The 115,343-nt window shown below is 72.0% G+C and carries 95 protein-coding genes, 4 tRNA genes and 1 pseudogene (1 of these 100 running past the window's edge); 22 read left to right on the top strand and 78 right to left on the bottom strand.

What is annotated here, in order from left to right:
• Both ADL34_RS33005 and ADL34_RS33000 read left to right on the top strand, forming a co-directional pair.
• Positions 1 to 1,027, top strand: the 3' portion of a protein-coding gene (locus ADL34_RS33005) for a hemolysin family protein (RefSeq protein ID WP_062669421.1). It extends 281 nt beyond the left edge of the window; the window shows 1,027 of its 1,308 coding nt (coding positions 282-1,308); its start codon lies beyond the left edge, outside the window; it ends in the stop codon at positions 1,025 to 1,027.
• Entirely contained in the window at positions 1,024 to 1,383 is a 360-nt protein-coding gene (locus ADL34_RS33000; protein WP_062669423.1) for an MmcQ/YjbR family DNA-binding protein, read from the top strand. The genes ADL34_RS33005 and ADL34_RS33000 overlap by 4 nt, the downstream gene beginning before the upstream one ends.
• Here the strand turns inward: ADL34_RS33000 and ADL34_RS32995 are convergent.
• Positions 1,345 to 2,796, bottom strand: a complete 1,452-nt coding sequence (locus ADL34_RS32995) for an MFS transporter (RefSeq protein ID WP_062669425.1) — start codon at positions 2,794 to 2,796, stop codon at positions 1,345 to 1,347. The two genes, ADL34_RS33000 and ADL34_RS32995, sit on opposite strands and share 39 nt — an antisense overlap.
• Before the next feature lie 147 nt (positions 2,797 to 2,943).
• Here ADL34_RS32995 and ADL34_RS32990 point away from each other — a divergent pair, with 147 nt between their 5' ends.
• The 3 genes from ADL34_RS32990 to ADL34_RS32980 all read left to right on the top strand — a co-directional run bounded on the left by ADL34_RS32990 (position 2,944) and on the right by ADL34_RS32980 (position 5,034).
• Positions 2,944 to 3,762, top strand: a complete 819-nt coding sequence (locus ADL34_RS32990) for a helix-turn-helix transcriptional regulator (protein ID WP_062669486.1) — start codon at positions 2,944 to 2,946, stop codon at positions 3,760 to 3,762.
• Positions 3,763 to 3,791: 29 nt separating this feature from the next.
• A complete protein-coding gene (locus tag ADL34_RS32985) occupies positions 3,792 to 4,145 on the top strand; it encodes a hypothetical protein (RefSeq protein WP_062669487.1) in 354 nt (117 codons plus the stop codon).
• Positions 4,146 to 4,233: 88 nt separating this feature from the next.
• A complete protein-coding gene (locus ADL34_RS32980; protein ID WP_062669427.1) occupies positions 4,234 to 5,034 on the top strand; it encodes a VOC family protein in 801 nt (266 codons plus the stop codon).
• Between the two features lie 44 nt (positions 5,035 to 5,078).
• Here the strand turns inward: ADL34_RS32980 and ADL34_RS32975 are convergent, their stop codons facing one another.
• Together ADL34_RS32975 and ADL34_RS32970 are read right to left on the bottom strand one after the other, a co-directional pair.
• Positions 5,079 to 6,209 (bottom strand): carbohydrate kinase family protein, encoded by a 1,131-nt coding sequence (locus ADL34_RS32975; protein WP_062669489.1) that lies wholly within the window; start codon positions 6,207 to 6,209, stop codon positions 5,079 to 5,081.
• Positions 6,210 to 6,325: 116 nt separating this feature from the next.
• Positions 6,326 to 7,303: a 5-dehydro-4-deoxyglucarate dehydratase gene (locus ADL34_RS32970; RefSeq protein ID WP_062669429.1), complete on the bottom strand. Its 978-nt coding sequence runs from the start codon at positions 7,301 to 7,303 to the stop codon at positions 6,326 to 6,328.
• 94 nt (positions 7,304 to 7,397) lie between these two features.
• On the opposite strand from ADL34_RS32970, the gene ADL34_RS32965 reads away from it, so the two are divergent.
• Positions 7,398 to 8,186, top strand: coding sequence for an IclR family transcriptional regulator (locus ADL34_RS32965; protein WP_062669431.1), 789 nt, complete (start codon positions 7,398 to 7,400; stop codon positions 8,184 to 8,186).
• A 199-nt stretch (positions 8,187 to 8,385) separates the two neighbouring features.
• Positions 8,386 to 9,651, top strand: a complete 1,266-nt coding sequence (locus ADL34_RS32960) for a hypothetical protein (protein ID WP_062669433.1) — start codon at positions 8,386 to 8,388, stop codon at positions 9,649 to 9,651.
• On the opposite strand, the gene ADL34_RS32955 is transcribed toward ADL34_RS32960, so the two are convergent.
• The 8 genes from ADL34_RS32955 to hrcA all read right to left on the bottom strand — a co-directional run bounded on the left by ADL34_RS32955 (position 9,648) and on the right by hrcA (position 18,950).
• Entirely contained in the window at positions 9,648 to 10,556 is a 909-nt protein-coding gene (locus ADL34_RS32955; RefSeq protein ID WP_062669435.1) for a ribonuclease Z, read from the bottom strand. The genes ADL34_RS32960 and ADL34_RS32955 overlap by 4 nt on opposite strands.
• 6 nt (positions 10,557 to 10,562) lie before the next feature.
• Entirely contained in the window at positions 10,563 to 10,916 is a 354-nt protein-coding gene (locus ADL34_RS32950) for a histidine triad nucleotide-binding protein (protein WP_062669437.1), read from the bottom strand.
• A gap of 92 nt (positions 10,917 to 11,008) precedes the next feature.
• Entirely contained in the window at positions 11,009 to 14,227 is a 3,219-nt protein-coding gene (locus ADL34_RS32945) for a S41 family peptidase (protein WP_062669439.1), read from the bottom strand.
• Between the two features lie 75 nt (positions 14,228 to 14,302).
• Positions 14,303 to 14,836: a hypothetical protein gene (locus tag ADL34_RS32940; protein ID WP_062669441.1), complete on the bottom strand. Its 534-nt coding sequence runs from the start codon at positions 14,834 to 14,836 to the stop codon at positions 14,303 to 14,305.
• 59 nt (positions 14,837 to 14,895) lie between these two features.
• Positions 14,896 to 15,642: a 16S rRNA (uracil(1498)-N(3))-methyltransferase gene (locus tag ADL34_RS32935; protein WP_062669443.1), complete on the bottom strand. Its 747-nt coding sequence runs from the start codon at positions 15,640 to 15,642 to the stop codon at positions 14,896 to 14,898.
• Positions 15,639 to 16,721 carry a nitronate monooxygenase gene (locus ADL34_RS32930; RefSeq protein ID WP_062669445.1) on the bottom strand — a complete coding sequence of 361 codons (1,083 nt, stop codon included), beginning with the start codon at positions 16,719 to 16,721 and terminating at the stop codon, positions 15,639 to 15,641. The genes ADL34_RS32935 and ADL34_RS32930 overlap by 4 nt, the downstream gene beginning before the upstream one ends.
• A gap of 78 nt (positions 16,722 to 16,799) precedes the next feature.
• Entirely contained in the window at positions 16,800 to 17,933 is a 1,134-nt protein-coding gene (gene dnaJ / locus ADL34_RS32925; RefSeq protein WP_015660457.1) for a molecular chaperone DnaJ, read from the bottom strand.
• Positions 17,934 to 18,950 (bottom strand): heat-inducible transcriptional repressor HrcA, encoded by a 1,017-nt coding sequence (hrcA, locus tag ADL34_RS32920; protein ID WP_062669491.1) that lies wholly within the window; start codon positions 18,948 to 18,950, stop codon positions 17,934 to 17,936.
• Between the two features lie 166 nt (positions 18,951 to 19,116).
• Between hrcA and ADL34_RS32915 the strand changes: the two genes are divergently transcribed.
• Entirely contained in the window at positions 19,117 to 19,860 is a 744-nt protein-coding gene (locus tag ADL34_RS32915; RefSeq protein WP_062669447.1) for an MBL fold metallo-hydrolase, read from the top strand.
• A 31-nt stretch (positions 19,861 to 19,891) separates the two neighbouring features.
• Entirely contained in the window at positions 19,892 to 20,704 is an 813-nt protein-coding gene (locus ADL34_RS32910; protein ID WP_062669448.1) for a DUF3097 domain-containing protein, read from the top strand.
• A 3-nt stretch (positions 20,705 to 20,707) separates the two neighbouring features.
• Here the strand turns inward: ADL34_RS32910 and hemW are convergent, their stop codons facing one another.
• Together hemW and ADL34_RS32900 are read right to left on the bottom strand one after the other, a co-directional pair.
• Positions 20,708 to 21,940 carry a radical SAM family heme chaperone HemW gene (gene hemW / locus ADL34_RS32905; protein ID WP_062669450.1) on the bottom strand — a complete coding sequence of 411 codons (1,233 nt, stop codon included), beginning with the start codon at positions 21,938 to 21,940 and terminating at the stop codon, positions 20,708 to 20,710.
• Positions 21,941 to 21,967: 27 nt separating this feature from the next.
• Positions 21,968 to 24,055 (bottom strand): SpoIIE family protein phosphatase, encoded by a 2,088-nt coding sequence (locus ADL34_RS32900; RefSeq protein WP_062669452.1) that lies wholly within the window; start codon positions 24,053 to 24,055, stop codon positions 21,968 to 21,970.
• Between the two features lie 240 nt (positions 24,056 to 24,295).
• On the opposite strand from ADL34_RS32900, the gene ADL34_RS32895 reads away from it, so the two are divergent.
• Positions 24,296 to 24,871 carry a response regulator gene (locus ADL34_RS32895; protein ID WP_062669454.1) on the top strand — a complete coding sequence of 192 codons (576 nt, stop codon included), beginning with the start codon at positions 24,296 to 24,298 and terminating at the stop codon, positions 24,869 to 24,871.
• Positions 24,872 to 24,946: 75 nt separating this feature from the next.
• Here ADL34_RS32895 and ADL34_RS32890 read toward each other — a convergent pair whose 3' ends face one another.
• Complete coding sequence (locus ADL34_RS32890) at positions 24,947 to 26,821, bottom strand: AMP-dependent synthetase/ligase (protein ID WP_062669456.1); 1,875 nt, start codon at positions 26,819 to 26,821, stop codon at positions 24,947 to 24,949.
• 239 nt (positions 26,822 to 27,060) lie between these two features.
• On the bottom strand, positions 27,061 to 28,929 hold the full coding sequence (gene lepA / locus ADL34_RS32885; RefSeq protein ID WP_062669458.1) for a translation elongation factor 4: 1,869 nt from the start codon (positions 28,927 to 28,929) through the stop codon (positions 27,061 to 27,063).
• Positions 28,930 to 29,168: 239 nt separating this feature from the next.
• Between lepA and rpsT the strand changes: the two genes are divergently transcribed.
• A complete protein-coding gene (gene rpsT, locus ADL34_RS32880) occupies positions 29,169 to 29,435 on the top strand; it encodes a 30S ribosomal protein S20 (protein WP_053750780.1) in 267 nt (88 codons plus the stop codon).
• A 277-nt stretch (positions 29,436 to 29,712) separates the two neighbouring features.
• Here rpsT and ADL34_RS32875 read toward each other — a convergent pair whose 3' ends face one another.
• The 9 genes from ADL34_RS32875 to leuS all read right to left on the bottom strand — a co-directional run bounded on the left by ADL34_RS32875 (position 29,713) and on the right by leuS (position 41,087).
• Positions 29,713 to 30,108 carry a nuclear transport factor 2 family protein gene (locus ADL34_RS32875; RefSeq protein ID WP_062669460.1) on the bottom strand — a complete coding sequence of 132 codons (396 nt, stop codon included), beginning with the start codon at positions 30,106 to 30,108 and terminating at the stop codon, positions 29,713 to 29,715.
• A gap of 117 nt (positions 30,109 to 30,225) precedes the next feature.
• On the bottom strand, positions 30,226 to 31,215 hold the full coding sequence (gene holA / locus ADL34_RS32870; protein ID WP_199835670.1) for a DNA polymerase III subunit delta: 990 nt from the start codon (positions 31,213 to 31,215) through the stop codon (positions 30,226 to 30,228).
• Between the two features lie 70 nt (positions 31,216 to 31,285).
• Entirely contained in the window at positions 31,286 to 31,531 is a 246-nt protein-coding gene (locus ADL34_RS32865; RefSeq protein ID WP_062669464.1) for a hypothetical protein, read from the bottom strand.
• An 82-nt stretch (positions 31,532 to 31,613) separates the two neighbouring features.
• Positions 31,614 to 32,477 (bottom strand): arylamine N-acetyltransferase family protein, encoded by an 864-nt coding sequence (locus ADL34_RS32860; protein ID WP_062739850.1) that lies wholly within the window; start codon positions 32,475 to 32,477, stop codon positions 31,614 to 31,616.
• A gap of 4 nt (positions 32,478 to 32,481) precedes the next feature.
• On the bottom strand, positions 32,482 to 35,049 hold the full coding sequence (locus tag ADL34_RS32855) for a ComEC/Rec2 family competence protein (protein ID WP_063892388.1): 2,568 nt from the start codon (positions 35,047 to 35,049) through the stop codon (positions 32,482 to 32,484).
• A 47-nt stretch (positions 35,050 to 35,096) separates the two neighbouring features.
• Complete coding sequence (locus tag ADL34_RS35420) at positions 35,097 to 36,164, bottom strand: ComEA family DNA-binding protein (RefSeq protein WP_107115684.1); 1,068 nt, start codon at positions 36,162 to 36,164, stop codon at positions 35,097 to 35,099.
• 199 nt (positions 36,165 to 36,363) lie between these two features.
• Positions 36,364 to 37,209, bottom strand: coding sequence for a DegV family protein (locus ADL34_RS32845; RefSeq protein WP_062669973.1), 846 nt, complete (start codon positions 37,207 to 37,209; stop codon positions 36,364 to 36,366).
• Positions 37,210 to 37,299: 90 nt separating this feature from the next.
• Positions 37,300 to 38,067 carry a hypothetical protein gene (locus tag ADL34_RS32840; protein ID WP_062669971.1) on the bottom strand — a complete coding sequence of 256 codons (768 nt, stop codon included), beginning with the start codon at positions 38,065 to 38,067 and terminating at the stop codon, positions 37,300 to 37,302.
• Positions 38,068 to 38,213: 146 nt separating this feature from the next.
• The gene (gene leuS / locus ADL34_RS32835) at positions 38,214 to 41,087 is read right to left on the bottom strand and encodes a leucine--tRNA ligase (protein ID WP_062669969.1); all 2,874 of its coding nucleotides are present in this window, start codon (positions 41,085 to 41,087) and stop codon (positions 38,214 to 38,216) included.
• A 503-nt stretch (positions 41,088 to 41,590) separates the two neighbouring features.
• On the opposite strand from leuS, the gene ADL34_RS32830 reads away from it, so the two are divergent.
• The gene (locus ADL34_RS32830; RefSeq protein WP_062669967.1) at positions 41,591 to 42,874 is read left to right on the top strand and encodes a ferric reductase-like transmembrane domain-containing protein; all 1,284 of its coding nucleotides are present in this window, start codon (positions 41,591 to 41,593) and stop codon (positions 42,872 to 42,874) included.
• The gene (locus ADL34_RS32825) at positions 42,871 to 44,493 is read left to right on the top strand and encodes an NADH-quinone oxidoreductase subunit NuoF family protein (RefSeq protein WP_062669965.1); all 1,623 of its coding nucleotides are present in this window, start codon (positions 42,871 to 42,873) and stop codon (positions 44,491 to 44,493) included. The genes ADL34_RS32830 and ADL34_RS32825 overlap by 4 nt, the downstream gene beginning before the upstream one ends.
• Positions 44,494 to 44,638: 145 nt before the next feature.
• Here the strand turns inward: ADL34_RS32825 and ADL34_RS32820 are convergent.
• The 10 genes from ADL34_RS32820 to ADL34_RS36490 form a co-directional block, all read right to left on the bottom strand.
• A tRNA-Ala gene (locus tag ADL34_RS32820) sits at positions 44,639 to 44,711 on the bottom strand.
• 139 nt (positions 44,712 to 44,850) lie between these two features.
• Positions 44,851 to 45,084 (bottom strand): hypothetical protein, encoded by a 234-nt coding sequence (locus tag ADL34_RS32815; RefSeq protein ID WP_003976229.1) that lies wholly within the window; start codon positions 45,082 to 45,084, stop codon positions 44,851 to 44,853.
• 3 nt (positions 45,085 to 45,087) lie between these two features.
• Positions 45,088 to 45,261 carry a hypothetical protein gene (locus ADL34_RS35965; RefSeq protein WP_107115683.1) on the bottom strand — a complete coding sequence of 58 codons (174 nt, stop codon included), beginning with the start codon at positions 45,259 to 45,261 and terminating at the stop codon, positions 45,088 to 45,090.
• A 325-nt stretch (positions 45,262 to 45,586) separates the two neighbouring features.
• Positions 45,587 to 45,659 (bottom strand) — tRNA-Ala (locus ADL34_RS32810).
• Between the two features lie 108 nt (positions 45,660 to 45,767).
• Positions 45,768 to 46,439 carry a histidine phosphatase family protein gene (locus ADL34_RS32805; protein ID WP_062669985.1) on the bottom strand — a complete coding sequence of 224 codons (672 nt, stop codon included), beginning with the start codon at positions 46,437 to 46,439 and terminating at the stop codon, positions 45,768 to 45,770.
• Positions 46,436 to 46,882: a ribosome silencing factor gene (gene rsfS / locus ADL34_RS32800; RefSeq protein ID WP_062669963.1), complete on the bottom strand. Its 447-nt coding sequence runs from the start codon at positions 46,880 to 46,882 to the stop codon at positions 46,436 to 46,438. The genes ADL34_RS32805 and rsfS overlap by 4 nt, the downstream gene beginning before the upstream one ends.
• 97 nt (positions 46,883 to 46,979) lie before the next feature.
• Complete coding sequence (locus ADL34_RS32795; RefSeq protein ID WP_062669962.1) at positions 46,980 to 48,662, bottom strand: LCP family protein; 1,683 nt, start codon at positions 48,660 to 48,662, stop codon at positions 46,980 to 46,982.
• Positions 48,663 to 48,687: 25 nt separating this feature from the next.
• A complete protein-coding gene (gene nadD / locus ADL34_RS32790) occupies positions 48,688 to 49,347 on the bottom strand; it encodes a nicotinate-nucleotide adenylyltransferase (protein WP_062669960.1) in 660 nt (219 codons plus the stop codon).
• 76 nt (positions 49,348 to 49,423) lie between these two features.
• On the bottom strand, positions 49,424 to 49,588 hold the full coding sequence (locus ADL34_RS36495) for a hypothetical protein (RefSeq protein ID WP_086869378.1): 165 nt from the start codon (positions 49,586 to 49,588) through the stop codon (positions 49,424 to 49,426).
• Between the two features lie 129 nt (positions 49,589 to 49,717).
• Positions 49,718 to 49,879 (bottom strand): hypothetical protein, encoded by a 162-nt coding sequence (locus ADL34_RS36490; RefSeq protein ID WP_192806103.1) that lies wholly within the window; start codon positions 49,877 to 49,879, stop codon positions 49,718 to 49,720.
• 127 nt (positions 49,880 to 50,006) lie between these two features.
• Here ADL34_RS36490 and ADL34_RS32785 point away from each other — a divergent pair, with 127 nt between their 5' ends.
• Entirely contained in the window at positions 50,007 to 51,131 is a 1,125-nt protein-coding gene (locus ADL34_RS32785) for a M48 family metallopeptidase (protein WP_062669958.1), read from the top strand.
• Between the two features lie 10 nt (positions 51,132 to 51,141).
• Here the strand turns inward: ADL34_RS32785 and ADL34_RS32780 are convergent, their stop codons facing one another.
• The 5 genes from ADL34_RS32780 to proB all read right to left on the bottom strand — a co-directional run bounded on the left by ADL34_RS32780 (position 51,142) and on the right by proB (position 56,274).
• Positions 51,142 to 52,224: a hypothetical protein gene (locus tag ADL34_RS32780; RefSeq protein ID WP_062669956.1), complete on the bottom strand. Its 1,083-nt coding sequence runs from the start codon at positions 52,222 to 52,224 to the stop codon at positions 51,142 to 51,144.
• 134 nt (positions 52,225 to 52,358) lie between these two features.
• A complete protein-coding gene (locus ADL34_RS32775; protein WP_062669954.1) occupies positions 52,359 to 52,955 on the bottom strand; it encodes a hypothetical protein in 597 nt (198 codons plus the stop codon).
• Positions 52,956 to 53,116: 161 nt separating this feature from the next.
• Positions 53,117 to 54,403 carry a glutamate-5-semialdehyde dehydrogenase gene (locus tag ADL34_RS32770; RefSeq protein WP_062669952.1) on the bottom strand — a complete coding sequence of 429 codons (1,287 nt, stop codon included), beginning with the start codon at positions 54,401 to 54,403 and terminating at the stop codon, positions 53,117 to 53,119.
• A 93-nt stretch (positions 54,404 to 54,496) separates the two neighbouring features.
• Complete coding sequence (locus tag ADL34_RS32765; RefSeq protein ID WP_062669951.1) at positions 54,497 to 54,952, bottom strand: hypothetical protein; 456 nt, start codon at positions 54,950 to 54,952, stop codon at positions 54,497 to 54,499.
• A 215-nt stretch (positions 54,953 to 55,167) separates the two neighbouring features.
• The gene (gene proB, locus ADL34_RS32760) at positions 55,168 to 56,274 is read right to left on the bottom strand and encodes a glutamate 5-kinase (RefSeq protein ID WP_062669949.1); all 1,107 of its coding nucleotides are present in this window, start codon (positions 56,272 to 56,274) and stop codon (positions 55,168 to 55,170) included.
• A 211-nt stretch (positions 56,275 to 56,485) separates the two neighbouring features.
• On the opposite strand from proB, the gene ADL34_RS32755 reads away from it, so the two are divergent.
• Positions 56,486 to 57,886, top strand: coding sequence for a polysaccharide pyruvyl transferase family protein (locus ADL34_RS32755; protein ID WP_062669947.1), 1,401 nt, complete (start codon positions 56,486 to 56,488; stop codon positions 57,884 to 57,886).
• A 116-nt stretch (positions 57,887 to 58,002) separates the two neighbouring features.
• Positions 58,003 to 60,045, top strand: a complete 2,043-nt coding sequence (locus ADL34_RS32750) for a hypothetical protein (protein WP_062669983.1) — start codon at positions 58,003 to 58,005, stop codon at positions 60,043 to 60,045.
• Here the strand turns inward: ADL34_RS32750 and ADL34_RS32745 are convergent.
• The 13 genes from ADL34_RS32745 to ADL34_RS32685 all read right to left on the bottom strand — a co-directional run bounded on the left by ADL34_RS32745 (position 60,017) and on the right by ADL34_RS32685 (position 79,625).
• Positions 60,017 to 61,231 carry a glycosyltransferase family 2 protein gene (locus ADL34_RS32745; protein WP_400090311.1) on the bottom strand — a complete coding sequence of 405 codons (1,215 nt, stop codon included), beginning with the start codon at positions 61,229 to 61,231 and terminating at the stop codon, positions 60,017 to 60,019. The genes ADL34_RS32750 and ADL34_RS32745 overlap by 29 nt on opposite strands.
• 234 nt (positions 61,232 to 61,465) lie before the next feature.
• On the bottom strand, positions 61,466 to 63,505 hold the full coding sequence (locus tag ADL34_RS32740) for a hypothetical protein (RefSeq protein ID WP_062669945.1): 2,040 nt from the start codon (positions 63,503 to 63,505) through the stop codon (positions 61,466 to 61,468).
• 147 nt (positions 63,506 to 63,652) lie between these two features.
• A complete protein-coding gene (locus ADL34_RS32735; protein WP_062669943.1) occupies positions 63,653 to 65,152 on the bottom strand; it encodes a bifunctional cytidylyltransferase/SDR family oxidoreductase in 1,500 nt (499 codons plus the stop codon).
• A gap of 482 nt (positions 65,153 to 65,634) precedes the next feature.
• Positions 65,635 to 67,194, bottom strand: coding sequence for an alkaline phosphatase D family protein (locus tag ADL34_RS32730; RefSeq protein ID WP_199835668.1), 1,560 nt, complete (start codon positions 67,192 to 67,194; stop codon positions 65,635 to 65,637).
• 222 nt (positions 67,195 to 67,416) lie between these two features.
• A complete protein-coding gene (locus ADL34_RS32725) occupies positions 67,417 to 68,901 on the bottom strand; it encodes an FG-GAP-like repeat-containing protein (protein ID WP_062669941.1) in 1,485 nt (494 codons plus the stop codon).
• A 42-nt stretch (positions 68,902 to 68,943) separates the two neighbouring features.
• Positions 68,944 to 70,461: an FG-GAP-like repeat-containing protein gene (locus tag ADL34_RS32720; RefSeq protein WP_062669939.1), complete on the bottom strand. Its 1,518-nt coding sequence runs from the start codon at positions 70,459 to 70,461 to the stop codon at positions 68,944 to 68,946.
• Positions 70,462 to 70,692: 231 nt separating this feature from the next.
• The gene (gene obgE, locus ADL34_RS32715) at positions 70,693 to 72,129 is read right to left on the bottom strand and encodes a GTPase ObgE (protein WP_062669937.1); all 1,437 of its coding nucleotides are present in this window, start codon (positions 72,127 to 72,129) and stop codon (positions 70,693 to 70,695) included.
• A gap of 138 nt (positions 72,130 to 72,267) precedes the next feature.
• Positions 72,268 to 72,522, bottom strand: coding sequence for a 50S ribosomal protein L27 (rpmA, locus tag ADL34_RS32710; protein ID WP_055620927.1), 255 nt, complete (start codon positions 72,520 to 72,522; stop codon positions 72,268 to 72,270).
• Positions 72,523 to 72,536: 14 nt separating this feature from the next.
• Positions 72,537 to 72,857, bottom strand: coding sequence for a 50S ribosomal protein L21 (gene rplU / locus ADL34_RS32705; protein WP_004931419.1), 321 nt, complete (start codon positions 72,855 to 72,857; stop codon positions 72,537 to 72,539).
• 246 nt (positions 72,858 to 73,103) lie between these two features.
• Positions 73,104 to 77,162, bottom strand: coding sequence for a ribonuclease E/G (locus ADL34_RS32700; RefSeq protein WP_062669935.1), 4,059 nt, complete (start codon positions 77,160 to 77,162; stop codon positions 73,104 to 73,106).
• A gap of 261 nt (positions 77,163 to 77,423) precedes the next feature.
• Entirely contained in the window at positions 77,424 to 78,206 is a 783-nt protein-coding gene (locus ADL34_RS32695; protein ID WP_062669933.1) for a TIGR03936 family radical SAM-associated protein, read from the bottom strand.
• 48 nt (positions 78,207 to 78,254) lie between these two features.
• Positions 78,255 to 79,304 carry a hypothetical protein gene (locus tag ADL34_RS32690; RefSeq protein ID WP_062669931.1) on the bottom strand — a complete coding sequence of 350 codons (1,050 nt, stop codon included), beginning with the start codon at positions 79,302 to 79,304 and terminating at the stop codon, positions 78,255 to 78,257.
• A 57-nt stretch (positions 79,305 to 79,361) separates the two neighbouring features.
• Positions 79,362 to 79,625 carry a hypothetical protein gene (locus ADL34_RS32685; protein ID WP_062669929.1) on the bottom strand — a complete coding sequence of 88 codons (264 nt, stop codon included), beginning with the start codon at positions 79,623 to 79,625 and terminating at the stop codon, positions 79,362 to 79,364.
• Positions 79,626 to 79,802: 177 nt separating this feature from the next.
• Between ADL34_RS32685 and ADL34_RS32680 the strand changes: the two genes are divergently transcribed.
• Positions 79,803 to 80,375 carry a hypothetical protein gene (locus ADL34_RS32680; RefSeq protein WP_062669927.1) on the top strand — a complete coding sequence of 191 codons (573 nt, stop codon included), beginning with the start codon at positions 79,803 to 79,805 and terminating at the stop codon, positions 80,373 to 80,375.
• 36 nt (positions 80,376 to 80,411) lie between these two features.
• Here the strand turns inward: ADL34_RS32680 and ADL34_RS32675 are convergent, their stop codons facing one another.
• The 12 genes from ADL34_RS32675 to ADL34_RS32620 form a co-directional block, all read right to left on the bottom strand.
• Complete coding sequence (locus ADL34_RS32675) at positions 80,412 to 80,819, bottom strand: hypothetical protein (protein ID WP_062669925.1); 408 nt, start codon at positions 80,817 to 80,819, stop codon at positions 80,412 to 80,414.
• A gap of 152 nt (positions 80,820 to 80,971) precedes the next feature.
• Complete coding sequence (locus tag ADL34_RS32670; protein WP_062669923.1) at positions 80,972 to 82,945, bottom strand: TIGR03960 family B12-binding radical SAM protein; 1,974 nt, start codon at positions 82,943 to 82,945, stop codon at positions 80,972 to 80,974.
• A 117-nt stretch (positions 82,946 to 83,062) separates the two neighbouring features.
• Entirely contained in the window at positions 83,063 to 84,565 is a 1,503-nt protein-coding gene (locus tag ADL34_RS32665) for a CYTH and CHAD domain-containing protein (protein ID WP_062669920.1), read from the bottom strand.
• A gap of 73 nt (positions 84,566 to 84,638) precedes the next feature.
• Complete coding sequence (gene rodA / locus ADL34_RS32660) at positions 84,639 to 85,838, bottom strand: rod shape-determining protein RodA (protein ID WP_062669918.1); 1,200 nt, start codon at positions 85,836 to 85,838, stop codon at positions 84,639 to 84,641.
• Complete coding sequence (mrdA, locus tag ADL34_RS32655) at positions 85,835 to 88,096, bottom strand: penicillin-binding protein 2 (protein WP_062669916.1); 2,262 nt, start codon at positions 88,094 to 88,096, stop codon at positions 85,835 to 85,837. The genes rodA and mrdA overlap by 4 nt, the downstream gene beginning before the upstream one ends.
• 182 nt (positions 88,097 to 88,278) lie before the next feature.
• A complete protein-coding gene (gene mreD, locus ADL34_RS32650; protein ID WP_062669914.1) occupies positions 88,279 to 88,950 on the bottom strand; it encodes a rod shape-determining protein MreD in 672 nt (223 codons plus the stop codon).
• A gap of 13 nt (positions 88,951 to 88,963) precedes the next feature.
• On the bottom strand, positions 88,964 to 89,986 hold the full coding sequence (gene mreC / locus ADL34_RS32645) for a rod shape-determining protein MreC (RefSeq protein ID WP_062669912.1): 1,023 nt from the start codon (positions 89,984 to 89,986) through the stop codon (positions 88,964 to 88,966).
• Positions 89,987 to 90,133: 147 nt separating this feature from the next.
• The gene (locus ADL34_RS32640; protein ID WP_004001297.1) at positions 90,134 to 91,153 is read right to left on the bottom strand and encodes a rod shape-determining protein; all 1,020 of its coding nucleotides are present in this window, start codon (positions 91,151 to 91,153) and stop codon (positions 90,134 to 90,136) included.
• 267 nt (positions 91,154 to 91,420) lie between these two features.
• Positions 91,421 to 91,834 carry a nucleoside-diphosphate kinase gene (gene ndk / locus ADL34_RS32635; protein WP_062669910.1) on the bottom strand — a complete coding sequence of 138 codons (414 nt, stop codon included), beginning with the start codon at positions 91,832 to 91,834 and terminating at the stop codon, positions 91,421 to 91,423.
• A 65-nt stretch (positions 91,835 to 91,899) separates the two neighbouring features.
• A complete protein-coding gene (locus ADL34_RS32630; RefSeq protein WP_062669908.1) occupies positions 91,900 to 92,256 on the bottom strand; it encodes a DUF4233 domain-containing protein in 357 nt (118 codons plus the stop codon).
• A gap of 7 nt (positions 92,257 to 92,263) precedes the next feature.
• Positions 92,264 to 93,766 (bottom strand): bifunctional tetrahydrofolate synthase/dihydrofolate synthase, encoded by a 1,503-nt coding sequence (gene folC, locus ADL34_RS32625; protein ID WP_062669906.1) that lies wholly within the window; start codon positions 93,764 to 93,766, stop codon positions 92,264 to 92,266.
• Positions 93,767 to 93,911: 145 nt separating this feature from the next.
• Entirely contained in the window at positions 93,912 to 96,536 is a 2,625-nt protein-coding gene (locus ADL34_RS32620; RefSeq protein WP_062669904.1) for a valine--tRNA ligase, read from the bottom strand.
• 136 nt (positions 96,537 to 96,672) lie between these two features.
• On the opposite strand from ADL34_RS32620, the gene ADL34_RS32615 reads away from it, so the two are divergent.
• Positions 96,673 to 97,614, top strand: a complete 942-nt coding sequence (locus ADL34_RS32615; protein ID WP_062669902.1) for a hypothetical protein — start codon at positions 96,673 to 96,675, stop codon at positions 97,612 to 97,614.
• Between the two features lie 73 nt (positions 97,615 to 97,687).
• On the opposite strand, the gene clpX is transcribed toward ADL34_RS32615, so the two are convergent.
• From clpX to ADL34_RS32590, 5 genes are all read right to left on the bottom strand, one after another.
• The gene (clpX, locus tag ADL34_RS32610) at positions 97,688 to 98,971 is read right to left on the bottom strand and encodes an ATP-dependent Clp protease ATP-binding subunit ClpX (protein ID WP_062669900.1); all 1,284 of its coding nucleotides are present in this window, start codon (positions 98,969 to 98,971) and stop codon (positions 97,688 to 97,690) included.
• A gap of 177 nt (positions 98,972 to 99,148) precedes the next feature.
• A complete protein-coding gene (locus tag ADL34_RS32605) occupies positions 99,149 to 99,829 on the bottom strand; it encodes an ATP-dependent Clp protease proteolytic subunit (RefSeq protein ID WP_062669898.1) in 681 nt (226 codons plus the stop codon).
• A 52-nt stretch (positions 99,830 to 99,881) separates the two neighbouring features.
• The gene (locus ADL34_RS32600; RefSeq protein ID WP_055570713.1) at positions 99,882 to 100,490 is read right to left on the bottom strand and encodes an ATP-dependent Clp protease proteolytic subunit; all 609 of its coding nucleotides are present in this window, start codon (positions 100,488 to 100,490) and stop codon (positions 99,882 to 99,884) included.
• A 269-nt stretch (positions 100,491 to 100,759) separates the two neighbouring features.
• On the bottom strand, positions 100,760 to 102,154 hold the full coding sequence (tig, locus tag ADL34_RS32595; RefSeq protein ID WP_062669896.1) for a trigger factor: 1,395 nt from the start codon (positions 102,152 to 102,154) through the stop codon (positions 100,760 to 100,762).
• A 205-nt stretch (positions 102,155 to 102,359) separates the two neighbouring features.
• Positions 102,360 to 102,436, bottom strand: a tRNA-Pro gene (locus ADL34_RS32590).
• A gap of 131 nt (positions 102,437 to 102,567) precedes the next feature.
• Here ADL34_RS32590 and ADL34_RS32585 point away from each other — a divergent pair.
• Positions 102,568 to 102,638, top strand: a tRNA-Gly gene (locus ADL34_RS32585).
• Between the two features lie 74 nt (positions 102,639 to 102,712).
• Here the strand turns inward: ADL34_RS32585 and ADL34_RS32580 are convergent.
• The 4 genes from ADL34_RS32580 to ADL34_RS32565 form a co-directional block, all read right to left on the bottom strand.
• Positions 102,713 to 103,123 carry a VOC family protein gene (locus ADL34_RS32580; protein ID WP_062669894.1) on the bottom strand — a complete coding sequence of 137 codons (411 nt, stop codon included), beginning with the start codon at positions 103,121 to 103,123 and terminating at the stop codon, positions 102,713 to 102,715.
• 31 nt (positions 103,124 to 103,154) lie between these two features.
• On the bottom strand, positions 103,155 to 103,946 hold the full coding sequence (locus tag ADL34_RS32575) for an alpha/beta fold hydrolase (protein WP_062669892.1): 792 nt from the start codon (positions 103,944 to 103,946) through the stop codon (positions 103,155 to 103,157).
• Positions 103,947 to 103,990: 44 nt separating this feature from the next.
• Positions 103,991 to 106,153, bottom strand: coding sequence for a serine/threonine-protein kinase (locus ADL34_RS32570; protein ID WP_234375162.1), 2,163 nt, complete (start codon positions 106,151 to 106,153; stop codon positions 103,991 to 103,993).
• A gap of 70 nt (positions 106,154 to 106,223) precedes the next feature.
• On the bottom strand, positions 106,224 to 106,418 hold the full coding sequence (locus tag ADL34_RS32565; protein ID WP_004001285.1) for a hypothetical protein: 195 nt from the start codon (positions 106,416 to 106,418) through the stop codon (positions 106,224 to 106,226).
• 542 nt (positions 106,419 to 106,960) lie between these two features.
• On the opposite strand from ADL34_RS32565, the gene ADL34_RS32560 reads away from it, so the two are divergent.
• Positions 106,961 to 108,163: an acyltransferase family protein gene (locus ADL34_RS32560; protein WP_062669888.1), complete on the top strand. Its 1,203-nt coding sequence runs from the start codon at positions 106,961 to 106,963 to the stop codon at positions 108,161 to 108,163.
• Positions 108,164 to 108,173: 10 nt separating this feature from the next.
• Here the strand turns inward: ADL34_RS32560 and ADL34_RS32555 are convergent, their stop codons facing one another.
• Both ADL34_RS32555 and ADL34_RS32550 read right to left on the bottom strand, forming a co-directional pair.
• Positions 108,174 to 108,650 carry an HD domain-containing protein gene (locus ADL34_RS32555; protein WP_062669976.1) on the bottom strand — a complete coding sequence of 159 codons (477 nt, stop codon included), beginning with the start codon at positions 108,648 to 108,650 and terminating at the stop codon, positions 108,174 to 108,176.
• Between the two features lie 16 nt (positions 108,651 to 108,666).
• A complete protein-coding gene (locus tag ADL34_RS32550) occupies positions 108,667 to 109,845 on the bottom strand; it encodes a PP2C family protein-serine/threonine phosphatase (protein WP_062669886.1) in 1,179 nt (392 codons plus the stop codon).
• 163 nt (positions 109,846 to 110,008) lie between these two features.
• On the opposite strand from ADL34_RS32550, the gene ADL34_RS32545 reads away from it, so the two are divergent.
• Positions 110,009 to 111,265, top strand: a complete 1,257-nt coding sequence (locus ADL34_RS32545; protein WP_062669884.1) for a GNAT family N-acetyltransferase — start codon at positions 110,009 to 110,011, stop codon at positions 111,263 to 111,265.
• A 154-nt stretch (positions 111,266 to 111,419) separates the two neighbouring features.
• Here the strand turns inward: ADL34_RS32545 and ADL34_RS32540 are convergent, their stop codons facing one another.
• Both ADL34_RS32540 and ADL34_RS32535 read right to left on the bottom strand, forming a co-directional pair.
• A complete protein-coding gene (locus ADL34_RS32540) occupies positions 111,420 to 112,229 on the bottom strand; it encodes an Fpg/Nei family DNA glycosylase (RefSeq protein WP_062669882.1) in 810 nt (269 codons plus the stop codon).
• An 84-nt stretch (positions 112,230 to 112,313) separates the two neighbouring features.
• Positions 112,314 to 112,805 (bottom strand): ribose-5-phosphate isomerase, encoded by a 492-nt coding sequence (locus tag ADL34_RS32535; protein ID WP_055623859.1) that lies wholly within the window; start codon positions 112,803 to 112,805, stop codon positions 112,314 to 112,316.
• Between the two features lie 219 nt (positions 112,806 to 113,024).
• Here ADL34_RS32535 and ADL34_RS32530 point away from each other — a divergent pair, with 219 nt between their 5' ends.
• Entirely contained in the window at positions 113,025 to 114,500 is a 1,476-nt protein-coding gene (locus ADL34_RS32530) for an amino acid permease (protein ID WP_062669880.1), read from the top strand.
• Positions 114,501 to 114,590: 90 nt separating this feature from the next.
• Here ADL34_RS32530 and ADL34_RS32525 read toward each other — a convergent pair.
• Positions 114,591 to 115,343 (bottom strand): annotated as a pseudogene (locus ADL34_RS32525) (serine/threonine protein kinase); the annotation flags it as partial.

Here is a 115,343-nt window from a genome sequence, read left to right as displayed (position 1 = left end):
CGCCATCGGCGTCATGGTCCTCGTGTCGTACGTGGCCGTCGGCGTCTCGCCGCGCACCATCGGCCGGCAGCACCCGCTGAACACGGCGACGGTGGCGGCGTACGTGCTGCTGCCGCTCGCGCGGATCATGGGCCCGATCCCGTCTCTGCTGATCCTCGTCGGCAACGCCCTCACCCCCGGCAAGGGCTTCCGCCGCGGGCCCTTCGCCTCCGAGGCGGAGCTGCGCGCGCTGGTCGACCTGGCGGAGGCGGAGTCGCTGATCGAGGCCGAGGAGCGCCGGATGGTGCACTCGGTCTTCGAGCTCGGCGACACCCTGGTGCGCGAGGTGATGGTCCCGCGCACGGACCTGATCGTGATCGAGCGGTACAAGACGATCCGGCAGGCCCTCACCCTCGCCCTGCGCTCCGGGTTCTCCCGGATCCCGGTCGTCGGGGAGAGCGAGGACGACGTGGTCGGGATCGTGTACCTGAAGGACCTGGCCCGCAAGACGCACATCTCGCGGGACGCGGAGAGCGAGCTGGTCTCCACCGCGATGCGCCCGGCGGTCTTCGTGCCGGACACCAAGAACGCCGGCGACCTGCTGCGCGAGATGCAGAAGGAGCGCAATCACGTCGCCGTCGTCATCGACGAGTACGGCGGCACCGCCGGCATCGTCACCATCGAGGACATCCTCGAGGAGATCGTCGGCGAGATCACCGACGAGTACGACCGTGAGCTGCCCCCGGTGGAGGTGCTCGGCGAGGACCGCTACCGGGTGACCGCCCGCCTGGACATCACCGACCTGGGCGAGCTGTACGGCCTCGACGAGTACGACGACGAGGACGTGGAGACGGTCGGCGGTCTGCTCGCGAAGGCGCTGGGCCGGGTCCCGATCGCCGAGGCGTCGTCCACGGTGGAGCTGCCCGACGGACGTGAGCTGCGGCTGACGGCGGAGGCCGCGGCCGGCCGGCGGAACAAGATCGTGACGGTGCTCGTGGAGCCGGTGGGCCCGGTGGCGGCCCCCGCGGAGGAGACGGGCCGGGAATGACACCTCAGGAGCTGCGGGCGCTGTGTCTGTCGTTCAACGCCGTGGCGGAGGAGTTCCCGTTCAACCCGGACACCTCCGTCTTCAAGGTGGCCGGCAAGCTGTTCGCGCTGACGAACCTGGACGCCCGGCCCCTGACGGTGAACCTGAAGTGCGACCCGGAGGACGCGGTGCGGCTGCGTGCCGATCACCCCGGCCTGATCATCCCGGGCTACCACATGAACAAGCGGCACTGGAACACGGTGACGGTGGACGGCGAGCTCCCGGACCGGCTGGTCCGGGAGCTCGTGGAGGACTCGTACGACCTGGTCGTGGCCGGACTACCGCGTGCCGAGCGGCTCCGCCTCGACCGTCCCTGAGGCCCGCGTCCGGCGGGTGCGCAGACCGACGGCGACGAGGGCGGCGGCGGCCAGCACGATGCCGGTGTCCAGCGCCATGACGGTCCGGGTGCCGCCGAGCAGATCGCCCGAGGTGGTGGCGAGGACGCCGAGCAGCGGGACGCCGACGGTGATGCCGACCTGCTGGGTCGAGGTGACCAGGCCGGTGGCCAGTCCCTGTTCCTCGTCGGGGACCCCCGAGGTCACGGTCAGGCCGTAGGAGATGATCGCGCCCAGGTGGAACATGCTGGCCACCGACACGGCCGCGGTGGCGAGCCAGACGGACCAGGAGTGCGCGTCCAGGAACAGCAGACCGCCGGTGAAGAGGCCCTGTCCGGCGAGGGAGACGACGAGCGTGCGGCGTGCCCCGAGCCGGCTGACGAAGCGCGGCGTGAGCGATCCGGCGACCACGGACACGATGCCCTGGACGCCGAAGACCAGGCCGGTCTCCCAGGCCGTCAGGTGCAGGACGCCCTGCAGGTAGAGGGTGAGGACGAAGACGACCGTCGACATCATCGAGAAGGTCACGAGACCGCCCAGGTTGCCCCAGGCCACCGTGCGGCGGCGCAGCATCGGCAGGGAGACCAGCGGTGCCGTGGTGCGGGACTCCACGACCGCGAACGCCGTGAGCAGGGCGGCGCCCAGGACCAGTGTGGCGAGGACGTCGGCGCGGGCGAAGCCGTGGTCGGCGGCGGTCGTCAGGGCGTAGATCAGGGCCAGCAGGCCGCCGGTGACGGTGACCGCGCCGGGCACGTCCAGGTGGGGCCGCGAGGGCGTGCGGGACTCCGGCAACAGGCCGGGCGCGAGGGGCAGGACGACCAGCGCGAACAGGGCGAGCAGGCCCATCGTGGAGCGCCAGCCGAGGGTGTCGGTGAGAACGCCTCCGGCGACCACGCCGATGGTGAAGCCGAGGGACATCAGCGTCCCGGAGATGCCGAGCGCCCGGTCGCGGGCGGGGCCCTCGGCGAAGGTCGTCGTCAGCAGGGACATGCCGGTCGGCACGATCATGGCCGCGCCGAGGCCCTGCAGGGCCCGGCCGGTGAGGAAGGACGCCGGGTCCCAGGCGAGGGTCGCGAGCACGGAGGCCGCGGCGAACAGGCCGAGCCCGGTGAGGAAGAGGCGGCGGCGGCCGTAGAGGTCGCCGATGCGGCCGAACAGGAGCAGGAAGCCGCCGGACGGCAGGGCGAACGCGGTGACCGCCCACTGGAGCGCCGACCGGTCCATGCCGAGGTCGGCCCCGAGGACGGGCAGGGCGACGTTCAGGACGGAGAAGTCGAGGGCCACCATGAACTGGGCGGCGCACAGGACGAACAGGACGAGCTTGTCGCGCCGCGACATCCGGGGGGTGCCGAGCGGTGGGGACGAGAGGGGGGTGAGGTCGGTGTCGATCGCCATGGACAGGAGCCTCCCGCTGGCGGAATAGTCGTGGGGAGCGGCAAGTTGTCCTGGTGGTGGCACCACCAGCCGACGCGACAGGGGGGATCGGCCGTGTCCGGGGGCACGCTGAAGAGTCATCGGCGGCGCGAGCTGCGTGAGTTCCTGATGAGCAGGAGGGCCCGGGTCTCCCCGGGCGAGGCCGGGCTGCCGGACGGCGGTGCGCGGCGCCGCACACCGGGGCTGCGGCGCGAGGAGGTCGCCGTGCTCGCGGGTGTGGGCGCCTCCTGGTACCAGTGGCTGGAGCAGGGCCGGGACATCTCGGTCTCCCCGCAGGTGCTGGACTCGGTGGCGCGGGTGCTGCGGCTGAGCAACGCCGAGCGCCGGCATCTGTACGTGCTGGCCGGGCTCAACCCGCCGGCGGCCGAAGTCGCCCCGGACAAGCGGGAGATGTGCGACGGGCTGCAGCGGCTGATCGACACGTGGATGCCGAACCCGGCGCACATCATGGACCGTTACTACAACGGCGTGATGTACAACGAGGCGGCCTCGACCGTGCTCGGCATGCGGCCGGGCCTGCGGTGGAACTGCCTGATCGACTTCTTCACCGACCCCATGTACCGGACCCGGTCCCGGAGTTGGGCGGAGAACGCCTCCTCGGTCGTCGCCCAGTTCCGCGCCCTGTGCATGGCCAACCCGGACGACGAGGGGTTCCAGGAGGTGCTGGCCGAGGCGCGGGCGTCCAGCCCGGAGTTCGCCGAGCTGTGGGAGCGCAGGGACATCGAGGACGCGGGGCAGATCCGCAAGGAGCTGGACCACCCGCTGGTCGGGGTGCTGACCATGGAGTCGAGCGTGATGCAGATGCCGGTGCGCCCGGATCTGTCGATCGTGCTGCACACCCCGCTGGACGAGGCGACGGCGGCGAAGCTCCAGTGGCTGGCCTCGCCGGAGGCGCGGCGCGGGGCGATGTACCCCGTGGCCGGGTAGGTCCGGCGGTGCTCCGTATGCTCGGGGACATGACCGACAGCAGCGCGCTCGACCCCGAGGACCGCAAGATCGTCACCCTGGCCCGTTCCGCGCGGGCCCGCAACGGCGTGCCCGAGGGGGCGGCCGTACGCGACGAGACCGGCCGGACGTATGTCGCGGGGACCGTCGCCCTGGAGTCCCTGGAGCTGAGCGCGCTGCGCACGGCGGTGGCGATGGCGGTGGCGTCGGGCGCGACGTCGCTGGAGGCGGCGGCGGTCGTGACCGAGGACGCCGGCGCCCGCGCCGAGGACCTCGCGGCGGTGCGCGACCTGGGCGGATCCGGGACCCCGGTCCTGGTGGCGGGCCCGGACGGCACCGTCCGCACGACGGTCCAGGCCGGCTGAGGCCACCGGCGCGCGGGCGTCCCTCGCGGCGGGCGCGGGCCGGTGCGGGATGTCAGGCTGGTGCCGAGAACCCGCGAAAGGGGTCGTCATGATCACCACCGACTCGGCACCCGGCTCCCCCTGCTGGCTCGACCTCGGCGCCCCCGACGTGCGGGCGGCCGCGTCCTTCTACGGCGCGGTGCTCGGCTGGGACCACGAACCCATGGGCGAGGCCGGGGACCTGGACGGCGGGATGTTCCGGAAGGACGGCCGGGCCGTCGCCGGGCTGGGTCCGCTCACCGAGGAGGGGGCGCGGCCGGCCTGGATGCTCTACTTCGCCGTCGAGGACGCCGACGCGGCGACACGGGCGGTCGAGCAGGCAGGCGGCTCGGTGCGCGTGGCGCCGACCGACCTCGGCGACTGGGGTCGCATGGCCCAGTTCAGCGATCCGCTGGGCGGGCAGTTCGCGGTCTGGCAGCCGGGGAGCAATGCGGGCTTCGAGCTGGCGGACGCGCCGGGCGCCCTGGCGTGGACCGAGCTGTACACGAGTGACGCCGCCGCCTCCAAGGAGTTCTACGGCGGGCTCTTCGGCTGGCGGTACAGCGCCATGGAACTGCCGGGCGACGGGGGCTCGTACAGCCTGATCACGCCCGCGGGGCTGCCCGAGGAGCGGATGCAGGGCGGCGTGATGGAACTCCCGAAGGAGAACCTCGCGCTCGCGGACGGCCGCCCGTACTGGCATCCGGTGTTCGGCGTCGAGGACTGCGACGCGGCCGTCGCGCAGGTCACGGGGAACGGCGGCGGCGTGCAGATGGGCCCGGTGGACGCCGAGGGCGTGGGCCGGCTCGCGGTCTGCCTGGACCCGGCGGGCGCGGACTTCGTGCTGCTCACGCCGGTGATGGCGGGCTGACGCCGGTCATCGCGAGCTGACCCCGTTCAGGCCGGGCGGCTCCGTCAGGCCGAGCGGCGGAAGCCGATCGTCGGGACCGCCCGGCGCAGGGGCCACGGCCGGCCCGCCTCCCGCGGGACCAGGTCCGCGAGGAAGGCGTACCGGCGCAGGGCCTCGCGGTCCTGGCTCTCCAGGGACCGCACCTGGCGCCACCAGGCGCCGATCTCCGCCCAGCCGGGCGCCGACAGGGAGCCGCCGAACTCCTGGACGGAGAGGGCGGCGGTCAGCCCGGCGAAGGCGAGGCGGTCGGCGAGCGGCCAGCCCGCGAGGCTGCCGGTGACGAACCCGGCCACGAAGACGTCACCCGCGCCGGTGGGGTCCAGGGCCTCGACCGCGATCGCGGGCACCACGGCCGTCTCGCCGGTCCGCCCGTCGACCGCGTACGCGCCCTCCGCGCCGAGGGTGACCACGGCGACCGGCACGTGCTCCGTGAGGGCGTGGGCGGCCTCCTGCGGCGACCTCGTGCGGGTGTACCGCATGGCCTCCTCGGCGTTGGGCAGGAACGCCTCGCAGTGCTCCAGGTCGGCGAGCCCGGCCAGGTCCCAGGCGCCGGTGTCGTCCCAGCCGACGTCGGCGAAGACCCGGGTGCCCTTGCTCGCGGCCTGCGCGATCCACGGGGCCCGGGTGCCGGGGACCAGGGAGGCGACGGCGGCGCGGGCGTGGGGCGGGCAGTCCGGCGCGGGCTCCTCCGGGGGCGGTTCGTGCCCGTGGGAGACCATGGTGCGCTCCCCCTCGTACGCCATGGAGACGGTGACCGGCGAATGCCAGCCGGGGACCGTCCGCGAGGGCGAGAGGTCGATGCCCTCGCCCTGCTCCAGCGCGTCCCAGCAGTAGTCGCCGTAGTGGTCGTCGCCGAAGGCCGCCGCGAGGGACGTTTTCAAGCCGAGGCGGGCGAGCGCGGTCGCCATGTTGGCCACGCCGCCGGGGCTGGAGCCCATGCCGCGCGCCCAGGACTCGGTGCCGCGGACCGGGGCCGAGTCGAGGCCGGTGAAGATGATGTCGAGGAAGACCGTGCCGGTCAGATACACGTCCCAGGGCGGGTCGGCGGGCGTCCGCAGGCCCCCGAGGGGGTCGACCTGGGCACGCCGGTACGGCCCCTTGGTCGGGGGCGGCGGCCCCTGCGGCGGGGCTCCCACTCCGGTGGGCACGGAGGGCGTGGTCACGGTGCGCTCCCTGGCGTGGTCCTGATCTGGCCAGTGTGCACCACGCCACGGACAACGCCACGTGTTCCCCGTCCGGCGCGACCGTCAGGTCACGGGGCCGCGCCCACGAGGGCGAGTCCGGTGGTGAGGAGGGCGCGCAGATCGGCCAGGTCGCCGGGGGACGGGTCGGTCAGCGGGGCGCGCACCGGGCCGACGGGGCGCCCGCGCAGCCGGGCGGCGGCCTTGACCAGGGACACGGCGTAGCCGGGCACGCGGTCGCGGATCTCGGCGAGCGGGACGTAGAAGTCGCGCAGCAGGACGGTGGTGGTGCCGTCGTCGCCGTCCCGGAGCGCGGCGAAGAAGGCGTTCGCGATCTCGGGGGCGAAGGCGTGGACGGCGGAGGAGTAGGCGGGCACGCCGACGGTGGCGTAGGCCCGGGCCTGGAGTTCGGCGGTGGAGGCGCCGTTGAAGAACAGGAAGCCCTCCGGGGCGGCGAGGGTGAGGCGCTGGAGGCGTTCGAGATCGCTGTGGCCGTCCTTGAGGCCGACGACCCCGGGGACGCGGGCGATGCGCCGCAGCGCGGCGGGGGTGTAGGCGACCGGTCCGCGCTGGTAGGCGATGAGCGGCAGCCGGGTCCGTGCGGCGAGCGCCTCCAGCTGGGCGACGAGGCCGTCCTGCGGGGCGGCGACGAGGTAGTGGGGCAGCACGAGGAGGGCGTCGGCGCCGGCCTCCTCGGCGACCCGGGCGAACCGGGCGGCCTGCGCCCAGCCGTAGCCGACGCCGGCGACGACGGGCACGCGGCCGGCCGTCTCCTCGACGGCGGCGGTGACGACGGCCCGGTACTCGTCCTCGTCCAGGGAGAAGAACTCGCCGGTGCCGCAGGCCGGGAAGACGGCGCCCGGCCCGGACGCCAGCTGGACGGCCAGGTGCGCGCGGAAGCCGTCCTCGTCGAGCGATCCGTCGGCGTGGAAGCTGGTGAGCGGGAAGGACAGCACGCCGCGGGCCATGCCGTCCCGAAGCCGCTCGACGGTGTCCGTGGCCCTGTCGCCGGCCGTGTCCGTCCCCCTGCCGAGAACCACACCGATCATCTCCCCTTGTGAACGCTGTCCATGTATGAGAACGCAGATTAGGTGAGTGAACGGCGGGCCGTCAACGGCCGGGCCCGCCGATTACGATCGCCCCATGTCGGATACAGGCGGCGTCCGCGAGGTGAAGTCCGCGGCGCGCACGGTCGAGCTGCTCGAACTCCTCACCGCGCGCGGGGACCGCCCGGCCCGCCTCCAGGAGCTCGCCGACACCCTCGGCGTGCCGCGCAGCTCCATGTACGCGCTGCTCCAGACCCTGATCGCGCGGGGCTGGGTGCGCACCGACGTCACCGGCTCGCTCTACGGCATCGGCATCCACGCCCTGCTGACCGGCACGGGCTACCTCGACTCCGACCCGCGCGTCCGCCTCGTCCGGCCCTACCTCGACGAGGCGTCGCAGGCGCTCGGCGAGACGGTCCACCTGGCGCGCCTGGACGGCCGGGACGTCGCCTATCTGGCCACCCGCGAGTCGCACGCGTACCTGCGGACCCTCAGCCGGGTCGGCCGGCGCCTCCCGGCGCACGCGGGCGCCCTGGGCAAGGCGCTGCTCGCCGAACGCCCCGACTCCGCCCTGCCCGAGGGCCCGTATCCCGCGCTCACGCCCCGCACCCACACCACCCGCGCGTCCCTGGCCGCCGACCTCGCCGAGGTGCGCGCACGCGGTTGGTCGCTCGACCGCGAGGAGAGCGTCCCCGGCATCATCGGCCTCGGTTTCGCCCTGCGCTACGACACCCCCGCGCAGGACGCGATCAGCTGCTCGGTGCCGGTGGCCCGCTGGTCGCCCCGGCACGAGGAGCGGATCGTCGCGGTGATGCGGGAGATCCGGACCAAGATCGAGGCGACGGCCCCCGGCGGGGCGGGCGGATCGGTGCACTGGCGCAGGTGAGAGGCACCGGCGGGGCCGAGTGAGGCACCGCTGTTACCCCGCTTCTCCCCCGCCAAACAGAACGTGCCTCAGATCACACCGGCCGCCCTTCTTCGCGCGACCCCGTGCTTGATACAAATTGCCCGCGCGTTCCTGTCCGTCGACGGCCTGCGCCCCTCCCCCTTCTGTGCCTCTCCTTTCGCATGCCCTGGGAACGCCCGTGCTCGCCCCTCGCACCACCCCCTGGCCTCTCGTCGCCCTCTTCACGGCCGGGTACCTCGCCCCGTATCTGCTGCCGACCGTCGTCGGCCGACTCGACGCGGGTCTTCCGCTCACGCCGACCCAGGCCGGCGCCATCGGCAGTGCCCTGCTGCTGAGTTCGGCGGCGGCCGGCTTCCTGCTTGCCTCCCGCGTCGAGCGCCTGGGCGCCCGCCGGCTCGCCCGCGCCGGGCTTGCCCTGATGCTGCTCGGCTACGGCGGGGCCGCGCTCGCGCACGCCGTACCGGCCGTCGTCCTCGGCGTCATGGCCGGCGGCCTCGGCTCCGGCACGGTCACCGCGGTCGCCGCCACCCGGATCGCCGCTCTCGGGGCCGGCCCGGCCCGGACGGGACGCGGGACCTGGAGCACCGATCCGCACCGGGTCACCACGGCGGGCCTGCTCGGTGTCTCCGCCCTCGCGGGCGCCCTCTATCTGACGGTCCCGCACCTCGGCCCCGGCCACGACCGGCCGCTGGCGGCGATCGCCCTGACCGCGCTCGCGGTGTGGCCTCTCACCGGCCGGCTCCCCGCCGCCGAGGTGCCGCAGATGTCGGCCGCCGTGCGGCCCCTGGGACCGCTCCCCCACCGGCGGCACGGGCTCGTCCTCGCCGGCTGCATGCTCCTGTGGTCCCTCGCGCAGAACTCCCTGTGGGGCGTCAGCGGCCGGATCGGCCTGGACCAGGCCCACTTGACGGAGGCCGCCGTGGGCGCGGTGTTCGCCGTGGCGCTCGGCGCCGGACTGCTCGGGGTGACCGGGGCGGGTGCGCTCGGGCCCCGGCTCGGCCGCGCGCTGCCCGTCGGCGGCGGCACCGCCCTCATCGCCGTCTGCATCGCGCTGAGCGCGTCCGCGACGGACCTGACGACGTTCGCGACCGGCGAGATCGCCTGGAACGCCGTCTACCCGGTCGTGCTGTCGTACGTCATCGGACTGGCCGCCTCCCTCGACGGCCGGGGCCGCTGGGCGGTGCTCGTCGGCTCGGCGTCCTCGCTGGGCACGGCCGCGGGCCCGCTCACCGGGAGCGTGCTGTCGGCCGGGGCGGGCTTCCCCGTGATGGGTGTCGTCCTCGCGGTGGGGCTGCTGCTGGTCGCCGTACCGCTGACCCTGGTGGCGCTGGGCCGCCGTGTCCCGGAGACTGCCGGGACCGCGGACGTCGAGGTCGTCGCCGTCCCGCTGGACACCGCCGAGGCCGTCCCGGCCGCGCCGGAGCGCCTGGCCCCCGCCAGCTAGGGGCGACGCTTGGGCAAGGGCACACGCAGCAGGTCGTGCGCCACGGTCAGGTCGCCGTCGAAACCGGCGGCGCGCGCCTGCCGCTCGAACTCGCCGGGGTCGGTGTAGCGCTGGCTGAAGTGGGTGAGCACCAGGTGTCCCACCCCGGCGTCCCGCGCCACCCGGGCGGCCTGACCGGCGGTCAGGTGCCCGTGCTCCTCGGCGAGGGCGGTGTCCTCGTCCAGGAACGTGGACTCGATGACGAGCATGTCGCAGCCGTCGGCGAGGGCGTACACCCCGTCGCACAGCCGGGTGTCCATGACGAACGCGAACCGCTGCCCGCGCCGGACCTCGCTGACGTCGTCCAGCGTGACCCCGCCGAGCACGCCGTCGCGCTGGAGCCGGCCGACGTCCGGTCCCTTGATGCCGTGCGCGGCGAGCCGCTCGGGCACCATCCGGCGGCCGTCCGGCTCGACCAGGCGGTAGCCGTACGACTCGACGGGGTGCGACAGCCGGGCGGCGTGCAGCGTGTACGCGCCGGTGTCGGCGACGACCCCGTCGGCGTCGACCGGGGCCGGGACGATCTCGGCGGTCTCCCGGTAGGCGGTGGCGTACCGCAGCCGGTCGAAGAAGCGCTGCCCGGAGCGCGGGTAGTGGGCGGCGACGGGGTGCGGCACCCGGTCCAGGTTGATCCGCTGGATCACCCCGGCCAGTCCCAGCGAGTGGTCGCCGTGGAAGTGGGTGACACAGATGCGGTTCAGGTCGTGGGCGGCGACCCCGGCCCGCAGCATCTGCCGCTGGGTGCCCTCGCCGGGGTCGAACAGGATGCCCTCGCCGTCCCAGCGCAGCACATAGCCGTTGTGGTTGCGGTGCCGGGTCGGGACCTGGCTCGCCGTCCCGAGGACGACCAGTTCACGTACGGACACGGCCGTCTATCCGGGGGGCCACTCGAGACCGCGGCCGCCGAGGACGTGCGCGTGCGTGTGGAAGACCGTCTGGCCGGCGCCCGCACCGGTGTTGAACACGACGCGGTAGCTGTCCAGCTTCTCCTCGTCGGCGACGGCCTGGGCCTCGCGCAGGAGGTCGGCGGCGAGCGCCGGGTCGGCGACGGCGAGCGCGGCGGCGTCCTTGTGGTGGGCCCTGGGGATGATCAGGACGTGGGTGGGCGCCTGCGGATTGATGTCGCGAAAGGCGACGGTCGTCTCGGTCTCCCGCACGATCGTCGCCGGCACATGCCCCGCGACGATCTTGCAGAACAGGCAGTCGTCCTGCGGCTCCCCAGCCATGGTCCCTCCGGGCGTTGGACGGCGATGGTGTGACCGGGGCATCGTATCGCCGCCGGGTGCCGCCGCGCGGAGGGTGATCGCGCGGCGGTCCCTCAGCGCCCGGGCAGTGCCGGCGGGGTCTTCGCGGGTGTGGTCTCCAGTGCCTCCAGCGCGATCCGGATCGCCTCGTCCAGCTGGGCGTCCCGGCCCGCCGCCCAGTCCTGCGGGCGCTGGACGACCTCCACGTCCGGGTCGACCCCGTGGTTCTCCACGTCCCAGCCGTACCCCTCCAGCCAGATGGCGTACTTGGGCTGGGTGACGAGGGTGCCGTCGACGAGGTGGTAGCGGCTGTCGATGCCGATGACCCCGCCCCAGGTGCGGGTGCCGACGACCGGCCCGAGGCCCAGCGCCTTGATCGCCGCGTTGACGATGTCGCCGTCGGAGCCGGAGAACTCGTTCGCCACGGCCACCACGGGACCGCGCGGCGCGTCCATGGGATAGCTGTTCGGCCGCATGCCGCGCGGGAGTTCCCAGCCGACGATGCGCCGGGCGAGCTTCTCCACGACCAGCTGCGAGGTGTGCCCGCCGCCGTTCTCCCGCACGTCCACGACCAGGCCCTCGCGGGCCACCTCGACCCGCAGGTCGCGGTGGATCTGGGCCCAGCCGGGCGCCTGCATGTCCGGCACGTGCAGATAGCCCAGCCGGCCGCCGGACCGCTCGTGGACGTACGCCCGCCGGTCCGCGACCCACGCGTGGTAGCGCAGCGGCTGCTCGTCGGCGACCGGAACGACGACGGTGTGCCGGACCTCCCCGCCGCCGGCCGGGGAGATCGTCAGCTCCACGGGCTTGCCCGCGGTGCCGACGAGCAGCGGGCCGGGCCCCGTCACAGGGTCCACCGGCACCCCCGCCACCGCGGCGATCGCGTCGCCGGGGCGCACCGCGACGCCCGGTGCGGCCAGCGGCGCCCGGGCCTCCGGGTCGGAGGTCTCCGACGGCAGGATCCGGTCGATGCGCCAACTGCCGTCCTCGTGACGGGAGACGTCCGCGCCGAGCAGGCCCTGCCGGGGCCCGCCGCCGTGCCCGTGCCCGCCGACGTACGCGTGCGAGGTGCCCAGTTCGCCCTGGACCTCCCACAGCAGGTCGACCAGGTCGTCGTGGGTGGCCACCCGGTCCAGCAGCGGCCGGTAGCGGTCGAGGACGCCCGCCCAGTCCACGCCGTTCATGTCGGCCCGCCAGAAGTGGTCGCGCATGATGCGGCCGGTCTCCTCGAACATCTGCCGCCACTCCGCCGACGGGTCGACACGCTGCCGCACCCGGCCGAGGTCCACGGTGACGTTGGAGTCGCCGTCCTCGTCGCCGGAGGCGCGGCGGTCGCTCGGGACGACCTTGAGCCGCCCGTCCGTCCACAGCAGCACCCGTCTGCCGTCGCCGCTGACCTCGAAGTGGTCGGCGTCGTCGGCGAGATGCTCCACGCGCCGCTGCACGAGGTCGTAGCGCTCCAGCTCGGTCTTCGGCTCGGGGTCGTCGAGGCTGGCCCGGGCCGCCCCGAGCGCGCCGCGCACCGGGTGCCGCAGCCACAGCACCCCGTCCTTGGCGGCCCGCAGGTCCGAGTAGCGGCCGGCCTCGACCGGGAACGGCACGATCCGGTCGGCGAGCCCTTCGAGGTCGATCCGGGTGGCCGGGGTGCCCTCGCTGTCGGGGGTCTCGTCCTTGTCCGGGGCGTCGAAGGACCGGCCGTGCCGCTGCGGGCCGAACGGGGACGGCGTGGTCGCGGCGAGGGTGATCAGATGCGGCCGGGAGCCCACGACGAACGCGAGGTCGAAGACGTGCTCGTCGTAGACCGGGTCGAAGGCCCGGGTGGACAGGAACGCCAGGTGCTTGCCGTCGTGCGTGAACGCGGGCGCGTAGTCCCGGAACCGCAGCGGGGTCGCCTCGGACACCGACAGGTCCGTGGTGTTGGCCAGTTTCAGCTGGGACAGCGGGTCGGGGCCGGGGTGCGCCCAGGCCAGCCAGGCCGAGTCGGGCGAGAACACCAGCCCCGAGACGGGACCGTCGGCGCTGCGGTCCACCTCGCGCACCTCGCCGCTCTCCCGCTCGACGAACAGGAGCCGTCCGTCGTGCGCGGCGACCGCGGCCCGGCTGCCGTCGGGGGCCACGGCCAGTTCCAGCACCCGCCCGAGCCGTCCCGCGGCGAGCCGGCGCGGGGTGGCGCCGGGCGCGAGACCGGTCGCGGGGGCGAACTCGAGGGCGTCCTCGCCCTCCGCGTCCGTCACCCACACCACCCACTCCTCGCCGTCCGTGCGGAAGGTGCGCGGCAGCCGGGCCCGGACGCCGGGCTCGGCGGCGAGCGCGCGGGCGGGGCCGGCGCGGTGGGTGACCCAGTGGACGCTGCCGCGGACGGCGACCGCGCTGCCGCGCGCGGTGTGGCCGGGGGACGCGGAGCCGAACCAGCGGGCCGCGTTCAGGACGTACGGCCGGCGGTCGGTGCGCTGTCCGCCGAGCCGGACGTCGAGGCGCCGCGGCTCGGCCGTGTCCAGGTCGTCCAGCAGCCACAGCTCACCGGCGCTCGCGTAGACGACCCGGGTGCCGTCCCCCGAGGCGTGCCGGGCGTAGAAGCCTTCCCCGCCCGGCGTGTGACGCCGCAGGTCGGAGCCGTCGGCGAGGGAGGAGTACACGGCGCCGACGCCCTCGTGATCGGAGAGGAACGCGACCCGGTCGCCCGCCCACAGCGGACACTCCAGGTTCCCGTCGAGGTCCTCGTGCAGCCGGACGAATTCGCCGTCGCCCTCACGGTCGATCCACAGCTTGCCCGCCGTGCCGCCCCGGTAGCGCTTCCAGCGGGCGGCCTCCAGCCCCATCGGCGCGGAGGCGAGCACCGGGTGCGGCCCGTGCACGACGTCGCCGACGGGCCCGTACGGCAGGGTGGTGGCGGGTCCGCCGTCGAGCGGGACGGCGTGCGCCCAGGTGCGGCGGCTGCTGCCCTGGCCCCAGGTACTGATGGCGAGGACCCGGCCGTCGGGGGTCCAGCCGCGCACCCGGGTGCGCGGGCTGCCCCAGTGGGTGAGGCGGGTTGAGGGGCCGCCGTCGACCGGCGCCATGTGCACCTCGGGCGCGCCGTCGCGGGTGGACGTCCAGGCGACGGTCGTGCCGTCGGGCGAGATGCGCGGCGAGGTGACGGGGACGTTGTCGGCGCTGACCCGCCAGGCGCGGCCGCCGTCGAGCGGGGCGAGCCAGACGTCGTCCTCCGCCGTGAACGCGACGAGGTCGCCGTGCAGATGTGGGTAGCGCAGATAGGCGGGCGGGGGCGGAACGGAGGGCGCGGGCTGTGTCACGCGATCACCCTAGGCAAGAGGGGGCGGCCGCGGACAGGGCTTCGGGGCAGATCCCCACGTCCGGTGGCCGACCGCTCACTTGCCCTCCGGCCAGCAGTTCGGGCGCTGTTGGCAGTAGACGGTCTTCGTGACGGTCACGGTGACGGTCGGACCGGGCTGCCCGCCGTCGCCGGGCCCCACCGGGGACGGGGCGGTGTCGCACTTGCCGAGCCCGTTGACGTGGAACCACTCCTTGCCGCCGACCTTCGCCACGAGGTCGCCGCGCACGCAGGAGCCGCTGACGGCCCGGGTGATGCGGCCGGTGACGGTGATGTCCTTGCCGTCGGAGGTCTCGCCCTCGCAGTCGACCTTGACGACCGTCCGCTCACCGGCGCTCGGCGAACTTCCGCCGCCACGGCCGTCGTAGGAGCCGGTGCAGTTCAGCCACTGCACGTCGGCCTTCTGCCGCTCCAGCTCCTTGGTGACGGTCTGGTCGGTCGTGAACGCCACGGACGCGGCGCTCAGGCCGCCCGGATCGCAGGCGGCCATGCCGCCGGCTCCCAACGCGGCGAGCGCCGTCACGGCGACCCCTCGTGCCGCACGGCCCCGGATCCTGTGCGAAACCCCCATGGAAGGGCAGCCTGCCACTGTCCCGCGTGACGCGGTAGAGCGCATACGGCCACGCCGTGTCAGGACCAGCGGCCGGTGCGCCCCAGCAGCAGCGCCGTCGCCGCGGTCCCGGCGGTGGAGGTGCGCAGCACGGAACGGCCGAGGCGGTAGGCCCGCGCCCCCGCCTCCTCGAACACGGCCAACTCCTCGGGGGAGACGCCGCCTTCGGGTCCGACGACGAGCACCAGGTCGCCCTCGGCGGGCAGTTCGGCGGTCGCCAGCGGCTCGCTGCCGTAGTCCCGGTCCTCGTGCAGGACGGCGGCGAACGCGGCCCCGGCGAGGAGGCCGGCGACCTGCCTGGTCGTGGCCGCGTCCGTGACCTCGGCGAACCGCACCCGACGCGACTGCTTGCCGGCCTCGCGGGCGGTGGCCCGCCACTTGCCGAGGGCCTTCGCGCCGCGCTCGCCCTTCCACTGGGTGATGCAGCGGGCGGCCGCCCACGGCACGATCCGGTCGACACCGGTCTCGGTCATCGTCTCGACGGCCAGTTCGCCCCGGTCGCCCTTGGGCAGGGCCTGCACGACGGTGATCCGCGGCCGGGGCTCGGGCTCCTCCTCGACGGCGCCCAGGTCGACCACCAGCCGGTCCTTGCCCTCGGCGGCGGCGACGACGCCCTCGGCCCAGCGCCCCAGCCCGTCGGTGAGGACGACCTCCTCGCCGGCCCGCAGCCGCTTCACGGACACGGCGTGCCGGCCCTCGGGCCCGTCGAGGACGTACGGCCCGCCGGCGTGCTCCAGGGAGTCGGCGACGAAGACGGGCGCGGTCATCGGGTGGGTCCCTTCGGGTGGGCGGAGAACGCTGTCGAGGCGGCCTCCAGCTCTGCGGCCAGGACCTCCACCAACTGGCCGGCGGGCAGCTCGCGGGCCTGCCGGTGGCCCTGTCCCGCCCACAGCGCCATGCCCTGCGCGTCGCCGGACGCGGCGGCCTTCTTGCGCAGCGGCGCCGTCAGGTGGTGGACCTCGGGGTAGGCGGCGGGCGCGTACGGGCCGTGCTCGCGCAGGAAGCGGTTGACGAGGCCGCGGGCCGGGCGGCCGGAGAAGGCGCGGGTCAGCTCGGTCCGGGTGAACAGCGGGTTGGTGAGCGCCTGCTTGTGCACGGCGTTCGCGCCGGACTCGTGGGTGGCCAGGAAGGCGGTGCCGAGCTGGGCGGCGTCGGCCCCGGCGGCGAGGACGGCGGCGATCTGGCCGCCCCGCATGATGCCCCCGGCCGCGACGACGGGGATGCCCACGGTCTCGCGGATCTGGGAGACGAGGGTGAGCACCCCGAGTCCGGCGCACTCCGCCTCGGGGTTGTCGCGGTGGGTGCCCTGGTGGCCGCCGGCCTCGACGCCCTGGGCGATCACGGCGTCCGCGCCGGCCCGCTCCACGGCGAGGGCCTCGTCCGGGGTGGTGGCGGTGACCAGGGTGAAGGTCCCGGCGCGCCGCAGGGACTCCAGCACGTCGGCGCCCGGCACCCCGAAGTGGAACGAGACGACCGGCACGGGGTTGTCTAGCAGCACGGCGAGCTTGGCGTCGTAGCCGTCGTCCCGGCCGCTGTCGCGGTCCCCCAGCTCGGTCTCGTACCAGGCGGCCTCACCGGCGAGCTGGTGGGCGTAGACGTCCACAGCGGCGGGGTCGGCATACTCCGGCTGGGGCATGAAGAGGTTGACGCCGAACGGGCGCTGGGTCAGGCTCCGCAGCTGCTTGATCTCCTGGTACATGCCGTCGGCGGTCTTGTACCCGGCGGCGAGGAAGCCCAGCCCGCCGGCCTCGGACACGGCAGCGGCGAGCCGCGGCACGGAGACACCGCCCGCCATGGGTGCCTGCACGATCGGGTGAGGCAGGAGATCGGTCAGTGCGGAGGACATGCCCGCATGTTGTCACGTCCTCCGAACAAGTCCGAATCGGCCCTTCCCCTTGCGGCGGAAGGGATCGGGCCGCTCGGGTCACCGTCCGTTGAAGGCGTCCTTCAGCCGCGAGAACAGCCCCTGCTGACCGGGCTGGAACTGGCCCTGGGGCCGCTCCTCGCCGCGCAGCTTGGACAGCTCGCGCAGCAGGCGCTCCTGCTCGGGGTCGAGCTTGGTGGGGGTCTGCACCTCGACGTGCACGATGAGGTCGCCTCGGCCGCCGCCGCGCAGATGGGTCACACCGCGGCCGTGCAGCGGGATCGACTGGCCGGACTGGGTGCCGGGCCGGATGTCGACCTCCTCCATGCCGTCCAGCGTCTCCAGCGGGACCTTGGTGCCGAGCGCCGCCGCCGTCATCGGGATGGTGACGGTGCAGTGCAGGTCGTCGCCGCGCCGCTGGAAGGTGCTGTGCGGCAGTTCGTGGATCTCGACGTACAGGTCGCCGGCGGGACCGCCGCCCGGGCCGACCTCGCCCTCGCCCGCGAGCTGGATGCGGGTGCCGTTGTCGACGCCGGCCGGGATCTTGACGGTGAGGGTGCGGCGGGACCGCACGCGTCCGTCGCCCGCGCACTCCGGGCACGGCGTGGGGACGACGGTGCCGAAGCCCTGGCACTGCGGGCAGGGGCGCGAGGTCATGACCTGGCCCAGGAAGGACCGGGTCACCTGCGACACCTCGCCACGGCCGCGGCACATGTCGCAGGTCTGCGCGGAGGTGCCGGGGGCGGCGCCCTCGCCGTTGCAGGTGTTGCAGACGACGGCCGTGTCGACCTGGATGTCCTTCGTGGTGCCGAAGGCCGCCTCGTCGAGCTCGACCTCCAGCCGGATCATCGCGTCCTGGCCGCGCCGGGTCCGCGAGCGCGGGCCCCGCTGGGACGCGGTGCCGAAGAAGGCGTCCATGATGTCGGAGAAGTTGCCGAAGCCACCGGCGCCGAAGCCGCCCGCGCCGCCGCCCGCCTGGGACAGCGGGTCGCCGCCGAGGTCGTAGACCTGCTTCTTCTGCGGGTCCGACAGCACCTCGTAGGCGGCGTTGATCTCCTTGAACCGCTCCTGGGTCTTCGGGTCCGGGTTGACGTCCGGGTGCAGCTCGCGGGCGAGCCGCCGGAAGGCCTTCTTGATCTCTTCCTGCGACGCGTCGCGACGCACGCCGAGCACGGCGTAGTAGTCCGTGGCCACCTACGACTCCGCCAGGATCTGTCCGACGTAACGTGCCACTGCGCGTACCGCTCCCATCGTTCCCGGGTAATCCATGCGGGTCGGTCCGACCACGCCGAGCTTGGCGACTGCCTCGCCGCCCGAACCGTAGCCCACCGACACGACGGACGTGGAGTTGAGTCCCTCGTAGGCGTTCTCGTGCCCGATGCGCACGGTCATGCCCGAATCCCCCGCCTCTCCCAGCAACTTGAGGAGCACGACCTGCTCCTCCAGGGCTTCGAGCACCGGCTGGATGGTGAGGGGGAAATCATGTGTGAAGCGGGTCAGATTGGCGGTGCCGCCGATCATCAGCCGCTCCTCGTTCTCCTCGACGAGCGTCTCCAGGAGGGTGGAGAGCACGGTCGAGACGGTGCCGCGGTCCTCGACGTCGAACGCATCGGGCAGGTCCTCGACGAGCCGGGGCACGTCGGTGAAGCGCCGGCCTGCGACCCGGCTGTTCAGCCGGGCGCGCAGGTCCGCGAGCGAGGCCTCGCCGACGGGCGCCGGGCAGTCGATCATCCGCTGCTCGACCCGGCCGGTGTCCGTGATCAGCACGAGCATCACGCGCGCGGGCGCGAGCGAGAGCAGCTCGACGTGCCGGACGGTGGACCGGGTCAGCGAGGGGTACTGCACGACGGCGACCTGCCGGGTGAGCTGCGCGAGCAGCCGCACGGTCCGCGCGACGACGTCGTCGAGGTCGACGGCGCCGTCGAGGAAGTTCTGGATGGCGCGCCGCTCGGGCGGTGTCATCGGCTTCACACCGGCGAGCTTGTCCACGAAGAGCCGGTAGCCCTTGTCGGTGGGGATGCGCCCGGCACTGGTGTGCGGCTGCGCGATGTAGCCCTCGTCCTCCAGGGCCGCCATGTCGTTGCGTACGGTCGCCGGGGAGACGCCGAGGCCGTGCCGCTCGGTGAGCGCCTTGGAGCCCACCGGCTCCTCCGTCCCGACGTAGTCCTGGACGATCGCGCGCAGCACCTGGAGCCTGCGTTCACTCAGCATCTCGCGCACACCTCCAGCGGTCGGTCCCCTTGGCGCCGTTCCTGGCACTCTGTCCGTCCGAGTGCCAGCCGTCCCCGGCCAGTGTACGGCGGTGGGGTACACCCCGGGCAAGGCCGGTCGGTTTCGCCGTCGTGCTCCGCGGGGGTGTCTTGGCTAGCGTCGCGGTATGAGGGTGACTTGGGAAGAGCTGGGGTGGGAGCGGTTGGCGGACGGGGTGGGCCGGTGCCGTCTGCCGGGGTGGGACTGCACCGTGGGGCTGGTCGTGGGCGACGGCACCGCCCTGGTCGTCGACGCCGGTTCGAGCCTGGCGGAGGGGGCGCGGGTGCGGACGCAGGCGCAGTGGCTCACGGGTCACCGTGTGACCCATCTCGCGCTGACCCACCCGCACTTCGATCATGTCTTCGGCGCCGCGGCGTTCGCGGGCGCGGAAACCTACGGGCCCGTGGGCGTGGAGACCGTGCTGGAGGGACCGCGGGCGCGCGAGGAGCTGCGCGCGGACGCGGTGCGCCACGGCCTGGACGCGGGCGCGGCGGAGGAGGCGGCGGACGCGCTGGCCGTGCCCCGCCATCCGGTGAGCGGCGAGTGGACGCTGGACCTCGGCGGCGGACGCCAGGTCCTGCTGGCGAATCTGGGTCCGGCGCACACGGCCCACGACCTGGTGGTCCTGGTGCCGGGCCTGCTCCCCGGCGACCCGGAGGTGGTGTTCTGCGGCGACCTGGTGGAGGAGTCGGGTGAACCGCAGGCCGGCCCGGACGCCGTGCCGTCGCGCTGGCCTGCCGCGCTGGACCGCCTCCTCGACCTCGGCGGCGAGCACGCGCTGTACGTGCCAGGTCACGGAGCGGTGGTGGACGCGGAGTTCGTGCGGCGGCAGCGCGACGAGCTGGCCTCCGGATTCGGCGTGTCGCGGTGACCGGGGGACGGGTTCTCCTATCGTCATCCGAATGCGCCAGTACTCCCCGGATCTGACCCCGCCCTGGAAGAAGTCCACGTCCGTCCCCGAGGTCCCGGCGGAGCCGGGGCTGGTGGTCGAGGAGCCCGGCACGGGCTTCTGCGGCGCGGTGATCCGCTGCGAGGCGGGCACGGTCACCCTGGAGGACCGCTTCGGCAAGCACCGGGTCTTCCCCATGGAGCCCCGGGGCTTCCTGCTGGAGGGCCGCGTGGTGACCCTGGTGAAGCCGGCCGCGGGCCCGGTGCGCCCGACGCGTACGGCGTCCGGGTCGGTGGCCGTCCCGGGCGCGCGGGCACGGGTGGCCCGCGCCGGGCGCATCTACGTGGAGGGCCGGCACGACGCCGAGCTGGTCGAGAAGGTGTGGGGCGACGACCTGCGCGTCGAGGGTGTGGTCGTGGAGTACCTGGAGGGCGTCGATGACCTGCCGGCGATCGTCGACGAGTTCGCGCCGGGCCCCGACGCGCGACTGGGCGTCCTGGTGGACCACCTGGTGCCCGGCTCGAAGGAGTGGCGGATCGCACAGGCGGTGACGAGTGAGCACGCGCTGGTCGTCGGCCACCCGTACATCGACGTCTGGGAGGCCGTGAAGCCCTCGTCCCTGGGCATCGAGGCGTGGCCCCGGGTGCCGCACGGGCAGGACTGGAAGCAGGGCGTCTGCCGGGCGCTGGGCTGGCCGGCGGACAACACCGGCGCGGTGTGGCAGGCGATCCTGAAGCGGGTCGGCTCCTACAGGGACCTGGAGCCGGAGCTGCTGGGGCGCGTGGAGGAGCTGATCGACTTCGTCACGGCCGGCGGTGGGGACTGACGATCAGTCCACCAGGTCCCTGACCACCGCGTCCGCGAGCAGGCGTCCGCGCAGGGTCAGCACCGCGCGCCCCTCGTCGTACGGCCCCTGCTCCAGCAGTCCTTCGGACAGGGCGCGGCGGGACGCGCGCAGGCCGTCCTCGCGCAGCAGCTCCAGCGGTACCCCCTCGCGCAGGCGCAGCTCCAGCAGGATGCGCTCGACGCGCCGGTCCTCGTCGGTGAGGAGTTCACGGCCGGCCCCCGGTGAGCGTCCCTCCGCGAGCGCCGCCGCGTAGGCGCCGGGGTGCTTGACGTTCCACCAGCGCACCCCGCCGACGTGGGAGTGGGCGCCCGGTCCCGCGCCCCACCAGTCGGCGCCGCGCCAGTACAGCTCGTTGTGCAGGCAGCGGCCGGCCTCGGTGGTGGCCCAGTTGGACACCTCGTACCAGTCGTAGCCCGCCTCGGACAGGACGGACTCGGCGATCAGATAGCGGTCGGCGTGGACGTCGTCGTCGGTCATCGGGACCTCGCCCCGGCGGATGCGCCGGGCCAGCTGGGTGCCCTCCTCGACGATCAGCGCGTACGCCGACACATGGTCGGGCCCGGCGCCGATCGCCGCTTCCAGGGACGCCCGCCAGTCGTCGTCGGACTCCCCCGGGGTGCCGTAGATCAGGTCGAGGTTCACATGATCGAAGCCGGCCGCGCGGGCCTCGGCGACGCACGCCTCGGGACGGCCGGGGGTGTGGGTGCGGTCCAGGACCTTCAGGACGTGCTGCCGCGCGCTCTGCATGCCGAAGGAGATCCGGTTGAAGCCGCCCTCGCGGAGCGTGGCCAGGTAGGCGGGGTCGACCGACTCCGGGTTGGCCTCCGTGGTGATCTCGGCGTCCGGCGCCAGCCCGAACTCGTCGCGGATGGCGCCGAGCATCCGCACGAGGTCGCCGGCGGCCAGCAGGGTGGGCGTACCGCCGCCGACGAACACGGTGCGGACCTCGCGCGGGTCGTCGCCGAGCACCTTGCGCGCCAGGCGGATCTCGTCGACGAGGGTCCCGGCGTAGTTGTCGCGGGACGCCAGGACGCCGCCGCTGCCGCGCAGCTCGGTCGCCGTGTAGGTGTTGAAGTCGCAGTAGCCGCAGCGGGTCGCGCAGTACGGGACGTGCAGATAAAAGCCGAGGGGGCGGTCGGCCGCGCCGGTGAGCGCGTGCGGGGGCAGCGCGCCGTCGGCGGGGACGGGCTCGCCGTCGGGGAGTGCGGAGGGCATGGGCTCCATTGTCCCGCACCGCGCGGGCTACACCGCCTGGAGCACCAGCAGCGCGAGATCGTCCTCCGGCGGGCGCCCGCCGAACTCGTGCACGAGCCTGCGGATGCGTTCCGCGATGAGGTCGGCGTTCAGGCCCGCGCAGCCGGCCAGCGCGGTCGCGAGCCCGTCGCCGTCGTCGAACTGGCGGGAGCCGCTGCGCCGCTCCGTCACCCCGTCCGTCACACAGAGCAAGGTGTCGCCGGAGCGCAGCTCGAAGGTCTCGCTGGTGTAGGTGGCGTCCTCGAACACCCCGAGCAGGGTCTGCGGCTGGGCGGCCGTGAGGACCTCGCCGTCCGCGCCGAGCAGGAGGGGCAGCGGGTGCCCGGCGGAGGCGAGCGTGCAGCGGACGCCGCCGTCGAACGGGGTCAGCTCGCCGTACAGGAGGGACAGGAAGCGGGTCTGCGGGCCGTCACCGGGGGCGACGGGTCCGACGAGGGCGCGGGCGGCGGCGTCGGCGGCCTCGGTGGCGTCGTCGAGGAGAAGCTGGTTGAGGCGGTCGAGGACATCGGCGACGCGGTAGCCCTCCCGGGCGAGGAGCCGCAGCCAGGGGCGGGCGATGCCGATCACCACGGCCGCCTCGGGCCCCTTGCCCTGCACGTCGCCGATGGTGAAGCACCAGCGGCCGTCTCCGGCCGGGAAGAGGTCGTAGAAGTCGCCGCTCGGGCCGCCCTTGTCGCACGGCTCGTACACCAGCGCGCTGGCGACACCGGGGATCTCGGCGACGGCGCCGGGCAGCAGGCCGCGCTGGAGCACCCGGCTGATGGTGGCCTGCCGGGCGTACTGGCGGGCCGCGCCGATGGCGAGGGCCACCCGCCGGCCCAGATCCTCCACGAGCCCGGTGATCTCGTCGGGGAAGCTCGTCACACCGGCCCGCCCGATGACCAGCGTGCCGAGCGGGCGGCCCCCGGCGACCAGGCGGTAGGCGAGCGCGGTGCCCCGGGCGCCGTGCTCGCCGAGCGCCGCGCTCGGCCAGGGATGGGTGACGGGCCCGGTGAGGTGGTCGTCGGCCGGGCGCGGGGGCTCCTTCTCCAGGACGCGGCGCAGATCCTCGATGTGGGTCTCCGAGGCGTGCCAGACGCGGGCCAGGCGGGGGCCGGTGCCGTCCGCCGGGCCGCTCTCGCCGGGCCCGTGGTGTCCCCAGCGCCCGGCGACCTCGTCCTCCAGCCACACCGCGCACCAGTCGGCGAGGCGCGGCACGATCAGCTGGCCGGCGAGCGCGGCGACCAGGTTCTCGTCGAGCTGCCCGGCGAGCAGGTCGGACGCCTCGGCGAGGAAGGAGAGGGCGCCCCGGTTGAGCCAGTCCCGCTCCCGCTCCCCGCGGTGGGGGTGCTCCCCCGCCGTGTCGGGCGGCGCGGACGGGGGCGGCTCCGGCGCGAGGATCTCGGCGACGCGCAACCCGCCGTCCGGCCCGTGCTCACGGCCGTGGGGGCGCGGGCCGTCCGCGTGCGCCTGGTCCTCGGGGGGCAGCCGGGCCCACACGGTCTTGGCCCCGGTGCGGTAGGTGACGCCCCAGGACTCGGCGAGCCGGGCCACCAGGCGCAGTCCGCGCCCGTGCTCGGGGGTGTCGTACGGGCCCTCGGCCTCCGTGTCGCGCGGGGCGCGCGAGGGGTGGTGGTCCAGGACCTCGACGACCAGGGCACCGGTGTCCGGCTCCAGCCGGCAGGTCAGCCGGACGTCCGTGCCGGCGTGCACGACGGCGTTGGTGACGAGCTCGCTGACGGCCAGGACGGCGTCCTGGATCTGCCGCTCCTGGATGCGGTCGGCGCCGGGGAGGCCGGAGGACGCCCACTCGGTCAGGGCGGTGCGCACGAGGGTGCGGGCGGCGCCCGGGGAGAGGGGGCTGCCCGGGAGGAGTGCGCGGCTCTCCAGGGGCGGGCCGGTCGGCGCGGGGGCGTCCGGTGAGTGCGCGGGCGCGTCCGTCTGCTGCGCGGGCGCGACGCCGTGCGGGCCTGCGTGCTCCGGCGCACTCGGGGCGTGCGCGGGCGTGTCCTGGGGGCACGGGGGCGCGTCCTCCGCGTGCGCAGGCGCGCCGGAGGCACGGGTGACGGTCTCCCGTTGCACCGGAATGGCCCCCATGGACAGCTCCCCGAGCAGTTCGAACGAATACGCCTCAGCCGACGCCGACAGAGTGACAGACTGGCCCCGCCCATAAGCACCGAGTTACCGAAGTGCGCCGCCATGAGTGAGAACCGTGCTACGCCTCTGCTCGAAGACGGACCGAATGAGGGCCGAACTCGAGCGGCGGAGCCGCGTCGGCGCGGCCGGGGCCCCCGGGGGGAAGAGGTCTCGGCACCATCACCGAATGAGGCTTTTCCCATGATCGCTGAGGCAACGGCCGACGAGCGTGCCGGCATCCTTCTGGTCGACGACATGGAGGACAACCTGATCGCCCTGGAGGCCGTGCTCGGGTCCCTCGACGAGCCCCTCGTCCGGGCGCGGTCGGGTGAGGAGGCGATGGAGGCGCTGCTGCGGCAGCCGTTCGCCGTGATACTGCTCGATGTCCGGATGCCGGGCATGGACGGGTTCGAGACCGCCGCGAACATCAAGCGGCTCGACCAGGCGAAGGACGTCCCGATCATCTTCCTGACCGGCGCGGACGACGACCCCGGCTTCGCGTTCCGCGGCTACGCGACGGGGGCCGCCGACTATCTGGCGAAGCCGTTCGACCCATGGGTGCTGCGCGCCAAGGTCCGCGTGTTCCTGGAGCTGCACCGCAAGAACCAGCAGCTGGCCCGGCTGCTGGCGCGCAGGCCGCCGCGCGGCACGGAGTTCCTCATACGCCTGGACGCCCTGGCGCGGGACCTGGACCGGGAGGACCCCCCGGACACCGCGACGCTGCGCGACCGGGTCCGGGAGCTGCGGGAGCTGGCCGGCGGGCCGCACGGCTCCTGACCCCGGCGCACACGAGGACCGCACACATACGCGAGGACCGCACGGCACAGGCCGTACGGTCCTCCGCGGGAAGGGTCAGGCCTCCCGCGTCCCCGCGTACATCTCCTCGATGAGGTCCTTGTACTCGCGCTCCACGACGGGGCGCTTCAGCTTCAGGCTCGGCGTGATCTCGCCGTGCTCCACGTCGAGGTCGCGCGGCAGCAGCCGGAACTTCTTGATCGTCTGCCACTTCTGCAGCCCGGCGTTGAGCTGCTGCACGTAGGCGTCGACCATGGCGACGGTCTGCGGCGCGGCCACGATCTCGGCGTACGGCTTGCCGGCGAGCCCGTTCTCCTCGGCCCACGCCTGCAGGGCGATCTCGTCGAGCGCGATCAGCGCGGTGCAGAAGTTCCGGTCGGCGCCGTGCACCAGGATGTTCGAGACGTAGGGGCACACGGCCTTGAACTGGCCCTCGACCTCGGCGGGCGCGATGTACTTGCCGCCGGACGTCTTGATGAGGTCCTTCTTGCGGTCGGTGATGCGCAGGTAGCCGTCCGGGGACAGCTCGCCGATGTCACCGGTGTGGAACCAGCCGTCGGCCTCCAGGACCTCGGCGGTCTTCTCGGGCAGCCCGTGATAGCCCTCCATGATGCCGGGACCGCGCAGCAGGATCTCGCCGTCCTCGGCGATCCGGACCTCGGTGCCGGGCAGCGGCTTGCCGACCGTGCCGGTGCGGTAGGCCTCGCCGGGGTTCACGAAGGACGCGGCGGAGGACTCGGTGAGGCCGTAGCCCTCCAGGATGTGGATGCCGGCGCCGGCGAAGAAGTAGCCGATCTCCGGGGCGAGCGCGGCGCTGCCCGAGACGCAGGCGCGCAGGTTGCCGCCGAAGGCCTCCCGGATCTTGGCGTACACGAGTGTGTCGGCGACCTTGTGCTTGGTGGCCAGGCCGAAGGGGGCGGAGTGGGTGCCGGTGCGCCGGAAGTTGTCCTGGGTGACCTTCGCGTACTCGCGGGCGACCCCGGCCGCCCACTGGAAGATCTTGTACTTGGCCCCGCCGCCCGCGCGGGCCTTGGCGGCGACCCCGTTGTAGACCTTCTCGAAGATGCGCGGCACGGCGGCCATGTAGGTCGGCTTCACGACCGGCAGGTTCTCGATGATCTTGTCCACGCGGCCGTCGACGGCGGTGACGTGCCCGACCTCGATCTGGCCGGAGGTGAGCACCTTGCCGAAGACGTGCGCGAGCGGCAGCCACAGGTACTGCACGTCGTCCCCGCTGACCAGGCCGGTCGCGGCGATCGCCTTCGCCATGTACGACCAGTTGTCGTGCGGCAGGCGCACGCCCTTGGGGCGGCCGGTGGTGCCGGAGGTGTAGATCAGGGTGGCGAGCTGGTCCTTGGTGATCGCGCCGACCCGCTGCTTGATCAGCCCGGGCTCCTTCTCCAGCCGGGCCGCGCCGCGGGCCTCCAGCTCGGCGAGGCCGATCACCCAGTCGTCGGTCTCCACACCGGCCGTGTCGATCACGACCACCTGGAGGAGCTGCGGCAGTTCGGCGCGCTTCTCGCGTGCCTTGGCGACCTGCGCGGCGTCCTCGGCGATCAGCACCCGGCTGTCGGAGTCGGCGAGGATGAACGCCGACTCCTCGGCGTTGGTCTGCGGGTACACGGTGGTGGTGGCCGCGCCGGCGCACATGATGCCCAGGTCGGCGAGGATCCACTCGATCCGCGTGGAGGAGGCGAGCGCCACCCGCTCCTCGGGCTGCACACCCAGCTCGATGAGGCCGGCCGCGATGGAGTGCACGCGCTCGGCGGCCTGCGCCCAGCTCAGCGACCTCCAGTCGTCCGGGCCCTCCCCGGATGCCGGCGGTGTGGGATAGCGGTACGCCTCGGCGTCCGGCGTGGCGGCCACGCGCTCCAGAAAGAGGGTCGCCACGCTCGGCGGACGGTTCTCGATCAGTGTCTGTGTGTCGCTCACGACATCCTCCGGGGGCCCCGCGACGGTGCGGCTGGTTCCACGTTCGACTCGCGTTGTTTAACTCGCGAGTAACTATCGAGCAGGCATCAGGTTAAGGGTCGACAGCCCCCCGCGTAAGAGCCTGCGCCCTGTCACTTCCTCCGAATGGTCACGACCCGCACACAGAAGGGTCCGTCGCGCTTTCGCACGACGGACCCCCCGATGCGGCGATTTGCCGGGTCACACAGGGTTACCCGTGGTCACTTCTTGCCCTTGCCCGACCCCGCGCTGTCATCGCTGCTCAGCACCGCGATGAAGGCTTCCTGGGGAACCTCCACGGAACCCACCATCTTCATCCGCTTCTTGCCTTCCTTCTGCTTCTCCAGCAGCTTGCGCTTCCGGGAGATGTCACCGCCGTAGCACTTGGCGAGAACGTCCTTGCGGATGGCGCGGATCGTCTCGCGGGCGATCACCCGGGAGCCGATGGCGGCCTGGATCGGCACCTCGAATGCCTGCCGCGGGATCAGCTCGCGCAGCTTGGCGACGAGCCGCACCCCGTACGCGTACGCGGCGTCCTTGTGGGTGATCGCCGAGAAGGCGTCCACCTTGTCGCCGTGCAGCAGGATGTCGACCTTGACCAGGCTGGACGTCTGCTCGCCGGTGGGCTCGTAGTCCAGGGACGCGTAGCCGCGCGTCTTGGACTTCAGCTGGTCGAAGAAGTCGAAGACGATCTCGGCGAGCGGGAGCGTGTAGCGGATCTCGACGCGGTCCTCGGATAGGTAGTCCATGCCGAGCAGGGTGCCGCGCCGGGTCTGGCACAGCTCCATGATCGAGCCGATGAACTCGGTCGGCGCGAGGATCGTGGCGCGTACGACCGGCTCGTACACCTCGTTGATCTTGCCCTCGGGGAACTCGCTCGGGTTGGTGACGGTGTGCTCGGTGCCGTCCTCCATCACCACCCGGTAGACCACGTTCGGCGCGGTGGCGATCAGGTCGAGGCCGAACTCGCGCTCCAGCCGCTCCCGGATCACGTCCAGGTGCAGCAGCCCGAGGAAGCCGACGCGGAAACCGAAGCCGAGGGCGGCCGAGGTCTCCGGCTCGTAGACCAGGGCGGCGTCGTTGAGCTGGAGCTTGTCCAGGGCCTCGCGCAGCTCCGGGTAGTCCGAGCCGTCCAGCGGGTACAGGCCGGAGAAGACCATGGGCTTGGGGTCCTTGTAGCCCCCGAGCGCCTCCGTGGCCCCCTTCTGCTGGCTGGTGACGGTGTCACCGACCTTGGACTGGCGGACGTCCTTCACACCGGTGATGAGGTAGCCCACCTCACCGACGCCCAGGCCGTCGGCCCCGAGCATCTCGGGCGAGTTCGTCCCGATCTCCAGCAGCTCGTGGGTGGCGCCGGTCGACATCATCCTGATGCGCTCGCGCTTGTTGAGCTGGCCGTCGATGACACGGACGTACGTCACGACACCGCGGTAGGAGTCGTAGACCGAGTCGAAGATCATCGCGCGGGCGGGGGCGTCCGCGACACCGACCGGCGCCGGGACCTCCTTGACCACCTTGTCGAGCAGCGCGTCGACGCCGACGCCGGTCTTCGCGGAGACCCGGAGCACGTCGTCGGGGTCGCAGCCGACCAGGTTGGCGAGCTCCTCGGCGAACTTCTCGGGCTGCGCGGCCGGCAGGTCGATCTTGTTCAGCACGGGGATGATCGTGAGGTCGTTCTCCATCGCCAGGTAGAGGTTGGCGAGGGTCTGCGCCTCGATGCCCTGGGCTGCGTCGACGAGGAGGATGGTCCCCTCGCAGGCGGCGAGCGACCGCGAGACCTCGTAGGTGAAGTCGACGTGCCCCGGGGTGTCGATCATGTTGAGGATGTGCGTGTTGCCGGGTTCGTGGGTGGGAGCCCACGGCAGACGCACCGCCTGGGACTTGATCGTGATGCCGCGCTCGCGCTCGATGTCCATCCGGTCGAGGTACTGAGCACGCATCTGCCGCTGCTCGACCACACCGGTCAGCTGGAGCATCCGGTCGGCGAGTGTGGACTTGCCGTGGTCGATGTGCGCGATGATGCAGAAATTGCGGATCAGAGCCGGGTCGGTACGGCTCGGCTCGGGCACATTGTTAGGGGTCGCGGGCACGCAGGGTCCTGTCTCTTGAGGCGCCTTATGCCTCGGGTCGGATCGATACGTAGGTTCCATGGTCCCATGGGCGGCGACCTGGAGCGGGTTTGGGCCATTCTTCGGCCCACTGGTAGCCTGGGTGGCTGTGTCTCATGCCCTCTCAGCGCGAGGCACACCTTCAAGAAATCACCTGGCACGGGACCGGTCTCCGCTTCGGGAGGCTCCTGGCCCGTGCCTGAACCTGAAAAGGCTCATTCGTGGCGAACATCAAGTCCCAGATCAAGCGGATCAAGACCAACGAGAAGGCCCGGCTGCGCAACAAGGCCGTCAAGTCCTCCCTGAAGACCGCGATCCGCAAGGCCCGCGAGGCCGCTGCCGCGGGTGACGTCGAGAAGGCCACCGAGTACCAGCGCGCTGCCGCGCGTCAGCTCGACAAGGCCGTCTCCAAGGGCGTCATCCACAAGAACCAGGCCGCCAACAAGAAGTCGGCGCTTGCTTCGAAGGTCGCGACCCTCAAGGGCTGACACCTCTCTGATCTGACCGCCGGAGGGAATCGAGCGGGCCCTCTCTCATCCGCTCCCGTCCGGCACCCCCGGATCCGCACGCGGCCTGCGTTCGCCACGCGGGTGCGGATCCAGCAGCTCGATCCGAAGGCCCCGGCGCCCACCCTTCCCCAGGGCGGGCGGCGGGGCCTTCGGCATGCCAGGGGGGCGGCTCTTCGGAGTGGGTCGGCTTCCTCGGAGTGCGTCGCCCCCCGGAGCGGGTCGGCTTCCTCGGAGCGGGTCGGCCTTCTCCAAGCGGTCAGCCCCAGAAGTCGTCGGCCATGTCGATGTCCGCGACGCACTCGTCGAGGTCGGTGATCTTCTCTCCGACGATCCGGAAGACGATGCATCCGTTCTGGTCGATGTGCTTGCCGCCCCGGTCGGCGGTGAAGTGGTGCGCGGACACGGCGTGCCCTCGTCCGTCGACGAACACGTCCCTCAGCTCCACCCGGAACGATCCGCCGGTCTCCGACCTCAGCCGGCCGTAGTAGTCGAAGATCGCGTCGAGCCCCTTGTGGTCCCCGGATAGCGCGTGCGAACCGGGCACATGGTTGGTGCAGTCCCCGGTCATCATGCCGCGCAGGGTCTCCATGTCCCCGCGCTGGAACGCCGCGTACCCCTCACGGACGAGAGCCGCGTGCGGATGCTCAGCCATCGTGATCGCCACCTTTCGCGTAGGGCGACAACAGCTGATACACCCGATTCTCCTCGCCCCGGTGACGCCTGTCGTTCGGACGCGTGTTCCTCGGAGGAGAAGGGCGAGCGGTGGGCGTCAGGCGCGACCTCGGGAGCGGGCGGCCCGGGCGATCGTCACGACCGCCTTCTCCAGGGCGTACTCCGGGTCGTCCCCGCCACCCTTCACCCCGGCGTCGGCCTCGGCGACCGCCCGCAGCGCGATCGCCACACCGTCGGGCGTCCAGCCCCGCATCTGCTGACGCACCCGGTCGATCTTCCAGGGCGGCATGCCCAGTTCACGGGCCAGATCGGCGGGCCGACCACCACGGGCGGACGACAGCTTGCCGATGGCCCGCACACCCTGCGCGAGCGCACTGGTGATCAGGACGGGCGCGACCCCGGTCGACAGCGACCAGCGCAGCGCCTCCAGCGCCTCCGCCGCCCGGCCCTCCACGGCCCGGTCGGCGACGGTGAAACTCGACGCCTCGGCGCGGCCCGTGTAGTAGCGCCCGACGACGGCCTCGTCGATGGTGCCCTCGACGTCCGCGACCAGCTGACTCACCGCCGACGCCAGCTCCCGCAGATCGCTGCCGATGGAGTCGACCAGGGCCTGGCACGCCTCGGGCGTGGCCGACCTGCCGGTGGCCCGGAACTCCTGCCGGACGAACGCCAGCCGGTCCGCCGGCTTGGTCATCTTCGGGCAGGCCACCTCACGCGCCCCCGCCTTGCGGGCGGCGTCGAGCAGCTTCTTGCCCTTGGCCCCACCGGCGTGCAGCAGCACCAGCGTGATCTCCTCGGCGGGAGACCCCAGATACGACGTGACGTCCTTGACGGTGTCCGCCGACAGGTCCTGCGCGTTCCGCACGACGACGACCTTGCGCTCCGCGAACAGCGACGGGCTGGTCAGCTCAGCCAGCGTGCCCGGCTGCACCTGGTCGGCGGTGAGGTCCCGTACGTCCGTGTCGGCGTCGGCGGCCCGCGCGGCGACCACCACCTCCCGCACGGCACGGTCGAGCAGCAGCTCCTCCTGACCCACGGCGAGGGTCACGGGGGCGAGGGGATCGTCGTTCGCAGTCTTCCTGGCCATCGCGTACAGCATGGCACGGGGGTACGACAACGACGGCCGGCGCCCGGAGCCGCCCGCGCGGCCGTGCGGGTCACGGCTCCTCGCGCCAGCCCTCCCACTCCCCCGCGAACGCGTCGAGCTCCTCGGGGTCGAGGCGCTCCCGCTCGTCGCGCAGCACCAGCAGCCACTGCGCGTCCTCGGCGTCGTCCTCCCCGGCCAGGGCGTCCCGCACCAGGTGCGGCTCCTCCTCGATGCCGAACCGCTCCCGCAGCGCCTCGGCGGCCTCCTCGGCCGCGTCGCGGTCGGGCAGCACCAGCACATGTCTCACATCACTCACGGGCCAATTCTCCGGCACCGGGGAGGGCAGGAGGCGGGGGCCCCGGGTGCGCGCCCGGGGGGCTCGTGACCGTGGGGCGCCGTCACCCGTTCCCGCCGGCCCCGCGGACCGCCGGCACCCGGTCCAGGACGATGCCGAACCGCTGCCGGTAGACCTCCAGCACCTCCTCGTCCGTGCCCAATTCGCGCTCCTCGCGGCTGCCGTCGGCCGCCGTCTCCTTGAACGTGCGGCCGCTGAGCGTGATCCGCCCTCCCTCCTCCGTGACCCGTGAGCACACCAGCGACTGCGTGAAGTGCGACTGGAGCGAGGTGCTGTGCCACCACGCGCCGGACACGAAGTCCGCGAGCACCCGCGGCCGCCGTTCCAGCCGGTACTCCGGCCTGCCGTCCATGGCGACCTCCAGGTCGGCCGCCTGGCCGGCCCCCGCCTCGCCTCCCCCCGCCGTCACGTCCCCGCCGCGCACCCCCGCCGCGTCAGGCCCGGCCTCGGTGATCCGGAACACCCCCGCCGGGTCCGCCTGCTCGTCGCGGACGTCGAGCGCGAGCGGATGGTGGCTGTGCGCCCCGAAGCCGACGTCCGCCAGCCAGCTGCCGCCGTCCGCCGTCCCGACCTTCAGCGCCATGTGGTCGTAGGGGATGCCGAGCTTCCGCTCCTTGCCGTGCACGCGCGCCGCGAGCAGCGTCACCTCGAAGCCGAGTGCGCCGAGCAACGCCCCGAACACGCCGTTGAGTTCGTAGCAGAACCCGCCGCGCCCGGCCCCCACCACCTTGTCCAGCAGCCGCTTCTCCTCCAGGACGATCTCCTCGCCGAGATGGATCGACAGGTTCTCGAAGGGCACGGTGCGCAGATGGCGCAGATGCAGCTCGCGCAGGGCCTCGGCGGTGGGCCGGACGGGGCGCTCGGCACCGAGACGGCTCAGGTAGGCATCGATCTCCACGGAATCCATGCCCTCAGTCTCCCGCCACGGCCAGCTCCGCACCCTCACCGGTCACCGCCAGCGCCCCGTCCCGGTCCGTGCTCAGCACCACCGCGCCCTGGGCCCGCAGCGCCGCGACCGTCCCGGGGGCGGGATGCCCGTACGGGTTGTCCACGCCCGCGGAGATGAGCGCCAGCCGCGGCGCCACCCGGCGCAACAGCCCCGGATCCTGGTACGCGGAGCCGTGGTGCGCCACCTTCAGCACGTCCACCCCGCCCAGCAGGGCCCCGGCCGGCGATCTCGACAGGGCGCGCTGGGCCGGGGGTTCGAGGTCGCCGAGCAGCAGCAGCCGCAGGCCCGCCGACCGGACGAGCAGCGTGACGCTCGCGTCGTTCGGCCCTTCCGGGGTCATCGCCGGAGCCGGTGGCGGCCACACCACGCGCCAGCTCAGGCCGCCGGTGCGGCGCTCCTCCCCGGCGGTGGCCCGTGTCACCGGGACGCCCCGCGCCGCCGCCTCCCGCCGGACGAACTCCGCCTGGTCCGCCGGTTCCTGATGGCCCGTCGTCTCGATCGCCCCGACCTGCCGGCCCCGCAGGACGCCGGGCAGGCCCGCCACGTGGTCGGCGTGGAAGTGCGTCAGGACGACCAGCGGAATGCGCGTGATGCCGAGGGTGCGCAGGCACCGGTCGGCCAGCACCGGGTCGGGTCCCGCGTCCACGACCACCCCCGTCCCCTCGCCCGCCGCGAGCACCGTCGCGTCGCCCTGCCCGACGTCGCACATCACGAACCGCCACCCCGGCGGCGGCCACCCCGTGACCACCCGGGTCAGCGGTGGCGGCTGCACCACGGCCAGCACCAGCAGCACCCCGAACGCCCCGCACCACCACGGGTGCCGCAGCAGCCGGCGCCCCGCGAGCAGCACCGCCACCGTGGCCAGGGCGAGCAGCGCCGCCCCCGTCCAGCTGCCCGGCCAGTCCACGCCCGCACCGGGCAGCGCGGCACCGGTCCGGGCGACGTCCGCGATCCACCCGGCGGGCCACCCCGCGCACCAGGCGAGCGCCTTCGCCCCCGGCATCGCCCACGGCGCCGCGGCCAGCGCCGCGAACCCCAGCACCGTCGCCGGGGCGATCGCGAACTCCGCGAGCAGGTTGCAGGGCACCGCCACCAGGCTCACCCGTGCCGACAGCACCACCACGACCGGCGCGCACAGCGCCTGCGCGGCGGCAGCGGCGGCCAGCGCCTCGGCGAGCCGCGGCGGGACCCGGCGTCTGCGCAGGGCCGTGCTCCAGCGGGGCGCGAGGGTGAGCAGGGCCCCGGTGGCCAGGACGGAGAGCAGGAAGCCGTAACTGCGGGACAGCCACGGGTCGTACAGCACCAGCAGCAGCACGGCCGTCGCGAGCGCCGGGATCAGCGACCGGCGGCGCCCGGTGGCCAGGGCGAGCAGGGTCACCGCCCCGCAGGCCGCGGCCCGCAGCACGCTCGGATCGGGCCGGCACACGACGACGAATCCGAGGGTGAGCGCCCCGCCGAGCAGCGCGGTCGTCCGAAGGGGAAGGCCGAGGCGGGGTGCGAGCCCTCGGCGCTCGGCACGCTGGGCGAGTCCGGGTGGGCCGACGAGCAGGACGAGGATGATCGTGAGGTTGCTCCCGGACGCCGCCAGTGTGTGGGCCAGGTCGGTCTCCTTGAACGCCTCGTCCAACTCCGGGGTGATCCGCGCGGTGTCCCCCACGACGAGCCCGGGCAGCAGGGCACGGGCGTCGGCGGGCAGCCCGTCGGTCGCCTCCCGCAGCCCCGCCCGCAACCGCCCCGCCAGCCGCTGGGCCGCCGACGGCTCCCCCACGACCTCCGGCACCGCGGGGTCCCGCACCCGCAGCACGGCCGCGATGTCACCGCTCTCCGACGGCGGCACGACACGGGCCGTCACCCGCACCCGGGTGGACGGCAGCAGGGCAAGCCAGGGGGAGGGACGGTCCACCGCGGTGCCGCGCGGCCGCGAGCCTGTGGAGGGCGGGGTCCGGCGCTCGACGCCGACCACCATCAGGACCGGTGTCCGGGTCACCACGGCCGTGCCGTCCCGCGTCTCCACGCGCCGTACGTCCGCGTCGAACAGCACGGCGGTCGGCGCCGGTGCCGGGCCTCGCGCCTTGGGCCGGAAGAGCCGGGGATCGGAAGTGACCTCCGCCTCGGCGATCACCGTGGCGTACCGCTCGGCGAGCCCCGGCAGCGGCCCGCGCCGCAGATCGGCTCCGTGCAGCCCGGCGGAGACGGCTGCCGCGGCGACACAGAGCAGGACGGCGGCGACCGTGACGCGCGGCCAGCGCGACCGGCCCGGCACCCCGCCCGGAGTCCGGCCGTGCCTCCGGCCCACCCGCAGGGTCAGCAGGACGCCCGCCGCAAGCAGGCAGCCGACCGCCGTGCCGGTCACCCATTCCGGTGCGGCGTCCAGCATCGTCGCGGACGTGGCCCAGGCGGCCAGGGCGGGCGGCACCAGCCGCAGATCCGTCGGCCCCTCCTGCCGGGGGTGGGACGCCCCGAGCCGACTGCCGGCCGCCGCGTGCACGGGGGCACGGGTGCCGGTGCCGTGCCGGTCCTCGATGTCCATGGAGCCCTGCTGATCGTCCCCAGCCCGCCCGCCGTACCCCTCCCCCCTCATGGCCGTACGAGGTTCCGCAGGTCGGCGAAGCGGCGGTCGCCGATGCCGTTCACGTCGCGCAGTTCGTCCACCGAGCGGAAACCGCCGTGCCGGGTGCGGTGGTCGATGATGTGCTGGGCCAGCACCGGACCCACACCCGGAAGCGTGTCGAGCTGCTCCAGCGTGGCCGTGTTGAGCGACACCGGTGCGGTGGGCGCGCCCCCGGGACCGGCGCCGCCCGACCCCACGGCCGGGGCAGGCGCGGCGGCACCCGGCGGAGCGCCGACGATCACCTGCTCACCGTCCACCAGGAAGCGGGCCTGGTTCAGCCCGTCCGTGTCCGTACCCGGCCGCACCCCACCGGCCGCGCGCAGGGCGTCGGCGACGCGCGAACCGGCGGGCAGCCGGTGCACGCCCGGTTCACGGACCTTGCCGCCCACGTCCACCACGATCTCGGCGCCGGGCGATCCCGCGGCACCCGGCCCGGCGGCAACCGTCGCGCCGGGCCCGTCCGCCCCGCTCCGCGCTTCGTCGCCGTGGGAGGCCGCCGCGCGCACCACCTCGGGTGCCCGTACGGGCTGCACCCGGCCGGCCCAGAAGTGCTGCACCGCCAGAGAGGCGGCGAGGGCGAGCACGGCGACGAGCGCGATCACACTGCGGCGCTCCAGACCGCACCGCGCCTGCACCCACACCGGCATCCGCTCCCGCAGCGCTGTCCCCAGCCTCCCCCGAAGACCTCGAGCGACCGGGCCGGCGGAAGCGGGAGCGCCATCGGGCCCAGGATCGACGCGAGCCCCGGCGCCCAGGTCCGACGCCACCGCGCCCGCCGCACCCACATCGCCCGGAGGCCCCGTCCCCGACTCCCGCCAGTCCCCGCCCCGTTCGGCGAAGATCAGCTCGGCCCGGCGGCGTAACTCCTGCGCCGAAGCCCGGCGCTGCCCCGCCCTGCCCCGGCCGCCGTCATGCGCGCCGCGCCGATGACGGACGCGGCCGTCGGAGGCGGGGCCGCGCCCGGGCCCGCTGGTGACCCTCGCGGAGCGGACCCGCGGAGATGTACCCGTCGAAGTGCGTGATCGAAGTGCCATGCGACGAGCATCCGGCACCCGTCGCATTCGCGATGATCTTGCTCAATTTCCGTGGACGGCAGGTCGGTTGTGGAGAACCGCGCCACCCCTACGAGTGACCCGCGCCCTGGTCACCCGCACGTCTATGACCCCCGCCCTGGTCACCCGCACGTCTATGACCCCCGCCCTGGTCACCCGCGCTTAGATGACCTGCGCCCGGTCACCGGGGCGAGACCACGACCCCCAGCAGACCGGGCCCGGTGTGCGCCCCGATCACCGCGCCGACCTCGCTGACATGCAGGTCGGCCAGCCCCGGCACCCGGGTGCGCAGCCGGTCCGCGAGCGCCGACGCCCGTTCGTGGGCCGCGAGATGGTGCACCGCGATGTCGACCTGGGCGCCGCCCGCCCGGTCGGCGGCGATCTCCTCCAGCCGGGCGATCGCCTTGGACGCCGTCCGCACCTTCTCCAGGAGGTCGATGCGGCCCCCGTCCAGCTGGAGCAGGGGCTTCACCGCGAGCGCGGAGCCCAGCAGCGCCTGCGCGGCCCCGATCCGGCCGCCGCGGCGCAGGTATTCGAGGGTGTCGACGTAGAAGTAGGCGGCGGTGCCCCCGGCACGCTTCTCGGCGGCGGTGACGGCCTCGTCCACGGTGCCGCCGGCCTCGGCCGTCTCGGCGGCGGCGAGCGCGCTGAATCCGAGGGCCATGGCGACCATCCCGGTGTCCACCACCCGTACCGGCACGGGTGCCTCGCGCGCCGCTAGGACGGCGGCGTCGTAGGTGCCGGAGAGTTCGGCGGACAGGTGCAGGGAGACGATGCCCGTGGCTCCGGACTCGGCGACCTTGCGGTAGTGCTCGGCGAAGACCTGGGGGCTGGGGCGCGAGGTGGTGACGGGGCGTCGCTTCTGCAACGCCTGGGCGAGGGAACGCGTCGAGATCTCGGTGCCCTCGAGGAGCGCCTGGTCGCCGAGGACCACGGTCAGGGGGACCGCGGTGATGCCGTGGCGCTGCATCGTCCGGGGCGGCAGGTAGGCCGTTGAATCGGTGACGATCGCGACATGGCGGGACATGAGCTGGAGGTTACCTGGCGTAGTGCCCGGGCGGCAGCCCGACCCCGCTCAGCCGGTGCCGTCGTGACCGGAACGGATCGTGCCGCGGGCTCAAGTCGTGCTCTCCGGGCGGGGTTTCTTCTGCCACGGATACGTCGGCCGGGCGGCCGGCGGCGTGATGGCGGGCCTCGTCGGCTCCTCGGCCTGCCGGGTCCGGGGGGTGTCCGGCCAGGTCTGCTCGGGTGCCGCCGCGGAGTCCGTGGCGGGGGCCTCGGGCCACGGGGGCGGCGCGGGGCGCTCGGAGGTGCCCGACGCCGACGGCTCGGACGTGTCGTCGGTCTGCCAGTGCCGCAGGGCCCCGGCCTCCATGTCGATCTGGGCGCCGAGGGAGTCCAGGTCGTCGTCGGCGAAGCGGCGGGCGCGGTCGCGGGCCGCCCAGCGCAGCGAGTCGGCGGAGTGCGTGATGCGCTCGGTACGTTCGCGCAGGTCCGGGAGCCGGGCGGCGAGCGTGGCGCGGTCCGGTTCGGACTCCAGGCGGCGCAGCTCGCCGTCCAGTTCATGGCCGTGGGCGCTGAGCCGCTGGAAGAGGGCGAGGGACTCCTTGACGGACCCGTCCTCGCCGGCGAGGGCCTCCAGCGCCTCCTGGGTGGCCCGCATGGAGGTGCGCAGGTCGAGGCGGAGCTGGGCGACCTCCCCGGCGGGGCCGGGGCGGCCGAACGCCTTGGCCTTGAGGGTGTGGTCCTCGACGGTGCGCCGGGCCTGGGTGATGTGCCGGTCGGCGCTGCGCTTGGCGGCGCCCACGACCTTGACGGTGGCGAACACGCCGAGCGCGACGAAGAGCACGAAGAGCAGGGCGATGACTGCGATCACTGCTTCCACGGGCTCCTCCTCCTGCCTGCCGGGACATGCCTGCCACGACATGCGACACGTCGCTTCTCCACGGTAAACGCAACGGGCAGGTCCGGAGTTCCACCGGAACCCCGAACCTGCCCGTAGGGGATCACCCCGACACGTCGTGGCGGTGCCTACGCCGGGACGATGTTCACCAGCTTCGGCGCCCGCACGATGACCTTGCGGATGCCGGCCCCGCCCAGCGCGGCGACGACCTTCTCGTCGGCCAGCGCGGCCTTCTCCAGGTCCTCGTCGGAGATCGACGGCGCGACCTCCAGGCGGGCCTTGACCTTGCCCTTGATCTGGACGACACAGGTGACGGTGTCGTCCACCAGGTACGCCGGGTCGGCGACCGGGAAGTCGTGGTGGACGACCGAGTCCGCGTGACCCAGCTTGCGCCACAGCTCCTCGGAGATGTGCGGGGCCAGCGGCGCGACCATCAGCACCAGGGCCTCGGCGACGGAGCGGGAGACGGCGCCGCCCGCCTTCGTCAGGTGGTTGTTCAGCTCGGTGACCTTGGCGATGGCGGTGTTGAACCGCATGTTCTCCAGGTCGCCGCGCACGCCGTCGATCGCCTTGTGCAGGGCGCGCAGCGTCTCCTCGTCGGGCTCGGCGTCGACGACGGTCACCTCGCCGGTGGTCTCGTCGACGACGTTGCGCCACAGGCGCTGCAGCAGCCGGAACTGGCCGACCACCGCGCGGGTGTCCCACGGCCGGGACACGTCCAGCGGGCCCATGGCCATCTCGTACAGGCGCAGGGTGTCGGCACCGTACTCGGCGCAGATCTCGTCCGGAGTGACGGCGTTCTTCAGGGACTTGCCCATCTTGCCCAGCAGCCGGGAGACCTTCTCGCCCTGGTACCAGTAGGCGCCGTCGCGCTCCTCGACCTCGGCGGCCGGTACGGCGATCCCCCGCGCGTCGCGGTAGACGTAGGCCTGGATCATGCCCTGGTTGAACAGCTTGTGGAACGGCTCGGCGGAGGAGACGTGCCCCAGGTCGTACAGCACCTTGGACCAGAAGCGGGCGTACAGCAGGTGCAGCACGGCGTGCTCGGCGCCGCCGACGTACAGGTCGACACCGCCGTGCGGCATGCCCGCGCGCGGGCCCATCCAGTACTGCTCGATCTCGGGGTCGACCAGCCGCTCGTCGTTGTGCGGGTCCAGGTAGCGCAGCTCGTACCAGCAGGAGCCGGCCCAGTTGGGCATGGTGTTGGTCTCGCGCCGGTAGCGCTTGGGGCCGTCGCCCAGGTCCAGGGTGACGTTCACCCAGTCCTCGTTGCGGGACAGCGGCGTCTCGGGCTGGGTGTCGGCGTCGTCCGGGTCGAAGGTACGCGGGCTGTAGTCCTCGACCTCGGGCAGCTCCAGCGGCAGCATCGACTCGGGCAGCGCGTGGGCGATGCCGTCCTCGTCGTAGACGATCGGGAAGGGCTCGCCCCAGTAGCGCTGGCGGCTGAACAGCCAGTCGCGCAGCCGGAAGTTGACGGTGCCCTCGCCGTGGCCCTCCTTCTGCAGCCACTCGGTGATGCGCGCCTTGGCCTCGACGACACCCAGGCCGTCCAGGGAGACGTGGTCGCCGGAGGAGTTGACGATCTTCGCGTCGTAGGAGACGAAGGCGTCGTCCCACGCCGAGGGGTCGGTGCCGCGGCCGTCGGTGGGCTCGACCACGCAGACGACGGGCAGTTCGAAGGCGCGCGCGAACGCGAAGTCGCGCGAGTCGTGGGCCGGGACGGCCATGATCGCGCCGGTGCCGTAGCCCATCAGGACGTAGTCGGCGATGAAGACGGGGACCTTCTCGCCGTTGACCGGGTTGGTCGCGTACGAGCCGGTGAAGACGCCGGTCTTGTCCTTGGCCTCGGCCTGGCGCTCGACGTCGGACTTGGAGGCGGCCTGCGCGCGGTAGGCGGCGACGGCCTCGGCGGGCGTGGCGTGGCCGCCGGTCCACACCTCGTGGGTGCCCTCGGGCCAGGCGTCCGGGGTGAACTTCTCGACCAGCGGGTGCTCGGGCGCCAGCACCATGTAGGTAGCGCCGAACAGGGTGTCGGGGCGCGTGGTGAAGACGGTGATGTTCTCTCCGTCGATCGGGAAGTCGACGCGGGCGCCCTCGGAGCGGCCGATCCAGTTGCGCTGCTGCAGCTTGATGGCCTCGGGCCAGTCCAGGGCGTCCAGGTCGTCCAGCAGCCGGTCGGCGTAGGCGGTGATGCGCATGTTCCACTGGCGCAGCTTGGCCTTGAAGACCGGGAAGTTGCCGCGCTCTGAGCGCCCGTCGGCGGTGACCTCCTCGTTGGCCAGCACGGTGCCCAGCCCGGGGCACCAGTTGACCGGCGCGTCGGAGGCATAGGCCAGCCGGTACTCGCCCAGGACGTCGGCGCGCTCGGCGGCGCTCAGCTCGCTCCACGCGCGCGTGTGGCCGGGGACGCCCCGCTCACCCGACTCGAACGCGGCGACCAGCTCGGAGATCGGCCGGGCCTTGCCCGCCTCGTCGTCGTACCAGGAGTTGAAGATCTGCAGGAAGATCCACTGGGTCCACTTGTAGTAGTCCGGGTCGATCGTGGCGAACGACCGGCGCTTGTCGTGGCCCAGGCCCAGCCGGCGCAGCTGGACCTGCATGTTCTTGATGTTGGCCTCGGTGGAGACACGCGGGTGCGTGCCCGTCTGCACCGCGTACTGCTCGGCGGGCAGGCCGAAGGCGTCGAAGCCCAGGGTGTGCAGGACGTTGTGCCCGGTCATGCGCTGGAAGCGGGCGAAGACGTCGGTGGCGATGTACCCCAGCGGGTGGCCGACGTGCAGGCCGGCCCCGGACGGATAGGGGAACATGTCCATGATGAACTTCTTGGGCTTGGCGGCCAGCTCGGGGTCGCCCGCCAGATCGCCCTTGGGGTTGGGAGCCGCGTACGTGCCCTCGGCGTCCCAGAAGTCCTGCCAGCGTGCCTCGATCTCGGCCGCCAGGGCAGCCGTGTAGCGGTGCGGCGCGGCCACCTCGGCGGCGGCAGCGGGGTTCGTCTCGCTCATGATCCTCAAAGCTCCATCGATCGTCTCTGCCCGCGGCTGCGATTGTCGAAAAACGAAAAATCCCCTCGCACAGGAGGGGACGCCGCGCCGATGCCGACCATCCGAATCGCCCGGTGGTCGGGAGTGATCAGCGCGGCTCGCTAAGCAGAAGGCGTACGGCACGCATGGCGTCAGGGTACCGCAGCGCCGGAGCGGGGAGCGACGGACTTCCGGTGGGCGCGCGCGTGAACATCCGCGCCTCCGGCTGCGTACCTGAGAGTTGTGAAGACATGGAAAAGCTGAACGATGTTCAATTGTTACCTGGCGTAACAGACGCTAAGGGACATCGGACGCCCCTCGCGGCCCGTAGATAACAACGCAATAACTCAAACGCCGTACCCCCCGGTATGGAGCCACTTAGAGTGCGGCACCGGGACCGCCTTCCCGAACCGCTCGGAGTTGCCCCCATGAACCCTCGTCGTAGTAACAGTTCGCTCCCCCAGCCGGGCCGGTCGGCCTACGGGGTGGCGACGGCCGCCGTTCTGCTGCTCATACCCCTGGTCGTCCTGCTCGGCGGCGCCTGGCTCCAGGAATTCCTCAACTTCGGCGCCGGCGTCCTGTCGCTCGTGTGTCTCACCTGCTCGGTGATCTGGGGCCTGGTCGCCCAGGACCGGATGATCCTCGACACCCGCCAGCGGATCATCGCCCAGGGTGTCCACCGGGTCACCGCCGTGGCCTCGATCGCGTTCCTGCTGGTGCACATCGGCGTCAAACTGGCACTGGACCATGCCAGCTTCATGGCCGCGGTCATCCCGTTCAGCCTCGTGTTCTTCGGCGGCGACGAGATCCCGGGCAGTGCCTTCCTGATCGGCCTGGGCTCGATGGCCGCTCTGCTCATGATCTTCGTCGGCGTCACCGGCGCCCTGCGCAACCGGTTCGCCTCCCCCGCGCCGGTCGCCGCCCGCTGGCGCGCGATGCACATGCTGGCCTACCCGGCCTGGTGCGCCGCCCTGATCCACGGCCTGTTCGCGGGGCGCCCGGCGAAGACCTTCTTCATGGTCAGCTACGAGCTGTGCGTGGTCGGCGTGGCCGCCGCCCTCGCCCTGCGGGCCGCGCCGCGCCCGGTCAAGCGGAAGTTCGCCGACCGGCTCGCCCAGATCATCGGCAACGAGCCGGGCGTCCGCGAGGGCCTCGAGGAGAGCCGCGCGCGGGCGGCGGCCGGATCGGCCGCGGCGGGCTCCGACAGCCCGCGCGCCGAGCGGCGCTCCTCGCGTGAGGACCGCGGCGGCCGCGGCGGACCCCTGCCCGGCATGCCGGCCCAGCCCCCGTCGGCCGCCGAGACCACGGGGGGCTTCGCCGCCGCCTACCGGGCCGTCTCCCCGCGCTCCGGCGGCGGCCAGGAGCCGTACGCGGGAGACCGGACGGCCCGGATGGACCTGCCGTTCGACACCCAGCCCACCCAGGCCGTCCCGCGCGACGGCGGCACGGGCAGCTGGCCGATCCCCTCCCCGCCGCCGGTCGGCGAGGCACCCCCCTCGGCCTACGACCCGCTCAACGACACCGGCTTCAACAACATCCCCGCCTACGGCAGCCAGGGCGCCCCGTCCTACGGTGGCGGCGCGGCGGGCTACGGGTCGAGTGATGTGTACGACACCTCCGAGACAAACGCCGTCTTCGGTACGTACAACCAGAACGACACGTACAACAACAGCGGTCCCGCCACCCAAACGATGCCCGGTGCCCCCTACGACTTCGACGCACCGGGTCCGGGCGAACCTTGGAACACGCCTTCCGGAGGCTTTAAGTGAACGAGGCCCTGCCCGACGTTCCCGAAGTCCGCGTGGTCGGTCTTCCCCAGCTCACGTCGGGCTTCGACCTTGTGGAACGGCTCGACCTGCCCATGCACCTCAAGGTGCACGGGCCGCTGGAACCGATGGGCGGCGAGCAGCTCGCGAAGCTCGCCGAGAACATCAACCTCAAGGGGCGCGGCGGCGCGGGCTTCCCCTTCCACAAGAAGCTGCGCTCGGTCGCCGAGTCCGCGATCAAGCGCGGGGTGCGGCCGGTCGTCGTCGTCAACGGCAGTGAGGACGAACCGGCCTGCCGCAAGGACACGGTGATGATCAACCGTGCCCCGCACCTGATCCTGGACGGCGCCCTGCTGGTCGCCGAGGCCCTGGGAGCCCGCACGCTCGTGGTGGGGGTCACCCGGGAGTCCACCCAGCGGTCCATGGAGGCCGCGCTCGCCGAACGCGGCCTGAGCAACAGCCGCCGCTCGGCGCTGCGCGCGTTCGTGCAGCGCAACCCGGTGCGCATGGTGACCGGCGCGGCCGCGTCCCTGATCCGCTCCATCGACGGCGGCCCGGCGATCCCGCCCGGCCGCAAGGTCAGCGCCTCGCAGAACGGCGTCGGCGGCGCGCCGACCCTGCTGTCGAACGCCGAGACGTTCGCCCAGCTGGCCATCGCCGCCCGCATCGGCCCGGAGCGCTACGGCAACACCGGCCTGTACGACGAGCCGGGCACCGTGATGCTCACGGTCTCCGGCGCGGTGGCGCGCCCCATGGTCATCGAGGTCCCCACGGGCGTGCCGCTGCGCTACGTGCTCCAGCTCGCCGGGGCCCCGCCGATCCCGCAGGGCGTGCTGACCGGCGGCTACCACGGCAAGTGGATCGACGCGGCGACGGTGAACGAGGCGATCGTCTCCCGCAACTCACTGGACGCGGTGGGCGGTTCGCTGGGCGCCGGCGCCATTCTGCCGATCAGTCAGGAGACCTGCCCGCTGGGCGAGTCGCTGCGGGTGGCGCAGTGGCTGGCCGAGGAGAGCGCCGGCCAGTGCGGGCCGTGCTACCTCGGTCTGCCCGCCGCGGCGCGCGGCCTGGAGGACATCATCAACGGCGGTGGCCCGGCCGCCCTGGAGGCGCTGAAGCAGGTCGCCAAGAACGTGAAGCGGCGCGGCGCCTGCTCGCACCCGGACGGCTCGGCGATGTTCCTCGAGTCGACCATCAAGGCGTTCACGGACGACCTCGCCGCCCATGTCCTCGGCAACGGCTGCGGACGGCCCGTGGAGGGCGTTCTGCCGCTGTTCGAGGGCGGCAGGGCTCCGACGGGCATCCCGGGCGGCGCCGAGGCCGAGGAGAGCGGCCCCAGCCGGCAGAAGATCTTCGTCGACTGGACGCTGTGCCGGGGCCACGGCCTGTGCGCGGACATCCTCCCGGAGGTCTTCCAGCTCGGCGCCGACGGCTTCCCGACCGTCGCCCAGGCCATGGTGCCGCGCTACGCGGAGGCCAAGGCCCTGCGGGCGGTGCGGCGTTGCCCGGCGCTCGCCCTGCGCATCGAGGAGGACACCCGGACGCAGGCTCCGACCCGCTCCAACCTGCCGGTGCTGTCCCAGGGCCGCGAGGGCCGGGGCCGGCGGGCGCTGGGCCGCTGAGGGGCCGTACACGCGCGTGCAGGGGCCGTCCGATCCGGGCGGCCCCTTCGTGCGTCCCGTTCCCGCGTCGCCGGCGCAACGGCACCCGCGCGGCGGGCACATGAAAAAGATCCCCCGGGTCTAGTCGACCCGGGGGATCTCACTGTGGAGCTAAGGAGAATTGAACTCCTGACCTCCTGCATGCCATGCAGGCGCTCTACCAACTGAGCTATAGCCCCTTGCTTCGTCCGCCCGGTTTCCCCGGCGGCGACGCCAACTTTACCGGTCGAGGGGGTGCAGCACCAAATCCATTACCCGCGCGCCCGATGTGTCCATCAATGTCGGATTTCATGACAGTTGAGGGACCCGCGGGACGCGTCACGCCGTGACGAAGGAATAGAAGCGCTTGAGCGTGCAGTGCTCCTCGAGCAGCCGTCCGTAGATCGGCTCCCCCTCGAGTTCCCGGTAGGTCTCGATGGGGTCGCCTTTTATGATCAGCGCCCGCGCGCATTCCTCGCACCAGTACTGGTAGTCGGGGTTCACCGGTTCCATGTCACGGACGATCGGCGTTCCGCTGCCGCACCAGTCGCACTTTCGCCTGTGTGCACCCATCGATCAGCTCCAGCTGTGGCCGCAGGCCGTGCACACGTAGGAGATCCCGCCGTTGTCCCCGAGAAGCTGGGCGACGTGGGCGGAACCGCAGGAAGGGCAGCTGAGGCGAGTGATCGTGTCCCGTGCCAATGCCGTCTCGGAGAGGTGACCGACCTCTCCGAGGATGCTCGCAGGCATCACTGCTCCCTCCCGTCGGGACGCGCCCCCTTCCGGCCGTTTGATTCTGCCACGGCCGGGCCAATACGGTCAGCGACGCCTCAGTACCAGTCCGGACACGGCGGGCCCGGCGGCGTACGGGACCGCGCGTCCACCGCGCCTGGACGCCTCCTGAAGAGGTATACGCCTGCGGGGCCCAAGTCACTCAAGCAGGAGCGGAACAGTTCGCGAGGGACGTGTCCCGTGCGAACCGGCCTCGTACCGGAGGACGTTGGTCAGGGCACCCGTGCCGGATACCAAAGATCCCGCCGATCTGATCGATCGGCGGGATCTTGTTGTCTCGCTGTGGAGCTAAGGAGAATTGAACTCCTGACCTCCTGCATGCCATGCAGGCGCTCTACCAACTGAGCTATAGCCCCTTGTCGCCGTTCTTCCCGCTCAGCGGGGCGAACAAGAAGAACTTTAGCCTGCGACCTGCCGGAAAGTGAAATCCGGGTCCCGGGCCGCCCCGGCCGGGACCGTCGGCGTCAGTCGTCGTCGCCGAGCACCGGCTCCGGCAGGGTGCCGGCGTTGTGCTCCAGCAGACGCCAGCCGCGGGCGCCCTCGCCGAGGACGGACCAGCAGCAGTTCGACAGGCCGCCCAGGCTCTCCCAGTGGTGCGGCTCCAGACCCAGCAGGCGGCCGATGGTCGTACGGAGCGTGCCGCCGTGGCTGACCACGACGAGCGTGCCGTCCGCGGGGAGCTTCTCGGCGTGCCGCAGCACCACCGGGGCGGCGCGGTCGGCGACCTCGGTCTCCAGCTCGCCGCCGCCGCGGCGGACCGGCTCACCGCGCTTCCACGCGGCGTACTCCTCGCCGTACCGGCCGATGATCTCCTCGTGCGTCAGGCCCTGCCAGACACCCGCGTAGGTCTCCCGCAGAGCCTCGTCGTGGGTCACTTCGAGGCCGGTGAGTTCCGCCAGCTCGGCGGCGGTGCGGGCGGCGCGCCGGAGGTCGGAGGCGATGATCGCGTCCGGCTTGAGACCGGCGAGCAGCCGGGCGGCGCGGCGGGCCTGGGAGACGCCCACCTCGGTCAGGTCGACGTCCGTGGAGCCCTGGAAGCGGCGCTCCACGTTCCACGAGGTCTGGCCGTGCCGCCAGAGGATGAGCCGGCGGCCCCGGCCGGGGCGGCCGGGGGTCACCTCACCGGTGGCGCTCACCGCCACTCACCGTCCAGCTCGGCAGCCTCCTCCGCGGCCTGGAGCTTGGCGTGCTCGGCGGCCTTGCCGCGGGTCGCCTTGGCGTCCTCGGGCAGGTCGAGCTCGGGGCAGTCCTTCCACAGCCGCTCCAGGGCGTAGAAGACGCGCTCCTCGCTGTGCTGGACGTGGACGACGATGTCGACGTAGTCCAGCAGCACCCAGCGGGCCTCGCGGTCGCCCTCACGGCGCACCGGCTTGGCGCCGAGCTCCTTGTTCAGCCGCTCCTCGATCTCGTCGACGATCGACTTGACCTGGCGGTCGTTGGGCGCGGAGGCGAGCAGGAAGGCGTCGGTGATCGACAGGACGTCGCTCACGTCGTAGGCGATGATGTCGTGCGCGAGCTTGTCGGCGGCGGCCTGCGCGGCGGTGCGGACGAGCTCGGTCGAACGGTCGGTAGCGGTCACTACAAGGCTTTCGGTCGGTGGACACTTGCCTCCAAGGGTCTCACGGACCGGTGACAGCACCCCACGCGATGAGCGCCGCGCGTGGGGTGCCGGGTGCTCACGGGGACGGGTCGTAGTCCTGTCCGAGGACCACCGTCACATCCGCGTTGGCGGACACCTCGCCCTTGCGGACCGCGCCCGCGGGCAGGCCCAGGGTCTTGGCGACCTCGGCGGCGTCGGCCTTGTCGGCGGCGTCGGCGTAGCGGACCTGGCTGGCCGCCGCGGCGGACGCGGTGCCGCCCTCCAGGAAGGTGAAGCCGCCGTTGAGCAGCACCACGCGCGCCTTGGCGGAGTTGTCCTTGACGCCGGTGGCGTTGCGGACGGACACGCGGACCGCGGCGTCCTTGTCGGGGCTCTTCGCGGTGCCGCCCAGGACGTCCTTGACGACGCTCGCGCTGGCCTCCTGACCGAGGGTGCCGTCGTCCTGCACGGGCAGCAGGGCCGTCTTGTAGTCGCCGCCCTTGGCCAGGTCGGCGAGCCGGGCGAGGAACGCGCCGAGGTCCTTCTCGGTCAGCGGCGGCTCGATGATCATGCCGAGGGTCCGCACGGTGGTGGTGGCGCCGCCCGCGTCCGAGGTCAGCTTGCGCAGCACGGCCTGGACGACCTGTCCGAACCGCTGGAGCTGGGCGTTCTGGGCCTCGCCGGAGCCCTGGTAGGTGGCGTAGGCGACGGCCGTCTTGCCGCTGAGGGTCTGCGCCTTGCCCTTGCGGACGAGGGGGGCGGCGCCCTTGGACTTGGCCGAGGGGTCGGGCACGTTCGTGTCGGTGTCGACCTCGATGTTGCCGATCAGGTCGACGAGGTTCTGCAGATAAGGGGTGTCCAGCCGCCAGGTGCCCTGGATCTCGGTGCCCAGGACGGTGTCGATGGCGTCGCGGGTGCCGGAGGAGCCGTCGTCGTCGACGGACTTGGCCAGGGTGGTCGTGCTGCCGTCGTCGGAGCCGAGGGCGAGGGAGTTCGGCAGCAGGACGGTGGTGCCCTGCTGGGTGGTGGTGTTGTCGACGAGCAGGGCCGTGGAGGTGCCGCCCTTGGCGGTGTTGTGCAGATGGACGACGATCACGTCGCGCTTCTGCGCGCCGGCGGGCGTCGCGCTGTTCGTCTTACCGTCCGACGAGCCGAGGCCGGGGAGCTTCCCGGCGTACCAGAGGTAGCCGACGCCGCCGGCCGCGACGAGGGCGAGGACGACGACGAGCGCGATCACGCGCGCGCGTGCCCGCCGCTTGGCCTCCTCGCGCCGCTCGGTGCGGTTCTCGGTGAACTTCAGCCAGTCGATGACGTCCTCGGAGTCCTGGTCGGGCTCCTCGACGAACGCGAACTGCTCGGTGCGGTAGTCCCGGTCGACGCGCTCCTCGGTGCCGGTGTCCGGCTCCTCGGCGGGGCCGGCCTGCTGCGGGATGTAGGCGGTCTGCTCGGCGACCTGGGGCCGGCGGCCACTGGCGGCGGTCTGCCCGTACGGGTCGTAGGGCGCCTGCGTGCCGGTGTCGTACGGGTCGTAGGCGGAGGCCGGCGCCTGCGGACCGGTGTCGCCGTAGGGGTCGTACGGCGGGGTCTGCTGCTGGGCGCCGGTCGCGTACGCGTCGTATCCGTAGCCTTGCTGAGCGTAGGGGTCGTAGTGCTGCTGGGGCTGCTGCTGCGCCGGGACCTGCCGGTACACCGGCTGCCCGTACTCGTCGTAGCCGACCAGTTCGTACGGGACGTCCCCGTAACCCCCGTCCCCGTAGCCCGCGTCGTATCGGTCGTTCACCGTAGCCCCTCTCGGCTCACTCGCCTCACTCGCCGCGGTACAGCTCGCGCTTGTCGATGTAGCGCACGACACCGTCCGGCACCAGATACCAGATGGGGTCCTTCTTCGCGACTCTCGCCCGGCAATCGGTGGACGAGATGGCCAGCGCGGGGACCTCGACCAGGGAGACGCCGCCCTCGGGCAGGCCGGCGTCGTCGAGCTGGTGGCCGGGGCGGGTGACCCCGACGAAGTGCGCGAGGGAGAACAGCTCCTCGGAGTCGCGCCAGGTCAGGATCTGGCCGAGGGCGTCGGCGCCGGTGATGAAGAAGAGGTCCGTGTCGGGGTTCAGCGCGCGCAGGTCGCGCAGCGTGTCCACGGTGTAGGTCGGGCCGCCGCGGTCGATGTCGATGCGGCTGACGGAGAACTGCGGGTTCTCCGCCGTGGCGATGACCGTCATCAGATAGCGGTCCTCGGCCGGGGAGACGTGCCGGTGGCTCTTCTGCCACGGCTGGCCGGTCGGCACGAACACGACCTCGTCCAGGTGGAACCGCGCGGCGACCTCGCTGGCCGCGACGAGGTGGCCGTGGTGGATCGGGTCGAACGTTCCGCCCATGACGCCGAGACGGCGCTTGCCGGGGTTCGTCGGTCCGTTGCCGGGGTTCGTCGGTCCGTTGCCGGGGCCGGTAGGCATGTCCTGCTCTCCCATGCGTGCAGACCCTACCGGCCCCGCCTGAGAGCCCCGGCCGGCGGTCGCGCGGGCGGAGCCTGAGGACCGGCCGGGATCAGCGGTCGCGGTTGAAGCGGGTGGTGATCCACAGCAGCAGCAGGAGGATGACGAAGGCACCGCCGCCGGTGAGCAGCGGGCTGATGCTGTCGTGGTTGCCGCCGTGCTCCTCGCCCTCGGCGGCGAGAGTGACCAACTGGGCAGCTGCGCTGTGGAAGCTCATCTTCGGCGTGACCTATCGGTGTGGGCGGGATAAAGACGTCGGCTCATCGTATGCGGCCGCCATGACGGCGATCACGCCGACTCCACCGTTGGTGGTGCTCCGGCCCACCCGGGGAACCTTCCCCGGGGCTCAGTCGTCCTTCTGCCTGTAGCCCCGCAGCAGGAACCACGCGGTCAGCACACACCCCACGACCATCACGATCAGCACGATCCGGAGCAGATTGCCCGACCCCGGCTGCTCGGCCGCGCGTGCGGCCTCGGTGACCCAGGCGGCCGCGGTGGTGTGCTCCATGACGCCGAACTCCTTCGCTGTAGTGCCCGTCCACGGTAACTCCGCCTAGGCTGGGCCCAGCCTCGGGGACGCAAAGGGCCGCACAAGGGTCCGCAAAAGGCCACACTCACGCACATGGGGGAAAGACATGTCCGACGGCCACGAGCACAGCGGGCGGGAGCAGGTGCCGAGCAGGCGGCGCACGCGTTTCCCGGGGATCTCCTCGCGGGCGTACGAGCACCCCGCGGACCGCTCCGCCCTGGTGGCCCTGCGCAAGCTCACCGGCTTCGACACGGTCTTCAAGGCGCTCAGCGGCCTGCTGCCCGAGCGCAGTCTGCGGCTGCTGTTCCTGTCGGACTCGGTCCGGGTCTCCGACGAGCAGTTCGCGCACCTGAACGACATGCTGCGGGACGCCTGCTACATCCTGGACCTGGAGAAGGTCCCCCCGATGTACGTCAACCAGGACCCGGTGCCCAACGCGATGTGCATCGGCCTGGACGAGCCGATCATCGTGGTCACGACCGGGCTGCTGGAGCTGCTCGACGAGGAGGAGATGCGGGCCGTCGTGGGCCACGAGGTGGGCCACGCGCTCTCCGGCCACTCGGTGTACCGCACGATCCTGCTGTTCCTGACCAGCCTCGCGGTCCGGGTCGCCTGGATCCCCCTGGGCAACCTGGCGATCATGGCGATCGTGACGGCGCTGCGGGAGTGGTTCCGCAAGTCCGAGCTCTCCGCCGACCGGGCCGGCCTGCTCGTCGGCCAGGACCTTCAGGCGTCCATGCGCGGCCTGATGAAGCTCGCGGGCGGCCACCATCTGCACGAGATGAACGTGGACGCCTTCCTGAAGCAGGCCGAGGAGTACGAGGCGGGCGGCGACCTGCGCGACTCGGTCCTGAAGATCCTGAACGTCCTGCCCCGCTCGCACCCCTTCACCACGGTCCGCGCGGCCGAGCTGAAGCGGTGGGCGGAGTCCCGCGACTTCCAGCGGATCATGGACGGCCACTACCCGCGCCGCTCCGAGGACAAGGACACGTCGGTGACGGACTCCTTCCGTGATTCGGCGTCCCACTACGCCGGCCATGTGAAGTCGTCCAAGGACCCGCTGATGAAGCTGGTCTCGGACATCGCCGGCGGCGCGGGCGACCTGGGCGGCCGGGTCCGCAGGGGCTTCGGCGGCTTCACCGGCTCGGGTCCGGCGCCGAAGGACGGGCCGGCGCGCGAGGACGGGGACGCGCGCGAGGACGGGGAGGGCGCCGCGGGCGGCACCGCCTGAGGCGTACGGCTCAGACCTTCGGCTGGGACCCCGGCGCCAGCGAGCCGCACAGGGCCGTCGCCCCGCCGGTGGCGTAGGGGTCGGTCCCGGCCGGTCCGCCCTCCTTGGCGGTCTGGCCGGCCAGGAGCGGGTGCAGCCGGTTCACGGAGTCCTCGGCGCAGGACAGCGGTCCGGCCTGGACGTAGGAGACGACCAGCTGGGCCTGGTGCAGCCGCAGGTCCTCGCGGTCGAACCGGAAGTGCAGCTCCCGCCGCAGGGTGAACAGCGAGGCGTCGGCCTTCCGTCCGCCGGTGGCCTCGCGCACGGGGCGCAGGGCGTAGACGAAGGTGTGGTCGGCGGTGACCTCCAGCGTGGCGGCGTCGGTCTCGGCCGCCTGGAGGGTGCCCTGCACCCGGATGCCGCGGTCGGCGAGCTCCGCCTGGGTGGGGTCGAAGCGCACCAGCCATCCGGTCGGCGCGTGCCGGCCGTCCGGGGCGGGGTGGCTGAAGCTCCGGTCGAACTGGTCGAGCTGGTCGGGGTCGAGGAGCATCCGCACCGGGCGGGTCTGGTCGCCGGTCAGCACCTCGGGGTAGAGGGCGGACCGCACGATGTAGTCCTTGGCGATCGTCAGCGCGCCCGTGACCTGGCTGTCCGAGAAGTGCGCGGTGCGCCGGGCGGCCGGCAGCGGGATGCCCTCGGCGCCGATGCGGAACTGCGCGGCGGGGCTGCGCGCGTACAGCAGGTCGGTGTCGTCCGCTCCGGGCACCTCGCCGCGAGGGGAGAGCGGGATGACGGTCATGCGCAGCGGCTCGGCGGGCGGCCCGGAGCCGTCCGGGGCCTGGTAGGGATGCCGTACGCCCATGTAGATCGCGGTGCCGAAGGCGACGGCCATCAGCAGGACGAGGATCAGGGCCTGCCGGGACAGTCCCTTGCGCAGCGGCGGGAGGCGGCGGACGGCGGGTGCGTGGTCGGTGATGCGCTCCTGGGCGGAGAACTCCTGGAGGCGGGCAGCCCGCACGAACGATTCGTCGAAGACGACGGACCGGTATTCGTCCTCGCCACCTCCGGGGCCGCCTTCGGGTGTCCCCTCAGGTGGGTCTCCTGACCCTCCCATATCTTCAGGGTAGGTCGCGCGGAGCCCGGGTAAACGCCCGCCCACAGGACAACTTCTGACAGGTACTCATCGGATTCGGCCGGTCGGCCGAAAGGGGGCGGTCCCCCCTTCGTCCGGGGTCCGAGCCCCTTCCGTCAGGGGGTGCGCGGGATCGCCGAGACGGTCGGCCGGGAGTAGTCGGCGGAGGCCGAGGGCACCGGTCCGCCGCCCTGCTCCAGTCCGGTGGTGGCCGGGACCGGCGCCTGGTCGCCGCTGCTGGAGGAAGCGCCCCGGTAGACGGCGGCGAAGGCCAGCGCGACCATGCCGACGCCCATCACGACGGCGAGGACCCAGGCGACCGGGCGATGCCAGCGGACCTGCTTGCCGAACGCCCCGGAGCCGCCGTAGCCGTCCTCGAGGCGGTCGCGGTCGTCCAGGTCGTCGAAGTCAGGGGCGTGGCCGAAGCCGGTGAGCTCGCCGTAGGCCTTGTCGAAGCGGTCGCCGCGGCCCAGCGCCCTGCGGGCCTCCGCCTCGGAGGCCTCGGCTCTCGCCTGCGCGGCGGCCAGGAGGCGCTCCACGGCGGTGGGCTCGTGCACCACGGCCGCGCGTACGAAGGCCTCGTCGAAGACCACGGAGGCGAACTCTTCGTCCGGCACCCCGTGGTCGTGGTCGTCGTCGGGCTCCCAGCCGTCAGGGAACGGCGTGCCCCCCACGTCCTCCGGCACGGATCCAGCGTAGACCTGGGGGGTCATTTTGGGCAGACGGTATGGAAATTCATCCGCCTGCTGAGACGCCTTCCCGGGGCGCGGATGCGTGCGGGGGCGCGTGTCGGACGCATATGCCCCGGCTGTGCGCCGGGCGCCCCCGAGGATCTTCGCGGGCGCCCGGCGGCCGGGTGGGAGAGGGCCCCGGATCAGCGTCGGATGTGCCCGTCACCTGTGACGATGTACTTCGTGCTGGTCAGCTCGGGCAGTCCCATCGGACCGCGTGCGTGCAGCTTCTGGGTGGAGATGCCGATCTCCGCGCCGAAGCCGAACTGACCGCCGTCGGTGAACCGGGTGGAGGCGTTCACCGCGACCGTGGTGGAGTCCACCAGCTGGGTGAAGCGGCGGGCGGCCTGCTGCGAGGTGGTGACGATGGCCTCGGTGTGGCCGGAGGTCCACAGGCGGATGTGCTCGACCGCCCGCTCCAGCGAGTCCACGACCGCTGCGGCGATGTCGTAGGAGAGGTACTCGGTCTCCCAGTCCTCCGCGGTCGCCTCGACGACGGTGGCCTTGGAGTCCTTGGCGTACGCCATCACCCTGTCGTCGGCGTGCACGGTCACCCCGGCCTCCGCGAGGGCGTCCAGGGCGCGCGGCAGGAACTCGGGTGCGATGTCCTGGTGGACGAGGAGGGTCTCGGCGGCGTTGCAGACACTGACGCGCTGGGCCTTGGAGTTGATCAGGATGTCGATGGCCATGTCGAGGTCGGCGTGGGCGTCGACGTAGACGTGGCAGTTGCCGGTACCGGTCTCGATCACCGGGACGGTGGATTCGGCGACGACCGTCTGGATCAGTGAGGCACCGCCGCGCGGGATCAGCACGTCGACCAGGCCGCGGGCCCGCATCAGCTCGCGCACGCTCTCCCGGCTCTCGCCCGGCACCAGCTGCACGGCGTCGGCGGGCAGCCCGGCGCCGCCGACGGCGTCCCGGATCACCCGGACCAGCGCGGAGTTCGACTCGTACGCGGAGGCCGAGCCGCGCAGCAGCACGGCGTTGCCGGACTTGAGGCAGAGGGCGGCGGCGTCCACGGTGACGTTCGGGCGGGCCTCGTAGATGATCCCGACGACACCCAGCGGGACGCGGACCTGGCGCAGGTCGATGCCGTTGGGCAGGGTCGAGCCGCGGACGACCTCGCCGACCGGGTCGGGCAGCGCGACGACGTCCCGCACGTCGGAGGCGATGGCCCGGACCCGCTCGGGGGTGAGGGTGAGCCGGTCGACGATCGACTCACTGGTGCCGGCCTCGCGGGCCTTGGCGATGTCCTTGGCGTTCGCCTCGACGATCTCGCTGGTGCGGACCTCCAGGGCGTCCGCGATGGCCAGCAGCGCGTCGTCCTTCTCGGCCCGCGGCAGGGGGGCCAGGTCGGCCGCGGCGGCCTTGGCGCGATAGGCGGCCTGGGTGACCGGGGTCATGGCGTCGTACGGGGAGAGCGAGGTCATACAAGAAAGGGTAGTGCGCCCGCCGCGCGGTTCCCGCGCGTATTCCGCACCGCGAGACGGGCCCGCGGGACGCGTCCGCGGGCCGGGCGGCGGTCAGAACGGGTGGACGCCCACCGGTGTGGCCGGCAGCGGCCCGTACCCCTCGGCGATGCGCTGGTGGTACGTCTCCCGGTCGATGACCTCGAGACCCACGATCTCCCACGGCGGCAGGCCCGCGCTCTGGCGGTGCTCGCCCCACAGGCGCAGGGCGACGGCGGCCGCGTCGTGCAGGTCGCGGGCCTCCTCCCAGTAGCGGATCTCCGCGTGGTCGTTCGCGTACCGGCTGGTCAGCAGAAAGGGGTGGTCGTGGGCCAGCTGTTCGAGCGAGCGGCGGACGTCCTTCAGCGGGGCCTCCGTACCGGAGACGCTGAGGGTGACGTGCCACAGGCGGGGCAGTTCCTCGGGCCGCTCGAACCGGTCGCCGGCCGCGACGCTCGTCAAGGCGCGCTCCTCACCGGCCGCGCGGGACGAGGCCCCACCGGCACTGCGGGGCGCCGTTCCAGGGCGCACTCGTCTCACGACGGCCTCCTTCACGCAGTGACCGACCGGACGGTCGGCGGAATGTGTCCGTGAGACAAAGTTGAGCAGGCCGCAAGGGCCCGCGGGGCGGTTTTGCGGAACGTCCACCTCATGACGACGTTCGCAACGGGGTGTTCCCCCTGTTTTCGGCCGTCCGGCGCGGCGGCGGGGCGTGCGGGACGGCCAACAGACGGAACACGGCCCTCCTAGGACGTCAGCAGCACCAGGTCGTCGCGGTGGACGACCTCCCGCTCGTACTCGGCGCCCAGTTCCCGTGCCAGTTCGCGAGTGGAGCGGCCGAGCAGCTGGGGGATCTCCTTGGCGTCGAAGTTGACGAGGCCGCGGGCGACGGCGCGCCCGGTGCGGTCGCGCAGCTCGACCGGGTCGCCCGCGCTGAACTCCCCCTCCACGGCGGCGATTCCGGCCGGCAGCAGCGACGTGCGGCGCTCGACGACCGCGCGGACCGCGCCGTCGTCCAGGGTCAGCGAGCCCTGCGGGGTGGAGGCGTGCTGGAGCCAGAGCAGACGGTCGGCGGAGCGCTTGCCGGTGGCGTGGAAGTACGTGCCGGTGTCGCCGCCGGAGAGCGCCTCGGCGGCGTGGACCGCGCTGGTGAGGACGACGGGGATGCCGGCGGCGGCGGCGATGCGGGCCGCCTCGACCTTGGTGACCATGCCGCCGGTGCCGACGCCGGCCTTGCCCGCGCTGCCGATCTCGACGTCGGCGAGGTCCTGCGGGCCGTGCACCTCCGCTATCCGCGAGGTCCCGGGCCTGCTGGGGTCTCCGTCGTACACGCCGTCCACGTCGGACAGGAGCACCAGCAGGTCGGCGTGGACGAGATGGGCGACGAGAGCGGCGAGCCGGTCGTTGTCGCCGAAGCGGATCTCGTCCGTGGCGACGGTGTCGTTCTCGTTGACGATCGGGAAGGCGCCCATCGCCAGCAGCTTGTCGAGGGTGCGCGAGGCGTTGCGGTGGTGGGCGCGGCGGCTCATGTCGTCGCTGGTGAGCAGCACCTGCCCGACGCGGACGCCGTAGCGCGCGAACGAGGCGGTGTAGCGGGCGACGAGCAGGCCCTGGCCGACGCTGGCGGCGGCCTGCTGCCGGGCCAGGTCACGGGGGCGGCGGCGCAGCCCCAGCGGGGCGAGACCGGCGGCGATGGCGCCGGAGGAGACGAGGACGATCTCCCGCTCCCCGCCGCTGCGGCTCTTGGCGAGGACGTCCACCAGCGCGTCCACCCGGTCGGCGTCCAGGCCGCCGGACGCGGTGGTCAGCGACGACGAGCCCACCTTGACGACGATCCTGCGGGCCTCGCGCACGCCCTGCCTTGCCCCTGCCACCTCTGCTCTTTTCCCTCGTGTCCGCCGTTTCCCCTTCCGGCAATCTACGCGAAGGGGATCGTGCGGCGCGCGGGCATTCCAGCTCCCGGACAGGGCCGGGGGTAACCGCTTGCTCACGACCCGCGTACGGGGAAAAGGTTGCGTCGGTTGCCTATGGAAATCAAAGTTGCGGCAAATCTAGGGTGACGTCGTGTCACAAGCTCCCCAGGATCATCGCAGCACACGGCGCCTTCTCCTCCGTTCGGGCAAGAGTCCGTACGACGTCGTCTCCGTCGAGGAGGCGCTCGAACAGGACGTCATCGCCACCAACTCCGGCAACCTGATCTTCAGCGACGCCACCCACAAGATCCTCGAGACCCCGCGCACGGAGGTCGTCTCCAACGGCATCCGCACGGACGTCTCGGCGGCGGGCAGGATCAACGAGGAGTTCGACGCCTTCGTCATTCCACTGGCGAACGCGTTCCGACCGTCGTTCGAGCCGCAGCTCAAGCGGCTGACGCGGCTGGTCGAGAAGCTGCGCATCCCCGTGGTCGTGGTCGGCGTCGGGGCGCAGGCCGGGCTCGGCTACAACGCGGCACGGCTGAAGGGCATCGAGCCGGCCGTGCGCGCGTTCGTCTCCGCCGTGCTGGACCGCAGCGCCTCGATCGGCGTGCGCGGCGAGTTCACCGAGAAGTACCTCAACGGCCTCGGCTTCCGGGACGTCGAGGTCATCGGCTGCCCGTCGCTGTTCCTGTACGGCAAGGAACTCACGGTCACCAAGAAGGAGCCGGCCCTCGGCCCCGGCTCCCGGATCGCCGTCAACGGCTCGCACAGCGCCGTGAAGTCGCAGGGCCTGGACACGGTGCTGAACCGGGCGCACGCCCGCTATCCGCACCTGCGCTTCATCGGGCAGAACCTCAGCGACGCCCGGCAGCTGTACTGGCGGGACCTGTCCGACCCGAACGGGCGGGTCACGGCGATGCCGACGCATCCCGAGCACCCGATGTACCGGGAGGACAAGGTCCGCGTCTACATCGACCCGGTCACCTGGATCGACGACCTGCGCGGCTTCGACTTCTCCTTCGGCTCCCGCATCCACGGCAACATCGCCGCGCTGCTCGCCGGCACCCCGGCGACCGTGCTGTGCGGGGACTCGCGGACGCTGGAGCTGTGCCGGTACTTCGGCATACCGCACCACCGGATCGACAAGCTGCCCGAGGACCTCGACCCGGCGTCGCTGTACGAGCAGGCCGACTTCGGCCCGCTGATGAGCGGGCACCACGAGCGCTTCGAGCGGTTCACGGCGTTCCTGGACCGCAACGGCCTGGAGAACACCTTCACCCACGGCGACGGCGGCGCCGCCTTCGACGAGCGGATGCGGTCGCTCACCTTCCCGGCGGGCATCCGCCCCTGGAACGAGTTCGACCTCGCGTCGATGGCGGGCCGGTTCGCCTTCCTGCAGCGCCGGGTCGGTGAACTCGCCAAGGACAACGAGCGGTTGCGGCGCGACCTGGACCGGGCCACGCCCGGCGGCGGCGCGCTCCCCAAGTCGGTCTACCGGCGGGCGCGGCGAGTGGTCGGCGCCCCCATCCGCCGGGCGCTGCAGCGGTAGGCACCCCGCGGCACCACGGTCACTCCAGGCGTCCGGCGACGCGAGCGTGTCGTCTCCGGGCCACCGAGCGTTGAACCGGACGCACGACGTCCCGCGCCGACCTTGGAGTGACCGCGTTGCCCGCACCCCTGTCCCGCGTCCCGGCGGGAGCACTCGTCACGGCCCTGCTGGCCGCCGCCTTCTGCGTCCAGGCCGGCGCGGCGCTGCGCCCGCACGTCCCGCTGCTGCTCGCCGCGACGGCGGTCTCCCTGGCCGTCGAGGGCGTGCTGCTGCGCTGGCAGCGGGTCGTGCTGACGGCGTTCGCCAAGTCGCACGCGGACATCACCGTGCGGCACGTCCTGCGGGACCTGCTGCTCGTCGTGGCCCTGCTGCGGCTCGGCGAGCAGCAGGAGCCGCTGTACACCCCGCTCGTCGGGGGCCTGCTCGCCTTCTACGCCCTGCACTGCGCGATCCAGGCCGTGTCCGTCCTGGTCCGCCGCACTCGCACGCTGCCGGTCGTCACCCGCAACATCGACGCCTCGGCGCTGCGCCTGTCCCCCGCGCCTCCACTGCTGCTGCGCCGCCCCGGCCCCCGGCTCCTGCTGTTCGGGCTGCCCGCCACGGTGGGCCTGCTCGTCACTGCGGCCACCGGCGACCCCCGGTGCGCGGCCCTCGGTGTCGCCCTGTCCCTGGGGCTGGCCGTCCTGGGCCTGGCCGACCTGCTGCTGCGGCTGCTGCCGAGCCGCCGCCCGGTCGGTGAGCGGGCGGCGCTGGAGTGGCTGGACGCCTGGCTGGCGGAGTACCGGCCGACGGCGGGGCTGTACTTCTCCGGCGGCGCGTCCTCGGCCTACCAGGCGAACATGTGGCTCGAGCCGCTCGCGAAGCTGGAGGGGCGGCCCCTGATCGTGTTGCGCGAGCGGTTCATGGTGCAGAAGATCGCGCCGACCGACGTCCCGATCCTGTGCCTGCCGAAGGTGTCCACGCTGATGCGCCTGGAGGAGTCGTCGCTCCAGGTCCTCATCCACCCCTCGAACTCCGGGAAGACCTCGCAGGTCCTGCGCATCCCCACGCTGAAGCACACCTTCGTCAACCACGGGGAGAGCGACAAGCTGTCGTCGTGCAACCCGTACGCGAAGGCGTACGACGAGGTGTGGGTGGCCGGTCCGGCGGCGCGTGAACGGTACGCGTACGCCGAGGTCGGCGTCGAGGACAAGGACGTCGTGGAGATCGGCCGCCCGCAGCTGGACGGCGTCCTGCCGTACCAGGGGCCGCCCGCCGGGCCGTGGACGACCGTCCTGTACGCGCCGACCTGGGAGGGCTGGGACGGCAACCCGGCCAACACCTCGGTGATCGAGGCGGGCGAGAACGTGGTGCGGGCGCTGCTCGCCGACCCCGCGGTGCGGGTGCTGTACAAGCCGCATCCGCTCACCGGTTCGGTGGACCCGCGGGCCGGGGCGGCCGACCAGCGCATCCGTGACCTGATCCGGGCGGCGAACCGTGAGCGCGCCGTGCCCCGCACCCGCGACACCGGTGAACTCGCCGCGCTGACCGGGGAGCTGGACCGGCTGACCACGCTCGCCGGGCGGCCCGGCGCCGACCAGGTCGAGCGGATGCTGGTCCAGTCGGCGCCGGAGCCGGGGCGGGCGGAGGCGGTGGCGCGGGCCACGGCCGCCTGGGAGGAGGCGTACTGGGCGTCACTGCCCGAGGGCGAGCACCAGATCGTCCTCGACGCCCGGCCCACCCTGTACTCCTGCTTCAATCAGGCGGACCTGCTGATCAGCGATGTGTCGAGTGTGATCAGCGAGTTCCTGGTCAGCGGGAAGCCGTACGCGGTGGCCAACACCAGCGGACTGGCGGAGGACGTGTTCCGCAAGACCTTCCCGACCGTGCGGGCGGCGACCGTGCTCAGCCCGGACGCGGCCGGGGTGCCCGCCCTGCTCGACGCGGTGCGCCACCCCGGCAAGGACGAACTGGTCCAGGAGCGCGCCGAGTTGAAGCGGCACCTGCTGGGACCGGACGAGCCTGCGGCGCAGGAGCGCTTCAACCGGGCGGTCCAGGAGCTGTGTTCGGCCGCCCTGGCGCACCGGGCGCGGATGACGGAGCGGACGGCGGCGGAGGCTCCCACCGAGATCCCCGACCAGCGGCGGTCCGCTACACCGCCGCAGCGCGCCCACCCGTAGCGGCGGCGGATCTCAGCATCCGCCGCGCCTTGCGCGCCGCTCTCCTCAGCAGCGAGCCCGCGCCGCCCTCCCGGTATCCGGGGTAGGCGCGGGCCTCGCGCGGTTCCGCGAGGTACACGGAGTCGGGGATGCCGGCCGCGGCGTCGCGGAAGTGCGGGTAGGCGAGGTAGAGGCGGCGGCCGCCGCGTTCCAGGAGGGCCGCCGGCTGCTCCTTGTCCTTGAGGAACTTCGCCACGGGCACCAGGAGTTCGGGCTGTTGCTCGGCCACGAGGTGCAGCCGCAGCCTCTCCTCGACCTTGAGCCGGCGGGCGATGCCGGGGGTCCAGTAGGCGTCCATGAGGGGCTTCGCCAGTTCGAGTTTGCGCCGGCGGACCTTCTCACTGTCCTTGGCGAACCGGGGCCCGAACTGCGGGAGCAGGGTGACCACTAAGGGGCGGGTCATGAGCAGGTCGCGGTGCTCGCCCGCCGGTACGTGCTCGGCTATCAGGTGCATCAGGGCGCGCGCCGAGTCGAAGCGCAGCTCGTAACCGCCGCTCTTCGTCACGTGCTTGCCGTCGTCGCGGCCCACCAGGTAGTAGCAGGTGTAGTCGGCGATCACGGAGACCCCGTCCGCCCGCAGGTACGCCTCCATGGTGAACAGTGCGTCCTCGCCGGTCCACAGCGACTCGTCGAAGCGCATGCCGTGCCGGGTCAGCAGCTCGCGGCGGAACAGCTTCTGGGCGCTCAGGGTGTACCGGATGTTGGACGAGAAGACGTCGGTACGATCGAGCGTCCGGCCCCACATCGACTTGGGCGCACCGCGGTTGACGCCCTCGATCCGGCCGAGCACCACGTCGGTGCCGTTGCGGTCGGCCATCGCGACCATGCGTTCCAGCGCCTCGGGACCGAGCCGGTCGTCGGCGTCCAGGAAGAACACATAGCGTCCGGTGGCCTTCCCCAGGCCGACGTTGCGCGGGCCGCTCGGGCCTCCCGAGTTCTCCTGCCTGATCACGGTCACCGGCATGGCCGACCGGGCCGCGAACTCCTCCAGGTACTCCCCCGTACCGTCCGTCGAACCGTCGTCGACGGTGATGACCTCGATGCGCCCCTGGTCGATGGTCTGTGCCTCGACCGACGCGAGGCACTCGACCAGATACGGCATCGCTTCGTACGCCCCGATGATCACTGACACATCAGGCTGCGGCACGTTTCCCCCTCGTCAATGGCATATTTCCCCCGTATCGCCTCATTCGCTACCTACTAGACGGGCGGTCGATGCGACAGGTTGCCTCCGGGGCGGGTTTTGGTGAGTCAGATCACAACCCGAAGGCGGATCGGGAAATCAGCCGACGGGAAAAGTAAGAAGTTCAAAAGAAAAGGCGCGGCCCCCGAGGAATGATTTCCTCGGGGGCCGCGCCGCGTTTCCGCGTTTCCGCGCCGGCTAGGCCGTCACATCGTCCCCGGCCGCCGCGACCCGCTGTGCGGGTACGGCCGCCGTGCGCGACTCCTGGCCCACGTTGCGGGTCTCGGCCTTGATGCCGAGGTCCGCCACGGCCGCGTTGAACTGCTCGATGGACGTCGGCTCGTCCGGGCCCAGCAGGTAGCGCTTCAGCTCGGTGCGGTCGGCGGCCAGCGGGTCGGCGGACGGGTCGCGGACCGCGTCCAGCAGCTCGCCCAGCGGCTCCGCCCGGTTCGACAGGATCGTCGCGGCGCGCACGGCCGTGTTCTGCCGCTTGAACTCCTCCACGCCCAGCTCGGCGGAGTCCGTGACGGCGTACGGCTTGCCGCTGGCGATGAAGTCGGAGACGACGCTGGAGATGTCGGAGACCATCGCGTCGGAGACGTTGAAGCAGTCGTACAGGCGTGGCTCGGCGCCCGTGATCACGCGGTGCTCGTGGGCCGGGAAGGAGCGCCAGTAGGCGTCGTTCCACTCGGCGCGCAGCCGGGCGACCTCCTCGTGGCGGGCCGGGTCGAGCAGTCCGTCGCGGGTGGCCTCGGCCTCGTCGCCGCTGGTGCCGGCCTTGCCGGACAGCTCGGCCAGCCGCGCCTCGATCCGGGTCAGCTCGGCCTTGGCGGCGGCCTGCGCGGCCGCGTCGGCGGGGAAGCGCGGGTCGGCCGCGCGCTCGGCGGCGGCCTTCTCGACCAGGGCGGTGATCCGCTGGTGCGCGGCGCCGGCCTCCTTGTTGACGGTGCCGGTGAAGGGGTGCGGCTTGTACAGCACGCGGACCGGCGGGTCGGCGGCGACGAGCTTGCGGACGATGGTCTCGCCGGCGAGCACGATCGAGGTGTTGCCGGGGTTGCCGTCCCAGCCCTCCCAGGTGGGGGCGTACAGCACGGTCGGGATACGGCCCTCGGGGACGCCCTGCCAGGTCTGGATGGGGGCGAGCTGCGGGCGGCCGACCTCCACTATGTCCTCGTCGCGGACGCCCACGTCGGCTATGGCGTAGCGGTCGCGGCCCGCGCGGCCGGCGGTCCACACCTCGTCGTACGCCTTGCTGAACGGGTTGACGCTGGCCAGCTTGTCGCTGTCGCCGTGGCCGATGAAGACGTGCTTCATGGTGGGCACGCGCAGCAGGTGGATGTTCTTGCCGACGTTCGCGGCGTACAGGGCGACCCGCACGGTGCTCAGGTCGAGGTTCATCAGGTGCACACCGCCGGGCACGCAGACGACGGGGACCGTGGTGGGGGCCAGGTTCGCCAGGATGGCGCGCTCGCGCAGGATGATCAGCGGCTTGGAGTCCAGCTGCTCCATGGTCTCCAGCCACATGTTGACCTGGTACGCGGAGTCCTTGGAGCCGGAGAAGTACAGCACCGTCTCGGGCCGGTAGGCGCGCAGCCAGTCGTCCACGGCGGCCAGGACCAGCTCGGCCTTCGGCGGGACCTTCCGGCCGCGCACGTACGGCATGAGCGCGAGGACGTAGAGCAGGCCGAGGCCCACCGTGACGCCGATGCCGACGAAGCCGATGGCGGAGTGCTCCAGCCAGGCGGAGACGATGATGCCGACGACGGCCGCGAGGTCGAGGTGCAGCATCTTCTCGGCGGAGCGGTGCAGCAGCCGGCGCGGCGGGGCGTCCGGGATGCGGATGCGCGAGGCGAGGTCGACGTTGCGGGTGGCGACCGGCATCCGGCGCCGGTTGCGGATCAGGGTGACCAGCGCGCCGTGCGGGGCCTGGAGGCCGTAGAAGGCGATGAAGCAGGCGACCGCGCCGTAGTAGACCAGGTTGTCCGCCAGGCTGAGGCGGGCGAGCAGCAGGAGCAGCAGCAGCTCCCTGATCAGGAAGCGGATCGACAGACCGGCCCGGACCTTGCTGAGGCGGTTGACCAGGTAGCTGCCCTTGCGGTGCAGATAGTGGTCCGCCAGGTACGTCACGGCGGCCGCCGCCGCGAAGGCGGGAATGCTCGGGACGAGCGCGGCCAGCATGAGTGCCGGGAATCCCAGCATCATGAGGACCGCCGCGGCCAGCTCGGCCGCACTGCCCACCCGGGCGACGCGAATAGCGGTGGATATCACGGAGAACCTGCTCAGGGAGAGGGGCCGGTCTGAAGAGGGAAGGACTCAGGCCCCTGTGAATTCTTTGTGAACAAAGAATCGCAGAGGCCTGAATTCCATAAGGCTATTGATGAGTGATTATGCCACGCCGTCCTGGCGGTCCAGGACACTGGCCAGTGCCTGCTCGAAGCCGGACGCCTTGCCGGCCGCCGCGGTCGGGTCCTGCTGGCGGACGTCGATGACGTGTCCGGTCAGCTCGGAGAGCAGGACGTCGAGCGAGGTGCGGGCCACGGCCTCGGAGGAGAGCAGCGAACCCGCGGGCTCCTGGCCGAAGGCCTTGGTGCGCATCGGGGTGGCGGTCCGCTCGGGGTTGATGCAGTTCACGCGGATGCCGTCGCCGGCCCACTCGTCGCTCAGCGCCTGGGTGAGGTTCACCATGGCGGCCTTGGTCGAGGAGTAGAGGCTGTACTCGGCGCGGCCGCGGGTGTAGCTGCTGGAGGTGTAGAGGAGCAACTGGCCCTTGGTCTCGGACAGGTACTTGTACGAGGAGCGCGCGATCTGCACGGGAGCCAGGTAGTTGACCTTCAGCGCCTCCTCGATGGTGGCGTTGTCGGTCTCGGCGAGCTTGCCTATGCGCAGCACACCGGCGGTGTTGACGACGTAGTCGATCCGGCCGGTCTCGCCGTACGCCTTGGACAGCGCGTCGTCGACCTCCTCCGGGTTCTCCACGTGGGTGCCGGTGGTGGAGCGGCCCAGGGCGTAGACGTGGGCGCCGTAGGACTCGGCGAGCTCGGCGATGTCCTTGCCGATGCCGTAGGAGCCGCCGAAGACGACGATCGTCTTGCCGGTGAGCAGTTCGCGGTACGCCGCCTCGTCCACCTGCTCGGGGGCGGCGGTGGAGGCGAGCTGGAAGAGCTTGTCGGCGATGAAGACGTCGACGGGCTGGGTGACCTTCATGTTGTACTCGTCACCCGCGACGACGTGGATCGGCACGTCCGGCAGGTACTTGAGCACGACGGAGCAGTCGTCCGTGGCCTGGAAGTTGGGGTCGCCGGAGGCCACCTCGTAGGCGCGCTTGATCGTGGACAGCTTGAAGGCCTGCGGGGTCTGGCCGCGGCGCAGGCGGGAGCGGTCCGGGATCTCGGTGATGAACTCGCCGTCCTCACCGTGGGTGCGCGTGACGATGATGGTGTCCGCGGACGGGATGGCGACGTCGACGGCCTGGAAGCGGTCCAGCGCGGTGACGCAGTCGTCGATGACGCGCTGCGAGAGCAGGGGGCGCACGGCGTCGTGGAAGAGGACGTTGAGGTCCTCGCCCTCGGCCAGGCCCTCGCCGAGGGCCTCGATGGCGCGCTCGGTCGTCTCGTTGCGGGTGGCGCCGCCCTCGATGATCTTCTTGACCTTCGTGAACCCGGCCTTGGTGACGATCTTCTCGATGTCCGGGACGTATCCGGGTGCCATCAGCACGATGATGTCGTCGATCGAGTCGGCCTTCTCGAAGGTGGTCAGGGTGTGCTCGATGACGGCCTTGCCGGCGATCTTCAGCAGCTGCTTGGGGATCGACAGACCCACGCGCTGACCGGTTCCACCGGCCAGGATCACTGCGGTGGTACGGGGCTTGGCTATGTGCTGGGACACAGGTGACCTACCTTGTGGCGACTGGGAACTTCGAAATGGTCCCACTTGGGGTTACCGCAGTGCAAGGTGAGCGTCCTCGGCCGCATATGTGCGCGCAACCTGTCATTCACCTTGTACCCATGGTCCTTGCCGAGAGGCACTCCGAAGGTCCCTGGAATTGCTGTGAGTAACGGCACAGGCTCACCGCGGCCGTGGCGCGGGGGCTTCGGGCCATGGTGTCCGGGCGTTCCCACGGGATCCCTGGACGATGTCCCCCGAACCGTACGCGACGTGGCGGCCGCGGTGTACCGCGCGACCGCCACGGTGTGGGTGCGTATCTTCACATCCGTACGGAATGCCCCGTCCCAGCCGGCACCCGGGCCGCACAATTCACCGCCGGTCCGCAATCGGGAATTCCGAATGGAGATTTCGCAGCGATCGGGTCACGGTGCGGTGACCCCGGAGACGCCGGACTCCGGGGCCACGGCCGGGTGTTATCTGGGTCACACCACCTCGACGCCGGGTCTGCCCGCCTCGACCCGCAGCCGGGCCAGCGTGCTCGCGGTCGCCGTCGGCGTGCGGACCGTGTCCACGATCCGCACGCGCGCGTCGATGCCGTCGCGGCGGATGTCGAGGAGGTGGTAGCCGCGGTGGGCGTCGATCAGCTTCCAGTGCGGGTTGTCCGGCACCCTGGGGTCCCACTCCCGGTGGAAGGCGTCCTGGTCCTGGTCGCCGTTGCTGGAGACGGACGTGCCGACGAACTCGGCGCCGACGACGTCGGACTCGGGGTCGGCGAAGTCCCGCTTCAGATCGCTGACCATCGTGAAGTGCCGGTCGCCGGTGAGCACGACCGGGTTGCGGACGTGCCGCAGCTCCTCCAGAAGCGCGTTGCGCTCGGCCTGGTAGCCGTCCCAGGCGTCGTAGTACCAGAGCTTGCCCTCGCCGGCCTTCAGGTCGGTCTCCGCCATCATGATCTGCGAGCCGATCAGGTTCCAGCGGGCCGGCGAGTGGCGCAGCCCGTCGAGCAGCCACCGCTTCTGCCCGGCGCCGAGCATGGTGCGCGCGGGGTCCTGGGCGCCCTCCTGCGTGGTGGCCTGGTCGCTGCGGTACTGGCGGGTGTCCAGCACGTTGAGCCGCGCGAGGCGGCCGAACTCCAGGCGGCGGTGCATCCGGATGTGCGGGCCGTCGGGGACGGCGCTCGCGCGGACCGGCATGTGCTCGTAGTACGCCTGGTAGCCCGCCGTCAGCCGGGCCACGAAGGCGTCGTGCGGCTGCTTGTCCGGGTCCTGCGGGATCTCGCCGGCGAAGTCGTTGTCGATCTCGTGGTCGTCGAAGGTGACGATCCAGGGCGCGGCCGCGTGCATCGCCGCGAGGTCGGGGTCGGTGCGGTACTGGGCGTACCGGTTGCGGTACTGGTCGAGGGTGTACGGCTCACCGCTCCCCTCGTGCCGCCGCACTCCGGTGGACGACGGGGTCGACTCGTAGATGTAGTCGCCGGCGAACAGGACGACGTCCGGGTCCTGGGCCAGCATGTCGGCGTACGGCGTGAAGTAGCCGTGCTGCCAGTTCTGGCAGGAGGCCAGGGCCAGGCGCAGCAGGCCGCCGGAGCTCGCGGGGTGCGGCGCGGTGCGGGTGCGGCCGGCGGGCGAGAGCTGGCCGCCGGCGCGGAAGCGGTACCAGTACGTCCGGCCGGGGCGCAGCCCGCGGACGTCGACATGGACGCTGTGGCCCAGCTCGGGCCGGGCCTGGGCGGTGCCCCGGCGCACGGGCTTGCGGAACCGCTCGTCGTCGGCGATCTCCCAGTCGACGGGGACGGTCCGGCCGGGCATCCCGCCGCCGTGCAGCGGGTCGGGGGCCAGCCGCGTCCACAGCACGACACCGTCGGGCAGCGGGTCGCCCGAGGCGACGCCGAGGCTGAACACCCCGTCCGGCAGCGGTTCTTCGGTGGCACGGGCGGCCGCCGGCAGCCACAGCTGCGCGGTGGCCGCCGCGCCGAGCACCGCGGCACCCGCGGTGAGCACTCGGCGCCGGTCGAACGACGTGGATCCGGATATCCCGGTCATCGGTGAACTCCCCTGCCTGGCTTGCCTCGTGGACACTTCGGATGCTCGCGCTCCCGGGCGGACCCGGCGCTGAACGGCGAGCTTCGCGTGCATGACAAATGGGGAGACATCAGAGGACCCGTCACGGCTCGGCGGTGTGCTCCGGCGCGTCTGTGGGGTGCGCCGGTGCGGGGGCGCCGCGACGGGGTCCGGTCGCGCGGTCGGCGGCCGGGGCCGCCGGGGTCAGTCCTCGAAGTTGGCGCCGAGCCTCGCCTTCGTCGCGACCGTGCCGAGGGTTCCGGCGCCGAAGGTGGACGAGCCCGTCGCGCCGATCCCGGCGGACGACGAGGGGAACAGCCACACCGACCCGGCGTTCTCGTTCTCGCCGGGCGCCCCGACGACGAGTTCGGCGCGTCCGTCACCGTTGCCGTCGACGAGGTGCGTGGCGCCGCCGAACACGTCGTTCGTCTCCGCCACGCCCGGCACCGAGGCGGTGTCCTGGTTGACGCCCTGGGCGCCGGCCCCGGTCAGACCGGCCCGGCCGCCGCGCAGGACCACGGTGCCGCCGGCGTTGCTCAGCCCGTCGAAGTCCTCGCCGGGCACGCCCACGGAGACGTCGGCGTAGCCGTCGCCGTTCACGTCGGCCACCGTCACGTCGGTGCCGAAGCCGTCGCCCCGCTCGGCGGCACCCGGAACCCCGGCACTGTCCTGGTTGACGTACATCGCCTGGGTGCCGACCGGGCCGGTCGCGGAGCCGGGGACGAACGCGACCCGGCCGCCCAGTGGGATCGGGGTGTCGAGGTCGCTGTCGTACCCGTCGACGGAACGGCCCACGACGATGTCCTCGAACCCGTCGCCGTTCACGTCGCCGACGTCGGCGAACTCACCGCCCTGCAGCCGCCATCCCCGCGCGTCGCGCGGGACGGTGCCCTCGGCGAGGCCGTCGCGCGTGCCCCGCCAGTAGACGATGTGCCGGGCGTCGTACTCGTCGCCCTGGTTCAGGGTGCCGACGACGTCGTCCACGCCGTCGCCGTTCACATCACCGGTCGCGAGGTCCAGGAACCGGGCGTCGGAGTCGTCCCGCACGGTCTCCTCGCCGCCCCGCGCGGCCCCGTCCCGGCCGAACGGCCCCCGGACCACCCGCAGATCGGCGCTGCCCTGCACGACGACGAGGTCGGCCTTCCCGTCGCCGTTCACATCGCCGACGGCGAGCTTGCCCCGGCCGCTGAGCCGGTCGTACGTGTCCTTCCCGTACGCCAGCGCCGCCCCGCCGGACAGCCCGTTCGCGCCGCCCCACACGACCTGCACGAGGCCGGTCTCCGCGCCGCCCTCGACCGAGTCCTCCCCGGTGACGCCGACGACGAGGTCGGTGTAGCCGTCGCCGTCGAGGTCGGCGCCGCTCACCGCACTGCCGAAGTGGTCGGCCGTCTCGGCGGAGTCGGGGACGCCGGGCGTGTTCTGGCTGAGGACCAGCCTCGACGCGGGCTTCAGCCCGGTCGCCGAGCCGTACACGACGGCGACGTACCCGGCGCCGGTCTTCCCGTCCACGGTCGCGTCGGGCGCGGCCACCGCGAGATCCTCGTAGCCGTCGCCGTTGAAGTCGGTCCTGATCCCGGTGGTGCCCGAGGGGGTGGCGCCGGCCGCGTGGGCCGCGGGGAGGACGGCGGCGCCCGTCGCGGCCGCCACGACCGCGAGGGTCACCCGCCATGCCCGTCCATGAGTGCGCATCTCGGTCTCCAGTTCTGTGCGGTGAGGGGAGGTGGTGGGCCGTCAGCCGGAGACGGCGGCGCCGAAGCGGGCCTTGCTCGCGGTGAAGCCCATGGTGGCGGGGCCGAACGAGAAGGAGCCGGTCGCGGTGATGCCGGTGGACGTCGTGGAGAGGACCCACACGGAGCCGTCGGTGGCGTTCTCGTCCGGGTCACCGACGACGAGCCCGTTCCGCTTGTCGCCGTCGGCGTCGACGAGCGCGGTGTCCGCCCCGAACCTGTCGCCCTTCTCGGCGGTGCCGGGCACCTTGGCGGTGTTCTGCGTGAACGCCTTGGCGCCGGTGCCGGTCAGGCCGGACGCGCCGCCGCGCAGCACGAGCACGGCGCCGGCGTCGGTGACGGAGTCGAGGTCCTCGCCGGGCAGGCCGGTCGCCACGTCGAGGTAGCCGTCGCCGTCGGTGTCGCCGATGGACAGCCCGGTGCCCATGCCGTCGCCCTTCTCGGCCGCGCCCGGCACCCCGGCGGTGTCCTGGTTGATCCACACCGCCTTGCGGCTGGTGGACACGCCCTGCGGGCCGCCGTACACGACGGCGACGGCGCCGCCCTTGGTGGGCAGTCCGGTGGTGCTCTCCGAGGAGTGGCCGACGACGATGTCGCCGTAGCCGTCCTTGTCGAGGTCGCCGATCGCCGCGTCCTCACCGGGGACGGTCCGGCCCTGGGCGTCCTTGAGCAGGCCCTTGCGGGTGAAGCCGCCCGTGCCGCCCAGGAGCAGTTCGACGCCTCGGGTGCCGTCGGCCTTCGTGGTCCGCACGGCGAGGTCGGCGGCGCCGTCGCCGTCGACGTCCCCCGCGGTCAGCGACTGGTAGCTCTGGGTCTGCCCGGCGATGGTGAAGTAGTCCTTCTTCGCGGGACGCCCCTCGCGGTCGAACGGGCCGTGGAACACCGTGCCGTCGCCGTTGCTCTTCTCCGGGTCCCAGCTCTGCCAGTCGTCGTTGCTGAGCGTCACCAGATCCGGGTGCTTGTCGCCGTCGACGTCCGCCACGGTGAACAGTCCGGTCGCGGCGGGCACCAGCGGCGTCCACATCAGGGTCGTCGGCTGGGCCGACAGCCCGTCGGGGCCGCCCCAGTTGACCTGGACCGTGTAGCCGTCCTCGATGTCGACCTTGTAGTCCTGGATCACCGAGACCAGGTCGGCGTAGCCGTCCCCGTCGAGGTCCCCGCTCTCCAGATGGCTGCCGTACAGGCCCCGCCAGCCCTCGGGGTCCTTGACGCCCGGGCCCTTGAGCACCTGCTTGCGGGAGGTCGACAGCCCGCTCGCCGAGCCGTACAGCACGCTCACCGATCCGGCACGGGCCTGGGTGTTCACGGTGGTGCCCGGCGCCCCTATGGCCAGGTCGGCGTACCCGTCGCCGTTGAAGTCGTCGTGCAGCCGCTTCGCGCTCGCCTTGGCGGTCACCGCGGACTCCGTGGCGGCGTTCACGGCGGGGACGGCGATCGCCCCGGCGACGAGCACGGCCCCGGTGGCGAGCCCCAGCCGTCTGCGGTGCGAGTTCGGGGTACGACGGTGGGAACGCGAGGGCACGGCAACTCCGTTGGTCGGACGGCGACGGAAACGCGGCGAGGTTCAAGATCCTCCTGCGCGCCGCCCAGTACGACTCGCCGGGCCGCCCGGGGGTTGCCCTCAGGAACCCCACGGGTTTGCCCGCGGTTCACCGATCCGGCCACCGTCTCCGGCCGGAGGGTGCGGACACGACGACGCCGGGACCACCCGTGGTGGCCCCGGCGTCGCTCACACCGGTCGTATCGGCGTCGGCTAGAACGGCTCGAAGTCGTCGAACTCCCGCGCCGCCTCGTCCCGTTCGGCCTGCCGGTCGCGCCGGCGCTGCGCGGCGGGCCGGGGCTCCTCCAGGCGGTGGTCCTCGCCACGGCGGCCCAGCATCTCCGCGCCGGCCATCACCGTCGGCTCCCAGTCGAAGACGACCGCGTTGTCCTCGGGGCCGATGGCGACGCCGTCGCCGGACCGGGCGCCCGCCTTCATCAGTTCCTCTTCCACACCGAGGCGGTTCAGCCGGTCCGCGAGGTAGCCCACGGCCTCGTCGTTGTTGAAGTCCGTCTGCCGCACCCAGCGCTCGGGCTTCTCGCCGCGCACCCGGAACAGGCCGTCGTCCTCGCGCACGACGGTGAAGCCCGCGTCGTCCACGGCCTTGGGCCGGATGACGATCCGCGTCGCCTCCTCCTTCGGCTTCGCAGCCCGCGCCCTGGCGACCAGGTCGGCGAGCGCGAACGACAGCTCCTTCAGCCCCATGTGGGCGACGGCGGACACCTCGAAGACCTTGTAGCCACGGGCCTCCAGGTCCGGCCGCACCATCTCGGCCAGGTCCTTGCCGTCCGGTACGTCGATCTTGTTCAGCACGACGAGCCGCGGACGGTTGTCGAGGCCGCCGTACTCGCGCAGCTCGGCCTCGATGATGTCCAGGTCGGAGACGGGGTCGCGGTCGGACTCCAGCGTCGCGGTGTCCAGGACGTGCACGAGCACGCTGCACCGCTCGACGTGGCGCAGGAACTCCAGGCCCAGGCCCTTGCCCTGGCTGGCGCCCGGGATCAGACCGGGGACGTCGGCGATGGTGTAGACGGTCGAGCCGGCGGTCACCACACCGAGGTTGGGCACCAGCGTGGTGAACGGGTAGTCGGCGATCTTCGGCTTGGCGGCGCTCAGCACCGAGATCAGCGAGGACTTGCCCGCGCTCGGGTAGCCGACCAGCGCCACGTCGGCGACGGTCTTCAGCTCCAGCACGATGTCCTGGAGGTCGCCGGGCTCGCCGAGCAGCGCGAAGCCGGGCGCCTTGCGCCGGGCCGAGGCCAGCGCGGCGTTGCCGAGGCCGCCCCGGCCGCCCTGTGCGGCGACGAAGGACGTGCCGTGCCCGACCAGGTCGGCGAGGACGTTGCCCGCCTTGTCCAGCACCACCGTGCCGTCCGGCACCGGCAGGATCAGGTCCTGGCCGTCCTTGCCGGAGCGGTTGCCGCCCTCACCGGGCTTGCCGTTGGTGGCCTTGCGGTGCGGGGAGTGGTGGTACTCGAGCAGCGTGGTGACCGACTGGTCGACGGTGAGGATCACGTCGCCGCCGCGCCCGCCGTTGCCGCCGTCGGGCCCGCCGAGCGGCTTGAACTTCTCACGGTGGACGGAGGCACAGCCGTGGCCTCCGTTACCCGCGGCGACATGCAGTTCGACGCGGTCCACGAAGGTGGTCATGGTCAGTGCCTCCAGAAAGTACGGGGTGGTTCTTCGATAACACGCGAAAGGCGGACCCGCCTTCCCGACCGGGAAGTGAGGTCCGCCTCGCGAATCGTTCGGTCGAAGCCCTGCGCACAGGGCCGTGAGTCGGAGGACTCAGGCGACCGGGACGATGTTGACGACCTTGCGGCCACGGCTGGAGCCGAACTCCACCGCACCGGCCTGCAGCGCGAACAGCGTGTCGTCGCCGCCACGGCCGACGCCCGCACCGGGGTGGAAGTGGGTGCCGCGCTGACGGACCAGGATCTCACCCGCGTTGACGACCTGACCGCCGAAGCGCTTCACGCCGAGCCGCTGGGCGTTCGAGTCGCGACCGTTCCGGGTGGACGATGCGCCCTTCTTGTGTGCCATGTCTCCTCAGTCCCTTACTTCGCAGCCGCGGGGATCTCAGTGACCTTGATCGCCGTGTACTGCTGGCGGTGGCCCTGACGACGGCGGTAGCCGGTCTTGTTCTTGTAGCGCAGAATGTCGATCTTCTGCCCCTTGTGGTGGTCCACGACCTCGGCCTGGACCTTGATGCCGGCCAGCACCCACGGGTCGCTGGTCACAGCGTCGCCGTCGACAACGAGCAGGGTCGAGAGCTCGACCGTGTCGCCAACCTTGGCGGTGGAAATCTTGTCAACCTCAACGATGTCGCCGACAGCAACCTTGTGCTGGCGACCACCGCTGCGCACGATGGCGTACACGCGGATCTCACTCTCTCGCTCGGGAACGGCACCCCCGCAGTCCAGCCGCCCGGCACGCGGACAGCCTCTCCGAAGCACCCGGTGCGTCGGAGGACGAGGTTTACGGGGATGTGGCGCGTCCTATATCCACGGACACACCGAGGGTCAAGGTTACGGGGCCGCTGCCGAGGGGGTCAAACCGGGCCCGGCCCCGAACGAGTGCGGCCGGTCACAGGGACCGGCCGCACTCGTGTCACACGGGACGCGTCACTCGTCGGTGCTCGCGGAGACCGTGGTCTTCTTCGCCGTCGACTTGGCCGCGGCCGTCTTGGCGGTCTTGGCCGCCTTCTTGGCCGTGGCCTTCTTCGCGACCGTCTTCTTGGCCGCCGTCTTCTTGGTGGCGGCCTTCTTCGCGGTGGCCTTCTTGGCCGTCTTCCGGGCCGTCTTCTTGGCCGGAGCGGCCTCCTCGGCGCCTTCCTCGGCCACCGGAGCCTCGTCGGCGGCGGGTGCCTCGTCGGCCGCCGGTGCCTCGTCGGCGGCGGGGACGACCATGACGGCCGCCTCCTCCGACGCGGTCGGCGCGGTGGCCTTGCGCACCGCACGGCGGCGCGGGCGGGCCGGGGCGGCACTCTCCGCGACCGGCTCGGCGGGCGCCTCGGCCTGCCCGGCCGGGGCCTGGTCGGCGACCGGCTCCGCGACCGGCGCGGGCGCCGTCTCGGCGACCGTCACCACGGCGGCCTCGGCCCCCGCGGGGGACCCGGCGGGCGCGGACACCTTGCGGGTGGCCCGGCGCCGCGTCCGTCCCTTGGGCGCGGCCTCCTCGGCGATCGCCTCGGTGCCGGGCTCCTCGGCGGCGGGTGCGGCCGGCACGACCGCGTCCTCCACGGCCGCCGGCTGGGCGGCCGCCTCGGCGGCCGGCTCCGGCTGGACCGGACGGGCGATCTCCTCGGCCACGGTCACGTCCTGGGCCGTCGGGACCGCCTCGGCCCTCCGCGGCGCACCGGCCGGAGCCGACGCGCGCCGGCCCCCGCGGCGCCGGGAACGCCCGCCGCGCGCGGCGGCCTCCGCCTCTGCGACGCTGCTGTACAGCTCCTCGTCGGGCGAGAACGCGGGCTCCGCGAGCGCGGCCGGCTCGGCGACCTCGGCGGCGACCTCGGCCTCCGTCTCCGCCTCCTCCTCGGCCGTCTCGGCCGGCTCGGTGGCGACGGACGCCTCGTGCACGTGCTCGGGACCGGCACCGGCCCGCGCGCGCTTCTTTCGCTTGCCACCGCCGCCGCCACCGGCGGACGTGGGCTGCTCCATGTGCACGATGACACCGCGGCCGTTGCAGTGGACGCAGGTCTCGGAGAAGGACTCCAGCAGGCCCTGGCCGACCCGCTTACGGGTCATCTGGACCAGGCCCAGCGAGGTCACCTCGGCGACCTGGTGCTTCGTACGGTCCCGGCCCAGGCACTCCAGCAGGCGCCGCAGCACCAGGTCCCGGTTGGACTCCAGCACCATGTCGATGAAGTCGATGACGATGATGCCGCCGAGGTCGCGCAGCCGCAGCTGGCGCACGATCTCCTCGGCCGCCTCCAGGTTGTTCCGGGTGACGGTCTCCTCGAGGTTGCCGCCCTGGCCGGTGAACTTGCCGGTGTTGACGTCGACCACGACCATCGCCTCGGTCCGGTCGATCACCAGCGAACCGCCGCTCGGCAGCCAGACCTTGCGGTCCAGCGCCTTGGCGAGCTGCTCGTCGATCCGGTACGTGGCGAAGACGTCGACCTCGCTGGTCCACTTCTGGAGCCGCTCGGCCAGGTCGGGCGCCACGTGCGAGACGTAGCCGTGGATGGTCTCCCACGCCTCGTCGCCGCTGACGACGACCTTGGAGAAGTCCTCGTTGAAGATGTCCCGGACGACCCGGACGGTCATGTCCGGCTCGCCGTAGAGCAGCGTCGGGGCGTTGCCGCTCTTGGCCTTCTTCTGGATCTCCTCCCACTGCTGCTGGAGGCGTTCGACGTCTCGGCGCAGCTCGTCCTCGCTCGCGCCCTCGGCGGCGGTGCGCACGATGACGCCCGCGTCCTCGGGGACGATCTTCTTGAGGATGGTCTTCAGCCGGGCCCGCTCGGTGTCGGGCAGCTTGCGGCTGATGCCGGTCATGGAGCCCTCGGGCACGTACACGAGGTAGCGGCCCGGCAGGGAGACCTGGCTGGTCAGACGCGCGCCCTTGTGGCCGATCGGGTCCTTCGTCACCTGGACGAGGACCGACTGGCCGGACTTCAGGGCGGACTCGATGCGGCGCGGCCCGTTGGCCATGCCGAGCGCCTCGAAGTTGACCTCACCGGCGTAGAGCACGGCGTTGCGGCCCTTGCCGATGTCGATGAAGGCGGCCTCCATCGACGGCAGCACGTTCTGGACCTTGCCCAGGTAGACGTTGCCGACGTACGACGTCGACTGCTCCTTGTTGACGTAGTGCTCCACGAGCACGTTGTCCTCGAGGACGCCGATCTGCGTACGGTCGCCGTGCTGACGGACGACCATCACGCGCTCGACGGCCTCGCGGCGGGCCAGGAACTCGGCCTCGGTGATGATCGGGACGCGGCGGCGGCCCTGCTCGCGGCCCTCGCGGCGGCGCTGCTTCTTCGCCTCCAGGCGCGTGGAGCCCTTGATGGACTGCACCTCGTCGGACGGCTCGGGCTTCGGCCGGGGCTCGCGGACCTTGACGACGGTGCGCTCGGGGTCGCCGTCGCCGGGCTCGGCCTCCACGGACGTGTCACCGGCGCGACGGCGCCTGCGGCGGCGCCGGCGGCTGCTGCTGGACCCGGACCCGGCGGAGTCGTCGTGCGCCTCCTCGGCGTCCTCCTCCTCCTGCTCGGCGGTGTCCTCGGCGTCCTGCTCGGCCTGCGCGGCGGCGGTCTCCTCGGTGGCGGTGTCGTCGGAGTCGCTGCCGTCGGCATCGGCGTCCGGCTCGCCGGAGTCACCGCGACGGCGGCGACGGCCACCGCGGCGGCGGCGACGGCGCGAACCGGTCTCCTCGGACTCGTCGCCGTCGGCGGAGTCCTCGGCACCGTCCTCGGTGTCGTCGGACTCGTCCTCGGCGGCGGGCTCGACGGCAGCGGCCTGCGGCTCCACGTCCTCGCCACGGCGGCGGCGACGGCGGCGCGGAGCGGCGGGCTGCTCCTCGCGGAGCTCCTCGTCGTCCTCGGTCTCCACCTCGGCGGCGGCCTCGGCGGCGGCGCGCTGCGGCGTCTGGAACTGCGGCTCGGTGAACACGGGCGCCTGGAAGACGGCCACGGCGGGCCGCGACGGACGCGGCGCCTCGTCGGACGCCTCACCGGCGGCGGACCGCGCGGGCTCGGCGAAGCCGGTGGCGGCACGGCGGACGGCGCGGCGACGGCGGCGCGGGGCGGCGTCGTCCTCGGCGGCGGCACCGGTCGCGGCGGGGCTCTCGATGTCGACACCGGACGTCACCGGGGTCTCGGCGGTCACCGGCGTCCCCGCGGCGGTCTCCTCGGAGACCTGCTCGGAAGCCGTCTCGGAGACCTCCTCGGTGGCGGCCGGGGCGGCCGTACGGCGGGTGGCGCGGCGGCGCGTGCGACGCGGGGCGGCCTCGTCCTCGGACGCGGCGGCCTCGGCGCTCTCAGCGGGCGTCTCGACCGGGGCGGGCTCCGGCTCGGTCACCGGCGCCTCGTCGGCCGGGGCGGCCTGGACGGCTTCCGGCGCGGCGGAGCCACGGGTGGCGCGGCGGCGCGTACGGCGCGGGGCGGCCTCCGTGGTCTCCTCGACGGCGGCGGCCTCAGGGGCCGCGGCGGTCTCGGCCGTCTCGGCGTCGTTCTCGGCGGGCTTGATGTCCTCGGCCTCCTGCGCGGGGGCGGGGGCCGCGGCGGGCGCGGTCACCCGGCGGGTGGCCCGGCGGCGCGTGCGCGGCGGGGCGGGCTCCTCGGCGGTGGCCGGGGCGGGCTCCTCGACGACCGGCTCGGCGGCCGTCGCGGGCACCACGGTCTCGGCGGCCGCCTCGGCCGCCGGCGAACCGGTGGGCGCGGACGCACGGCGCACCGCACGCCGGCGCGTACGGGCCGGGGGCGCGGGCTCGGGGGTCTCCTCGGCCTCGGCGGTGACGTCTGCCTCGACGGCCTCGACGTCGTCCTTCTCCTCGTCGACCTCGTCGACCTCGGCGGCCGGTATGGCCGGCTCGACCACCTCCGCGGGCTGCGTCCCGGCGGCAGCGGCGGGCGGTCCCGCCGGCCGGGAGGCGGCACGGCGCCGGCGGCGCGGCGGCAGGGTGTCGCTCGGAGTGTTCAGTTCGGAGTCCGTGGCGGACTCTGTGGGTTCGGTCGGTTCGAGCATGCGGGCGTTTCTCCCGTCAGGCTCCCGGGCGCCGCGCCTGGTCCGGTGGTGTGCCGGTGACGTCCGCGGCTCGCGCGATGCGCGACTGCCGCCGTCCGGGGCGCGGGCGCCGCACGGGAGCTCTCTGTGTCCTGTCTCGCCGGTTCCGTACGCCTCATGCGCACGGCCTGGCGAAAGTCTTCTGGTCGGTGCGCTGCCCGACCCAGGTGGCTCCCGAGTACGAGGGCGGCGCTTCGACGTCCGTCCCTACGCGGAACTTCCTTACGCCGACGCCGTCGCGGTGGCAGCGGTCCCGGCCTCGGTTGGGGCCGTCGCTGCCTCGCGGTCGGGCGCGAGCGGGTCGGTCACCGTGCCGGTCTCTTCATCGAGCAGCCCCTGCGCCAGCCTGGTCACCGCTGCGGGGACCGGCGGCGCCAGGTCGGCCACGGCGCGGAGACCGGACAGGACGTCGTCGGGTCGTACGGCAGGCGTCACGTGCCGAACAACCAGCCGCAGTATCGCACAGGGCCGGTCCGTCGGCCTATCAGCCTGCGAACTGTGTGTTTCCGAATGCTGGACGCTCTCGAGATGGGCGACCGCGGGACGGGCGTCGAAAGTGCGTACGCCGTTCTTGGTCATGCGCTGGACCTCGACGGTCTCGGCGGCCTGGAACGCGGCGACCGCTCGCGCGGCGTCGGCCGGCTCCACCCCGTCGAGACGCAGCTCCCAGACGGACGCCGTGAGACGGTCGGCGAGCCCGGAGGTCCGGGCCTCGACCGCGTCCACGACATCGAGCCCGGCGGGCAGCGACTCGTCGAGCAGCGCCCTGAGCTGCTGCGGATCCCGCGCCTCGGTGAGCGCGATCTCCAGGTACTCCGCCTCACTGCCCGTGCCGGTGGGTGCGGCATTGGCGTACGACACCTTCGGATGCGGCGTGAACCCCGCCGAGTACGCCATGGGCACCTCGGCGCGGCGCAGCGCACGCTCGAAGGCGCGCTGGAAGTCACGGTGGCTGGTGAACCGGAGGCGGCCGCGCTTGGTGTAACGCAGTCGGATGCGCTGCACCGCGGGTGCGGGCGGCGGGCCTTCGGGCTGTCGCTTGCCCAGTGTCGTTCAGTCCTTCGTGAGAGCGGTCGTACTGCTACCAAGAGTACGTGTCTCGCGGGCCGGAGGTTCCCGCCGGTCCACCATCTCGCGCTGCTTCGGCTCCCCGAACAGCATCCGGCGCACGTCGGCGCGGGCCTGCCGGGCCGACTCCCGGACGGACGCCAGGGCCTGCCGGGTCGCCCGCCCGACAGCACGCGCGGCCTGGGCGGCGGGCTGCAGAACGAGATCCCGTACGACGTGTCCGACCGGCGTGAGCACGGTCCGGTACACCCAGCGCACCGGCTCCACGAAGATCCACCGCAAGAGGGTCCCGAGGAAGCGCCCGACGGCGCGCGAGATGTGTCCCGCGACCCTCCAGGCGTGCCCGAGGGCCTCCCCGACCTCCCTGCCGATGACGGCGAGGACCCGCCCGACGGGAGCCAGCACCCAGCGGTACAGCCCCACGGCGGGCAGCACGAACAGCACCCGGAGCGTCCAGTAGAGGCCGGCCCCGATGCCGGTGGCGACGATCCGCACGGTCCAGGCGATCGCGCGTCCCACGGGTGCGAGGATCCACGTGTACAGCCACATGGCGGGGACGACGAGGAGGTACCGCCCCAGCCAGCCGAGCGCCGCGAGGACGCCGAGTCCGGCCGCCGCGAGGACCGCGCCGATCCCCCGCAGGACCCACATGACGGCCCGGCCGACCGGCGCGAGCACGCGCGCGTAGAGCCACGTCAGACCGGCGGCGATCCCGTGGCCGAGCGGAGTGAGCACGTACCGGTACAGCCAGACGAGCGGTACGACGAACAGCGCGTTCCCCAGCCAGGCGAGCCCCCGGCCGAGGGGCGCGAGGACGTACCGCCACAGCGCGACGAACGGCCATACGAACAGGGCCCGCCCCAGCGGGCGCAGCACGACGTCCCGCAGGAAGCGCCCGCCGACGACGAGCGCGTCCCACACCATCCGCACCGGCACGACCAGCAGCAGGACGACGATGCGCACGGGTATGCGGATCGCGACCACCAGGCACCCTTCGGGCTCCTCGCGCGGCGGCGGCGCTTTCTCCAGATCCATACCGGCGTAGACGCGGCGCCGGCCTGGACGGATGCACGCGCGAGGGAGAGATCTGCCTCAGTACGAGCGGGTCCGGTTGAAGCTGGTGATGTTGAGCTTGACGCCCTGGGCGGTCTTCAGGGTGGTCGGCGTCTCACCCTTGGTGGTCTGCCCCGGCTGGACCGCCGTCTCCAGCTCGGTCCCGTTGGCCAGCCGCGTGCCACCGGAGTCGACGGCCTCCCATGCCCACAGGCAGCCCCGGCTACGGCGCTTCTTCTGCGGCGGTCCGGACGGCGGCGGCCACCCGCGCCGGGCGACTGACCACTGTCGCGCGGACCCCACTGAGGACCACCCGCGGGCGGCTGGTTCGCCGGCATGTGCCCCACCTCCTCGACGGCTGAGGCCAAGCTGGGGAGGGGCGATCACCCCGGCGATCGGAGCGCCGCCACTCAGGCGAAGGCGAGGCCGCGCTGTCAGTGCCGGTCGGTAGGGTGCGCGCAACGAGTGGGAGGGGGACCCATGGGATTTTCGGGGCATCTGGTCTTCGCGCGCAGCAGCCGTCCGCTGCGGGAGATCCCGGTGTTCGACGGCGCCGCGGAGGCCGTCGGCCCGGAGGAGCGGCGGCCCGGCGGCTGGCGGACGGTGCAGCTCCGGCAGGGCACCTGGAACGTGGAACGGCTCCCGGCCCTCGTCGACCGGACCGGCGCCCCCGCCTGTGTCGCGGACGTCTCCGACAGCGACCTGGCCCTCGTGACCGGGCTGGACACCACGGGCCGCCGCTGGCAGGCGTGGCTGAACCTGGACGCGGTGGCCCGGCTGCTCGTGGAGGAGCCCGACGACGTGGACGACCCGATCACCTGGCTCTACACCCCGGCGTTCCACGAGGCGGTGCGCCGCAAGCGCGCCGAACTCGACGAGGCCGTCCCCGAGGACGCCGAGGGCGCCCTCACCTGGGCCACCGCCGCCGGCGTCCACCCCCCGGCCGAGCGCGCCACCATCGAGAAGGTACTGCGCTCCCAAGAGCCTTTCGCCGAGGACTTGTTCAGAGCGCTCCTGAACACCCTGGGCTTCCCCGGACCGACAACCGTCTGACCCCTCACCCGGCCGGACCGACAACCGCCTGACCCCTCACCCGGCCGGAGCGAGCACCATCACGACGTGCTCCACCTGCCCCGGCACCAGGGCCAACCGGAACTCCCCCTCACCGGAAGCGCACTCCACCACCAGCGCCCGGTGATGAAGCCGGTTCCGCTCCCGCCCGTCGGGCTTCCGCACCCGCACGAGCCGCGCATCGGACGGCAGACCCGGCCCGCCAACGTGCGACGGATGCCGCTCCCACGACCAGACCCCCGACGCGATCACGAAGGACCCACGCACCCACCGCTCGGACCCCGCCGCACTGATCCGGCAGGGAATCGCGATGCGCCGCCCGTCGAGAAACCGAGCGGCGAGCCGCCCCTGCCGCTCGTTGAGATACACGGCGGCCACCAAGGCCCCGAAGAGGGCACACATCACGAACGGCAGGACACTCGACACGCCCGCATCCAAACAGCCCGCACGCCGAAGATCCAGACCGCTGACGCCCTCGCCCGCCGCGCTGCTCCGCCACGCCGGCTCAGCGCCCCGGAACAGCCGCGAGCCCCCTCCCGTCCGGAAGGGGGCTCGATGGGGCCGTACGCGTGTGCGGGTCAGTGGGAGTGACCGGTCGGCGCCGGTGCCGCGTTCTTCACTGTCAGGGGCAGCAGCTTCTTGCCCGTCGGGCCGATCTGGATGTGGGTGTCCATCTGAGGGCAGACGCCGCAGTCGAAGCACGGCGTCCAGCGGCAGTCCTCGACCTCCGTCTCGTCGAGGGCGTCCTGCCAGTCCTCCCAGAGCCAGTCCTTGTCGAGGCCGGAGTCCAGGTGGTCCCAGGGCAGGACCTCCTCGTACGTGCGCTCGCGCGTCGTGTACCAGTCGACGTCCACGCCGTACGGGGCCAGGGCCTTGTCGGCGCAGGCCATCCAGCGGTCGTAGGAGAAGTGCTCGCGCCAGCCGTCGAAGCGTCCGCCGTCGTCGTAGACCGCGCGGATGACGGCGCCGATGCGGCGGTCACCGCGGGAGAGCAGGCCCTCGACGATGCCGGGCTTGCCGTCGTGGTAGCGGAAGCCGATGGAGCGGCCGTACTTCTTGTCGCCCCGGATCTTGTCCCGGAGCTTCTCGAGGCGGGCGTCCGTCTCCTCCGCCGAGAGCTGCGGGGCCCACTGGAACGGGGTGTGGGGCTTGGGGACGAAGCCGCCGATCGAGACCGTGCAGCGGATGTCGTTCGAGCGCGAGACCTCGCGGCCCTTCGCGATCACCTTCGTCGCCATGTCGGCGATCTGCAGGACGTCCTCGTCGGTCTCCGTCGGCAGGCCGCACATGAAGTACAGCTTCACCTGGCGCCAGCCGTTGCCGTACGCGGTGGCGACCGTGCGGATCAGGTCGTCCTCCGAGACCATCTTGTTGATGACCTTGCGCATGCGCTCGGAGCCGCCCTCGGGGGCGAAGGTGAGACCGGACCGGCGGCCGTTGCGTGTCAGCTCGTTCGCCAGGTCGACGTTGAAGGCGTCCACGCGGGTGGAGGGGAGGGAGAGGCCGATCTTGTCTTCCTCGTAGCGGTCGGCCAGACCCTTGGCGATGTCGCCGATCTCGCTGTGGTCCGCCGAGGAGAGGGACAGCAGGCCGACCTCCTCGAAGCCGGTCGCCTTCAGGCCCTTCTCGACCATGTCGCCGATGCCGGTGATGGAGCGCTCGCGGACCGGGCGCGTGATCATGCCGGCCTGGCAGAAGCGGCAGCCGCGGGTGCAGCCGCGGAAGATCTCCACGGACATGCGCTCGTGGACCGTCTCGGCCAGCGGGACGAGGGGCTGCTTGGGGTAGGGCCACTCGTCGAGGTCCATGACCGTGTGCTTGGACACGCGCCACGGGACGCCCGACCGGTTCGGGACGACGCGGGCGATCCGGCCGTCGGGCAGGTACTCGACGTCGTAGAACGCCGGGATGTAGACCCCGCCCGTCTTCGCGAGACGGAACAGGACCTCCTCGCGGCCACCGGGCCGGCCCTCCGCCTTCCACTCCCGGATGATCCGGGTCATGTCCAGCACGGCCTGCTCGCCGTCGCCGATGACGGCGGCGTCGATGAAGTCGGCGATCGGCTCGGGGTTGAACGCCGCGTGCCCGCCGGCCAGGACGATCGGGTCGTCGATCGTGCGGTCCTTGGACTCCAGCGGGATGCCCGCGAGGTCCAGGGCGGCCAGCATGTTCGTGTAGCCGAGCTCGGTGGAGAAGGAGAGGCCGAACACGTCGAACGCCTTCACCGGGCGGTGGCTGTCCACCGTGAACTGCGGCACCCGGTGCTCCCGCATCAGGGCCTCCAGGTCCGGCCACACGCTGTAGGTGCGCTCGGCGAGGACGCCCTCCTGCTCGTTCAGGACCTCGTAGAGGATCATGACGCCCTGGTTGGGCAGCCCGACCTCGTAGGCGTCGGGGTACATGAGCGCCCAGCGGACGTCGCAGGACTCCCACGGCTTGACCGTGGAGTTGAGTTCTCCGCCGACGTACTGAATCGGCTTCTGCACATGCGGGAGCAGAGCTTCGAGCTGCGGGAACACGGACTCGGCGGCCGCAGCGGTTTCGGCAGACATCTCGCGAACCTTCGTGAGCTGGACTGGACTGACAGCTGGACTGGACTGACAGCTGAACTGACAGGGGTGACCATCTAGCCTAACGCGGCCCCGGACGCCCCCGGCACGGCCCGAGGGTCACAGGGCGTCCGCCCGGCCCTCCGTTCCGGCCCAGATCGCGGGCAGCTCGGCCTCCACGACGGCCGCCCGTCCCTCCTCCCGCCCGTACAGCAGCCCGAAGGTGAAGGCGCTGTGGCCCGCGGCGTGCGCGAGCGCGGCCAGCTCGCGCAGGGTCCGGCGGGCCATGACGCTGTCCTGGTGCTCGCCCAGCAGGTTCTGCAGGGCCTTCATGGACTTCACGAGGTCCTTGGCCGGGCCGCCGAGGGCCGGTAGGGCCGCCTCCGCCGCGTACCGGGTGCGCTTGGTCTTCTTCCGCGCCTCGTGGATGGCGACGTCGCGCTCGGTGCCGGGCTCCAGCTCCAGTGCCTGCCGCACGAGCGCGGCCACCTTGCCGAAGTCCTTGCGTACGGCCTTGGCGAGCACCTTGCCCGGCTTCTTCCCGGCCGCCTTCAGCAGCGGCGGATCGGCGAGGACGTCGTCGAGGGCGTCGAGCAGCGCCAGATAGCGGCGGGAGTCGAGGATGCCGATGAGGCGGGCGCTCGCGCCGCCCGGCCGGTCCCCGGCCCAGGTGCTCAGCCGCTCGGCGACGGGCCCGGCGACCAGGGTGGTGGGCACCTCGGCGAGGGCGGCGGAGAGGCGTTCGTCCAGGACCTCGCGGTCCCGGTCCACACCGAGCTCGCCGGCCAGCCATTTCAGCTCGTCGGCGATCGGGTCGGTGACGGTCCGGTCCAGGACCTTGCCGAAGGACTTGAAGGCGCTGCGGGTGCGGCGGGTGGCGACGCGCATGCTGTGCACGGAGTCCTCGGCGTCCTGGCGCACGGCCGGGTCGAGGGCGACGATCGTGTCGCGCTGGGTGCGCAGATACGCGAGGACGTGGTCGCCCGCGGTCTGGGACCGCTCCGCGGACGCGGGGGCGAGCGGCTTCGGCGCGGTCTCGGCGAGGGCGCGGGCGAGCTTCGACGGTGACGCCGACGGCCGTACTCCCGCCTTGCGCAGCCGTTTCTCGACCCGGTCGAGCAGGGCCGGGTCGCCGTCGTCGGCCAGTTCGACCTCGATCTCGGTCCACCCGGTGCGGCCGCCCCCTCCGGTGAGCCGCTCGGCCCGGACGGTGTCCACGCTGAGCTCGGCGAGGACCCGCCCGTCGGCGTCCACGAGGTCACGGGCGTCGCGGTCGGAGCGCAGCCGGATCACCGGCACCAGCTCGGCGTGGCGGACGCGGGAGCGGACCAGGGCGGCGAGGTCGTCGGGGAGCGTGTCGGAGAGCGGGGCCTGGATCTCGTCCCGGACCCCGGGGGACACGGGGAACTTCAGGTGCCAGCCGGCGTCGGAGCCGCCCGTTCTGCGACGGAGGGTGACCGACGCTCCGGCGAGGCGCTCGTCGGTGGTGTCGTAGTAGGTGGCGTCGAGATGTGCGACACCTTTCTCGATCACGGCCGCGACCCCGGCGACACCGGTCAGGTCGGGCAGGCCGCCGCCGTCGGATTCGTACTTCCGCTCGATCTCCCGCTTGGTGTCCGCCATGAACCGAATGTAATCGGACTCGGGGGAAGGCGACAGGTTCTGCCTGGCCCGAACCGCCCGGCGTACGGGCGGCTCAGGCCGACATCGGGCGTTGCACCCGGATGGACTGGAGCAGTCCCACCGCCACCCAGACGGCGAACATCGACGATCCTCCGTAGGACACGAAGGGCAGCGGCAGACCGGTCACCGGCATGATCCCCAGGGTCATCCCGACGTTCTCGAACGCCTGGAAGGCGAGCCAGGCCACGATGCCGGCCGCGACGATCGTCCCGTACAGCTCGGTGGTCTCGCGGGCGATTCGGCAGGCCCGCCACAGGATGACACCGAGCAGCAGGATGATCAGTCCGCCGCCGACGAAGCCGAGCTCCTCCCCCGCCACCGTGAAGACGAAGTCGGTCTGCTGCTCCGGGACGAACTGGCCGGTGGTCTGCGAGCCGTGGAACAGCCCCGAGCCGGTCAGGCCGCCGGAACCGATCGCGATACGCGCCTGGTTGGTGTTGTAGCCGACGCCGGCTGGGTCGAGCTCGGGGTTGGCGAAGGCCGCGAAGCGGGCGATCTGGTAGTCGTCCAGGACGCCGAGCTGCCATACGGCGATGGCGCCCGCGGTGCCCGCGCCGATCAGCCCGAAGACCCAGCGGTTGGAGGCGCCGGAGGCCAGGAGCACCCCGAGCACGATCACCACCATGACCATGACGGAGCCGAGGTCGGGCATGAGCATCACGATCAGCATGGGCACGGCGGCCAGGCCCAGGGCCTGCACCACCGTCCGGTGGTCCGGGTACTGCTTGTCGCCCGCGTCGACGCGCGCGGCCAGCAGCATCGCCATGCCCAGGATGATCGTGACCTTGACGAACTCCGAGGGCTGGAGCGAGAAGCCGCCGGGGAGCTTGATCCAGGAGTGGGCGCCGTTGATCGTCGAGCCGAGCGGGGTGAGCACCAGCAGGATCAGGAACACGGACAGGCCGTAGAGGATGGGCACGGCCGTGCGCAGGGCGCGGTGGCCCAGCCACACGGTCCCGACCATGAGGGCCAGCCCGATCCCGGTGTTCAGCACGTGCCGGATCAGGAAGTAGTACGGGTCGCCCTGGTTGAGCTCGGTGCGGTTGCGGGTCGCCGAGTAGACGAGGACGGCTCCGATCATCGACAGGGCGACACCGGCCAGCAGTATCGGCCAGTCGAGCCGGCGGGCGAGGGAGTCCCGGGCGAGCAGGCGGGACAAGCCCGCCCGCTGCGGCCCGTACCCGGAGACCTGGAAGCTGTTGGCGCCGGTCATGTGAGCATCCTCCGGCCTCCACGCCTACGGCTTCTGCGCCTGCGGCGCCGGGTGTCCCGGTTCTCGGGGGACTGTGTCGACACGGTCCCGGCGAGCTGCTGCGGGTCCGGGTCGGCCTCGTTCTTCTGGGTGGCGCGCTGCTCCTTCGCCGGGTCCTTGGGGACCTTCGGCGAGGTGATGGTGCCGTCGGTGCGGACCTTCGGCAGCTTCTTCTGCGGGGTGGGCAGCAGCGCGTTCTTCTTGTCGATGGTGCCGTCGTCGGAGACGCCGTACAGGGCGTCGTAGATGTTGCGTACGGCCGGGCCGGAGGCGCCGGAACCCGTACCACCCTGGGAGATGGTCATGACGACCGAGTAGTCCTTGGTGTAGGTCGCGAACCACGAGGTGGTCTGCTTGCCGTGGACCTCGGCGGTACCGGTCTTGGCGTGCATCGGGATCTTGTCCTGGGGCCAGCCGACGTCGGCGAACCGCCAGGCGGCGGTTCCGCGGGTGGCGACGCCGGCGAGGGCGTCGTCCATCCGGGCGAGCGTCTGACGGCTTATCGGCAGCTTGCCGTGCGGCTTGGGCTCGATCTCCTCGACGCTCTTCCCGTCGGCGCTGACGACGGCCTTGCCGACGGACGGGTCGTAGAGCGTGCCTCCGTTGGAGATGGCCGCGTAGATGGTGGCCATCTGGATGGGGGTGACGAGCGTGTCGCCCTGTCCGATGGAGTAGTTGACGGAGTCACCTGCGCGCAGCCGGTTGCCTTCGAGGCAGTTCTCGTACGCGATCTGCTCGACGTAGGAGCCGCCCTTCTTGCCGTACTTGCACCAGGCGTCCTTGTTGGCCTTCCAGTAGTCCTGCTTCCACTTGCGGTCCGGGATGCGGCCGGTGACCTCGTTGGGCAGGTCGATGCCGGTCTCGGCGCCGAGGCCGAACTGGTGGGCCGTCTTGTAGAACCAGTCCTTGGCGTTCTTCTTGGGCTTGGTGCCGCCGTCGCGCTTCCACTCCTCGTGGGACAGGCGGTAGAAGACGGTGTCGCAGGAGACCTCCAGGGCGCGGCCGAGGCTGATGCCGCCGTAGCCCTGGGACTCGAAGTTCTTGAAGACCTGGTTGCCGATGGAGTACGAGCTGGAGCACTCGTAGGGGCCGTCGAAGGAGTAGCCGGCGTTGACCGCGGCGGCGGTCGGGATGACCTTGAAGATCGAGCCGGGCGCGGACTGGCCCTGGATCGCGCGGTTGAGCAGCGGGTAGTTGGAGGACTTGCCCGTCAGCCGCTTGTAGTCCTTCGCGGAGATGCCGCCCACCCAGGCGTTGGGGTCGTAGGTCGGGTTGGAGGCCATCGCGACGATGCGGCCGGTCTTGGCCTCCATGACGACGACCGCGCCCGAGTCCGCCTTGTACGGCTCGTTCGTGTTGCGGTCCCACTCCTTGCGGGCTTCCTTCATCGCCTCGTTCAGCTCGTACTCGGCGACCCGCTGGACGCGGGCGTCGATGCTGGTGACGAGGTTGGCACCGGGCTGAGCCGGGTCCGCCTCGGCCTCGCCGATGACCCGGCCGAGGTTGTCGACCTCGTAGCGGGTGACGCCGGCCTTGCCGCGCAGCGCCTTGTCGTACTGCCGCTCCAGGCCGGACCGGCCGACCTGGTCGGAGCGCAGGTACGGCGACTCGGTGTCCTGGGCCTGCTGGAGCTCCTGGTCGGTGACCGGGGAGAGGTAGCCGAGGACCTGGGCGGTGTTGGCGCCGCCGGGGGCCGGGTACCGGCGCAGGGCCTGCGGCTCGGCGGTGATGCCGGGGAAGTCCTCGGCCCGCTCCCGGATCTGGAGGGCCTGCTTGGGGGTGGCCTCGTCGGTGATGGGGATGGGCTGGTACGGCGAGCCGTTCCAGCAGGGCTGGGGGGTCTTGGCGTCGCAGAGCCGGACCTTCTCCATGACCTCGGCGGGCTTCATGCCCAGCACACCGGCCAGCTTGGTGAGGACGGCCTTGCCGTCGTCCGGCATCTTCAGCAGGTCGGTGCGGGAGGCGGAGACCACGAGCCGGGTCTCGTTGTCCGCGAGGGGCACGCCGCGGGCGTCCAGGATGGAGCCGCGGACGGCGGGCTGGACGACCTGCTGGACGTGGTTGCCCGACGCCTCCTTGGCGTAGGCCTCTCCCTCACGGATCTGGAGGTACCACAGGCGTCCGCCGAGGGTGCCCAGGAGGGAGAGGACGAGGATCTGGATGACGACGAGCCGGATCTGGACGCGGGGCGTCCGGCCGGTCTCGGGGATGTTGCTCACTGCGGCTGCCTCCCCCTCTCAGTGTGTGTGCCGGTGGGCGTGGGCCGGTCCCAGGACATGGGACACGAGGACGGACGTCTGTGCGGATCGTCCGTACGGCTGTGCGTGTACGAGTGTGGAACGTCCCACCGGCGAGCCCGGGTTCCCTCCCGGCTCACCCGTCCGGGTGAACTCCGCTGGCCTCACAGGCGCTTGACCCCCTTGATGCGCCCGGCGCGTGCCGTGCGCGCCCGGACCGTCCTGACCTTCAGTCCGCCCCGCTGGCCTCCGATCCGCAGACCGGTGCCGCCGGAGAGCCAGCCGGAGGAGATGTCGGACTTCTTCGCCTGGCTGCTGGTCTCGGCGAGCGGGTCGTTCTCCGCGCGCCGGGCGAGCGCCATGATCCCGGGGACGACGAAGGGCGCGAGCAGCAGGTCGTACAGGGCCGCCGTGAACAGGAGGCTGCCGAGCCCGACATGACGGGCGGTCGTGTCGCCGACGAGCGCGCCGACGCCCGCGTACAGCAGCGTCGTGCCGACCGCGGCGACGACCACGACGACCATGGGCCCGGTGGCCGACTTGAGCTTGCCGTTGTCCGGTTTGAACAGGCCGGCGAGATAGCCGATGACGCACAGGACGAGCGCGTAGCGGCCGGCGGCGTGGTCGGCGGGTGGGGCGAGGTCGGCGAGCAGACCGGCGCCGAAGCCGACGAGGGCGCCACCGACATGGCCGTAGACGAGGGCGAGGCCCAGGACGGTCAGGAGCAGCAGATCCGGTACGGCGCCGGGCAGATGGAGCCGGGCGAGGACGCTGACCTGGACGACCAGGGCGACGACGACCAGGGAGGTGGAGAGCAGGATCCGGTTGACGCGCATGAGGGCTCAGCTCCTACTGGTCTTGCTCGTACTGGTACAGGTCGTCGGCGCGGGGCTGGAGGCCCCCGGCCAGGGGCTGGTCCTGGGTGTCGCCCTGCTGCTGTTGCCCGCCGCCGTCCTGCACCTCGGCGCCCGGCGTCACGGTCACCGTGACGGTCGGCGTGGGCTTCGGCTTCGGCTTGGCGGGCAGCACCGTGTCGCGCGGGTCCTTCTTCGGCGCCTGGACGACGACGCCGACGACGTCGAGCTTGGAGAAGCCGACGTACGGCGTGACGTACAGGGTGCGGGTCAGGCCGCCGCCGGACGGGTCGACACGGGAGACGACGCCGACCGGGACACCGGGGACGAACGGCTTGTCGGCCTGCGAGCCGAAGGTGACGAGACGGTCGCCCTTCTTCACCTCGGCCTTGCCGTTGAGGAGTTCGACCCGCAGCGGGCGGTCTCCCTGACCGGAGGCGAAGCCGAGCTCGTCGCTGGCCTCCATGCGGGTGCCGACGGTGAAGTCGGGGTCGTTGGCGAGCAGGACCGTCGCGGTGTTCGGGCCGACGGTGGTGACGCGGCCGACCAGTCCGTCGCCGTTCAGGACGGTCATGTCGCGCTGGAGGCCGTCGTTGGCGCCGGCGTCGATGGTGATGGTCCAGGAGAAGCCCTGGGCCGCTCCTATCGCGATGACCTGGGCGCCCTTGATGCCGTACTGGCCCTCGCCCGCGACCTTCAGCATCTTGTCGAGCTGCTTGAGGCGGCTGCGGCTGCGGTCGTCGCTGCCGAGCTTCGCCTTGAGGGCGGCGTTCTCCTGCTCGAGCCGGGCGAGCCGGTCGTGGCGCTCACCGGAGTCGCGGATGGCGGAGACGGCGTTGCCGACCGGGTTCACCGCGGCCGACACGCCGTCCTCGACCGGGCCGAAGACCGCGGCGGCGGCCTGGCGGGCACCGTCGACCGGGGAGTCCTCACCGCCGCGGATGTCCACCGTGATCAGTGCGAACGCGATGGCGACCAGCAGCACCAGGAGCAGCCGGCTCTCTCGTGTGTCCCTCACGTGCGGCGGCCGTGCCCTTCCTCATTGGAATGTGCGGGGGTTGGGGTGTTCAGCTGTGCGGAGGCATATGCGCGAGCTTAAGCCTCCGAATCGACGATCCGCCGCACGAGAGGAGATCATCTCGTACGGCGGAACGAAAGAGTTACGTCATCTGCGCGGCTGGGCGTCGAGCACCTGCTGCAGCGCCTCGAACTCCTCGACGCACTTGCCGGAGCCGAGCGCCACGCTGTCCAGCGGGTCCTCGGCGATGTGGATCGGCATGCCCGTCTCGCGGCGCAGCCGCTCGTCGAGACCGCGCAGCAGGGCGCCGCCGCCGGTCAGAACGATTCCTCGGTCCATGATGTCGCCGGACAGCTCCGGCGGGCACTTGTCGAGGGTCGTCTTGACCGCGTCCACGATGGCGTTGACCGGTTCCTCGATGGCCTTGCGCACTTCGGCCGCGGAGATGACGACGGTCTTCGGCAGCCCGGAGACGAGGTCCCGGCCGCGGATTTCGGTGTGCTCGTCGGAGTCGAGGTCGTACGCGGAGCCGATCGTGATCTTGATCTGTTCGGCCGTGCGCTCACCCAGCAGAAGGGAGTACTCCTTCTTGATGTGCTGGATGATCGCGTTGTCCAGCTCGTCGCCCGCGACCCGGATGGACTGGGCGGTGACGATGCCGCCGAGGGAGATGACCGCGACCTCCGTGGTGCCGCCGCCGATGTCCACCACCATGTTGCCCGTGGCCTCGTGGACCGGCAGGCCGGAGCCGATGGCCGCGGCCATGGGCTCCTCGATGATGTGCACCTGGCGGGCGCCGGCCTGGGACGACGCCTCGATGACGGCGCGGCGCTCGACGCCGGTGATGCCCGAGGGCACACAGACGACGACCCGGGGACGAGCGAGATACCGCCGCTTGTGGATCTTCAGGATGAAGTAGCGGAGCATCCGCTCGGTGATCTCGAAGTCGGCGATCACGCCGTCCTTCAGCGGCCGTACGGCCACGATGTTGCCCGGCGTGCGCCCGATCATCTTCTTCGCCTCGGCGCCGACCGCGAGGATGCCACCGGTGTTCGTGTTGATCGCGACGACGGACGGCTCGTTGAGTACGATCCCGCGACCCCTGACGTACACCAGCGTGTTGGCGGTCCCGAGGTCGACAGCCATGTCACGGCCGATGAACGACATTGAGTTCCCCATCAGGATTCGTCTGGCCTTCCTGGGAGCGTTTGACGGCATTTCAGGACGGCGAAGTGGGTGCTGTGACGTGAAGGCTTCCATCGTAGACGCGCCTGCACGAACACTGCGGGAGGGTCTCCGCCATTGTCAGCAGATGGCGAGGCGCCCCGCTTGTGGAGACGGTCCATCGGGGGCACTCGTTCCCCCGATCGCCCGGCATATGCCACGGGCGGCAGATTACCTGGGGCCGCCCCTCTTGGGGAGCGGCCGGGGGGATCAGGCTCGGCCGGGGAAGAAGATCTTGACCTCGCGCTCGGCGGACTCCTCGGAGTCCGAGGCGTGGATCAGGTTCTCCCGCACGATGACGCCGTAGTCGCCGCGGATCGAACCGGGCGCGGCGGCGATCGGGTCGGTCGGCCCGGCCAGCTGGCGCAGCCCCTCGATGACCCGCTCGCCCTCGACGATCAGGGCGACGACCGGACCGGACGCCATGAACTCCACGAGCGGCTCGTAGAAGGGCTTGCCCTTGTGCTCGCCGTAGTGCTGCTCCAGCGTGTCCTGGTCCAGGGAGCGCAGCTCCAGCGCGGTGATCTGCCAGCCGGCCTTGCGCTCGATACGGCTGATGATCTCGCCGGTCAGGCCCCGCCGGACGGCGTCGGGCTTGAGCAGGACGAGGGTGCGCTGGGTCACGGGAGGGCTCCTTCTTACTGCCGGTGTGCGGTGGGAAGAGGTTACAGGGCGTGTCCAGGCGCCCGTTACGCAGCGTCAGGTGTGGAGGAGTCCGCCTGCGCGGCGAATCTCGCCTTCGCCTCGTCGACCTTGCGGCCGTAGTGCACCGAGGCCCACCACAGGGCCGCGAAGACCACGCCCAGGATGAACATCATGGGCACGATGAAGCCGGACGCGATCAGCGCGACCTGCAGGGCCCAGCCCAGCGCCACGCCGCCGGGGCGGGTCACCAGGCCGCACAGCAGCACGCACAGGAACATCGCGATGCCGCTGACCGTCCACACCGTCGCCATGGACAGGTCCGGGTCCTTCATGGCGACCAGACCGGCGAAGCCGATGACGAAGAACTCGCCGATCAGCGTCGAGGAACAGAGCGTACGCATCTCGGACTCAGCCCTTCCCGAGCAGCAGCCGGGCTTCGCCGACCGTGATGACGGAGCCGGTGACGAGGACGCCGCCGCCGGTGAACTCGCCCTCCTCCTCGGCCAGCGTGATCGCGGCCTCCAGGGCGTCCGGCAGCCGCGGCTCGACCTGGACGCGCTCGTCGCCGAACACCTCGACGGCGATGGCCGCGAGTTCGTCGGCGTCCATGGCGCGGTGCGAGCTGTTCTGGGTGACGACGACCTCGGCGAAGATCGGCTCGAACGCCTCCAGCAGGCCCCGGACGTTCTTGTCGCCGCTCGCGCCGACGACGCCGATCAGCCGGCTGAAGTCGAAGGCCTCACCGATCGCGTCGGCGGTCACACGGGCGCCCGCCGGGTTGTGCGCGGCGTCCAGCACGACGGTCGGGGAGCGCCGGACGACCTCCATACGGCCCGGGGAGGAGACGGCGGCGAACGCCTTGCGGACGGTGTCGATGTCCAGCGGCTCGGCGCGGGCGGCGCCGACCCCGAAGAACGCCTCGACGGCGGCGAGGGCGACCGCCGCGTTGTGCGCCTGGTGGGCGCCATGCAGCGGGAGGTAGACCTCGGGGTACTCGCCGCCCAGGCCGCGCAGGGTGACGACTTGCCCGCCGACGGCGACCTGGCGGGCGACGACCCCGAACTCCAGGCCCTCGCGGGCCACGGTGGCGTCGACCTCGACGGCCTTCTTCAGCAGCACCTGCGCGGCGTCCACCGGCTGCTGGGCCATGATCACGGTGGCGCCCTGCTTGACGATCCCGGCCTTCTCCCCGGCGATCTCGCCGGGGGTGGTGCCGAGCCGGTCGGTGTGGTCGAGGTCGATCGGCGTCACGACGGCGACATCCGCGTCGATGACGTTCGTGGCGTCCCAGGAGCCGCCCATGCCGACCTCGACGACGGCGACGTCGACGGGCGCGTCCGCGAAGGCGGCGTACGCCATGCCCGTGAGCACCTCGAAGAACGACAGGCGGAACTCCTGCGAGGAGTCGACCATCTCGATGTACGGCCTGATGTCCTGGTACGTCTCGATGAACCGCTCGGCGGAGACGGGGGCGCCGTCCAGGCTGATCCGCTCGGTGATCGACTGGACGTGCGGCGAGGTGTAGCGCCCGGTGCGCAGCTCGAAGGCGCCGAGCAGGGCCTCGATCATGCGGGCGGTCGACGTCTTGCCGTTGGTCCCGGTGATGTGGATCGACGGGTACGACCGCTGGGGCTCGCCCAGGAGGTCCATGAGCGCGGCGATACGGGCGACCGAGGGCTCCAGCTTGGTCTCGCCCCAGCGGGTCGCCAGCTCCGCCTCGACCTCACGCAGGGCCTTGTCGACCTCGGGGTCCTCGGGGCGGGCGGGCACGTCCGCCTGCTGAGGGCCGCCCTGGGTGCGCAGAGTGCGGCTGCCGGCCTCGATGACGGCGAGGTCGGGGTCGCGGTCGGTCTCCTCCGCGATGATCTCGTCGAAGAGGTCGAGTGGGTCGGGCTCGTTCTGGTCGCTCACGGGGCCAGTCTACGGAGGCCGACTGACAGAGCGCCCAGGGAGTGGGGGTGGCGCCGGGGACGGACGGTTCCCCGTGCCCCGATCCGGTGTACGGCAAGGCCTCCGGTGCCCGAGAGCACCGGGGGCCTCCTGGCCGTCGTAGCCCCTACGCCTGCGGCAGGCGCTCCAGCTGGGCCGTGATGCGGGCGATGTCCTCGTCCGCCTTCGCGAGGCGGCCGCGGATCTTGTCGACCACCTGGTCGGGGGCCTTCGCGAGGAACGCCTCGTTGCCGAGCTTGGCCGTGGCCTGCGCCTTCTCCTTCTCGGCGGCGGCGAGGTCCTTGGCCAGGCGCTTGCGCTCGGCCGCGACGTCGATCACGCCGGACAGGTCGAGGGCGACCTCCGCGCCCGCGACCGGCAGCGTCGCCGTCGCTGTGAAGGCGTCGCCCTCCGGCTGGAGGCGCAGGAGCTGGCGGATGGCCGGCTCGTGCGCGGCGAGGGCCGTGCCGTCCAGGGTCAGCCGGGCCGGGACCCGCTGGCCGGGCTGGAGGCCCTGGTCGGCGCGGAAGCGGCGGACCTCGGTGATGACGGACTGGAGGGACTCGATCTCCCGCTCGGCGCCCTGGTCGCGGAAGCCGCTGTCGGCCGGCCAGTCGGCGATCACGATGGACTCGCCGCCGGTCAGTGTGGTCCACAGGGTCTCGGTGACGAACGGGACCACCGGGTGCAGCAGCTTCAGCGTGACGTCGAGGACCTCGCCGAGGACGCGCTTGCTGACCTCGGCCGCCTCGCCGCCGGCCTGGAACGTCGTCTTGGACAGCTCGACGTACCAGTCGAAGACCTCGTCCCACGCGAAGTGGAACAGGGCGTCGGACAGCTTCGCGAACTGGAAGTCGTCGTAGAGCGCGTCGACTTCGGCGACGACGGAGTTGAGGCGGGACAGGATCCAGCGGTCCGTGGAGGACATCGCCGACGGGTCCGGAAGGGGCCCGTCCACCGTCGCGCCGTTCATCAGCGCGAAGCGGGTGGCGTTCCAGATCTTGTTGGCGAAGTTCCGGGAGCCCTGGACCCAGTCCTCGCCGATCGGGACGTCGACGCCCGGGTTGGCGCCGCGCGCGAGGGTGAAACGGAGCGCGTCGGAGCCGTACTTGTCCATCCAGTCCAGCGGGTTGACCGCGTTGCCGAAGGACTTCGACATCTTCTTGCCGAACTGGTCGCGGACCATGCCGTGCAGGGCGATGGTGTGGAACGGCGGGGTGCCGTCCATCGCGTACAGGCCGAACATCATCATCCGGGCGACCCAGAAGAAGAGGATGTCGTAGCCGGTGACCAGGACGGAGTTCGGGTAGAACTTCTCGAGCGACTGGGTCTGTTCGGGCCAGCCGAGCGTGGAGAACGGCCACAGGCCGGAGGAGAACCAGGTGTCGAGGACGTCGGTGTCCTGACGCCAGCCCTCACCGGTGGGCGGCTCCTCGTCGGGGCCGACGCAGACGACCTCGCCGTTCGGGCCGTACCAGACGGGGATGCGGTGGCCCCACCACAACTGCCGCGAGATGCACCAGTCGTGGAGGTTGTCGACCCAGTCGAAGTACCGCTTCTCCATCTCCTGCGGGTGGATCTTGACGCGGCCGTCGCGGACCGCGTCACCGGCGGCCTTGGCGAGCGGGCCGACCTTGACCCACCACTGCATGGACAGGCGCGGCTCGATGGTGGTCTTGCAGCGCGAGCAGTGGCCGACGGAGTGGACGTACGGCCGCTTCTCGGCGACGATCCGGCCCTCGGCGCGCAGCGCGGCGACGATGGCGGAGCGGGCCTCCAGCCGGTCCAGGCCCTGGAAGGGGCCGTGGGCGGTGATGACCGCGTGCTCGTCCATGATCGTGATGGCCGGCAGGTCGTGACGCTGGCCGATCTCGAAGTCGTTCGGGTCGTGGGCCGGGGTGACCTTGACGGCACCCGTGCCGAACTCGGGGTCGACGTGAGTGTCGGCGACGACCGGGATCGAGCGGTCGGTCAGCGGCAGCTTGATGAGCTTGCCGACCAGGTGCCGGTAGCGCTCGTCGTCGGGGTGGACGGCGACGGCGGTGTCGCCGAGCATCGTCTCGGCGCGGGTCGTGGCGACGACGATGGTGTCGTCGCCGTCGCCGTACTTCATGGAGACGAGCTCGCCGTCGTCGTCCTGGTACTCGACCTCGATGTCGGAGATCGCGGTCAGACAGCGCGGGCACCAGTTGATGATGCGCTCGGCGCGGTAGATCAGCTCGTCGTCGTAGAGGCGCTTGAAGATGGTCTGGACGGCCTGGGACAGGCCCTCGTCCATGGTGAAGCGCTCACGGGACCAGGCGACGCCGTCGCCGAGGCGGCGCATCTGGCCGGAGATCTGGCCGCCGGACTCGCCCTTCCACTTCCAGACGCGCTCGACGAACGCCTCACGGCCGAGGTCGTGGCGGGACTTGCCCTCCTTGCCGAGCTCGCGCTCGACGACGTTCTGCGTGGCGATGCCCGCGTGGTCCATGCCGGGCTGCCACAGCGTCTCGAAGCCCTGCATGCGCTTGCGGCGGGTCAGGGCGTCGATGAGCGTGTGCTCGAAGGCGTGCCCGAGGTGCAGGCTGCCGGTGACGTTCGGCGGCGGGATGACGATGGTGTACGGAGGCTTGTCGCTCTTCTCGTCCGCCTCGAAGTAACCGCGCTCTACCCAGCGCTCGTACAGCGGCCCCTCTACGTCGGCCGGCGCGTACTGGGTCGGCAGTTCGGTGTCGGGCGCTGGTGGCTGCTGCTGAGCGTTCTCGGTCACGAGGTCAGTTTAGGGGTGTCTCGGGCGTGTCCCGAAACGCCTTTGTTCTGTAACGGTGGGCACCCCGATGCCGTGGGACCGACGACTCTGCGCCAGGATGTCAGGAACACATAAGCATCTGGAGGGGAACCCAGAAATGAGCTACAACCAGCCGGGCCCGTACGGCGGGCAGCCCCAGCAGCCCGGCCCGTACGGTCAGCCGGGTCCATACGGCCAGCAGCCGCAGGCGCCCCAGCCCGGTTACGGCTACCCGCAGCAGACGCCGCCGCCCCAGCCGGGCTACGGCTACCCGCAGCAGGCTCCCCAGGGTGTCCCCCCGCAGCAGCCCCCCTACGGCCAGCAGCCGTACAACATGCCGCATCCCCCGCAGCCGTCCGGCGGCGGCAAGAAGACCGGCCTGATCATCGGCGCGGTGGCGGTCGTGGCGGCGATCGGCGTCGGCGCGTACTTCGTCCTGGGCAGCGGTGGCGGCGCGGCCGGCGTGGAGGACGACGGCGCGCACAAGTTGGCCACGCCGGACAAGCTGCTCAGCGAGTACACGCGTGCGACCAAGGTCGGCGAGAACCTCGGCGACTCCAACGACACCGCCGACGACCTGGAGAAGAGCGGCGTCAAGAACGGCAAGAGCGTCGTCGGCGTCTACTCCACGGCGGACCTGAGCTCGTACGACCCCAGCGACCCGAGCTCGACGCCGGATCTGTCCGACCTCGCCACCGCGAAGGGCATCACGTACTTCGGCGCCTACGGCGAGATCGCGGACCCCGAGGCGGCGCTGGACAGGTTCTTCGCCGACTTCAAGAAGTCCGCCGACAAGGACTCCTCCGGTTCCTCCTCGGGCAAGACCAAGCTGGTCGGTGAGGCCGAGTCCGTCGACCTCGACGGCGCGGTCATGAAGTGCCAGGCGGCCCAGGGCACCGACCTGGCCACCAAGAAGGAGAAGACGGACTGGTTCTGCGCGTGGGCCGACTACAGCACCATCGCGATGGTGTCGCCGGGTGACGCGACGAAGGGCATCACCAAGGACATCGCCGTGGACATCACGACGAAGGTCCGCTCGGAGATCCGCGTCAAGGCCTGACGCGGCACCGTCGGAGCAAGCGGAAGGGCCCGGTCTTTCGACCGGGCCCTTCCCCGTTGGTCCGTGGTGGCGGTTACGCCGACTTCTGCTCCCCCGGGCCGCGGCGGGCGTCGCGGGGGATCAGGGTGGGGTTCACGTTCGAGTGGACGACGTCCGCCGTGATGACGACGCGGGCCACGTCCTTGCGGGACGGGACCTCGTACATCACCGACATCAGGACCTCCTCCATGATGGCGCGCAGGCCGCGCGCGCCGGTCTGGCGGAGGATGGCCTGGTCGGCGATGGCCTCCAGCGCCTCGCGCTCGAAGTCCAGCTCGACGCCGTCGAGTTCGAAGAGGCGCTGGTACTGCTTCACCAGCGCGTTGCGCGGCTCGACCAGGATCTGGAGCAGGGCCTCGCGGTCCAGGTTGTGGACCGAGGTGATGACGGGGAGGCGGCCGATGAACTCGGGGATCATGCCGAACTTGACCAGGTCCTCGGGCATGACGTCCTCGAACTGGTCCTTGGACTCCAGCTCCCGCTTGGAGCGGATCGTCGCGCCGAAGCCGATGCCCTTGGCGCCGGCCCGCGACTCGATGATCTTCTCCAGGCCGGCGAACGCGCCACCCACGATGAACAGGACGTTCGTCGTGTCGATCTGGATGAACTCCTGGTGCGGGTGCTTGCGCCCGCCCTGCGGCGGCACGGAGGCCGTGGTGCCCTCGAGGATCTTCAGCAGGGCCTGCTGGACGCCCTCGCCCGACACGTCGCGCGTGATGGAGGGGTTTTCACTCTTCCTCGCGACCTTGTCGATCTCGTCGATGTAGATGATCCCGGTCTCGGCCTTCTTGACGTCGTAGTCGGCGGCCTGGATCAGCTTCAGCAGGATGTTCTCGACGTCCTCGCCGACGTACCCGGCCTCCGTCAGCGCCGTGGCGTCGGCAATGGCGAAGGGGACGTTCAGCATGCGGGCCAGCGTCTGCGCGAGGAGCGTCTTGCCGGAACCCGTCGGACCGAGCAGCAGGATGTTGGACTTCGCCAACTCGATGGCGTCCTCGCGGTTCTGACCGCCGCCGTTCTCGCCGGCCTGGACGCGCTTGTAGTGGTTGTACACGGCCACGGAGAGCGCCTTCTTGGCCGCTTCCTGACCGACCACGTACCCCTCGAGGAACTCGTAGATCTCGCGCGGCTTCGGGAGTTCCTCCCAGCGGACCTCACTGGTCTCCGCGAGCTCTTCCTCGATGATCTCGTTGCAGAGATCGATGCACTCGTCGCAGATGTACACACCAGGGCCTGCGATGAGCTTCTTGACCTGCTTCTGGCTCTTGCCGCAGAACGAGCACTTGAGCAGATCGCCGCCGTCACCGATGCGTGCCACGGTGTGCTTCCCCTTCGCCGTGGAGACGACTGGACATCGCGTCCAGCGGCTCCTGGTGCTGCCTTATGTCGACGGTACCTTGCCTGGGCCCCCGTTCGGGCCCCCCTTGGCGCGGTTCACTTTGACGTGCACCATCCCAAACCGTGCCAAGGGGCAGCAGACGATACCCGGTCCGCGTCAGCGGACGTCGCTGTTGTTCATCTTCCGGGTGGAGATGATCTGGTCGATCAGCCCGTACGACAGCGCGTCCTCGGCCGTGAGGATCTTGTCGCGCTCGATGTCCTCGCGGATCTTCTCGATCGGCGTGGTGGAGTGCTTGGCCAGCATCTCCTCCAGCTGCGCACGCATCCGGAGGATCTCGTTGGCGGCGATCTCCAGGTCGGAGACCTGGCCCCGGCCGGTCTCGCTGTACGGCTGGTGGATCAGCACGCGGGCGTTGGGCAGCGCCATGCGCTTGCCGGGCGTACCGGCGGCCAGCAGGATGGCGGCGGCGGAGGCCGCCTGGCCCATGCAGACCGTCTGGATGTCCGGCTTCACGAACTGCATCGTGTCGTAGATGGCCGTGAGCGCGGTGAAGGAGCCGCCCGGGCTGTTGATGTAGACCGAGATGTCCCGGTCGGGGTCCATCGACTCCAGGCACAGCAGCTGCGCCATGACGTCGTTGGCGGAGGCGTCGTCGATCTGCACGCCGAGGAAGATCACGCGCTCCTCGAAGAGCTTCGCGTACGGGTCGTACTCGCGGATGCCCTGCGAGGTGCGCTCGACGAACCGCGGGATCACATAGCGGGACTCGGCGCGCGGGCCGGTGTACTCGGCCTCGGTGCGGGCGTACAGGCCGCTGCCGGGGAAGTCGTTCACTGTCTGTCTCCTAGGGGCTGTGGCGGTCGGCTGAGGGCTGTGCAGGGGGCCGTCAGGCCGCCCCGGTGCCGCCGCCGCCCGGCATCCCGGCGGCCGTCGGGATGACGTCGTCGATGAGGCCGTACTCCTTGGCCTCGAAAGCGTCGAACCAGCGGTCGCGGTCCGAGTCGCGGGTGATCTGCTCGACCGACTGGCCCGTGTGCTGGGACGTGAGTTCGGCCATGCGCTTCTTGGTGTGCAGCAGCCGCTCGGCGTGGATCTTGATGTCCGAGGCAGAACCGGCCAGACCGGCCGACGGCTGGTGGATCAGGATCTCGGCGTTCGGCAGCGCGAAGCGCTTGCCCGGGGTGCCCGCACTGAGCAGGAACTGCCCCATGGAGGCCGCGAGACCCATGGCGATCGTCACGACGTCGTTCTTGATGAACTGCATGGTGTCGTAGATCGCCATGCCGGCCGTGATCGAGCCGCCGGGGCTGTTGATGTAGAGGTAAATGTCCTTGTCCGGGTCCGCGGCAAGGAGCAGCAGCTGCGCGGTGATCTTGTTCGCGATGTCGTCGTCGACCGGCTGGCCGAGGAAGATGATCCGCTCGTTGAGCAGCCGGTTGTAGACCTGGTCACCGAGGCCACCACCGATGGAAGGCTCACCGGCGGCGGAGGGCATCAGATTCGTCACGTATCCACCTGCTCGTCTTACGACGGCGCCGGGCCGTCTCACGTGTCCTGCGAGGGCAACGGGGACTCCCCTGCCCTCATACTCATGGACCCTAACGCGCTGGTCCCTTCGGGGAATCCCGGAGCGGCAGGTGTTCGCCGGGGGCGTAGCGCCACGGGGTGCGCGGTGGGCGGCGGCGCGCCGGGAGCATGCCGGAAGGGCCCGGGGATCATGTGATCCTCCGGGCCCTTCACAGGTGTACTGGCGCTGCCGCCGGCTCAGCCCTCGGACTTCTCCGCGGCGGACTCGTCGGCGGTGCCCTCGGCGGCCTCGACGGCCTCCGTGGCCTGCTCGACCTCGTCCTCGTCGTCGAGGTCGACGACCTCGCCGTTGGTGTCCTTGACCGTGGCCTTCTCGACCACGACGGCCAGGGCCTTGCCGCGGGCGACCTCGCCGACCAGGAGCGGAACCTGGCCGCCCTCGACGACCGCCTGGGCGAACTGGTCGGGGGACATGCCGGAGGAGGCCGCGCGGCGCATGAGGTGCTCGGTGAGCTCCTCCTGGTTGACGTTCAGCTTCTCCTGCTTGACGAGCTCGTCGAGGACGAACTGCGTCTTGATGCCCTTGACCGCGGCTTCCTTGGTCTCGGCGTCGAACTCCTCCTCGGTCTTGCCCTGGATCTCCAGGTACTTCGCGAGGTCGAGGCCCATCTGGCCGAGCTGGTGGTGCTCGAGGTTGTGCTTACGGGTGTTGATCTCGTCCTCGAGGAGCTTCTCGGGGACGGGCACCTCGACCATCTCCAGCAGCTTCTCCAGGACGCGCTCCTGGGCCTGCGTGGCCTGGTCGTACTGCTTCATGTTCTCGAGGCGCTTGCGGCTGTCCGCCTTGAGCTCGTCGAGGGTGTCGAACTCGGAGGCGAGCTGCGCGAACTCGTCGTCCAGCTCGGGCAGTTCGCGGGCGGCGACCTGGGTGACCTTGACGGTGACCTCGGCCTCCTTGCCGGCCGCCGAGCCGCCCTTGAGTTCGGAGGTGAAGGTGGCCTCGCCACCGGCCTCCAGGCCCTTCACGGCGTCGTCGATGCCGTCCAGCAGCTCGCCGGAGCCGATGGTGTACGAGACACCGCTGGCGATGCCGTCCTCGAGGACCTCGCCGTCGACCTTGGCCTCCAGGTCGATGGTGACGACGTCGCCGTCCTGGGCGGCGCGCTCGACCGGGGAGGTCGACGCGAAGCGCTCGCGCAGCTGCTCGACGGACTTCTCGACGTCGTCGTCGGTGACCTCGACGGCGTCGACCTCGACCTCGATGCCGGAGAAGTCCGGGATCTCGATGGCGGGGCGGACGTCGACCTCGGCGGTGAAGTTCAGCGTCTCGCCGTCCTTCAGCTCGGTGATGTCGACCTCGGGCTGGCCCAGGACGTCGATCTCGGCCTCGTTGACGGCCTCGGTGTAGAACTTCGGAAGCGCGTCGTTGACGGCCTCCTCCAGCACGGCGCCACGACCGAACCGCTGGTCGATGACGCGGGCGGGGATCTTGCCCTTGCGGAAGCCCTTCACCGTGACCTGCTGGTTGATCTTCTTGTACGCCGCGTCGAGGCTGTCCTTGAGCTCCTCGAAGGGCACCTCGACAGTGAGCCGAACCCGGGTCGGGTTCAGGGTCTCCACGGCGCTCTTCACGGTTCGGTCTCCTTGTGGCTGACTTCTCGGGTTCTGCCGGCACCAGACTGGTCCGGCGGATTCGCCGCCCGGAGGACTTCGTGACTTACGGAGAGACACACGGGCGTGCAGCTTGCATAGTAACGGCAGCGAGGACACGCCCCAAAGGCGATCATCGGCCGTGATCACACGGGGTGGCCGTGCGGAGGCCGGCGGTGACCGGTCGTGGTCGGGGTGGCGGGATTTGAACCCACGGCCTTCCGCTCCCAAAGCGGACGCGCTACCAAGCTGCGCCACACCCCGTGCTGGTGCGACACGTAGGGTACATGCCCGCAGCTGGCGCGGCCTCCGCATTGACGGGGTGTGCGACGAGGGGGGCCGACCCGCTACGATGCCTCCAGTGCCGCGGTCACCGACCTGCGGCGCGTCGATGTGCGGGCGTAGCTCAATGGTAGAGCCCTAGTCTTCCAAACTAGCTACGCGGGTTCGATTCCCGTCGCCCGCTCTGTACGGCTCAGGGCCAGGCCGGAGGGTTTCTCCTCCGCCTGGCCCTGATCGTTTTCCGGGGCGGTGCCCCGGTCAGTCGCGGCCGGGCCAGGTCGGGCCCTCGTCGGTCCAGACGACGCCCTTGTTGCGGCACAGGCAGAAGGGGTGGCCGACCGGGTCGGTGTAGACCTGCCAGCCGTAGCCGTCGGGGCGGATGAAGTCCTGCTTCAGTGTGGCGCCCAGGGCGAGGACGCGGCGCTGCTCGGGCTCGATCTCGTCCACCTCGAAGTCGAGGTGGAACTGCTTGGGGTGCTCGCTGTCGGGCCACTGCGGGGCGCGGTAGTCGTCCACGCGGATGAAGGCCAGCTCGATCTCGCCGAACCGGATGCCGGCCCACTCCTCGGTGCTGCCTTCCTTGATCGGACGGCCGGTCACCTCGGAGTAGAAGGCCGCCAGCTTCATCGTGTCCGGGCAGTCGATGATGAAATCGGTCAGTCGCAGCATCCGGCGATCTTGGCACAGGCCCGCGCCGCCGTCAGCCCTTCAGGGAGTCGAGGAAGGCGGCCACCACGGCCGCGTAGCCTTCGGGGTCCGTCTCGTGGACCGTGTGGCCGGTGGGGAGCTGGGCGAGGCGGGTGCGGGGGCGGCGGGCGACCAGGTCCTTCGCGTGGGCCTCGGTGAGGGTGTCGCTCCGGGTGCCGTGGACGAGGAGGGCCGGGCAGTCCGTGGCCAGCCAGTCGTCCCAGTGGTCGCCGTTGACCTGGCCGACGGAGGTGACCATGTCCTCGGCGCGGAAGGCGAGGCCCCAGCCGTCGGCGTACTCGCGCAGGGCGTCGGTGAGGTAGCGGGCCGAGTCCCCCAGCTGTTCGACCAGGGCCGCGCGGGTGGGTGCCCGGTGCGGCCAGGACAGGCAGAAGGACAGGTCGTCGTCGATCTCGGTACCGATGTCCTCGATGACGAGCGCGCTCACCAGCTCCGGGTGGCGTGCGGCGAGCTGGTAGGCGTTGACCCCGCCCATCGAGTGCCCGAGCACCACCGGACGCTCCAGGCCGAGGTGGGCGAGGAGCGCGGCCGCGTCGCCGACGTAGCCCTCCCGGGAGAAGTCCGGTCCCCGGTCCGAGAAGCCGTGCCCGCGCTGGTCGGGCGCGACGACGCGCCAGTGCGGGAACAGCGCCCGTGCGAGGCGGGCGAACGTGCGGCCCTCGTTGAAGTGCCCGTGCAGCGCGAGCAGGGGCCGCCCCGGGCCGCCGAAGTCGAGGTAGGACAGGCGGCGGCCGTCGATCGTGAGGGCGGCGCGGGCGGGCTCGGGGACGCGTGCGGTTGTCATGGACCCGCAGGATGCCAGAGGCGGGGGCCTGGACCGGCGCCTTTTCACAGGGCGCGGACGTCCACGCTGTAGACGGAGCGGACGCCGTACGGGACGTACAGGGCGTCGCCCACGAGGGTCAGGGGGGCGCCTGCGCCGGCGTCCGCGGTGCCGCCGTCGTCGCGCCCCTGGAGCGTGGCGGTGACCCTGCCGGTGCGCAGGTCGAGGGCGGCGAGGCGGCCGCTCGGGGACGCCAGGTAGAGGTGGGTGGCGGAGGCCACCGGGACGCCGGGCGACTCCACGGTGGAGTTGCTCTCCCAGAGCCTGCGTCCGTCCTCCGGAGCGAAGGCGCGGACGCTGCCGCTGGGCCGGGTGTACAGGAGCCGGCCGCCGAGCAGGGTGGGGGTCGACGTCTCGGGCTGGGCCTCGGACAGGCGTACGGCCGTCACGATGTGCGAGTCGGCGTCGATGAGGGTCAGGGTGCGGTGGGCGCCCGTCGTGGGGAGCAGGACCAGGCGTCCGCCGGTCTCGCCGACGATGTCCAGGTCGCCGTCGAGGGGGACCGTCCAGCGGGGCCGCCCGGTGGCCGGGTCGAGCTGGGTGACGCTGGTGCCTGAGACGTGTTCGTCGTCGAGGGACCAGTTCTGGCAGACCACGTACGCCTGGCCGCCGGCGCCGCGCAGCAGGCATATCCGGCTGTCGGGGTCGGGGAGCGGGTGTCTCCAGCGGACCTCGCCGTCGTCGGCGCCGAGCAGGGCGTACTGCTGCCCCTTCGGTCCGTGGACGGTGACGATGCCCTCGGGGACGGCGACGGCGTAGCCGAGCTCGCTGTTGGGTTCGGACGCCTCGGGTCCGTCGCCGGTGACCGTGGACCACAGCACCTCACCGCTGTCGGCGTCGAGTGCCCGCACGGTGTAGCGGTAGTGGTTCTCGTCGCGCACGGTGCGGTCGTCGGAGCCGTAGACGAAGACGCGACCGGCGCGGGCGGCGAGGATCGTGCCCTGGTCGCCGAGGCCGAGCTCGTCGGGGGTCTCGTCGACGGGGCGGGCCCAGGTGTTGCGGCCGTCGGCGAGGGCGAAGCGGGTCGCCATGACGTCGTCGCCGGCGCACACCAGGGACGCCCCGGTGGCCGCGCAGCGGGCGAAGGGGCCGTCGGGGGCGGTCGGCTCCTTGTCGACGCCGGGGTCCTTGGACTTGCTGCGCCAGGGCTGCCAGCCGGCGGGCAGGTTCCCGGGGGCGGCCTCCTCGGAGGTGAGGGTGAACGTCAGGGCGGCGAGGGCCGCCAGGGCCAGGGCGCCCGCGGCGGGGGCGAGCCAGAGGCGTCCGCGGCGGCGGGGCGGGGGCGCGTCCCGCGGCACGGCCTGAGTGGCGTCGCCGGGGCGCGGGTCGGGCAGGCGGCCGTCGCGCAGGAGGGCGAGGAGTTCACCGGTGGTGGGCCGGGAGGCAGGGCGCTTCTCCAGGCACAACCGGACGACAGTGAGCAGTTCGGGCGGTACGCCGTCGAGTTCGGGGGTGCCGTCGACGACCCGCAGGGCCGTCTCGTAGGGGCTCGGGCTGTCGAACGGGCCCTTGCCGGTGGCGGCGTACACCAGGACGGAGCCGAGGGAGAACACGTCGGCGGCGGGGCCGACGTCCTGCGGTGAGGAGAACTGCTCCGGGGACATGAAGGGCGGCGTGCCCATCACCCGGCCGGTCTGGGTGAGGACGTCCGCGGCGCCGGAATCAGTGGCCCGCGAGATGCCGAAGTCGATGACGCGGGGCCCGTCCTCGGCGAGCATCACGTTGGCCGGTTTCAGATCCCGGTGGACCATCCCGGCGCGGTGGATGTCGCGCAGTGCCTCCGCGAGTCCGGCGGCGAGTTCGCGCAACTTCGGCGCGGGGAGCGGGCCGTGGCGGCGGACGTGGGTGCCGAGGTCCTCGCCGGGGATGTAGAGCGTGGCCATCCAGGGGCGGGCGGCGTCGGCGTCGGCGTCCACGACGGGGGCCGTGAAGGCGCCGCTGACCTGGCGTGCCGCCGCGACCTCTCGGCGGAAGCGGGTGCGGAACTCGTCGTCGTCGGCGTACTGGGCGTGCACGACCTTCAGGGCGAGCCGGCGGCCGGAGGCGGAGCGGGCCAGGTAGACGACGCCCATGCCGCCGGCGCCGAGGCGGTCCTCGATCGCGTAACCGCCGACCTCCGCCGGGTCGGTCTCGCGCAGCGCCATGCCGTACGTCCCCCCGTTCCGCACCGTTCGACGATCTCGAACGAGGGTATCCGTAGGTGTCCGGGCGGCCCGACGGCCCCTGGGCCCGACACCTCTAGAACTGGATGGAGTTGATGGTCTCCGCTATGGAGTTGAGGAACCGCTGGATGTCGTCGGCCATGCCCGTCGAGGCCAGGAAGAAGCCGAACAGCACGGCGACGACGGCGGGGCCGGCCTTCAGGGATCCGCCTCGGATCAGTACCACCAGCACGATCGCCAACAGCAGCACCACTGACAGCGAAATGGCCACAACAGATCACACCCTCGGTCGGTCCGCTCTCCCGGCCCGGGGACGCGACCCCGCGCACCCCCGCCAGAACCATCGTGCCACCAACCGGGCCCGCCTATGCGGCACGTGACGTTTCGTTCGCCACACGCGTGCCGGGCGTGCCGGGCGTGCCGAGGGGTGAACGCCTCTCCCCGCCCCACCCGTACAGCATTTCGAGGCGACACCCGCGGAGGCAATTCGACGGGATCGTTTCCATCGCCACACAAGGTGTTCGCAGCTATTTCGAATTCATGGAGGGTTGATCATTACATCGGCGACATCTCCTGGCCATATGGCTTGCCTTGTCGGTATGAATCCGGACAAGGCGGGCGCCCAACAAGGGTCTGCCAAGGGGTGCGTTGGCCGCCCGTGCGAGGTTGCGCACAATAAACGTTAATGACCTCGCGGGTTTTACGAAATCACTCAGACAACGCTAGGGTGCCTCAGATGTTCCACGCTGCCTCGTCCCCCGCATGCGCAGCGCGGTCCGGGATCCTCTCCCCCGGTTTCCGGCGGGAGGGTCTGTGACGGACTCGCTGCGACCGCACGGCCACAACAGAGCGCCACTCCCCCCGGCCCAGCAGCCGGCGGACGGAGTGCCGAGTCCGCGCTCACCGCAGAACAGGAAGGCTCAGGACACCACCAGAGCCGCGTCGAACGGCGCCAAGCAGCGCGACGCGTTCTTCGACAACGCCAAGTACCTGGCGATCGTCCTCGTCGCCATAGGACACTCCTGGGAGCCGATCAAGGGCGGCAGCCGGATCCTGGAGACGATGTACACGGTCGTGTACACGTTCCACATGCCGGCGTTCATCATCATCTCCGGCTTCTTCTCCCGCAGCTTCGACGCCAGCCCCAGCCGGATGAAGCGGCTGATCACCGGCGTCGCGGTGCCGTACATCGTCTTCGAGACGGCCTACCCGCTCTTCAAGCGCTGGATCGACGACGACCCCGGCATGGACGTCAGCATCCTGGATCCCTGGTACCTGACCTGGTTCCTGTGCGCGCTGTTCATCTGGCGGCTGACCACACCCCTGTGGAAGATCGTGCGCTGGCCGCTGCCCATCGCGCTCGGTCTCGCCATGATGGCGACCGTCACCCCGGAGATCGGCGACGACCTCGACCTCCAGCGGGTCCTGCAGTTCCTGCCGTACTTCGTGCTCGGTCTGATCATGAAGCCGGAGCACTTCCACATGGTGCGCACGCGCACGACACGTCTGCTGTCGCTGCCCATCGGCGTGGTGACGCTCCTGTTCGCCTACTGGGCGGTGCCGCGCATGAACACCGCGTGGTTCTACCACCGCGACGCCGCGCAGGAGCTCGCGGCCCCGTGGTGGACCGGCCCGGTCATGGTGCTGGCGATGTTCGGCTGCTCGCTGCTGCTGACGGCCTGCTTCTTCGCCTGGGTGCCGCGCCGGCGGATGTGGTTCACCACGCTCGGCGCCGGCACGCTCTGCGGCTACCTGCTGCACGGCTTCGTCGTGAAGGCCGGTGACTACCAGGGCTGGTTCGAGCCGGCCTGGCTGCACCGCCCGCTCGGCGCGGTCTTCGTCACCGTCCTCGCGGCGGTCGGTGTCACTCTGCTGTGCACCGCGCCCGTGCGCCGGGTCTTCCGGTTCGCCATGGAGCCGAAGATGGAGTGGGCGTTCAAGCGGGACGCGGCCGAGATGGCCCGCGCCCGCGAGCGGCGGGAAGGCTCCTCCGCCCGCGAGAAGGTCGACGCCTGACCCCAGGGGCTCACGTTCCCGGCAGACCGAGGAGTGCGCGCATCCGCGTGTACTTCTCGGTCAGTCGTCTCCGGGTCGCCTCGTCCAGGACCGCGAGCCGCGCCGGATCGGCGTTGTGCGCCAGATCGGCCTCCTTCACCAGCAGCGCGCCGGGCGTGGCGAGAATGCGGGACGCGTAGTCCTCGGGCGGTTCCCCGGCCCGCTTGGTGACGGCCCGCACGATGTCCTTCGTACGGCTGCTCAGCGCGGCCCCCGCCAGCCACTCCTCGGACAGCGCGTCGTCCTCCACGGCGTCGTGCAGCCAGGCCGCCGCGATCTGGTCGTCGTCGCCGCCCCGCGTGCGGACACCCTCCGCGACGGCGCTCAGATGCTCGCTGTACGGCCGCCCGGCCTTGTCGGTCTGCTCCGCGTGGGCGGCGCGGGCGACGGCCTCCACCTCGGCGAGGGACAGCGTGGGCTGCGGGGTGTCCCGCGGTGTCTCGGTCACCCGCACAGTGTGCCGCTCAGGGCGCCACCGACGCCGTCGGCCCCTCACGGCAGATCAGCAGCAGCGCCCGGTCGTCGTTGACGTCCTTCGCGACGGCCTCGATGAGGTGCCAGGCCGCACCGTGGAACCCGCCCGCGACGTACCGGTCGGCCTCCCCCGTGAGGCGGTCGATGCCCTCGGTGATGTCCCGGTCGGACGTCTCGACCAGACCGTCCGTGAACAGCATCAGGACGTCGCCGGGCCGCAACGAGCCCTTCACCGGGTCGAACTGGGCGCCGTCGTACACACCGAGGAGCGGGCCCTCGGCGGCCTTCTCCTCCCAGCGCCCGCTGCCCGCGCTGAGCTGGAGGCCCGGCGGATGCCCGGCCGAGTAGAGCTCGTAGTCGCCCGAGTCGAGGTCCAGGACGAGGTGGATGGAGGTCGCGAAGCCCTCGTCCCAGTCCTGCCGCAGCAGATAGCCGTTGGCGGCGGGCAGGAAGGCGTGCGGGGGGAGGCTGCCCAGCAGGCCGCCGAAGGCGCCCGACAGCAGCAGCGCGCGGGAACCGGCGTCCATGCCCTTGCCGGAGACGTCGGTGAGGACGACCTCCAGCGTGCGGCCGCCGTTGGTGCGGGCCGCGACGACGAAGTCACCGGAGAAGGACTGGCCGCCGGCCGGGCGCAGCGCCATCTCGCGGTGCCAGCCGTGCGGCAGTTGCGGCAGCTTGCTCTGCACCCGGATGCGCTCGCGCAGGTCGAAGAGCATGGTGCCGCCGCGCCGCCAGGGCACGCCGACCCGGCTGCGGAACTGCGCGATGAGCAGCCCGAAGAAGCCGCACGCGGCCACGACGAGGACGACGCCCGGGGTGACCCGCGACGGCCCCTCGGTGTAGGGGCCGAGCTGGACGGACTCGACGATGAGCGCGGTGGCCGCCGCCGCGTACAGACCGAGCAGGCTCGCGGGGCGCAGCAGCACCCCGCCCGCCACGATCGGCAGGACCAGCGCGGCCGGGGAGAACCAGACCGGGTTCATCATCGTGGCGGAGCAGATCAGCGGCACGGTCACGAGCAGTCCGGCGAGCGCGACCCAGTCCGAGCCGTCGCCGCGGAAGTAGTCCACGGCGCTTCTGCGCAGGGCGGTCCGGACCCGGTGCCACTGCATCTTCGACCGGGCCGTGAACGTCTCGGCGGCCGTGCGCCGCTCTCGTCCTGCTGCCATCAGTTCGGGACCCTATCCATCGGACCAGTCGCTTGGCACGGGAGGTCCCACTTGTCCCCCGTCCGAGGTTCAACTTCACAGTGAACTTCACACATGGCCGTCGCGTCGCCGTCACCGGGAAATTGCCTCGCCCCCGTCCGCACCGCGCTGGTACGCATGGTCCATGGTGAAAGAGAGCGCGGGCGACGCGGGCGGACTTCGGCCACGGCCGTTGCGGCAGGACGAGTGGGACATCTGGTACGACTCCCTCGTTCGCGCCTTCGGCGGGGTGCCGGAGGCGGCCGAGGAACGGGAGCTCTTCCGGTCCCTGACCGAGGTCGAGCACTCCCTCGGCGTCTGGGACGGGGACGCGTGCGTGGGCACGGCCGGCGCGTTCAGTTTCCGGGTGACCGTGCCGGGCGGGGCGTCCGTGCCCGCGGCGGGCGTCACGATGGTCGGCGTGGCCGCCACGCACCGCCGGCGCGGTGTGCTGACGTCGATGATGCGCCGTCAGCTGGACGACGTACGCGCGTCGGGCCGTCCGCTGGCGGTGCTGACCGCGTCCGAGCCGGCGATCTACGGCCGGTTCGGCTACGGCGTCGGCACGTTCGCGGCGAGCGCCGAGATCGACACCTCCCGGGTACGCCTGTCGGTGCCGCCGGGCACCGATGACGTACGGCTGCGGTACGCGGGTCCCGCCGACGTCCTCGACGTGTGCGAGGCGGTGTACGCGGCCGCGGTGCCGCGGCGGCCGGGGATGATCGCGCGGCTCCCCGGGTGGGAGCGGCTCGGGATCCTGGACCCGGAGAGCGACCGCGGCGGCGGCTCGCCGCTGCAGTGCGTGGTGGCGGAGCGGGACGGCGCCGTCGTCGGCTACGCGCGGTTCAGTGTGCAGCCGGAGTGGGGGCACGGCGGACCCGACGGGACCGTGCGGCTGCGGGACCTGCAGGCGCTGGACCCGGCCGCGGAGGCGGCGTTGTGGCGGTTCCTGTTCGACGTCGACCTGACGTCGAAGGTGGTGACGCGGTCGCGGGCCGTGGACGAGGCGTGGCAGTACCAGGTGTCGGACATCCGGCGGTGCGACATCCGCGTGAAGGACGCCCTGCACGTGCGTCTGGTGGACGTGGGCGCCGCGCTGGAGGCGCGGACCTACCAGGCCCCGGTGGACGTGGTGTTCGACGTCGAGGACGCCTTCTGCCCCTGGAACGAGGGGCGTTGGCGGCTCACCGGCGACGCCAAGGGCGCGTCGTGCGGGCGTACGACGGAAACGCCCGATCTCGTGCTGTCCGTACGGGAGTTGGGGGCGGCGTATCTCGGCGGGGTGGGCCTGCGGGCGCTGGCCGCCGCCGGGCGGGTGCGGGAGCTGCGGCGCGGGGCGCTGGACGAGGCCGCGACGGGCTTCGCCTCCCCGGTGGCGCCCTGGCTGCCGCACGGCTTCTGACGCGCGGCCGGCTAGTGCTGTGACCGGGAAGGTTCGCTGCATCGCAAGGCGGAGCATGACCCGCGTACTGGATGTACTCGGGTCATGCGACAACGCGGCGAGGTGCCGTGCCGGGCGCCGCGAGCCGGTGAACCTTTCCGGTCACAGCACTAGGTCACGGCGTCTGGCAGCCGGGGCACCAGAAGAGGTTGCGGGCGGCGAGGCCGGCGGTGCGGATCTCGCCGCCGCACAGGTGACAGGGCTGGTTCGCCCGGCGGTAGACGTAGACCTCGCCGCCGTGGTCGTCGACGCGGGGCGGGCGGCCCATCGCCTCCGGGGTGTGCTCGGGGCGGACGGTGTCGATGCGGTTGGTGCGCACGCCCTCGCGCATGAGGGCGACGAGGTCCGCCCAGATCGCGTCCCACTGGGCCGGGGTGATGTCCCGGCCGGCGCGGTAGGGGTCGATGCCGTGCCGGAAGAGGACCTCGGCCCGGTAGACGTTGCCGACGCCGGCGACGACCTTCTGGTCCATGAGCAGGGCGGCGATGGAGGTACGGCTGCGGGAGATCCGCCGGTACGCCTCGCGCGGGTCGGCGTCGGCGCGCAGCGGGTCGGGGCCGAGGCGGTCGTGGACCGCCTGCTTCTCGCTGCCGGTGATCAGGGCGCAGGTGGTGGGGCCGCGCAGGTCGACGTGGGCGGCGGTGTTCGCGAGGCGCAGCCGCACGGTGTCCGTGGGCGGGGGCGCGGAGGCGGGGCCGAAGGCGACCTTGCCGAAGAGGCCGAGGTGGATGTGGACCCAGTCGGTGTCGCGGAAGCCCAGGAAGAGGTGCTTGCCGTGGGCGTCGGTGCGGGTGAGCTCGGCGCCGTCCAGGAGGGCCGCGGCGTCGGAGAACTTGCCCTGAGGGCTGGTGACCCGGGGTGACGTGCCGCGGAAGGCGGCGGCGTAGTCCTGGGCCAGCCGGTGGATGGTGTGCCCCTCAGGCACGGTGGCTCCTTCGTCGTCTCCCGGGGCGGGACCGGGCCGTCCGGTCCGGCCGGGGGGCGGTGCTCCCCCGGCCTCCGGTCGGCGTTACTGCTCCTGCTGCGGGTGGTGGGCCGGGATCGGGGGCAGCTCGCCCGTCGTCTCGTAGGCGCTGAGCATCTCGATCCGGCGGGTGTGACGGTCCTCACCCGAGTACGGGGTGCCGAGGAAGGTCTCGACGAACTTCGTCGCCTCCTCGGTCGTGTGCATGCGCGCGCCGACGGCCACGACGTTGGCGTTGTTGTGCTGGCGGCCGAGCGCCGCCGTCTCCTCGCTCCAGGCGAGCGCGGCGCGGACGCCCTTCACCTTGTTCGCGGCGATCTGCTCGCCGTTGCCGGAGCCGCCGATGACGATGCCGAGGGCCTCGGGGTCCGCGGCCGTCCTCTCCGCCGCGCGGAGGCAGAAGGGCGGGTAGTCGTCCTGGGCGTCGTAGATGTGGGGCCCGCAGTCCACCGGGTCGTGACCGGCGGCCTTCAGCCAGTCGACGAGGTGGTTCTTGAGTTCGAAGCCCGCATGGTCGGAGCCGAGATACACGCGCATGCCACGAGTGTGACACGGCCGCGACGGGGCAGCAGCGTCGGGTGGTCAACGCCGGAAAATGTGACCTGGACTATGGAACCTCAAGGAAAGCTCAAGTAACAATCCCGAATCAAAGGTTCCCGAATCGGTTCTCCTCCGATTCACTGGTCCGGCTCGTACGCCGACGTGATCCGTTCCGTACGAGGACCGCTCCCCACGGCGCAAAGGAAATTCCGTTCCATGACTTCGCAGCCGACAAAGAAGACGGCCGCACCGGCTGTCGGCGGCCACGGCCTGCAGGCCGGGCTCAAGGACCGTCACCTCTCCATGATCGCCATCGGTGGCGTCATCGGCGCCGGGCTCTTCGTCGGGTCCAGCTCCGGTATCGCCACGGCAGGACCCGGCATCCTCCTCTCGTACGCGCTCGTCGGCACGCTCGTGGTGCTGGTGATGCGCATGCTCGGTGAGATGTCCGCGGCCAACCCGACCTCGGGTTCCTTCTCCGCCCACGCCGACCGGGCGCTCGGGCGCTGGGCCGGCTTCTCCATCGGCTGGCTGTACTGGTTCTTCTGGGTGGTCGTGCTGGCGGTCGAGGCGACCGCCGGCGCGGTGATCCTGGAGGGCTGGATCCCGGCCGTCCCGCAGTGGGCCTGGGCCCTCATCGTGATGATCGTGCTGACCGCGACGAACCTGGTGTCCGTCGGGTCGTACGGCGAGTTCGAGTTCTGGTTCGCCGGGATCAAGGTCGTCGCGATCGCCGGCTTCATCGTGGTCGGCCTGCTGGCGATCTTCGGTGTGCTGCCGGGCGTCGACAGCGACCAGGCCGGGTTCGGCAACCTCACCGGGCACGGCGGCTTCCTGCCGCACGGTCCGGGAGCCATCCTCACCGGCGTGCTGCTGGTCGTCTTCTCCTTCATGGGCAGCGAGATCGCCACGCTGGCCGCCGGTGAGTCGGAGAACCCGCAGAAGGCCGTCACCAAGGCCACCAACAGCATCATCTGGCGGGTCGCCGTCTTCTACCTGGGCTCCATCCTCGTCGTGGTGTCGCTGCTGCCCTGGGACAGCAAGGCGATCGCCGACGACGGGTCCTATGTCGCCGCGCTGGACTCGCTCGGCATCCCGCACGCCGGTCAGATCATGAACTTCATCGTGCTGACCTCGGTGCTGTCGTGCCTCAACTCCGGCCTGTACACGGCGTCCCGGATGGCCTTCTCGCTCGGCCAGCGCGGCGACGCGCCCCAGGCCTTCGGCCGGACGACCGGAAACGGTGTGCCGCGCACGGCGATCCTCGCGTCGGTGGCGTTCGGGTTCGTGGCCGTGTTCTTCAACTACAAGTTCCCGGACTCGGTCTTCCTCTTCCTCGTCAACTCCTCCGGCGCGGTCGCCCTGTTCGTCTGGCTGGTGATCTGCTTCTCGCAGCTGCGCATGCGGCGGATCATCCAGCGCGAGGCGCCGGAGAAGCTCGTCGTGAAGATGTGGCTGTACCCGTACCTGACCTGGGCGACGGCCGCGCTGATCGTGTTCGTCCTCGGCTACATGCTCACCGACACCGAGCACGACGGCCGGCAGACGGTGCTGCTGTCGCTGCTCGTGGCCGCGCTGGTGCTGGTGGTGGCCTTCGTGAAGGAGAAGGCCGGCGCCCGGCGCAGGGCCGCTGCGGCGGTGGCGGGTGCGGACGCGGAGGACGCTCCGCTGGATGAGGTCAAGGCCGGCTGACGCCACGACTCCGAGTGCCCTGGGGAGGGGCGGTGGACGCGCTGAGGCGCGCCCGCCGCCCCTCCCCCCTTCGTTCTCCGCACGGCCCGGTCACAGCACCGTGAAGCTGTCCCTGACCTGGCCGTAGGTCTCCAGGGCCCGCTCCTCGGCCTCCGGGCGGTACCAGGTGTTGATCTGGTACGACTTGCCGTCCACGGTGAAGCCGAGCAGCCGGGCGTGCCAGGGCTCGCCCTGGAGCGTGAAGGAGTACTCCCAGACGACCGCCGGGTGGTCCCGGAACGTGGTGCGCTCCAGGCGGATCTTGCGGTAGTCGGCGCCCCGGCGGGCGTCCTGCTCGGACTGCTCCCAGGAGTCCATGAGGTCGCCGCGCGCGAGCGACGACTTGGCGGCGAGTTCCTGGGTGCCGTCCGGTGCGGTGTAGTGCACCTCGGCACCGGTCTTGACGTCGCGCTTCCAGCCCTTGGGGGTCGCCCAGGCGAACCCGCCCGCCTCCCGGTGGGCGCCGGGCGGCAGGCTCTGCGGGCGTGAGGTGCCCTCGACGGTCGGCGACGAGGACACGCTCGCGGACGCCGACGCAGACGCCCCCGACCCGGCCTTGGCGCCGCCGGGCGACCCGCCCCCGTTCAGCAGGACACCGGCGACGACCGCACCGGAGACCACGACGGCTCCCAGGGCGACCCCTACGGCGATACGGCGGCGCTTGGACCGGGAGGGCTCGGCCAGGGCGCTGCCGGGCCGCCGCTGCGTGAGGGCCTCGGAACGGACGAGGGAGACGTCGGGGGGTGTGGAGGAGGGTTCGTGGGTGGCGGGGGTGGCGGTCCCGGCGGGGGGGGGGCCGGGGGT

This window comes from Streptomyces sp. NRRL WC-3605 (assembly GCF_001509795.1).
In the GTDB taxonomy this organism is placed as follows: domain Bacteria; phylum Actinomycetota; class Actinomycetes; order Streptomycetales; family Streptomycetaceae; genus Streptomyces; species Streptomyces viridochromogenes.
Note: the sequence above shows the minus strand (reverse complement) of the source record. Positions and strands in the feature narration are given on the sequence as shown.

Coding starts and splice junctions, on each gene's coding strand:
- ADL34_RS32780 (WP_062669956.1), bottom strand. CDS start 52,224: ATGGGAGGGTCAGGAGACCCACCTGAGGGGACACCCGAAGGCGGCCCC.
- ADL34_RS32995 (WP_062669425.1), bottom strand. CDS start 2,796: ATGGCGATCGACACCGACCTCACCCCCCTCTCGTCCCCACCGCTCGGC.
- ADL34_RS32965 (WP_062669431.1), top strand. CDS start 7,398: ATGTCGGATACAGGCGGCGTCCGCGAGGTGAAGTCCGCGGCGCGCACG.
- ADL34_RS32700 (WP_062669935.1), bottom strand. CDS start 77,162: ATGCTCGAACCGACCGAACCCACAGAGTCCGCCACGGACTCCGAACTG.
- ADL34_RS32990 (WP_062669486.1), top strand. CDS start 2,944: ATGAGCAGGAGGGCCCGGGTCTCCCCGGGCGAGGCCGGGCTGCCGGAC.
- ADL34_RS32550 (WP_062669886.1), bottom strand. CDS start 109,845: ATGGCAGCAGGACGAGAGCGGCGCACGGCCGCCGAGACGTTCACGGCC.
- ADL34_RS32860 (WP_062739850.1), bottom strand. CDS start 32,477: ATGGATTCCGTGGAGATCGATGCCTACCTGAGCCGTCTCGGTGCCGAG.
- ADL34_RS32875 (WP_062669460.1), bottom strand. CDS start 30,108: ATGGCTGAGCATCCGCACGCGGCTCTCGTCCGTGAGGGGTACGCGGCG.
- ADL34_RS32615 (WP_062669902.1), top strand. CDS start 96,673: ATGAGCTACAACCAGCCGGGCCCGTACGGCGGGCAGCCCCAGCAGCCC.
- ADL34_RS32845 (WP_062669973.1), bottom strand. CDS start 37,209: ATGTCCCGCCATGTCGCGATCGTCACCGATTCAACGGCCTACCTGCCG.
- ADL34_RS32985 (WP_062669487.1), top strand. CDS start 3,792: ATGACCGACAGCAGCGCGCTCGACCCCGAGGACCGCAAGATCGTCACC.
- ADL34_RS32950 (WP_062669437.1), bottom strand. CDS start 10,916: ATGGCTGGGGAGCCGCAGGACGACTGCCTGTTCTGCAAGATCGTCGCG.
- ADL34_RS32815 (WP_003976229.1), bottom strand. CDS start 45,084: ATGGGTGCACACAGGCGAAAGTGCGACTGGTGCGGCAGCGGAACGCCG.
- ADL34_RS32630 (WP_062669908.1), bottom strand. CDS start 92,256: ATGCGTACGCTCTGTTCCTCGACGCTGATCGGCGAGTTCTTCGTCATC.
- ADL34_RS32530 (WP_062669880.1), top strand. CDS start 113,025: ATGACTTCGCAGCCGACAAAGAAGACGGCCGCACCGGCTGTCGGCGGC.
- ADL34_RS32580 (WP_062669894.1), bottom strand. CDS start 103,123: ATGCTGCGACTGACCGATTTCATCATCGACTGCCCGGACACGATGAAG.
- nadD (WP_062669960.1), bottom strand. CDS start 49,347: ATGGGAGAGCAGGACATGCCTACCGGCCCCGGCAACGGACCGACGAAC.
- leuS (WP_062669969.1), bottom strand. CDS start 41,087: ATGAGCGAGACGAACCCCGCTGCCGCCGCCGAGGTGGCCGCGCCGCAC.
- ADL34_RS32770 (WP_062669952.1), bottom strand. CDS start 54,403: ATGACCTCGCTCTCCCCGTACGACGCCATGACCCCGGTCACCCAGGCC.
- ADL34_RS32600 (WP_055570713.1), bottom strand. CDS start 100,490: ATGCCCTCCGCCGCCGGTGAGCCTTCCATCGGTGGTGGCCTCGGTGAC.
- ADL34_RS32910 (WP_062669448.1), top strand. CDS start 19,892: ATGCGCCAGTACTCCCCGGATCTGACCCCGCCCTGGAAGAAGTCCACG.
- hemW (WP_062669450.1), bottom strand. CDS start 21,940: ATGCCCTCCGCACTCCCCGACGGCGAGCCCGTCCCCGCCGACGGCGCG.
- ADL34_RS32915 (WP_062669447.1), top strand. CDS start 19,117: ATGAGGGTGACTTGGGAAGAGCTGGGGTGGGAGCGGTTGGCGGACGGG.
- rodA (WP_062669918.1), bottom strand. CDS start 85,838: ATGACCGGCGCCAACAGCTTCCAGGTCTCCGGGTACGGGCCGCAGCGG.
- holA (WP_199835670.1), bottom strand. CDS start 31,215: ATGGCCAGGAAGACTGCGAACGACGATCCCCTCGCCCCCGTGACCCTC.
- hrcA (WP_062669491.1), bottom strand. CDS start 18,950: ATGCTGAGTGAACGCAGGCTCCAGGTGCTGCGCGCGATCGTCCAGGAC.
- ADL34_RS32640 (WP_004001297.1), bottom strand. CDS start 91,153: ATGTCGTTCATCGGCCGTGACATGGCTGTCGACCTCGGGACCGCCAAC.
- ADL34_RS32535 (WP_055623859.1), bottom strand. CDS start 112,805: ATGCGCGTGTATCTCGGCTCCGACCATGCGGGCTTCGAACTCAAGAAC.
- mreD (WP_062669914.1), bottom strand. CDS start 88,950: ATGCGCGTCAACCGGATCCTGCTCTCCACCTCCCTGGTCGTCGTCGCC.
- ADL34_RS32545 (WP_062669884.1), top strand. CDS start 110,009: ATGGTGAAAGAGAGCGCGGGCGACGCGGGCGGACTTCGGCCACGGCCG.
- ADL34_RS33000 (WP_062669423.1), top strand. CDS start 1,024: ATGACACCTCAGGAGCTGCGGGCGCTGTGTCTGTCGTTCAACGCCGTG.
- ADL34_RS32785 (WP_062669958.1), top strand. CDS start 50,007: ATGTCCGACGGCCACGAGCACAGCGGGCGGGAGCAGGTGCCGAGCAGG.
- ADL34_RS32665 (WP_062669920.1), bottom strand. CDS start 84,565: ATGGCGGACACCAAGCGGGAGATCGAGCGGAAGTACGAATCCGACGGC.
- obgE (WP_062669937.1), bottom strand. CDS start 72,129: ATGACCACCTTCGTGGACCGCGTCGAACTGCATGTCGCCGCGGGTAAC.
- ADL34_RS32970 (WP_062669429.1), bottom strand. CDS start 7,303: ATGATCGGTGTGGTTCTCGGCAGGGGGACGGACACGGCCGGCGACAGG.
- ADL34_RS32775 (WP_062669954.1), bottom strand. CDS start 52,955: ATGACCCCCCAGGTCTACGCTGGATCCGTGCCGGAGGACGTGGGGGGC.
- ADL34_RS36495 (WP_086869378.1), bottom strand. CDS start 49,588: ATGAGCTTCCACAGCGCAGCTGCCCAGTTGGTCACTCTCGCCGCCGAG.
- rpmA (WP_055620927.1), bottom strand. CDS start 72,522: ATGGCACACAAGAAGGGCGCATCGTCCACCCGGAACGGTCGCGACTCG.
- ADL34_RS32855 (WP_063892388.1), bottom strand. CDS start 35,049: ATGGACATCGAGGACCGGCACGGCACCGGCACCCGTGCCCCCGTGCAC.
- ADL34_RS32980 (WP_062669427.1), top strand. CDS start 4,234: ATGATCACCACCGACTCGGCACCCGGCTCCCCCTGCTGGCTCGACCTC.
- ADL34_RS32670 (WP_062669923.1), bottom strand. CDS start 82,945: ATGTCTGCCGAAACCGCTGCGGCCGCCGAGTCCGTGTTCCCGCAGCTC.
- ADL34_RS36490 (WP_192806103.1), bottom strand. CDS start 49,879: ATGGAGCACACCACCGCGGCCGCCTGGGTCACCGAGGCCGCACGCGCG.
- ADL34_RS32940 (WP_062669441.1), bottom strand. CDS start 14,836: ATGGGGGTTTCGCACAGGATCCGGGGCCGTGCGGCACGAGGGGTCGCC.
- ADL34_RS32575 (WP_062669892.1), bottom strand. CDS start 103,946: ATGACAACCGCACGCGTCCCCGAGCCCGCCCGCGCCGCCCTCACGATC.
- ADL34_RS32680 (WP_062669927.1), top strand. CDS start 79,803: ATGGGATTTTCGGGGCATCTGGTCTTCGCGCGCAGCAGCCGTCCGCTG.
- ADL34_RS32895 (WP_062669454.1), top strand. CDS start 24,296: ATGATCGCTGAGGCAACGGCCGACGAGCGTGCCGGCATCCTTCTGGTC.
- ADL34_RS32690 (WP_062669931.1), bottom strand. CDS start 79,304: ATGGATCTGGAGAAAGCGCCGCCGCCGCGCGAGGAGCCCGAAGGGTGC.
- ADL34_RS32730 (WP_199835668.1), bottom strand. CDS start 67,194: ATGACCGGGATATCCGGATCCACGTCGTTCGACCGGCGCCGAGTGCTC.
- ADL34_RS32725 (WP_062669941.1), bottom strand. CDS start 68,901: ATGCGCACTCATGGACGGGCATGGCGGGTGACCCTCGCGGTCGTGGCG.
- ADL34_RS35965 (WP_107115683.1), bottom strand. CDS start 45,261: ATGCCTGCGAGCATCCTCGGAGAGGTCGGTCACCTCTCCGAGACGGCA.
- ADL34_RS32930 (WP_062669445.1), bottom strand. CDS start 16,721: ATGTCCTCCGCACTGACCGATCTCCTGCCTCACCCGATCGTGCAGGCA.
- ADL34_RS35420 (WP_107115684.1), bottom strand. CDS start 36,164: ATGGCACTTCGATCACGCACTTCGACGGGTACATCTCCGCGGGTCCGC.
- ADL34_RS32900 (WP_062669452.1), bottom strand. CDS start 24,055: ATGGGGGCCATTCCGGTGCAACGGGAGACCGTCACCCGTGCCTCCGGC.
- ADL34_RS32935 (WP_062669443.1), bottom strand. CDS start 15,642: ATGACCGCGCCCGTCTTCGTCGCCGACTCCCTGGAGCACGCCGGCGGG.